Origin of the sequence: Pseudomonas sp. RL_5y_Pfl2_73, from assembly GCF_963970515.1 — a bacterium.
Lineage (GTDB): Bacteria > Pseudomonadota > Gammaproteobacteria > Pseudomonadales > Pseudomonadaceae > Aquipseudomonas.
This window is the reverse complement of record NZ_CAXAPD010000008.1, coordinates 1-113,746: the sequence shown is the minus strand read 5'-3', so window position 1 is coordinate 113,746 and position 113,746 is coordinate 1. Positions and strand designations below refer to the sequence as shown.

Here is a 113,746-nt window from a genome sequence, read left to right as displayed (position 1 = left end):
GGTGTCCAGGGCCATCAGGTGATTTTCATCGGCCTCGGCCTGTAACACGGTGTTCAATTGGCTGATGGTGTTGATCTGTGGATATTGCTGCGCGATTTTTTCCGGCAAGGCCAGGGCATAGGTGTTGCTGAATTTCGACGGCGTCAGCCAGGTCAGGCCTTTTTTTGCGTCGACTTCTTTCACTCGTGCGTAGGACTGGGCGCTGTCGAGTTTCTCCGTGATGTGGTTGTAGGACACCAACGACACGCCGGTGTACTCCCAGAGCAGGTCCAGTTGTCCGCTCTCCTGGGCGCTACGGGCCAGGTTGCTACCAAGTCCGCCGGTGATCTGCGCGTTGTAGCCTTTGTCGCGCAGGTATTGGGCGGTGATTTCTGCCAGCAGCGTCTGCTCGGTGAACACTCGGGCGCCGAGGCGAATCAGTGGTTTTTCAGCGGCCTGGGCAAATCCTGCGAACAGCAGGACGCAGCCCAGTATCAAGCTCAATTTCTTCATAATGATTCCTTTATTGCGGCCTGGTTTATGACGCTCGCAGGCCACGTTCCAGCCAGAGGCGGCTGGCCAGTATCGCCAGACCGTCGAGCAGCAATGCCAGCAGGGCGGTGCACACGGCACCGAGCAGCAGTTGCGGCTGATTGTTCAAGGCGATGCCGGGGAAGATCAGGCTGCCAAGGCTGTTGGCGCCGATCAGGAAGGCCAGTGGGGCAGTGCCGACGTTGATCGCCAGTGCCACCCGCACGCCACCGACGATGATCGGTATGGCGTTGGGCAGCTCGACTTTCCACAGCACCTGGCGTGGGGTCATGCCGATGCCGACGGCGGCTTCCTTGAGGGAGCCCTGGACGTTTTTCAGGCCTTCGTAGGTGTTACGCACGATGGGCAGCAGCGAGGCGAGGAACAGGGCGAAGATGGCGGGACCACTGCCGATGCCCAGGATGCCCAGGGCGATGGCCAGCACGGCCAGGGGCGGTACGGTGTTGCCGATGTTGAACACCTGCATGAAGCGTTCGGCGCTCCCGACCATGCCGGGGCGGCTGAGGGCGATGCCGGCGGGAATGCCCACGAGCAGGGCCGCCAGCATGGAAGCGAGTACCAGCAGCAGGTGCGCTTGCAGGTAGAACAGCAGATCGTCGTGGTAGTGTTGGATCGTATCGATGCCGATCCAGTGGACCAACAGGGCCAGGAGGGCGACGACGACCGCACCTCCGATAAGCCCTTTACCATAGCGGATAGCCACAGGCGGACTCCTTTGTCTTTCAGTCGGCGCACGCTTTCCCAGGCGGCAAACCATCACGGGTTGCCGGGAAAACGTTCGCGAGAAGCAGCTCTTTTCCGTGCCGGTAAAACGGCAGGACCATCGAGCCATGAGCGCAGCCTCGTCAGGCTAACTTGCTGATTTTTAAGACCCTTACGAACAGCCGTAACAGGGTGGTGGACGCCTCCACGTTGTTAAATGTTCCCATGCCAGGGAAGATCTGGCCACCCTGGATGTGCTCAACGGTTCGGTTCCTGGCGCAAGTTGAGCTATAATCGCCGCCCTTTTTTGAATCACCTGCCAGGCGATTTCCCATGACCAAACAGGCCGCCGAAGTCGCGAAACGCCGCACTTTCGCCATTATTTCCCACCCCGATGCCGGTAAGACCACCATCACCGAGAAGCTCTTGCTGATGGGCAAGGCGATTGCGGTCGCCGGCACGGTGAAATCTCGCAAATCCGACCGCCATGCCACCTCCGACTGGATGGAAATGGAAAAGCAACGGGGTATTTCCATTACCACGTCGGTCATGCAGTTCCCGTATCGCGATCACATGATCAACCTGCTCGACACCCCGGGCCACGAAGACTTCTCCGAAGACACCTATCGCACCCTGACAGCGGTGGACTCGGCGCTGATGGTCCTCGACGGCGGTAAAGGCGTCGAGCCACGGACCATCGCGCTGATGGACGTCTGCCGCCTGCGGGACACACCGATTGTCAGCTTCATCAACAAACTCGACCGCGACATCCGCGACCCGATCGAGCTGCTCGACGAGATCGAAGCGGTCCTGAAGATCAAGGCAGCGCCGATCACCTGGCCGATCGGTTGCTACCGCGACTTCAAGGGCGTGTACCACCTGGCCGACGACTACATCATCGTCTATACCGCTGGTCACGGGCATGAGCGCACTGAAGTCAAGATCATCGAGAAGCTCGACTCCGACGAAGCGCGCGCACACCTGGGCGACGAGTACGCGCGTTTTGTCGAGCAACTGGAACTGGTGCAAGGCGCCTGCCATGAGTTCAACCAGCAGGAGTTCATCGACGGTCAATTGACCCCGGTGTTCTTCGGTACCGCCCTGGGCAACTTCGGCGTGGACCATGTGCTCGACGCCGTGGTCGACTGGGCCCCGCGCCCGCTGGCCCGTGTCGCCAACGAGCGTACCGTGGAACCGGTGGAAGAGAAGTTCACAGGCTTCGTGTTCAAGATCCAGGCGAACATGGACCCCAAGCATCGCGACCGCATCGCCTTCATGCGCATCTGCTCCGGCAAATACGAAAAAGGCATGAAGATGCGCCATGTGCGCACCGGCAAGGACGTGCGCATCGGCGACGCCTTGACCTTCTTCTCCTCGGAACGCGAGCAACTGGAAGAAGCCTTCGCTGGCGACATCATCGGCCTGCATAACCACGGCACCATCCAGATCGGCGACACCTTCACCGAAGGCGAAGCCCTGGGTTTTACCGGCATCCCGCACTTCGCTCCGGAACTGTTCCGCCGCGTGCGCCTGAAGGATCCGCTCAAGTCCAAGCAACTGCGCCAGGGCCTCCAGCAACTGGCCGAAGAAGGCGCCACCCAGGTGTTCTTCCCGACTCGCAGCAACGACATCATCCTCGGTGCCGTCGGTGTGCTGCAGTTCGACGTTGTCGCCAGCCGCTTGAAAGAGGAATACAAGGTCGAATGCTCCTATGAGCCGATCACCGTGTACTCCGCCCGTTGGATTGAATGCGACGACAAGAAAAAGCTCGAGGAATTTTCCAACAAGGCTGTGGAAAACCTCGCGCTGGACGGCGGCGGTCACCTGACCTACCTGGCCCCGACCCGGGTCAACCTGGCGCTGATGGAAGAGCGCTGGCCGGACGTGAAATTCCGCGCGACGCGGGAGCATCACTAAGCGCTGAGCTGAAAAATCAAAACCCCGTTGCGAAAGCAGCGGGGTTTTTTTTGGCTTGTCCGTGTCCTGAACATGAATAATTAACTGTGGGAGCGAGCCTGCTCGCGATAGCGGTGGGTCAGCCTGCCTGGATGTTGGATGTGCCTGCCTCTTCGCGAGCAGGCTCGCTCCCACACTGGATCTTCAGTGGGCAAGAAAAATATGTTCGGCACAGTTTCTTCTGTGGGAGCAAAGCTTGCTCGCGATAGCGGTGGGTCAGCCTGCCTGGATGTTGGATGTGCCTGCCTCTTCGCGAGCAGGCTCGCTCCCACACTGGTTTTGTGCCAGTCCTCAATTTCCCGGTCATCCATAGTCCCCTGTGGGAGCGGGCTTGCTCGCGAAAGCGGTGGGTCAGCTCGCCTGGATGTTGGATGTGCCGACCTCTTCGCGAGCAAGCCCGCTCCCACGCTGGATCTTCAGAGAACAGAAAATTTGTGTTCGGCACAGATTCTCTGTGGGAGCGAGCCTGCTCGCGATGGCGGCAAGTCAGCTTGCATGGGTAGGTTGCTAACGCGGATCGGCAATATCCAGCGCCCGATTCGCCAGCAGCTCACTCACCTCAATCACTTGCAGGATCCCCATCGCAACATGCCGGCGAGAGCCTTCAAGGTCGAATGCCAAGTCGCTGATCATGGCGTTGGCGGAGGCCAGGTTTTCGCTGAGGTTGGCGAGCAGGCTTTCGCTATCAATCCCCTCCACGACGGTCAAGAGCTGAGCTGCTCGCGGCTCTTTCTTGGCTTTGGCTTGTTCCGGCTTCAAGTAATAATCGAGCGCCCGTTCAGTGGCTTCGTGGAATTTTTCCGGGTCGAGGCTTGAGTAGGACGAGGTGGGGTCTGATTCTGGCGGGTTGGGTGTGGCTTTGGACATGGTGAATCTCCTGAACCTGATTGAGCCGCCATGACTTGTCGCTAAGCAAGTAGGGGTGGCGGCTGGACGCAGGTTAGCGAACCGGGGGTACAGGAGCCCGGCAGACCCAAAGGTCTCCCGCGCACAGCCGCCATTGCAACGATTGCAGACATGACATCCACAATGAAATCAGAAGCGCTGTTGCATCCATACCGATTCGGGTCGCTAAACCCGATCACTGATGAGCAGTGACGGGAACCAAGCTACCGATACGGATCAAGGCGCACAAACCGGCGGATTCTGGCTGAGTTGTAGGCAAAGGTGCAAGACGATGTAGCCTCAGGACTAGCGCTCCATGTTACTGGGTATTTGTCTGTAAGGCTTAATGCGTAGCCACTAAGGGGGCGGGTGTCAGCACCATTGTCATGCGGACCCAACCTGTGGGAGCAAAGCCTGCTCGGGAAAGCGGTGGGTCAGCTTGCCTGGATGTTGGATGTGCCGGCCTCTTCGCGGGCAAGCCTTGCTCCCACGCTGGTTTTTGAGTGTTAGTGGGTTTGGAGATAACACTTATTCGAAACCAATCTGTCGGGTAGTGGCATTTCTGGTGGTTCGGCAGCGTCCTATCTGGTGAACCGGCCTGTTCAGAACTAGATTTTCTTGAGCACCGTCGGGCCCCGGCTTTATCCGGAAAAGAGGGAAATGGCTATGAGTAAGCTGCTACGCATGATGTTTTTGCTGAAGGTGTTGGTGATGCTGTCCCTGGGCTCCACAGCGGCGTGGGCGGAGTGCGATGAGCATGAGCAGCACGCGTCGAGTGGCTCGGTGGTTCAAGGTGAGTTGATGCTTGCCGCGACCGATGCGGACGCCGGTGATCCGGACGATGGCGAGGATGATGCTTCGCCGATTGATACGCCGGACGATGATGAAGATGAAGAGGGCGATAGCCAGACGTAGATATCCAACATAAAAAACCCTCCAGCCTGGTCGGGCTGGAGGGTTTTTTATTTCCCGTGGCGAGGGAGCTTGCTGGACTCTGTAGGAGCTGGCGAAGCCTGCGATCTTTTGATCTTTCGCTTGGGATTCAAGTGTCCTTGGAAAGATCGCAGCCTCGTTGCACTCGGCAGCTCCTACGCAGCTCCTACGCCGCGCCGTCGAGGAACTGCTCGGCGTAGTGACACGCCACCAGCCGATTATCGAGCGGGCGCAACGCCGGCTCTTCAGTCTTGCAACGCTCGGTCGCGTACGGGCAGCGCTTGTGGAAGGCGCAGCCGGATGGCGGGTTGAGCGGGTTGGGCAGTTCGCCGACGATCTTGATCTTCGGCTTGTTCGGGTCCGGGTGGATAGTTGGGGTGGCCGACAGCAGCGCTTGGGTGTACGGGTGCAACGGGCGGCTGTAGATGTTCTCGTTGGGGCCCATTTCCACTGGGCGGCCGAGGTACATCACCATCACGTCGTCGGCGACGTGCTGCACCACCGCCAGGTTGTGGGAAATGAACACGTAAGCGGTGTTGAACTCTTCCTGCAAGTCCATGAACAGGTTCAGCACCTGGGCCTGGATCGACACGTCCAGCGCCGACGTCGGTTCGTCCGCCACCAGCACCTTGGGTTGCAGCATCATGGCGCGGGCCAGGGCGATGCGCTGGCGCTGGCCGCCGGAGAACATGTGCGGGTAGCGCTGGTAATGCTCGGGGCGCAAGCCCACCTGCTTCATCATCGCCTGGACTTTCTCGCGCCGCTCGGTGGCCGACAGGTTGGTGTTGATCAGCAATGGCTCAGCCAGTTGATCACCGATTTTCTGCCGTGGGTTGAGGGACGCATAAGGGCTTTGGAAGACCATCTGCACGTCTTTGCGCAATTGCTTGCGTTCGGCCTTGTTGGCGCCGGCCACTTCCTGGCCGGCGATTTTCAAGGAGCCGGAGGACGGCTCTTCGATCAACGTCAGGGCCCGTGCGAGGGTGGATTTGCCGCAACCGGACTCGCCCACCACGGCCAGGGTCTTGCCGGCTTCCAGTTCGAACGACACACCGTTGAGGGCGCGCACGTTCGCATGGCCCTTGAACATGCCACGGGACACTTCGTAATGACGGGTCAGGTCACGGGCGGTAAGTACGACGGCCATCACGCCACCTCCTGGTTCAACGGGTAGAAGCAGCGGGCGAGGCTGTTGGATTTCGGATCGAGGGCCGGGCGTTGTTGACGACAGTTGTCTTGCACATACGGGCAGCGCGGCGACAGCAGGCAACCTTGTGGGCGGTCGTAGCGACCGGGCACGATGCCGGGCAAGGTCGCCAGGCGTTCGGCGCCCATGCTGTGCTCCGGAATCGCCGCCAGCAGCGCTTCGCTGTAGGGGTGGGCCGGAACGTCGAACAGCCCCGGCACCTGGCCCACTTCCACCGCTTGGCCGGCGTACATCACGCACACGCGCTGGGCGGTTTCAGCCACCACGGCGAGGTCATGGGTGATCAGCACCAGGCCCATGTCCTGCTCTTTTTGCAGGGCCAGCAGCAGGTCCATGATTTGTGCCTGGATGGTCACGTCCAGGGCGGTGGTCGGTTCGTCGGCGATCAACAGTTTCGGCTCGCCGGCAATCGCCATGGCAATCGCCACACGCTGGCTCATGCCACCGGACAGTTGGTGAGGGTAGGCGTTCATGCGGCTGGCGGCGCCCGGGATCTCGACTTTTTCCAGCAGTTCGATGGCGCGTTTACGCGCGGCCTTGCCGGACATCTTCAGGTGCAGGCGCAGCACTTCTTCGATCTGGAAACCCACGGTGTAGCTGGGGTTGAGGGCGGTCATCGGGTCCTGGAAGACCATCGCCAGGTCCTTGCCGACGATCTGCCGGCGCTGGCGGTTGCTCAGCTTGAGCATGTTCTTGCCGTCGAAGTTCAGCGCGTCGGCGGTGACGATGCCGGGGTGTTCGATCAGCCCCATCAGCGCCATCATGGTCACGGATTTACCGGAGCCCGATTCGCCGACGATGGCCAGGACTTCGCCTTTTTCTACGCTCAGGTCCAGGCCGTCGACCACCGGCACAGCGGTGGCATCGCCGAAGCGAACGTTGAGATTCTTGATTTCTAGCAGTGACATGGGAATCTCCTCAGGCGGCATTCTTGAGTTTCGGGTCCAGCGCATCGCGCAGCCCGTCGCCCATCAGGTTGATTGCCAGCACGCTGAGCAAAATGGTCAAGCCAGGCAGGCTCACGACCCACCAGGCGCGTTCAATGTAGTCACGGGCCGAAGCCAGCATGGTGCCCCACTCAGGGGTGGGCGGTTGCACGCCAAGGCCGAGGAAGCCCAGGGCGGCGGCGTCGAGGATCGCCGAGGAAAAGCTCAGCGTTGCCTGGACGATCAGTGGTGCCATGCAGTTGGGCAGCACGGTGATGAACATCAGGCGCGGCAGGCCGGCACCGGCCAGGCGGGCGGCGGTCACGTAGTCGCGGTTCAGTTCGCCCATCACGGCGGCCCGGGTCAGGCGCACGTAGGACGGCAGCGAAACGATGGCGATGGCGATCACGGTGTTGATCAGGCCTGGGCCGAGGATGGCGACGATCGCCACGGCCAGCAGCAAGGACGGCAGGGCGAGCATGATGTCCATCAGGCGCATGATGGTCGGGCCGAGGATGCGCGGGAAGAACCCGGCGAACAGCCCCAGCAGGATGCCCGGGATCAGCGACATCACCACCGACGACAAGCCGATCAGCAGCGAGAGGCGCGACCCCTGGATCAGTCGCGAGAGCAAATCGCGCCCCAGTTCGTCGGTGCCCAGCAAAAACTGCAGTTGACCGCCTTCGAGCCAGACCGGCGGGGTCAGCAAAAAGTCGCGGTACTGCTCGCTCGGGTCATGGGGGGCGACCCACGGCGCGAAGAGCGCGCAGAACACGATCAGGGTCATGAACAGCAGGCCGGCGACGGCGCCCTTGTTGCGGGAAAACGCTTGCCAGAATTCTTTGTACGGGGACGGGTACAGCAGGCTTTGATCGACTGCTACCGCGGTAGTTGGAGTACTCATGGTTTTGATCTCAGCGCTGGTGACGGATGCGTGGGTTGGCAAAGCCGTAGAGGACGTCCACGACGAAGTTGACCAGAATCACCAGGCAGGCGATTAACAGGATGCCGTTCTGCACCACGGGATAGTCCCGGGCGCCGATGGCTTCGATCAGCCACTTGCCGATGCCCGGCCAGGAGAAGATCGTTTCGGTCAGGACCGCACCGGCCAGCAGCGTGCCGACTTGCAGGCCGACCACTGTCAGCACCGGGATCAGCGCGTTGCGCAGGCCATGCACGAACACCACCCGCGAAGGCGACAGGCCCTTGGCGCGGGCGGTGCGGATGTAGTCTTCGCGCAGCACTTCGAGCATCGAAGAGCGGGTCATGCGGGCGATCACCGCCAGCGGAATGGTGCCCAGCACGATGGCTGGCAGGATCAGGTGGTGCAGGGCGTCGAGGAACGCCCCCGGCTCATCGGCCAGTAGGGTGTCGATCAGCATGAAGCCGGTTTTCGGCTCGATGTCGTAGAGCAGGTCGATCCGTCCCGACACCGGCGTCCAGCCCAGGGACACCGAGAAGAACATGATCAGGATCAGGCCCCACCAGAAGATCGGCATCGAGTATCCCGCCAGGGAGATGCCCATCACCCCATGGTCGAACAGGGACCCTCGCTTGAGTGCCGCGATCACCCCGGCCAGCAGGCCCAGGATACCGGCGAACAACAGCGCGGCCATGGACAGTTCCAGGGTCGCGGGAAACAGGGAACTGAACTCTGTCCATACGCTTTCACGGGTACGCAGCGATTCGCCGAGATCGCCCTGGGCCAGTTTGCCGATGTAGTCCAGGTACTGGGCATACAGTGGTTTATTGAGGCCAAGGCGTTCCATTGCCTGTGCATGCATTTCGGGATCGACCCGACGTTCGCCCATCATCACTTCCACGGGGTCGCCGGGGATCATGCGAATCAACGCGAAGGTCAGCAAGGTGATGCCGAAGAACGTGGGGATCAACAATCCCAGTCGGCGGGCAATAAAACTAAACATCTTCAGGTGTACCTCATCAGCCGGTTAGGCGTGCTCGGTAGCCCTCGGATAAGGGATACCGAGCGTTTTCTGATCTACTTCACCTGAGTGGTGGCGAAGTTGTTGGTGGTGAGCGGGCTAATCACATAGCCCTCTACGTTGTTGCGCATTGCGGTGAACATACGGGTGTGGGCCATGCTGATCCACGGTTGGTCCTGGTTGAAAATCACCTGGGCCTGTTCATAGAGCTTGATGCGTTCTTCAGGGCTCACAGTGGCGCGAGCCTGGTCGATCAGCGCCTGGAATTTCTCGTTGCACCAGCGCGCGTAGTTCTCGCCGTTCTTGGCGGCCTCGCAGCTGAGCATAGGCGTCAGGAAGTTATCCGGGTCGCCGTTGTCGCCCGCCCATCCGGCGGACACCATGTCGTGCTCGCCGTTTTTCGCGCGCTTGAGCATTTCGCCCCATTCCATCACGCGGATATCGACCTTGATCCCGACTTTCGCCAGGTCGGCCTGCATCATCTGCGCGCCGAGCATCGGGTTGGGGTTGGTCGGGCCGCCGCCGTTGCGGGTGAACAGGGTGAACACGGTGCCTTCCGGCACGCCGGCTTCCTTGAGCAACTGGCGAGCCTTGTCCAGGTCGCGGGTCGGGTTCTTCAGGTCGTGGTTGAAACCCAGCAGGGTCGACGGGTACGGGTTGACCGCCACCGTGGCGTTGCCCTTGCCGAACAGCGCGTTGACGTAGGCTTCCTTGTCGAAGGCCAGGTCGATGGCTTTGCGCACCCGCACGTCGCTCATGTATTTGTGGCTGGTGTTCAGGGCGGTGTAGGAAACGGTCATCGCATCCAGCTCGGCGACCTTCAGGTTCGGGTCTTTCTTGATGCTGGGGATGTCATCGGGTTTGGGGTACAGCGCGATCTGGCACTCGTTGGTCTTGAGCTTCTGCATGCGCACGTTGTTGTCGGTGGCGATGGCCAATATCAGCGCATCCGCCGGCGGCTTGCCACGGAAGTAATCCGGGTTGGCCTTGAAGCGCACCTGGGCATCCTTGTTGTAGCGCTGGAAGACGAACGGCCCGGTGCCGATTGGCTTGCTGTTGAGATCGCCGGTCTTGCCGGCCTTGAGCAACTGATCGGCGTACTCGGCTGGGTAGATCGAGGAGAAGGCCATGGCGATGTCGGCCAGGAACGGCGCTTCACGGCGGGTCAGACTGAACTTGACCGTGTGCTCGTCGACTTTCTCGACGCTCTTGAGCAGTTCCTTGAAACCCATGCTTTCAAAGTACGGGAAACCCACGCTCGACAGTTTGTGCCAGGGGTGATTCGGGTCCAGCTGGCGCTGGAAGCTCCAGACCACGTCGTCGGCGTTCATGTCGCGGGTCGGCTTGAAGTAGTCGGTGGCGTGGAACTTGACGCCCTTGCGCAGGTGGAAGGTGTACGTCAGGCCATCGTCACTGATGTCCCAGGATTCGGCCAGGGCCGGAATCACTTCGGTGGTGCCGGGCTTGAAATCGGCCAGGCGATTGAAAATGGTTTCCGCCACGGCGTCGGCGGTGACTGCAGTCGTGTACTGGACCATGTCGAAGCCTTCCGGGCTGGCTTCTGTGCAAACCACCAGGGGTTTGGCCGAGGCGCCAACGGCGACACTCAGCAGCGCAGCGGCGATGGCGGCGCGTAGGGGGATCATGTTCATCGTCAATCCTCTGCAATCGGGTAATTGGCAAAAGACCGGGCGGGCGACCTTGTGAGTCGACCGCCCGGTGGCAGTTTAGAGAATGTTGAACGGGATGATGGTGACCAGGCGGAACTCGTTGAGGCTGCCGTCGGCCTGATTGTCGCTGGCGCGGTGCGCGGTGTAGGTCGCACGGATCGCGGTGGCTTTCAGTGGGCCGCTCTGTACGGCATAGGATGCGCCGATGCCGTATTCGTAGTGGTGCTCACCGTCCATGGCCCGTACATCGCTATAACCGGTGCTGTTGTAGTGAGTACCGTCGATGCCCCAGCCGCGCGCCTGGTAGATGTTGAACTTCAGGCCCGGCACGCCGTATTCGGCCATGTTCAGGCCGTAGGCGATCTGGAAGGATTTCTCGTTCGGGCCGTTGAAGTCCGACAGCAGGGAGTTGGCCAGGTAGATGCCGTTGGTTTCGTGCAGATAGTCGAAGTACTCGTTACCGTTCACTTCCTGGTACGAGAACGTCAGGCTATGGGCCTGGTGCGTCAGGCCGAACGACAGGGAGTAGGTGTCGTTGTCGATCTCGCCCAGTTTGCTTTTGCCCGAATCCATGGTCTTGTAGTAGTTCAGGCCGGTGGTCAGGCTCAGCATCGAGCTGTCGCCCAGCTCGTGGGTGGCGCCGAAGTAGTACTGGTTCCACATGTCTTCAGCCTGGGTCGCCCAGAGGCTGGTCTTCAGGCTGGCCAGAGGCTGGTAGGTGATGCCTGCCGTGTTGACGTGATCGGTTTCAACGCTGCTGTCGCCGTATTCGGAACGGAATTTGCGCTGGCTCTCTTCGGTACGTGGCGAGTTGCGGTCGAAGGTGGCGATGTCGAAGCCCAGGTTTTCGAACTCTTCGCTGTGCAGGCTCACACCCTGGAAGCTGGAGGGCAGGGCACGGTTGCCGATGACGTCGACCATCGGGCTGTTGAAGTTCTGGCGGCCGGCAGTCAGGGTGGTGTTGGAAACGCGGGCCTTGACGTTGGCCAGGCCCAGTTTGCTCCACTGGCCTACGGCGTCGCCGCCTTCGCGGGTCAGGGTACGGTTGTTACCGGCGCCAGGACGGGTGGTCGGTGCACCGCCATTGTTGGACGCCAGGTCCTTGCGATCCTGGTCCAGGGCGATGACGTTGTAGGCGGCCAGCTCGGTGCTGAAGCCCACGGTGCCTTCGGTGAAGCCCGAGTTGTACTTGATGATGGTGCCTTGCAGCCAGTTGATACGGCGGTCGGTCTCGCGTGCTTCGCCGTTCTTGCGATAGGTGAGTTTCGCGCCGCGCTTGAATTGCTCGTTGGCGTACCAGTTGCGTGTGCTGCCACTGACGGATTGGCCGTCGATGAAGCCCTTGGCTTCGCTTTGCTCGCTGGTGGTCTTGAGGGTCACCGGGGTGACCGCCTGGCTCTGGGATTCAGCATACGCCGTGGCGGTGATGCTGCTGATGGCCAGGGCCAGTAACGCGGTGCTACTCAGTTTCATGGGTAAAGCTCCTTTTTTTCTTTTTAATGCCGTTCTTTTTTGGTGATACGGCTATCGGTTTTTGCAACTCAATCACAGCTAGCAAACGTTTGCATGGCGCCTGATCGGCGAATTATGGCAAGACGTCTGCGTGAGGGCTTCAACGGAAACCCTCGCTGTGTGGCTATACGGTTATGGGTTCAGGCTGACGCCCGAGAACACGTTGCGACCGAAGGGGCTGACCTTGAACCCTTCGACTTTGCCACTCAGTGGCTGGTTGACCGTCGAGTGGGCAACAGGGGTGATCGGCACTTGCTGCTTGAGCAACTGCTGGGCCTGCTTGTAGAGCACGGTGCGCTGGTCGCGGTCGGTGACGACCTTGGCCTGCTTGATCAGCTTGTCGTAGTCCGGGTCACACCACATGGAGTAGTTGTTGCCGCCAATGGCGTCGCAGCTGTACAGCGTGCCCAGCCAGTTGTCCGGGTCGCCGTTATCACCGGTCCAGCCGATCAGGCTGATGTCGTGCTCGCCGTTCTTGGTGCGCTTGATGTACTCGCCCCATTCGTAGCTGACGATCTTCACCTTCAGGCCGATCTTCGCCCAGTCGGCCTGGAGCATTTCGGCCATCAGCTTGGCGTTGGGGTTGTAGGGGCGTTGCACGGGCATGGCCCAGAGGGTGATTTCGGTGCCGTCCTTGACCCCGGCGGCCTTGAGCAACTCCTTGGCTTTTTCCGGGTTGTAGGGAGCGTCCTTGATGGTCTCGTCGTAGGACCATTGGGTCGGCGGCATGGCGTTGACCGCCAGTTGCCCCGCCCCCTGGTACACGGCGTTGAGAATGCCTTGCTTGTTCACCGCCATGTCCAGCGCCTGGCGCACTTCGACCTGGTCGAACGGCTTGTGGCGGGTGTTATAGGCGATATAACCGAGGTTGAAGCCGGGTTTCTCGATCAGTTGCAACTTGGGGTCGTTCTTCAAGGCCGGCACATCGGCCGGACGCGGATGCAGGGTGACTTGGCATTCGTTGGCCTTGAGCTTCTGCACCCGTACCGATGCGTCGGTGTTGATGGAGAAGATCAGGTTGTTGAGCTTGACCCGTTCCGGCGCCCAGTACTGCTGGTTGGCAACGTAGCGGATGTTGGAGTCTTTCTGGTAGCTCTTGAACTCGAACGGCCCGGTGCCGATCGGTTTCTGGTTGATGTCGCTCGGCTTGCCGCTCTTGAGCAACTGGTCGGCGTACTCGGCCGACAGGATCGCGGCAAAACTCATGGCGATGTTCTGGATGAACGCGGCGTCCACGCTGTTGAGGGTCATGACCACGGTCAGCGGCCCGGTCGCTTCCACCTTGGCGATGTTCTTGTTCAGGCTCATGCCGTTGAAGTACGGGAACTCGGTGGGGTAGGCCTTGCGGAACGGGTGCTGCGGGTCAAGCATGCGGTTGAAGGTGAACACTACGTCGTCGGCGTTGAAATCCCGGGTCGGTGTGAAGTAGTTGGTGGTATGAAACTTCACCCCTTCGCGCAGGTGAAACGTGTACTTCAGGCCGTCTTCGGAAATGTCCCAGCTTGTTGCCAGCCCTGGGACGACATTGGTCGCACCTTTTTCAAACTCGGCCAGGCGGTTGTACAGCGGCTCGGCGGCATCGTTGTCGGTGGCCGTGGTGTATTGCGCGGTGTCGAAGCCGGCGGGGCTGCCTTCGGAACAGAACACCAGGCTGCTGCCAGCAGCCTGGGCTGCGGATGTCGTGGCCAACAGGCCGGTGCTCAGCAATGCGGATAAAACCAAGGTATGGCGCATGACGCTCCCTCTCTCGTTCGGGGTGTTTTAACAGTGAACCGGTGTCCTTCCGGGGACAGGTCCGGAACACTGAGCTCATTCCATTGCGTCGCGATGCCGCAGGATCAGCAAGCCGTCCAGGCCTCGACGGGAGGCGTCGTGGGCCAGGCGGTAAATGCGTAATGCCTGGAAGACTTATGGGAAAGGGCGACACGTCCTAAACCAACTGCTGTGGTATGCAGTGCTTTTGGATGTAGGCGGTTTCCTGGGTCTTGGTCTCGGCAGATACAGCAACGGCGACGTTGAGGACGCCGCCGTTGCCTGTCTTTATTTGCTGACGCTGACGCCGTAGAAGGAGTTCAAGCCAAATGGGCTGATCTTGAAATCCTGAACGTTGGCGCGCATGGGTTGATACACCGTCGAGTGAGCGATAGGTGTCATTGGCACGGCATCCTTGAGGACGTGTTGTGCCTGTTTGTACAGTTCGGTGCGCTTGGCTTGGTCGGTGGTGCGCTTGGCTTCCTTGACCAGACCGTCGAATTTCTTGTCGCACCATTTGGAGAAGTTGTTGCCGGCCAGCGAGTCGCAGCCGAACAGCACGTTGAGCCAGTTGTCCGGGTCACCGTTGTCGCCGCTCCAGCCGATGATCATCGCCTGGTTCTCGCCGCCCTTGGAACGCTTGATGTACTCGCCCCATTCGTAGCTGACGATGTTGACGTTCAGGCCGATTTTCTTCCAGTCGGACTGCAGCATCTCGGCCATCAGCTTGGCGTTCGGGTTGTACGGACGCTGCACCGGCATCGCCCACAGGGTGATGTTGGTGCCTTCCTTGACGCCGGCTTCCTTGAGCAGCGCCTTGGCTTTCTCAGGGTCGTACTTGGCGTCCTTGATGGTGGTGTCGTAGGACCATTGGGTTGGCGGCATGGCGTTGACAGCCAGCTGGCCAGCGCCCTGGTAGACCGAATCGATGATCTGCGGCTTGTTGACCGACATGTCCAGCGCCTGGCGAACTTTCAGGTCGGCCAGAATGTTTGGCTCATTGCTGCCCTTGATCTTGTCCATCACGTTGTAAGCGATGTAGCCCAGGTTGAAACCCGCCTGGTCAGGCATTTTCAGCGCTTTATCTTCCTTCAGGGACTTGAGGTCGGCCGGGCGTGGGAAGAGGGTGATCTGGCATTCGTTTTTCTTGAGCTTCTGCATGCGCACCGACGGGTCGGTGGTGATGGCGAAGATCAGGTTGTCGATCTTCACGTCGTCAGGCTTCCAGTAGTCCTTGTTCCCGGTGTAGCGGATGTTGGAGTCTTTCTGGTAGCTCTTGAACACGAACGGGCCGGTGCCGACCGGCTTCTGGTTGATGTCCGCGGGCTTGCCTTCCTTGAGCAACTGGGCGGCGTATTCGGCGGACTGGATCGAGGCGAAGCTCATGGCCATGTTCTGGATGAACGCGGCGTCGACATCCTTGAGGGTGAACTTGACGGTGTGGTCGTCGACTTTATCGATCTTGGTGATGTTGGTGTCCATCCCCATGTCGGTGAAGTACGGGAACTCGGTCGGGTAGGCCTTACGGAACGGGTCATCCTTGCTGATCATGCGATCGAAGGTGAACAGCACGTCGTCGGCGTTGAATTCGCGGGTCGGCTTGAAGTACGGGGTGGTGTGGAACTTGACACCTTCACGCAGGTGGAAGGTGTAGGTCAGGCCGTCTTCGGAAATATCCCACTTGGTTGCCAGGCCAGGAATCACAGCGGTGCCGCCGCGTTCAAACTGGGTCAGGCGGTTGAACATGGTCTCTGCAGAGGCGTCGAAGTCGGTTCCGGTGGTGTACTGACCAGGGTCAAAACCGGCCGGGCTCCCTTCGGAGCAGAACACCAGGTTAGTCGCGGCTTGGGCGAAAGGTGCGCTGGCTAATAAGCTTGCGCCGACTAAAAACGGAATGACCGCTTGTTTAAGCATGTTGGCCTCATGATTTGTTGTCATTTTTGGATTTGAGGGCGACCTCGTGAGTCGTCCTGCGGATACTTATGCAGGCCCCATACCCAATGCAAGATCCAGAGCGGTCACAAACCCGAAACAGTGGTACGAACGTACCTTAATGTCGCATCCGTGTAACTTTCGGCGCATTTGATCGTTTGCGCGTGTTTTTTCGAGGTAAATCGCGCTCTTTTCGGGTGCGTTTGGCGGCCGCAATGCACCGGAAATGGGCGGGTGTTACTTCTTCAAACCCGCGCCGTAGACGGGTGTGAGGCCGAATGGGCTGAGTTTGAAATCCCTGTTTATCGCTCCAGTCAGTTGTCGGGTTATCGGAGGACTCGATGTAAATCATTGCAGCATGTTCGCCAGTTTTTGCACGCTTGATGTGCTTGCTTCACTCATGCTGACGATGGTCTTGATCCTTTTCTGCTGGAGCATGTGTGCCGGCATTCGTGCGTTAGGGAGGGACGCGCGTTGCACCGTCATTGCCCATAAGTTGAGGGTGGTACTCGTCGCAACCTGCGGCTTCCCTGGGTGGCGCCTTGTCGTTTCGGGGGCGAGGCTGTCCGGTCACACACCCGTCAGGCCTGTGGGAGCAAAGCTTGCTCGCGAGGCGGCCTGACAGCCGACCTGGCTCTCCCGGTCATACTCCGATCCAACTGTGGGAGCGAGCCTGCTCGCGAAGGCGGCCTGACAGCCGGCCAGGGTTTTGTTGGTGGGGTACATATCCATTGCTGCGGTAACGGCTGCTTAGGGTTCCGCCCTGACGGCGGCTCACTTTTGAGACGCCCGGAAGCCGGCCCAGTCAAAAGTAAGCAAAACGCTTTTGCCCCACCACTTGGTGCCTCGCTTAGGCTCGGCATGCCCGAACGAAGGCATTGCTCCGTGGGCCCGCCGCGAAGGGCCATCCATGGCCCAGCGCGGCTATCCCGGCATCCATGCCGGGATGCCCACTGCGCAATGCCTGCGTTCGGCCATCGTGGTTAACGGGGCGCCCGAGATCAACGTCCACGACGAGGCGGCCTAGTAGCCGACCTGGTTCTCCCGGTCGTACACCCATCCGATCTGTTTGAGCAGGACCTGTGGGAGCAAAGCTTGCTCGCGAGGCGGCCTGACAGCCGACCTGTCTCTCCCGGTTGTACTTCGATCAAACTGTGGGAGCGAGCCTGCTCGCGAAGGCGGCCTTGTAGCCGGCCTATCTTTTCACGGATGTACCCGATCAGTTGTGTGTGGATTTGTTCGCGAAGGTCGCCTGAAGGCCCTGGTGTGAAGGTTGGTCATTTCATGCCTAAGAAAAATATGTTGACTTTTCAAGTAGACCTAATCTTTCGCTGTCCACATTCCATAAAACGTGGACAGTTCCCCGTGCTGTTTTTTGAGCTGTCAAAAATATTTACGAGTCCGTTCTGAGAAGATCCCAGCAGAGGTCGAAGCAATATGCCTATGTCCCGCCGACTACCAAACCCGTGGCGAGGGAGCTTGCTCCCGCTGGGGCGCGAAGCGGCCCCAAGAGCAGCGACTGCATCCATCTGACGTACCGAGGTGTCAGGTTTGGGGCCGCTTCGCAGCCCAGCGGGAGCAATCTCCCTCGTCACGGGGGTTGCAGCGCCAGGAGGTGTGATGAGTCATTCATTTTTGTCGGAAGGATCACCGGCCCCGAAAGGAAACATCCCACAGCTTTTTAGGGTTGTCGCTCGGAAGTGGGCTCTCTAACCTTTGAACGTCGCTGCCATCCAGCGACCGGGTGTGGAAACCTGAACCTTTTAACAGTGCATGGCTGAACATCGTGTTGCCGACGTCTCATTTCGTCTGCAAACTGCGTCTTGGCGGCTGTGCGTGGGCAGACTTCGGTCTGGCCGGGTCCTGTTAACCGGTATTTCCACCCCGCGTACCGCTGCCACCTATTGTCGCGTGGAAACGACACAGGGATGGTTCCAATTTTATACAGGAGTATTACATATGGATAAGTCAGTCCCCGACCCACCCTTCAACAAAACCAACCCCCTTTCCGGCTTCGATTCCATCGAAGACCTACTCAAAGACCGCGCCGCCGCCGAGCGGGCACTTAACCATTACCTCAACCCAAAAAAACTAGAGCCAAGCACCGATCAGCGCATCGACAGCCTGTTCTCCGTCACCGCCAAAGCCGACGCTGACACACTACTGACCAGCACCTCCGAAACCCTGGCCTCGATAAAAGCCATGGCCGAGGACCTGGCCTTTGAAGTGGAGGGCACGCGGCGCAGCGTGGCGCTGGGGATTCATCAGTTAGTGGAGTTGTGCCAGTTGCTGGTGGACAAGGCGTTGGATCAGTTGGAAGCGCCGGCGAGCCCAGCACCTTGAGAGCCTCTGTACAGGCATACACCTGACAGATCTGACAGTAGCGACGCTGCGCACCTGGAGGTAGGTTGGATCCAGGCGCGCTCCACTTCTGTAGCGATGCCGTCATTACTTAATTCATTGGAAGAGGTGTAATCATGGCCGCTAAAGAAATTCGCATATCTATCGAAGACCTGGATCGTGACGGTAGCCCTGAGGTTCTATTTGAGTTCTACAGCGGTAAGGAGCTTGATTTTTCAACCTCTGTGTCCTCCTCGTTGAAAAATGGTCGCTACGACAAGGTGGACGTAAAAGGAGATGCCGACGGAGATGGCGATTTTGATGCGCAGGATGATGAATTGTTCATCCAGCTCGCTAAAGCGGCCGTTGCCTTGCTGAAATAAGAATGTGATGTAAGGACCGTGTCGCCAGGCTAAGGGGTCCTTCCACAACAGGCGGATCAATTGCCATGAGTGCAATTGACCCGCCCCCTCGAATGGTTACTGCATCAACACCTCAACCATCCCTTCCGCCGTCATCGACACCTGGCTGGTGCCCGCTTCCACTTCAGGCGTAACCGACCCTGCATCCATCGACGCCGCTTTCATCATCATCTGCGGGCGCATGTACGGTTGTGGATAACCATTGGTATTGAAGTTCAGGTTGACGATTTTGTAACCCTTGCCGCCCAGGGCGTCGGTGGCCAGTTGGGCGCGGGCCTTGAAGGCGTTGACGGCGTCCTTGAGCAGGGCATCTTCGCTGCTTTTGCGGGTGGCGGTGGCGATGGCGAAGTCCATGCCGGCCATTTTCAGGTCGCCCAGCAGTTCGCCAGTGAGTTTGGACAGGGCGGCGAAGTCGGCGCTTTCCAGGCGCAGTTCGGCGCGCTCGCGCCAGCCGGTGATTTTCCCGCCTTTGTTGTCGTAGACCGGGTAGCTGTTGCGGCTGCCTTGGCGCAGGTTGATGTCCTTGACCTGCTTGGCCTGGCCGATGGCTTTGTTCAGCGTGGTGCTGACGGCGGCGGCGAGTTTGGCCGGGTCGGTGTTCTGTTCCTCGGTGTAGAGGGTGACGATCATCAGGTCGCGGGCCACTTCCTGGCTGACTTCGGCGCGCAGGGAGATCTGGTTGTAGTGAAGCTCATCGGCGGCCAGGGCCGGCAGGCTGGCGACGGTGCCGAGGCTGAGGGCGAGCAGGGCAGCGGGGCGACTGAACGTGTGCATGAAAGCTCCTTGGAATGATGCGCAGGGGTTGGTTCCGGGCCTGCGTGAACGATAAGACTCTAGCTTTTATGAGTGGGTTCGCACAGTTACAACTTCTATACAGATGCGAAGGTCGGTGGAGCTTTTGTGGCGAGGGAGCAAGCATCCGGGGCTGTGGCGCTTTGCCGCATATCTGCCGCTGCAAGCCGCGCCTTGGTTATACTCCGTGCGATTCGCCTGGAGCGCTCATCAGGAGAGCTCATGCTCGCCCCTTTGCAACTGACTTCCGCCTCTCGCCAGAACCTCTGGCGCCTGACGTTCATCCGCATCCTGGTCCTGGCGGCCCAGGCCGGTTCCGTGGGGCTCGCCTATTGGTTCGACCTGCTGCCGCTGCCCTGGCTGCAACTGGCGATCACCCTGGTCTGTTCCAGCGTGCTCTGTGCGCTGACGGCGATTCGCCTGCGTGCCTCATGGCCGGTGACCGAGCTGGAGTATGCCGTGCAGCTGGCCGGCGATTTGTTTATCCATAGCGCGCTGCTGTATTTCTCCGGCGGCTCCACCAACCCCTTCGTCTCTTATTACCTGGTGCCACTGACCATCGCCGCCGTGACGTTGCCGTGGCGATTTTCGCTGATTCTTTCTGGCATCGCCCTGGCGCTGTACACCTTGCTGCTGGCGCGCTTTTACCCGCTGGAAACGTTCCCCATCGCCCGGGAAAACCTGCAGATCTACGGCATGTGGCTGAGTTTCGCCCTGGCCGCGGGGGTCATCACTTTTTTTGCCGCGCGCATGGCCGAGGAGCTGCGCCGCCAGGAAGAACTGCGGGCCATTCGCCGCGAAGAGGGCCTGCGCGACGAGCAGTTGTTGGCCGTGGCGACCCAGGCCGCTGGCGCCGCTCATGAGTTGGGTACACCGCTGGCGACCATGAGCGTGCTGCTCAAGGAGATGCGCCAGGATCACCACGACCCGGCGCTGCAGGACGACCTCAGTGTGCTCCAGGACCAAGTCAAGCTCTGCAAGGAAACCCTGCAATACTTGGTGCGCGCCGCCGAGGCCAATCGCCGGCTGGACATCGACATGCAGGCGGTCACCTTCTGGCTCGACGATGCTCTGAACCGCTGGCACCTGATGCGCCCCGAAGCCAGTTATCGCTTCCAGTGCCTGGGCAAGGGCGTAGTGCCGCGCATGGCGCCGCCGCCGGACCTGACCCAGGCGTTGCTGAACCTGTTGAACAACGCCGCCGATGCCTGCCCCGAAGGCCTGGAAGTGGCGCTGGACTGGAATGCCGATGAACTGACCATCAGTATTCGCGACCACGGCGCCGGTGTACCGCTGGCGATTGCCGAGCAGATCGGTAAGCCGTTCTATACCACCAAGGGCAAAGGTTTCGGCCTGGGCCTGTTTTTGAGCAAAGCCAGCGTGACACGCGCCGGCGGCTCGGTGAAACTCTACCCCCATGAGGAAGGCGGCACGCTCACCGAGCTGCGCCTGCCCCATGCCGACCGAGGAGACGAACATGAGTGACGAGATCCAAGTCGACGGCGAAGAACTGCCGCACCTGTTGCTGGTAGATGACGACGCCACGTTTACCCGCGTCATGGCCCGGGCCATGTCCCGTCGCGGTTTTCGCGTCAGCACCGCAGGTTCTGCCGAGGAAGGCCTGATCATCGCCCAGGCCGACCTGCCGGACTACGCCGCCCTGGACCTGAAAATGGACGGCGACTCGGGCCTGGTGCTGCTGCCCAAGCTGTTGGAGCTGGACCCGGAGATGCGCGTGGTGATCCTCACCGGTTATTCGAGCATCGCCACGGCGGTCGAAGCCATCAAGCGCGGTGCCTGCAATTACCTGTGCAAACCGGCGGACGCCGATGATGTACTGGCGGCGCTGTTGTCCGAGCACGCTGACCTTGACACCCTGGTGCCGGAAAACCCCATGTCGGTGGATCGCCTGCAATGGGAGCACATCCAGCGGGTGCTGACCGAGCACGAAGGCAATATCTCCGCCACGGCCCGCGCCTTGGGCATGCACCGGCGGACTTTGCAGCGCAAATTGCAGAAGCGGCCCGTGCGCCGCTGAACCTGCGCTGAACAGGTGTTGTCCACCCTCGCGACACATCGGGCCGTTGTTTTATGATCGGCCCGAGTTTTTTCCCTATTGAGCCTTAACCATGAATCAGAACGCTGAATATTCCGCGGTCAATGACGCGGTGCGCGGGCAGTTTTTCCGCCGTGTCTGGCAAATGACCACGCCGTACTGGCGCAGTGAGGAGAAGGGCAAGGCCTGGACGCTGTTGATCGCCGTGATCGCACTGTCACTGTTCAGCGTGGCAATCTCGGTGTGGATCAACAGTTGGTACAAGGATTTCTACAACGCCCTGCAAGCGAAGGACAGCGCGGCGTTCTGGCAGTTGATCCTGTATTTCTGCGGCATCGCGGCGGTGGCGATCCTGGGCGCTGTCTACCGCTTGTACCTCACGCAGATGCTCACCATCCGCTGGCGGGCCTGGCTCACTGAGCAGCATTTCGCCCGTTGGCTCAGTGACAAGAACTATTACCGACTGGAGCAGGGCGGTTATACCGACAACCCGGACCAGCGGATTTCCGAAGACCTCAACAGTTTTACCACCAATACCCTGAGCCTGGGCTTGGGATTGCTGCGCACCGTGGTCAGCCTGGTGTCGTTCTCGATCATTTTGTGGGGCGTATCAGGCAGCCTCGAAGTGTTCGGCTACACCATCCCGGGCTACATGTTCTGGTGCGCGCTGGTGTATGCGGCGGTGGGCAGTTGGCTGACGCACCTGATCGGCCGACGTCTGATCGGTCTGAACAACAACCAGCAACGCTTCGAAGCCGACCTGCGTTTCTCCATGGTACGGGTACGCGAAAACGCCGAGAGCATTGCACTGTACAACGGCGAGCCGAACGAGAACCGTCGCCTGAGCGGGCGTTTCGGCCTGGTCTGGCATAACTTCTGGGACATCATGCGGGTGTCCAAGCGCCTGACGTTCTTCACCTCCGGCTACGGCCAGATCGCGATTATTTTCCCGTTCATTGTCGCCGCGCCGCGCTACTTCACCGGCAAGATCCAGTTGGGCGAGCTCATGCAGATCAACTCGGCCTTCGGCAATGTGCAAGAGAACTTCAGCTGGTTCATCAGCGCTTATGCCGAGCTCGCTGCGTGGCGCGCCACCTGTGATCGTCTACTGAGCTTTCGCCAGGCCATGAGCGACAACGAAGACCGCGTGCCGGCCATTGACGTGCAAAACCAGGGCGATGCGTTGAAGGTGCGCAACCTGGGACTGGACCTGGCCGACGCTCGCCATCTGCTCAACAACGCCGACATGACTGTGGAGCCGGGCGAACGGGTGATGCTCAGTGGTCGTTCGGGCAGTGGCAAGTCGACACTGCTGCGGGCGATGGGGCATTTATGGCCGGCAGGGCACGGGACGATCCGGCTTCCGGCGGCGCGTTACCTGTTCCTGCCGCAGAAGCCTTATCTGCCGATTGGCAGCCTGCGTGAGGTATTGAGTTATCCACAGGCCGGCGATATCTATCCCACCGAACGTTATGCCCAGGTGCTAGACACCTGCCGCCTGCCCCACCTGATTGCACGGCTGGATGAAAGCAACCACTGGCAGCGCATGCTCTCGCCCGGCGAGCAGCAACGCTTGGCCTTTGCCCGCGCATTGCTTTATGCACCGCAATGGTTGTACATGGACGAAGCCACGTCGGCGATGGATGAAGAAGACGAGGCGACCCTGTACCAGGCGCTGATTGACCAGTTGCCGGGCCTGAGCATCGTCAGCGTTGGCCACCGAAGCAGTTTGAAACGGTTCCATCCACGACATGTGCGTATCGAAAATGGCCAACTCCTGGAGCGTGCAGTGACCGCCTGAGCACCACAAAACCTGTGGGAGCGGGCTTGCTCGCGATAGCGGTGTATCAGTTGATATGGATGTGGCTGACCCGCCGCCAGCGCGAGCAAGCTTGCTTTCACAAGGGTTTGTGGTGAGTCGGATGTTTTCGTCTACAACCGATTCAGTGTGGGAGCGAGCCTGCTCGCGATGGAGGCGACCCGGCCCCTGCACAAGACTCATTGATGCACCCACGGTGATCGTACAACCACGTTGCGCTATGATGATGCCATTCAGCCGTTTACCGAGACACAGCCCCATGGAAAACCCGATCGAAGTACCACGCTTTCCCCGCAAGCGTCGCAGCCTGGCGCAGGAGCTGGTGACGGTGTTGACCGAGCAGATTCGCGACGGCCTGCTCAAGCGTGGCGATAAATTGCCCACCGAGTCAGCGATCATGGAAGCCCATGGTGTCAGCCGTACCGTGGTGCGCGAGGCGATTTCCCGCTTGCAGGCGGCCGGCCAGGTGGAAACGCGCCATGGCATTGGCACTTTCGTGCTGGACACGCCGAGCCCAAGCGGTTTTCGCATCGACCCGGCCACGGTGGTCACTTTGCGTGACGTGCTGGCGATCCTGGAATTGCGCATCAGCCTGGAGGTGGAATCCGCTGGGCTTGCGGCGCAGCGACGCAGCGACGAGCAACTGGCCGCGATGCGCGCCGCCCTCGACGCCTTGAACGAAAGCGCCGCCCACGCCAGCGATGCGGTGGCCTCGGACTTCGCCTTCCACCTGGAAATCGCCCTGTCCACCGGCAATCGCTACTTCACTGACATCATGACTCACCTGGGCACCAGCATCATTCCACGTACCCGGGTGAACTCGGCGCGTTTGGCCCACGATGACCAGCAGCGCTACATGAATCGTCTGAGCCGTGAGCACGAGGAGATCTACGACGCCATCGCCCGCCAGGACTCCGAGGCGGCCCGCGCGGCCATGCGTCTGCACCTGACCAACAGCCGTGAAAGGCTGCGCCAGGCCCATGAAGAGGCGCAGGCACAGGGCTAGCTGCTGTCAGTTGAGATGAGGTGAGTCACACAGATACTGCGTTGCTGCTCGCTTACCAGTCGACAAACGCACGGAGATGGCTACTACGCCTTGACCCGCAACATTTGCGGCTCGGATGTATCGGGATCCCAGCTCTCGTAGCTAACCTCATAACGAAGCTCAACCAATTTGCCGATGTAAGCTGTCAAGTCGGCATTGGTTAGCGTCATTGTCACATCCTTGCAGGGCGTACCTTCCTCGCCCTCGGTCAGCGGTGTAAACGCGCCTACCGGAGTTGGAGACGTCGAGCCGACGCCCAGAGTCAGTCGGGCGTTTGAGTAGGGGTCGAAATCTGCATCCGGAATCTTCACGGTCAACGTCTCTACCTGTGACAAGTTGATCGTGACTTCCCCTGTGGTTGGAAAACCCTTGAGCGTCGGTTTCGCATAGCTCTTCGCCATGATGTCACTCCCTGTGAGGCAGCCCTGATCGTCGCGTACGGGCGACTCACTTAAAAGATTGTGAAAGGGACTACGGCCGTGCACAGCACAGCCATGCCTGGGTTATGCCCCCTTGCCATAACGGCGGCTACTGACAGAGTTGACAGTCGCGATGAGCGGTCCTAGTGCTCGTTCGGCAAGTTTCGTCAGTCTTTTCCCTCCGGCTCAAAAGCCCGATTTACAAGGTTTTGCGACAAACGCCTCAACCCCGACACCCGACAAAAGACGAAATGCAGTTGACGTACATATTTTAAGTTGTACGATGACCTACAACTTCGCATGAAGCTGAACCGTTTCCTACAACACATCATTTGCGTCCAGGGTGTTCGAATAATGAATCCACAAGAACTGAAGTCCATCCTCTCGTCGGGCCTGCTGTCGTTCCCGGTCACCGATTTCACAGCCCTTGGCGATTTCAATCGCGACAGCTACATCAAGCGCCTCGAGTGGCTGGCCCCGTATGGCGCCTCTGCATTGTTCGCTGCGGGCGGCACCGGTGAATTCTTCTCCCTGGCCGCCAGCGAGTATTCCCAAGTCATCAAGACCGCCGTCGATACCTGCGCCACCAGCGTGCCAATCCTTGCCGGTGTTGGCGGTGCCACTCGCCAGGCCATCGAATACGCCCAAGAAGCCGAGCGCCTGGGTGCCAAGGGCCTGTTGCTGCTGCCGCATTACCTGACCGAAGCCAGCCAGGACGGCGTTGCCGCCCACGTTGAAGCGGTGTGCAAATCGGTGAAAATCGGCGTGGTGGTGTACAACCGCAACGTCTGCCGCCTGAACGCCACGTTGCTGGAGCAACTGGCCGAGCGCTGCCCGAACCTGATCGGCTACAAGGATGGCCTGGGCGATATCGAGCTGATGGTGTCGATCCGTCGCCGCCTCGGCGATCGTTTCAGCTACCTGGGCGGCCTGCCGACCGCTGAAGTCTACGCCGCGGCCTACAAGGCCCTGGGCGTGCCGGTCTACTCTTCGGCGGTGTTCAACTTCATCCCGAAAACCGCGATGGATTTCTACCACGCCATTGCCCGTGACGATCACGAGACTGTCGGCAAGATCATCGACGACTTCTTCCTGCCGTACCTGGACATCCGCAACCGCAAGGCCGGTTACGCGGTGAGCATCGTCAAGGCTGGCGCGAAGATCGTTGGTTATGACGCGGGCCCTGTGCGCACGCCGCTGACCGACCTGTTGCCCGAAGAATACGAAGCCCTGGCCGCGCTGATCGACAAGCAAGGCAAGCAGTAACAGACCCGATAAGGCCGCTGAGCAATCAGCGGCTTTTTGCGTAAGGCTTGATCGTTCCCACGCATCGCGTGGAAGCGCAGCCAGGGACGTTCTGCGTTCCTAGACCGCTTTTGTAGAAGGAGTAGCTCCGTGGCAGATTCAAAGCGTTTCGATAACTACATCAATGGTCAGTGGGTGGCCGGTGCTGACTACTGCACCAACATCAACCCGTCTGATTTGTCCGATGTCATCGGTGAGTACGCCAAGGCTGACGCAGCGCAAGTCAATGCCGCCATCGAAGCCGCCCGCGTCGCCTTCCCGGCCTGGTCGACCTCGGGCATTCAGGCCCGTCATGATGCGCTAGACAAAGTCGGCAGCGAGATCCTCGCCCGCCGTGAAGAGCTCGGCCAACTGCTGGCCCGGGAAGAGGGCAAGACCCTGCCCGAAGCCATTGGCGAAGTGACCCGCGCCGGCAACATTTTCAAATTCTTCGCCGGTGAATGCCTGCGCCTGTCGGGCGATTACGTACCGTCGGTGCGCCCAGGCGTCAATGTTGAAGTTACCCGCGAAGCCCTCGGCGTGGTCGGCCTGATCACGCCGTGGAATTTCCCGATCGCCATTCCGGCGTGGAAAATCGCCCCGGCCCTGGCCTACGGCAACTGCGTGGTGATCAAGCCCGCCGAGCTGGTGCCGGGCTGTGCCTGGGCCCTGGCGGAGATCATTTCCCGTGCCGGTTTCCCGGCGGGTGCGTTCAATCTGGTGATGGGCAGCGGCCGTGTGGTTGGCGAAGTGCTGGTCAATAGCCCGAAAGTCGACGGCATCAGCTTTACCGGTTCGGTGGGCGTGGGGCGGCAGATCGCCGTCAACTGCGTGTCGCGCCAGGCCAAGGTGCAGTTGGAGATGGGCGGCAAGAACCCGCAGATCATCCTCGATGACGCCGACCTCAAGCAGGCTGTCGAACTGGCGGTGCAGAGCGCGTTCTACTCCACCGGGCAGCGTTGCACGGCTTCAAGTCGCCTGATCGTCACCGCCGGTATCCATGACACGTTCGTCGAGGCCATGGCCGAGCGCATGCAGTCGATCAAGGTGGGTCATGCATTGAAGGCGGGCACTGATATCGGCCCGGTGGTTTCCGAAGCTCAGCTCAGCCAGGACTTGAAGTACATTGATATCGGCCAGAGCGAAGGTGCACGGCTGGTCAGCGGTGGTGGTTTGGTGACGTGCGACACTGAAGGTTACTTCCTGGCGCCGACCCTGTTCGCCGACAGCGAAGCCTCGATGCGCATCAGCCGCGAAGAGATCTTCGGCCCGGTGGCCAACGTGGTGCGCGTGGCTGACTACGAGGCGGCACTGGCGATGGCCAACGACACCGAGTTCGGTCTGTCGGCTGGTATCGCCACCACGTCGCTGAAGTATGCCAACCACTTCAAGCGCCATTCCCAGGCAGGCATGGTGATGGTCAACCTACCGACCGCCGGCGTGGATTATCACGTGCCATTCGGCGGGCGCAAAGGCTCGTCCTATGGTTCGCGTGAGCAAGGTCGCTACGCGCAAGAGTTCTACACCGTGGTGAAGACTTCCTACATCGGCTCCTGATACAGCGCAACACCCTTGTAGGAGCTGCACTCGACAGCTCCTACAGGGCGTAACACCGCGCTGACCCGTATAAAAATAATGAGTGGAAGTAGATTTACATGCAAGAAACCAAGCCGACTCGCGTCCGCTGTTTGATCCTGCTCATGCTGTTTTTGGTGACGACGATCAATTACGCCGACCGCGCAACCATCGCTATCGCCGGCTCCAGCCTGCAGAAAGACCTCGGCATCGATGCCGTTACCCTCGGTTATATCTTCTCCGCCTTCGGCTGGGCCTACGTGGCCGGGCAGATTCCGGGCGGCTGGCTGCTTGACCGGTTCGGGTCAAAAAAAATCTATGCTTTGAGCATCTTCACTTGGTCGCTGTTCACCGTGCTGCAAGGCTATGTCGGTGAGTTCGGTGTCTCCACCGCCGTGGTGGCGCTGTTCATGTTGCGTTTTCTGGTTGGGCTGGCCGAGGCGCCTTCCTTCCCAGGCAACGCCCGCATCGTCGCGGCCTGGTTCCCCACCGCTGAACGCGGCACCGCTTCGGCGATTTTCAACTCGGCCCAGTATTTCGCGACGGTGTTGTTTGCACCGCTGATGGGCTGGATTGTCTACCGCTTCGGCTGGCAGCACGTGTTCATCGTGATGGGCGTGGTCGGTATCGTGTTCTCGCTGGTCTGGCTGAAAATTATCCACAGCCCGCGTCAGCACCCGATGATCAACGAGGCCGAGTTCAATTACATCGCCGCTAATGGGGCGATGGTCGACATGGACCAGGATAAGGGCAAGGATAAGAACACCGACGGTCCGAAGTGGGATTACATCCGCCAACTGCTGACCAACCGCATGATGCTCGGCGTGTATCTGGGCCAGTACTGCATCAACGGCATCACCTACTTCTTCCTGACCTGGTTCCCGGTGTACCTGGTGCAGGAGCGCGGCATGACCATCCTCAAGGCTGGTTTCATCGCGTCCCTGCCGGCGATCTGCGGTTTCATCGGCGGCGTGCTGGGCGGGGTGATTTCCGACTACCTGCTGCGCAAGGGCCACTCGCTGACTTTCGCCCGCAAGGCGCCGATCATCGCTGGCCTGCTGGTGTCCAGCAGCATCGTGGCGTGCAACTACGTGGACATCGAATGGATGGTGGTGGGCTTCATGGCCCTGGCCTTCTTCGGTAAAGGCGTCGGCGCACTGGGCTGGGCCGTGGTCTCCGATACTTCGCCAAAACAGATCGCCGGTTTGAGCGGTGGCCTGTTCAACACCTTCGGTAACCTGGCATCGATCACCACACCAATCGTCATCGGCTACATCATCAACGCTACCGGCTCGTTCAAGTGGGCGCTGGTGTTTGTCGGCTGCAACGCGCTGGTGGCGGTGTTCAGCTACCTGGTCATCGTGGGGCCGATCAAACGTGTCGTGCTCAAAGAACCCACGGCCAAGGGTGATCAATTTTCCAGCCTGTCTGAAGCTAAATCCTGAAGGAGCGGCGTCCATGCAACTGATTGAACATGCCGATTCGCCGCGTTATATCCGCCTGCATGAGCGGGACAATGTGGTGATCGTCGTCAATGACCAGGGCGTACCGTCCGGGACCGAGTTCCCGGACGGCCTGGTCACCGTCGACTTTGTACCGCAGAGCCACAAGGTCACGCTGCAGGATATTCCCCAGGGCGGCGAGGTGATTCGCTACGGTCAGGTCATTGGCTACGCGCTGCAACCGATTCCCCGTGGCAGTTGGGTCAAGGAGGACCAGTTGCGCATGCCCACCGCACCGCCGCTGAACAGCCTGCCGCTGTCCACCGATGTACCGCTGGCCGATGCGCCGCTGGAGGGTTACACCTTCGAGGGCTACCGCAACGCCGACGGTACCGTCGGCACGCGCAATATCCTGGGCATCACCACCACGGTGCAGTGCGTGACCGGGGTGCTGGACCATGCGGTCAAGCGCATCAAGGACGAGTTGCTGCCCAAGTACCCCAACGTCGATGACGTGGTGGCGCTGACCCACAGCTATGGCTGTGGCGTGGCGATCACTGCCACCGACGCCTACATACCGATCCGCACCGTACGCAACCTGGCGCGCAACCCGAACCTGGGGGGCGAAGCACTGGTGATCAGCCTGGGCTGCGAGAAATTGCAGGCCGGGCAGGTGATGCATGAGAACGACAGCTCGGTGGACCTCAGCGAGCCTTGGTTGTATCGCTTGCAGGATGCCAGTCACGGTTTCACCGAGATGATCGAACAGATCATGGAACTGGCCGAGACCCGCCTGAAGAAACTCGACCAGCGCCGCCGTCAAACCGTACCGGCTTCGGAGCTGATCCTGGGCATGCAATGTGGTGGCAGCGATGCGTTTTCCGGCATCACTGCCAACCCGGCGCTGGGCTTCGCCTCGGACCTGCTGCTGCGGGCCGGGGCGACGGTGATGTTCTCCGAAGTCACCGAAGTGCGCGATGCGATCTACCTGCTGACCTCTCGGGCACAAACCCAGGAAGTGGCTCAGGAACTGGTGCGCGAAATGGACTGGTACGACCGTTACCTGGCCAAGGGCGAAGCCGATCGTAGCGCCAATACCACGCCGGGCAACAAGAAGGGCGGGCTGTCGAACATTGTCGAAAAATCCCTGGGCTCGATCGTCAAGTCCGGCAGCAGCGCGATCAATGGCGTGCTCGGCCCAGGCGAGCGCTTCAAGCAAAAAGGCCTGATCTTCTGCGCCACGCCGGCCAGTGACTTTGTCTGCGGCACGCTGCAACTGGCGGCGGGGATGAACCTGCACGTGTTCACCACCGGTCGCGGCACGCCGTACGGCTTGGCCATGGCTCCGGTGGTGAAGGTCTCGACCCGCACCGAACTGGCCCAGCGCTGGCCGGACCTGATCGACATCGACGCCGGCCGGATCGCCACCGGACGCGCGACTATCGAAGAGTTGGGCTGGGAGCTGTTCCACTACTACCTGGACGTGGCCAGCGGCAAGAAACAGACCTGGGCCGAGCGGCACAAGCTGTACAACGACATCACCTTGTTCAACCCTGCGCCGATTACCTGATCCTGGCCTTGGGGGGTAGCGATTGATCGTTCCCACGCTCCGCGTGGGAATGCCTCAACGGACGCTCCGCGTTCGATTCTTGGAACGCGGAGCGTCCCTGGCTGCATTCCCACGCAGAGCGTGGGAACGATCAGTGGGAAAGTGGCTTATCATTAGCCACCTAACGACACCCCTCTCAAGGTCCCCGGCATGCTGGCAATTTTCCTCGAAACCCTGAACATCACCGCGCCGGTGTTTGCCATGTTGTTTCTGGGGACGTTGCTCAAGCGCATCTATTGGATCAACGACAATTTCATCCACATGGCCTCGTCCCTGGTGTTCAACGTCACCATGCCGGCGCTGTTGTTCCTCGGTATCCTGCATGCCGATCTCCACGCGGCATTGCAGCCGGACCTGTTGATCTATTTTTCCATTGCCACCCTGGTGTGCTTTGCCGTGGCCTGGGGCTGGGCGATCTGGCGTTGCCCGCGTGAGGACCGTGGCATCTATACCCAAGGCGCCTTTCGCGGCAACAACGGCGTGATCGGCCTGGCACTGGCAGCGAGCATGTACGGCGACTACGGGATTTCCCTGGGGGCGATTCTTGCGGCGCTGGTGATCCTGTTCTACAACACTCTGTCGACCATTGTGCTGGCGGTCTACAGCCCGGTGATCAAGTCCGATCCCTGGAGTATCTGCAAAAGCGTGGTCAGCAACCCGCTGATCATCAGTGTGGTCGTAGCCGCGCCGTTGGCCTATTGGCAGGTAGGCCTGCCGAACTGGTTCGAAACCTCGGCCAAATACCTTGCCCAGATGACCTTGCCCCTGGCGTTGATCTGCATCGGTGGCACGTTGTCGCTGGCGGCCCTGCGTAAGAGCGGCAAGATGGCCTTGAGTTCGAGTCTGGTGAAAATGATCGGCCTGCCGCTGCTGGCCACCCTGGGCGCCTGGCTTTGGGGGTTTCGCGGGGCGGAACTGGGGATCCTGTTCCTGTACTTCGGCAGCCCCACCGCCGCCGCCAGTTACGTCATGGCCCGGGCGGCCGACGGCAACCATGAACTGGCGGCGGCGATCATCGTGATCACCACGCTGATGGCGGCGATCACCACCAATTTGGGGATTTTTGTGTTGCAGTGGGGTGGGTGGATCTAGCTTCAGATTTGCAGCGTTCTTTCGATCCATTCGCGAGCAAGCCCCACATTCGACCGCGTTTCCATGGAAGAACGCCGTCAATGTGGGAGCGGGCTTACTCGCGAAGAGGGCTGACCTACCACTGCAAGACTCAGGCTTTTACTCCGGCTTCTGGTAGCTATCGATCACTTCCTGCGCCGCCCGAAATGCATCGATCGCCGCCGGCACGCCCGCGTACACCGCGCAATGCAGCAATGCCTCGCGAATCTCTTCCACCGTACAGCCGTTGTTCAGCGCGCCACGCACGTGGCCTTTGAGTTCCTGGGGGCACTTGAGGGCGGTGAGGGCGGCCAGGGTGATCAGGCTGCGGGTCATCAGCGGCAGGCCTTCGCGGCTCCAGACGCTGCCCCAGGCATGCTCATTGACGAAATCCTGCAATGGCTGGGTGAATTCGGTGGCGTTGCCCAGGGCGCGGTCGACGAACGCGTCGCCCATGACCTGGCGACGCATGTTCAGGCCGGTCTTTGGAGTGTCGGTCATGGCAAATCCCTCTTGTGATGTTGACGGCGCCAGGCGCGCAGGGAGGTGAACAGCAAAAACGCGAGCAGGGTCGGCAGCACATAGAACAGCATCAGCCGTTCCAGTTGGCCGGCCAGGGGCATGCCGGTGGTGAAGGAGATCACGTGCAGCCCATAGGCCAGGTACAAACCCAGTAACAGCAGGCCTTCGGCGCGGGTGACACGATACCCGGAATAGAACACCGGCAAGCACAGCACCGCCACGCCGAGCATCACCGGCAGGTCGAAGTCCAGGGCGTTCGGTGAGACCGACAGTGGCGTGGGGGCGGCGAGGGCGGTTATGCCCAATACCCCGAGCAGGTTGAACAGGTTACTGCCGATGACGTTGCCGACCGCAATGTCCCGCTGGCCGCGCAGGGCGGCGATCAACGAGGTGGCCAGCTCCGGCAGCGAGGTGCTGACGGCGACAATGGTCAGGCCGATGATGCGTTCCGAGAGCCCCAGGTCCGTCGCCACTTCCACCGCTGCGGCCAGCAGCAGGTGCCCGGCGAAAACCAGCATGGCCAAGCCCAGCACGATCATCGACAGGCTCTTGGGCCAGGATCCCTGGGCCACGGTGATACGCAGGGCGTGCGGCCGCCCCGAGTGTCGCGATTGGCGTAGCAACAGACCCAGGTACACCACCAGGGCCACCAGCAGCCATACGCCGTCCAACCGGGTCAGTTCCTCATTCCAGGCCAGCACGAACACCAGCAGGCTGGCACCGATCATCAACGGGATGTCCAGGCGCACCAGTTGGCGTGAGACGCGCAACGGAATGATCAGCGCCGACAGCCCGAGGGTGACGAGGATGTTGAAGATGCTGCTGCCGATCACGCTGCCCACGGCGATGTCGGCGTTTTGCGCCAGGGTCGCCTGCAGGCTGACGGCCATTTGTGGGGCGCTGCTGCCGAACGCGACGACGGTCAGGCCGATGATCAGCGGTCGTACCTGCAAGCGTGCCGCCAGGCCCACGGCGGCGCGCACCAGCAGTTCGGCACCGCCGATCAGCAACAGCAGGGCGCCGAACAATTCGATCAGGCTGAGCAGCGGTAGGGCGGTGAGTAGGGAAATGGCCGGGCTCCGTCTATCAGTCGTCGAGGGCTTGCACCCGCACCCGTGCGGTGCCGCTGCGTAACATGCCCAGTCGCTCGGCGGCTTCGCGGGACACGTCGATCAAACGGCCACGAGTATACGGGCCGCGGTCATTGATGCGGACCACCACACTGTCGTTGTTTTTCAGGTTGGTGACTTTCACCCGGGTGCCGAACGGCAACCGGCGATGGGCGGCGGTCAGGCCATTCTGGTTGAAACGCTCGCCGCTGGCGGTGCGCTTGCCATGGTGCCGGGCACCGTAATAGGAGGCGACGCCGGTCTGGTCGTAGCCGTGTGGATCGACCGTCCCGCTCTGGCTGGCGCAACCGGCCAACAGGGACAGTAGCGCGCAGGCGCCGAGGAGACGCTTCATGTAGGGTTTTCCAAATACAAATGTGGGAGCGAGCAGTGGGGGCAAAGCCTGTGGGAGCAAAACTTGCTCGCGACGAACGATAACGCGGTCCACTGAGGGATCGAGGTGTCTTCATCGCGAGCAAGTTTTGCTCCCACAGGCTCGCTCCCGCAAGGGCGAAGGGAGCCAGGCGTGATATCTGGCTCCATGGCAATCAGCCCTCGAGCTTGCTTTTGAGCAGTTCGTTGACCTGTTGCGGGTTGGCCTTGCCCTTGGAGGCTTTCATGGCCTGGCCGACGAAGAAGCCGAACATCTTGCCGCGCTTGGCTTCGTCTGCCGCACGGTACTGTTCGACCTGCTCGGCGTTGGCCGCGAGCATTTCATCGAGCACGGCGCAAATGGCGCCGCTGTCGGTGACCTGCTTCAAGCCGCGCTTCTCGATGATCTCGTCGGCGCTGCCTTCACCATTGGCCATGGCTTCAAACACCATCTTGGCGATCTTGCCGGAAATGGTGTTGTCCTTGATCCGCACCAACATGCCGCCCAGTTGCTCGGCCGAGACCGGCGACTCATCGATTTCCAGGCCCTGCTTGTTCAACAGGCTGCCCAGCTCGACCATCACCCAGTTGGCCGCCAGCTTGGCGTCGCCGCCGATGCTTACGACTTTCTCGAAGTAATCGGCTTGTTCGCGGCTGGTGGCCAGGACGTTGGCGTCATAGCTCGACAGCCCGAATTGCGCCTGGAAGCGCTCGCGTTTTTGCGGTGGCAGTTCCGGCAGGGTGGCGCGTACTTCGTCGAGGAACGTGTTCTCGATGACCACCGGCAGCAGGTCCGGGTCGGGGAAGTAACGGTAGTCGTTGGCTTCTTCCTTGCTGCGCATCGGACGGGTCTCGTCCTTGTTCGGGTCGTACAGGCGGGTCTGCTGGATGACCTTGCCACCGTCTTCGATCAGTTCGATCTGGCGCTGGATCTCGCTGTTGATCGCCTTCTCGATGAAGCGGAACGAGTTGACGTTCTTGATCTCGCAGCGGGTGCCGAATTCGACCTGGCCTTTGGGGCGGATCGACACGTTGCAGTCGCAGCGCAGCGAGCCTTCGGCCATGTTGCCGTCGCAGATGCCCAGGTAGCGCACCAATGCGTGGATCGCCTTGACGTAGGCCACGGCTTCCTTGGCGCTGCGCATGTCCGGCTCGGAGACGATTTCCAGCAGCGGCGTGCCGGCGCGGTTCAGGTCGATACCGGAGGCACCGTTGAATTCTTCGTGCAGGCTCTTGCCGGCGTCTTCTTCCAGGTGCGCACGGGTGATGCCGACGCGCTTGACCGTGCCGTCTTCCAGGGCGATGTCCAGGTGGCCCTTGCCAACGATCGGCAATTCCATCTGGCTGATCTGGTAGCCCTTGGGCAGATCCGGGTAGAAGTAGTTCTTGCGGGCGAACACGTTGTGTTGGCCGATCTCGGCGTCAATCGCCAGGCCGAACATCACCGCCATGCGCACCGCTTCGGCGTTGAGTACCGGCAGTACACCGGGCATGCCCAGGTCGACCAGGCTGGCCTGGGTGTTGGGCTCGGAGCCGAATGTGGTGGAACTACCGGAAAAGATTTTCGACCGGGTGGTGAGCTGTGTATGAATCTCCAGCCCGATCACGACTTCCCATTGCATGTGTTTCTCCTCAGAAGTCTTATCAGGGGATTTTGAAACGTCGCGAGCGAAGGTAAGGCAAGGCGAAAACTGGCGAGAACGCGGAGTTGACTTTAGTCAATGAGCATTTCGAGCCAGTTTTCAACGCAGCATTACCGAGCGCAGCAGTTTCAAAACCCCTGAGGGGTGCGGGTGTGCCAGTCAGTGTGTAACTGATACTGGTGAGCCACGTTGAGCAGGCGGCCTTCCTGGAAATACGGCGCGAGCAACTGCACGCCCACCGGCAGGCCATCGACGAAACCGGCCGGCATGGACAGGCCCGGCAAGCCGGCGAGGTTGGCGGTGATGGTGTAGACGTCTTCCAGGTACTCGGCGACTGGGTCACTGTTCTTGGCGCCGAGTTTCCAGGCCGGGTTTGGCGTGGTCGGGCCGAGGATGATGTCGACCTCGTTGAAGGCGGCCATGAAGTCGTTCTTTACCAGGCGGCGGATTTTCTGCGCCTTGAGGTAGTAGGCATCGTAGTAGCCGGCGGACAACGCGTAGGCGCCGACCATGATCCGGCGCTGCACTTCGGCACCGAAGCCTTCGCCACGGGAGCGCTTGTACAGGTCGATCAGGTTTTCCGGGTTCTCGCAGCGATAGCCGAAGCGCACACCGTCGAAACGCGAGAGGTTCGAGGACGCTTCCGCCGGGGCGATCACGTAGTACGCGGGAATCGCGTGCTGCATGTTCGGCAGGCTGATTTCCTTGATGACCGCGCCGAGCTTCTCCAGCTCTTTGACGCTGTTGTGGACCCGCTCAGCGATACGTGGGTCGAGGCCGGCGCTGAAGTACTCCTTCGGCACGCCGATGCGCAGGCCTTGCAGCGAGCTGTTGAGGCTGGCGCTGTAGTCCGGAACTGGCTCATCGATGCTGGTGGAGTCGTTCGGGTCGAAGCCGGCCATGCCTTGCAGCAGGATCGCGCAGTCTTCTGCGGTGCGGGCCAGTGGGCCACCCTGGTCGAGGCTGGAGGCGTAGGCGATCATGCCCCAGCGCGAGACGCGGCCGTAGGTCGGCTTGAGGCCCGTGAGGTTGGTGAACGCCGCCGGTTGGCGAATCGAGCCGCCGGTGTCGGTGGCGGTGGCGGCCGGCAACAGGCGCGCAGCCACGGCGGCGGCGGAGCCACCGGAGGAGCCGCCCGGTACGTGCTCCAGGTTCCACGGGTTTTTCACTGCGCCGTAGTAGCTCGACTCGTTGGCCGAGCCCATGGCGAATTCGTCCATGTTGGTCTTGCCCAACGTCACGGCGCCGGCGGCGGCCAGCTTGGCGACCACGGTGGCATCGTACGGGGCCTTGAAGTTGTCGAGCATCTTCGAGCCGCAACTGGTGCGGATGCCCTGGGTGCAGAACAAGTCCTTGTGGGCAATCGGCGCACCGAGCAGGGTACCGGTTTCGCCGTTGGCGCGCCGGGCGTCGGCGGCCTTGGCCTGGCTCAGGGCCAGCTCTTGGGTGAGGCTGATGAAGCTGTTGAGCTGCGGATCAAGCTGGGCGATGCGCGCCAGCAGGACCTGGGTCAGCTCTTCGGAAGAAAACTTTTTATCGGCGAGTCCGCGGGCGATCTCGGCCAGGGTCATGTGATGCATGAGAGGCTCTTTCCCTTTAGTCGATGACTTTCGGAACCAGGTACAGGCCGTTTTCGACCGCTGGTGCGATGGACTGGTAGGCCTCGCGGTGATTGGACTCGGTCACGATGTCGGCGCGCAGGCGCTGGCTGGCTTCCAGCGGGTGGGCCAGCGGTTCGATACCGTCGGTATCGACCGCCTGCATCTCGTCGACCAGCCCCAGAATGCTGTTCAGGGCAGAAGTGATGTGTGGAAGATCGGCTTCATTAAGGCCCAGACAGGCCAGATGAGCGATTTTTTCCACGTCGGAGCGTTCAAGCGCCATGGGATTCTCCAGTGGAAAACAAAACGGACGTAGTCTGCCCGTGTGTTAGATTGTCGGAACACTACCGCATTTCTACGGTCCAGTGCCCTGTATCACAAATACTGTTCCTTTTTGACAGCGTCTATTGCCGTCATGCTGCGTTGCCGCTTCTCGCCATCGCGGGCTATGACTCTTCGCGGCGCCTTGCCTGGCGACAATAGTCACTCGGCAAAAAAAGGAACGCATTCGCGAAACAGGGCATTGGCCGCGATTGTGGGGTTTGGTGCACAGAAAAGCGGCCAATTTAACATATTGGCGCCTTGCCCAAAATCCCTGTCGTTGTTAGAGTTTGCCGCACTTTTTTACCCACGCGTTGCCTAGGGTCCCTTTCCCATGTTCAAGAAACTGCGTGGCATGTTTTCCAGCGATCTTTCCATTGACCTGGGCACTGCCAACACCCTTATTTACGTGCGCGAGCGCGGTATCGTTCTGAATGAACCCTCGGTCGTGGCCATCCGCACCCACGGTAACCAGAAAAGTGTCGTGGCTGTCGGTACGGAAGCCAAGCGCATGCTGGGCCGTACACCGGGCAACATCGCGGCCATTCGCCCAATGAAAGACGGCGTGATCGCCGATTTTAGCGTCTGCGAAAAGATGCTGCAGTACTTCATCAACAAGGTTCACGAAAACAGCTTCCTGCAGCCCAGCCCTCGTGTGCTGATCTGCGTTCCATGCAAGTCCACCCAGGTAGAGCGACGCGCTATCCGTGAATCGGCCCTCGGCGCCGGTGCCCGTGAAGTGTTCCTGATCGAAGAGCCAATGGCTGCTGCCATCGGTGCCGGCTTGCCGGTGGAAGAAGCCCGCGGCTCGATGGTCGTCGACATCGGTGGTGGTACCACTGAAATCGCGCTGATCTCCCTCAACGGTGTGGTCTACGCCGAATCCGTACGTGTGGGCGGCGACCGTTTCGACGAAGCGATCATCACTTATGTGCGTCGCAATTACGGCAGCCTGATCGGCGAATCCACCGCCGAGCGTATCAAGCAGGAAATCGGCACGGCCTATCCGGGTGGTGAAGTGCGTGAAGTCGACGTGCGCGGTCGCAACCTGGCCGAAGGCGTTCCACGGGCCTTTACGCTCAACTCCAACGAAGTGCTCGAAGCGCTGCAAGAGTCGCTGGCGACCATCGTCCAGGCCGTCAAGAGCGCCCTGGAGCAATCGCCGCCGGAGCTGGCGTCGGACATCGCCGAGCGCGGCCTGGTGCTGACCGGTGGTGGCGCGCTGCTGCGTGACCTCGACAAGCTGCTGGCCCAGGAAACCGGGCTGCCGGTGATCGTTGCCGAAGACCCGTTGACCTGCGTTGCCCGCGGCGGTGGCCGTGCGTTGGAAATGATGGACAAGCACACCATGGACCTGCTCTCCAGCGAATAAGTTGGCTGGAACGTCTATGTTGTTCGCTCCCGGGCAGCACTTTGCAGTGCTGCCCGTTGGCGTTTATCTTCTGTCATTCGTATCCAGGCCGGTTTGATGCCGTATGAATAAAGAAAACATTTGCCTGGGAGGAGCGGCCTATTAAACCGCTTTTCGCTAAAGGCCCCTCATTGGGTGTACGCCTGCTGGTGTTGACCGTGCTCTCGGTCGCGCTGATGGTGGTCGATGCCCGCTTCACGCTGCTCAAGCCAGTGCGCAGCCAGATGTCGCTGGTGTTGATGGAGTCCTACTGGATCACCGACCTGCCGCAGCGCTTGTGGCAAGGTGTGGCCAGCCAGTTTGGCAGCCGGACCGAACTGGTCGCCGAAAACGAAAAACTCATGACCGAAAACCTGCTGTTGCAGGGGCGCATGCAAAAGCTGGCGGCCCTCACCGAGCAGAACGTGCGGCTGCGTGAGTTGCTCAATTCTTCTGCGCTGGTCAACGAGAAGGTCGAAGTGGCCGAATTGATCGGCATGGACCCCAACCCCTTCACCCACCGCATCATCATCAACAAAGGGGAGCGCGACGGCGTCGTCCTCGGCCAGCCGGTGCTTGATGCCCGGGGCCTGATGGGCCAGGTGGTGGAGTTGATGCCCTACACCTCCCGGGTGTTGCTGCTGACCGACACCACCCACAGCATTCCTGTGCAGGTCAATCGCAACGGCTTGCGCGCGATTGCCAGCGGCACCGGCAATCCGGAACGCCTGGAACTGCGGCACGTGGCCGATACCGCCGATATCAAGGAAGGCGACCTGCTGGTCAGCTCCGGTCTTGGCCAGCGCTTCCCGGCCGGTTATCCGGTGGCTACGGTCAAGGAAGTCATCCATGACTCCGGTCAGCCGTTTGCCATCGTTCGCGCGGTGCCGACGGCCGCATTGAATCGCAGCCGCTATCTGCTGCTGGTATTTAGCGACAACCGCACGCCCGAAGAGCGTGCCAACGATGCCGCCGTGGCCCAGGAAGCCCAGGACCGCCAGGGCGGCGAGTCGGCTGCGACAGCAACGCCTGCGCCTGTCCCGGTCACGGTGCCAAAACCACCAGTGCCTGCACCGGCGACGGCGGCTCCGGCCACCACGCCAGCGGCAACCCCGGCCACCGCACCCGCCGCGCCTGCTGTGAGGCCGACCCGCTCGGCTACCCACGCGCCCGCCGCGCAGCCAGCTCAGCCAGCCCGGCCCGCCGTCAAACCGCCAGCCTCCACGCCGGCCACCGCGCCAGCCCCCAGGGGAGCACGAGAAGAATGAGCAGTACCCAATCCGGTAACGGCTGGATGGTCTGGCTGACCTTCGCCATCGGCCTGTTGCTCAGTGTTTCGCCGCTGCCGCAGTTCATGGAAATCCTGCGCCCACTGTGGCTGGCCCTGTTGCTGGCCTTCTGGGCACTGGCCTTGCCGCACAAGGTCGGCATGGTCACCGCCTGGTGCCTGGGCCTGGCCGAGGACGTGCTGTATGGCACGTTGCTGGGGCAGAACGCGCTGATTCTGACGCTGATCACCTTCCTGGTGCTGTCGTTGCAACAACGCCTGCGGATGTTCCCCATGTGGCAGCAGTGCCTGGTGATCCTGGTGATCTTCGGCCTGGCGCAACTGGTGCAACTGTGGCTCAGCGCGCTGACCGGCAATCGCCAGCCGACCCTGGCGCTGATCTTGCCAGCCCTGGTCAGTGCCTTGCTCTGGCCATGGGTCAGCTTCGGTTTGCGTGGCCTGCGCCTGCGTTTCAAAATCAACTGATTCGCTCAGGATATCTACACTTTTTGATGACTCACATCCCTGTGGCCAGAGGGTTCTGTAGGCGCTGGCGAAGCCTGCGATCTTTTGATCTTGATCTTTCGCTTGCGACTCAATTGTCTGGGACAAGATCGCAGCCTCGCTTCGCTCGTCAGCGCCTACACAGTTCCTACGGCGCAGCCCGGCGGGAGCAATCTCTGGCCACAAAAGCCGGCCGCGTTAGGGAGATGTCTTGATGAAACCGCTTTACCTCGCCTCAGGCTCGCCGCGTCGGCGTGAACTGCTCACGCAGATCGGCGTGCCCTTTACCGCCATCGGCGCAGACATCGACGAAACGCCCCTGGACCACGAAACCCCTGCGGCCTATGTCGAGCGCCTGGCGCGTGGCAAGGCCGAGGCGGGGCGGCGAGCCTTGGACGCCGGCTTCGATGTCTGCGTGTTGGGCGCCGATACGGCTGTGGTACTGGACGGACGAATTCTCGGTAAGCCCGTGGACCAGGCCGATTCCATGACGATGCTCTTGAGCCTGTCCGCTCGCGAGCATGAAGTATTGACCGCCATTGCCATACTGGATGGGCAGCGTTGCCAATCCCGCGTTGTGCGCAGCCGGGTGCGCTTTCGTTCGATCACGGAACAGGAGGCGGCGGCCTATTGGGCCAGCGGAGAACCCCGGGACAAGGCCGGCGGCTATGGTATTCAAGGACTGGGCGCGGTGTTCGTGGCCGGGCTTGAAGGCAGTTATTCCGCCGTGGTTGGCCTGCCGCTGTGCGAAACCGCAGAACTGTTGGGCCATTTCGGCATACCCTGTTGGCAAACCTTGAGCGCGCGCTGAGCGCCGTCTGACTTGATGCGGCCATAATCGTGAATATGCCTGAACGAGACCCTGCCATGAGTGAAGAGATCCTGATCAACATCACACCGATGGAATCGCGCGTGGCGGTGGTTGAAAACGGTGTGCTGCAAGAGGTCCACGTCGAGCGTACGCAAAAGCGTGGCATTGTCGGCAATATCTACAAAGGCAAGGTGGTGCGGGTGCTGCCGGGCATGCAGGCGGCATTCGTCGACATCGGCCTGGACCGCGCGGCGTTCATCCATGCTTCGGAAATTTCCATGCGTGAAGGGCCGGCCGTGGAGAGCATCAGCGCGCTGGTGCATGAAGGCCAGAGCCTGGTGGTGCAGGTCACCAAGGACCCCATCGGCTCCAAGGGCGCGCGCCTGACCACGCAGCTGTCGATTCCGTCGCGCTACCTGGTGTACATGCCGCGTACCGCCCACGTTGGCATTTCCCTGAAGATCGAAGACGAAGCCGAGCGCGAGCGCCTCAAGCAGGTGGTCAGCGACTGTGTGGAAAAAGAAGGCATCAAGGAAGTCGGTGGGTTCATCCTGCGCACCGCCGCCGAGGGGGCCGGTGCCGATGAGATCCTCATGGACATCCGCTACCTGCGCAGGCTTTGGGACCAGATAGCCGCGCAGATCAAGACTATTGCCACCCCCAGTGTGATCTACGAAGACCTGGGCCTGGCGCTGCGAACTTTGCGCGATCTGGTCAGCCCCAAGATCGAGAAGATCCGCATCGACTCCCGGGAAACCTTCCAGAAAACCACCCAGTTCGTGGCCGAACTGATGCCCGAAATCGCCGACCGTCTCGAGCATTACCCCGGCGAGCGGCCGATTTTCGACCTGTATGGCGTCGAGGACGAAATTCAGAAAGCCCTGGAGCGCAAGGTGCCGCTCAAGTCCGGTGGTTACCTGGTGGTCGATCCGGCCGAAGCCATGAGTACCATCGACGTCAACACCGGGGCGTTCGTCGGCCATCGCAACCTGGAAGAAACCATCTTCAAGACCAACCTGGAAGCCGCCACGGCCATTGCCCGGCAACTGCGCCTGCGCAACCTGGGCGGGATCATCATCATCGACTTCATCGACATGGAGGATGAAGAGCATCAGCGGCAGGTGCTGCGGACCCTGGAAAAACAACTCGAACGCGACCACGCCAAGACCAACATCATCGGTATCACCGAGCTGGGCCTGGTGCAGATGACCCGCAAACGCACCCGCGAAAGCCTCGAACAGGTGCTGTGCGAGCCGTGCAGCAGTTGCCAGGGCCGCGGCAAGCTCAAGACCCCGGAAACCGTGTGTTACGAAATCTTCCGGGAAATCCTCCGCGAGGCGCGCGCCTATCAGGCGACTGGCTATAGAGTGTTGGCGAACCAGAAAGTGGTGGATCGCCTGCTCGACGAGGAGTCAGGCAATGTCGCGGAGCTGGAAGCGTTTATCGGACGCACGATTCGCTTTCAGGTGGAAACCATGTATTCCCAGGAACAATACGACGTGGTGTTGCTCTGAAGAGCTTGGGAAGCGGCGGGCCCGCGGATTTGATTGTCTTTGCCAGGGGAGCCTACTGACATGGAGCGTCTGACACGCATGACGGCGACGCTGACCCGCTGGGGGCTGGGGCTGTGCGCGCTGCTGCTGGTGTTGCTGGCGTTGTACGTCAGCCTCGGTCGTGAGCTGATCCCGCTGGTGGCCGAATATCGCGCCGAGGTCGAGACCCGGACCGCCGCCGCCTTGGGCATGCCTGTGCACATCGGCAGCCTCGACGGTAGTTGGAGCGCCCTGTCGCCAATCCTGGCGGCGCGCGACGTGGTGGTCGGTGAAGGCTCCAACGCCTTGCACCTGGATCAGGTGCGAGCCGTGCCAGACCTTTGGGACAGCCTGCTGGCGCGGCAGGTGCGCATCGCCCACTTGGAAGTCAGCGGCCTGAAGATCAGCCTCAAGGAGGGCGCCGACGGCAAGTGGGCCCTGGAAGGCCTGCCGGTGAAGGAGGACCAGCCCCTCGATCCGCAGCAACTGCTCGAGCGCCTGCAGGTGGTTTCCAAGCTCTCGGTGCTCGATAGCCAAGTGACCTTGCAGCCCCTTGAGCAACCACCGCTGACCCTCACCTACGTCGGTTTGAGCCTGCGCATCGGCGCCACCCGCCAGCGGCTGGAGGTCCGCTTGACCCTGCCTGACGGGCAGCCCGTGGCGATCAACCTGCGCACCCGTATCCGCGCCAGTAATTGGAAGAATGGCCAGGTCGAGGCGTACCTGAGCCTGCCGCAAAGCGACTGGTCACAATGGCTGCCGAAACGCCTGACCCAGCAATGGAATTTTTCCCGGATCAAGGCCGGTGGCGAGTTCTGGCTGAGTTGGGGCGGCGGTACGCTGCAAAGCGCGGTCATGCGCTTGAACGCTCCTGACATCCTGGGTGCTTACGCCGAGCGCAAGCCGGTGCAGATCCATAACCTGGCGCTCAATGGCTATTTTCAGCGTGGCGACCAGGGGTTTACCGCGACCTTCGATTCCCTGGCGATGAACCTGGGTGAAACCCGCTGGGAATCACGCCTGCAACTGCAACAGAGTGCCGCCACCGAACAGGCCGAGGAGCGCTGGCACCTGCAAGCCGACCGTCTCGACTTGACCCCGCTCACGCCTTTACTCAATGCCCTGGCACCGTTGCCCGAAGGCCTGGCGACGACCATCGACCGTCTCAAGGTGACCGGTGCCCTGCGCAACGTGCTGCTGGACTACCGGCCGCAGAACACCGGTGACCAGAAAATCAGCTTCGCCACCAACCTGGACACCGTGGGCTTTGATGCCTATCGCGGCGCCCCGGCTGCGCGCAATGTATCGGGGAGCCTGAGCGGCGACCTCGGTGGCGGCGAGCTGCGCATGGACAGCAAGGATTTTTCCCTGCACCTGGACCCGATTTTCGCCAAGCCCTGGCAGTACCTGCAGGCCAACGCCCGGCTAACCTGGAAGCTCGACAAGCAAGGCTTCACCCTGATCGCGCCGTATTTGAAGGTGCTGGGCGAGGAGGGCCGGATTGCCGGCGACTTCCTGATCCGTCTGCATTTCGACCACAGCCAGGAAGACTACATGGACCTGCGGGTCGGCCTGGTGGACGGTGACGGACGCTACACCGCCAAGTACCTGCCGGCGGTCCTCAGCCCGGCGCTGGATGAGTGGCTGCGCACGGCCATCGTCAAGGGTGCGGTGGATGAGGGCTTTTTCCAGTATCAAGGCTCGCTCAATCACGGTGCTGAGGACGCGGCACGCAGTATCAGCCTGTTTTTCAAGGTGCATGACGCCGAACTGGCGTTCCAGCCGGGCTGGCCTTCGGTCAGCAAGGTCAGCGGCGATGTCTTCGTCGAAGACAGCGGCGTACGCATCTTCGCCAGTCAAGGCCAATTGCTCGATACCCAGGTCAAGGATGTTTCGGTGAGCATTCCCCATGTACCCAGCGGGCAGAGTTCTCATCTGCTGCTGGACGGCGGGTTCGCCGGTGGGCTGGGCGACGGTCTGAAAATCCTCCAGACCGCGCCGATCGGGACCGCCGAGACTTTCGCCGGCTGGGAAGGCGAGGGCGATCTGCAAGGCAGCGTGAAGCTCGACATCCCCCTGGTCAAAGCCGAGCAACCGAAGATTCTGGTGGACTTCGCCACCGACAAGGCCCGTCTCAAACTCAGCGAACCGCTGCTGGAACTGACCCAGCTCAAGGGCGATTTCCGCTTCGACAGCAACAAGGGGCTGAGCGGCAAGGGCATCAGTGCCCGGGCGTTCGACCGGCCCGTGACCGCGCAGATTTTCGCCGAGGGCCGCGCCGGAGCACTCAACACCCGGGTCGCCGCGTCCGGGCAGGTAGAGGTCAAGAAACTCACCAGTTGGTTGAATGTCACCCAGCCGTTGCCGGTATCTGGTGTCGTGCCCTACCAGTTGCAAGTGATCCTCGACGGCGCCGACAGCCAGTTGTCAGTCAGTTCCAACCTCAAGGGCGTGGCACTGGACCTGCCGGCACCCTTTGGTATGGCCGCCAATGTCGGACGCGACACGGTGTTTCGAATGACCCTGCAAGGGCCGGAGCGGCGTTATTGGGTCGATTATGGCAACCTGGCCAGGTTCACTTACGCCGCGCCGAGCGGCAAATTAGCCGACGGTCGCGGCGAATTGTTGCTGGGTGCCGGCGATGCCGTTCTGCCTGGGGCCAAGGGGCTGCGACTGCGCGGCACGCTGTCGGAACTGGACGTGAGTCCTTGGCAGGACCTGGTGAACAAGTACGTCGGTCAGGATCCGGGCGGCAGTGCCAAGCAACTGCTGAGCAGCGTCAATCTGACCGTTGGCAAGCTCACGGCCATGGGCACCACCCTGGACCAGGCGTCGGTGCAACTGGACCGCAAGCCGAACGCCTGGGCCTTGCGGCTTAACAGTCAGCAGGCCAAGGGCGATGTAAGCCTGCCGGATGCGAAGGCCACCCCGATTGGTATCAAGCTTGATTATGTGCGCTTGCCGGCCACAGATCCGACGGTCCAGGCGGATGAAAACGCTCCGGACCCTTTGGCGTCGGTCGATCCTGGCAAAATCCCGGCCATGGATATTGCCATCGACCAACTGTTTCAGGGCCCTGATCTCATCGGTGCGTGGTCGTTGAAAGTGCGACCGACCGCCAAGGGCATCGCGCTGAGCAATCTGGACATGGGCCTCAAGGGCATGGTGTTGAACGGCAGTGGTGGTTGGGAGGGTTCGCCCGGCTCCACCAGCAGTTGGTACAACGGCCGTATTGGCGGCAAGAACCTGGGTGACGTGCTCAAGGGCTGGGGTTATGCCCGGAGCGTGACCAGTCAGACATTCCGCCTGGATGTCGACGGCCGCTGGCCCGGCTCGCCGGCGTGGGTTGCCACCAAGCGCTTTTCTGGCAGCCTCGACGCGTCACTGAGCAAGGGCCAGTTTGTCGAAGTGGAAGGTAGCGCCCAGGCGCTACGGGTATTTGGCCTGTTGAACTTCAACTCCATCGGCCGCCGCTTGCGCCTGGACTTCTCCGACCTGTTCAGCAAGGGCCTGAGTTACGACCGGGTCAAAGGGCTGCTGGTGGCGAGCGACGGTGTGTACGTGACCCGCGAACCCATTACCCTGACCGGGCCGTCGAGCAACCTGGAACTCAATGGCACGCTGGACATGGTGGCCGACCGAGTCGATGCCAAGCTGCTGGTGACGCTGCCGGTGACCAACAACCTGCCGATCGCCGCGCTGATCGTTGGCGCACCGGCGGTGGGTGGGGCGCTGTTTCTGATCGACAAACTGATCGGTGACCGTGTAGCGCGCTTTGCCAGCGTAAGATACGACGTCAAGGGGCCGTGGAAAGAGCCGAAGATTACCTTCGACAAGCCGTTTTGACAGTTCGACGCCAACTCCCTTGTGGGAGCGGGCCTGTGGGGGCAAAGCTTGCTCGCGATTGCGGTGTTTCAGCCAGCCTGTATGTTGGATGTACCTGCCTCATCGCGAGCAAGCTTCGCTCCCACAGCCGCCTCCGGCGAGGATAAAAAGAGGGAAGCTTCATGCCAGTCGCAGTGATTCAAATGGTCAGCCAACGCGATGTGCTCGCCAACCTGGCCCGCGCCCATGTGCTGCTGGAGCAGGCTGCCGCAGGCGGCGCCAGGCTGGCCGTGCTGCCGGAGAATTTTGCCGCGATGGGACGGCGGGACATTGCCGATATCGGTCGAGCCGAAGCCTTTGGTCAGGGACCTATCCTGCCCTGGTTGAAACAGGTCGCGCGAGACCTCAAGTTATGGATTGTGGCCGGCACATTGCCGTTGCCACCGGTGGACCAGCCCGAGGCCAGGTCCCATGCCTGTTCGTTGCTGGTCGACGATCAAGGCCAGATCGTGGCGCGCTACGATAAGCTGCACCTGTTCGATGTCGATGTGGCGGACAATCGCGGGCGCTATCGCGAGTCGGATGACTATGCTTATGGCGCCAACGTGGTGGTTGCCGATACCCCCGTGGGTCGGGTGGGCCTGACGGTCTGTTATGACTTGCGGTTCCCGGAGCTCTACAGCGAGCTGCGGGCTGCCGGGGCCGAACTGATCGCGGCGCCGTCGGCGTTTACCGCGGTAACCGGTGCGGCCCATTGGGAGGTGCTGATCCGCGCCCGGGCTATCGAGACCCAGTGCTACGTGCTGGCGGCCGCCCAGGGCGGCGTGCATCCGGGGCCGCGGGAAACCTTTGGCCACGCCGCGATTGTCGACCCATGGGGCCGTGTGCTGGCGCAACAGGATCAAGGTGAGGCCGTGCTGCTGGCCGAGCGCGACAGCAGCGAACAGGCGTCCATCCGGGCGCGCATGCCGGTGGCCAGCCATCGGCGCTTTTTCTCGCAGGGCGCTCGACAGCGGCCTGTCCAAGACGACGAATTCAAGGCGTAAATCATATGAGCGGGTTGTTGTCCTCAGTCAGTGAACACCTTCTAGCCCCCGGCGGCGTGACCCTCGAAAGCCTGCAAGGCGTGCTGGGCGACCTGGCCGGCCCGGGCATCGATGCGGCCGACCTGTATTTCCAGGGGCAGATCTCCGAGTCCTGGTCGCTGGAAGACGGCATCGTCAAGGAAGGCAGTTTCAACCTCGACCAGGGCGTGGGCGTGCGCGCCCAGTCCGGGGAAAAGACCGGTTTTGCCTACAGCAACGCCATCACCCTCGAAGCCCTCGGCGCTGCTGCCCGTGCGGCCCGCTCGATCTCCCGCGCCGGGCAGAACGGCACGGTCCAGGCGTTCAGCAGCCAGGACGTGGCGCAGTTGTATGCGCCGGATAACCCCCTTGAAGTCATGAGCCGCGCCGAAAAAGTCGAGCTGCTCAAGCGCATCGACGTCGCTACCCGTGCCCTCGACCCGCGCATCCAGCAAGTGTCGGTCAGCATGGCCGGGGTCTGGGAACGGATCCTGGTGGCTTCCACCGACGGCGGCCTGGCGGCGGACGTGCGGCCGCTGGTGCGGTTCAACGTCAGCGTGATCGTCGAGCAGAACGGTCGCCGTGAGCGCGGCGGCCATGGCGGCGGCGGGCGCACCGACTACCGGTATTTCCTCAGCGAAGACCGCGCCATGGGCTACGCCCGCGAAGCGCTGCGCCAGGCGCTGGTCAACCTCGAAGCCATTCCGGCCCCGGCAGGTACATTGCCGGTGGTGCTGGGGTCCGGTTGGTCCGGCGTGCTGCTGCACGAAGCAGTCGGCCACGGCCTGGAAGGCGATTTCAACCGCAAGGGCAGTTCGGCCTACAGCGGGCGCATGGGGGAAATGGTCGCCTCGAAACTCTGCACCATTGTCGATGACGGCACCCTGGCCGGGCGTCGTGGCTCCCTGAGCGTCGACGATGAAGGCACCCCGACCGAATGCACCACGCTGATCGAGAACGGCGTGCTCAAGGGCTACATGCAGGACAAGCTCAACGCCCGGTTGATGGGCGTGGCCCGTACCGGCAACGGTCGCCGTGAGTCCTACGCGCACCTGCCGATGCCGCGCATGACCAACACCTACATGCTCGGTGGCCAGAGCGATCCGGCGGAAATCATCGCCTCGGTGAAAAAAGGCATCTATTGCGCCAACCTCGGCGGCGGCCAGGTGGACATCACCAGCGGTAAGTTTGTGTTCTCCACCAGTGAGGCCTACCTGATCGAAGACGGCAAGATCACCGCACCGGTCAAGGGCGCGACCCTGATCGGCAATGGGCCGGAGGCGATGAGCAAGGTGTCGATGGTCGGTAACGACCTGGCGCTGGACAGCGGTGTGGGCACGTGCGGCAAGGACGGGCAATCGGTGCCGGTGGGCGTCGGCCAGCCGACCCTGAAGATCGATGCGATTACCGTGGGTGGCACGGGCGCATAAGCATGTACACGATCTCTGTAGGAACCCTGTAGAAGCTGTGTAGGAGCCGTGCAGGAGCTGTGTAGGAGCTGTCGAGTGCAACGAGGCTGCGATCTTTCCCCTGCCACTTGAATCTCAAGCGAAAGATCAAAAGATCAAAAGATCAAAAGATCAAAAGATCAAAAGATCAAAAGATCAAAAGATCAAAAGATCAAAAGATCAAAAGATCAAAAGATCAAAAGATCGCAGCCTGCGGCAGCTCCTACAGAGCGGATGGAACTCAGCGCAGGCCGCGTTGGGTTTCGTCCAGCTCACGGATGTACTTGAAGATTTTACGGCTCGAGGCCGGTGGCTTGTTCTGCGCCAGTTCGTGCTGGGCCTGACGGATCAGGGAGCGCAATTGCTGACGATCGGCCTCCGGGTAGTCGATGACGAATTTTTCCAGGGTGCCGTCGTCGCCTGCGATCAAGCGATCGCGCCAGCGCTCCAGGTTGTGGAAACGTTCGTTGTACTGCCGGGTGGAGGCATCGAGTTGATCGAGCAGGACCAGGATGGCGTCAGTGTCCTGATCGCGCATCAGTTTGCCGATGAATTGCAGGTGCCGTTTACGCGCGATATTCGCGGTGTGCTTGGGCGCATCGGCCAGGGCCCGACGCAGGGCGTCGGTCAAAGGCAGTTTGGCCAGCAAGTCAGGCTTGAGTGTTGTCAGGCGCTCGCCGAGGTCAACCAGAGCATGCAGCTCGCGTTTGACCTGGGATTTGCTTTTTTCACCCTCGTAGAGGGAGTCGTCGTAAGAATCAACCATGGTGGCAGTCCGCAAAGAAACGCCGCCATGATAACCAGTCGGGGGCCGCTTGTCCGGCCCGGTCGCTCGATGGCCATCACCGAAAAGAGAATTTTAGTGGAGAACACCATGAGTGCAGTTCAAAGCGTCGGCCCGCAAGCATTGCCGGCACTGCAGGAGCAAGTTGAGCAGATCCTTGCCGAGGCCAAGCGCCAGGGCGCCAGTGCCTGTGAAGTAGCGGTGTCCCTGGAGCAGGGGCTGTCGACGTCGGTGCGCCAGCGCGAGGTGGAAACTGTCGAGTTCAATCGCGACCAGGGCTTTGGCATCACCTTGTACGTGGGCCAGCGCAAGGGGTCGGCCAGCACTTCGGCAAGCGGTCCGGAGGCCATTCGCGAGACCGTCGCCGCGGCACTGGCGATTGCCAAGCACACCTCCGAAGACGAAGCCTCGGGCCTGGCTGATGCCGCGCTGATGTGCAAGGAACAGCGGGACTTCGACCTGTTCCACGCCTGGGACATCACCCCCGAGCAGGCGATCGAACAGGCACTGCGTTGCGAAGCCGCGGCATTCGAGGCTGACAGCCGGATCAAGAACGCCGACGGTACGACGCTCAATACCCACCAGGGCTGCCGGGTCTATGGCAACAGCCACGGTTTCATCGGCGGTTATGCATCGACCCGCCACAGCCTCAGTTGCGTGATGATCGCCGAAGCCAACGGCCAGATGCAGCGCGATTACTGGTACGACGTGAACCGCCAGGGCACCTTGCTGGCGGACCCGGTAAGTATTGGCCAGAAAGCCGCGCAACGGGCGGCCAGTCGCCTGGGCGCGCGGCCGGTACCAACCTGTGAGGTTCCGGTGCTGTTTTCGGCCGAGCTGGCCGGCGGCCTGTTCGGCAGCTTCCTGTCGGCGGTGTCCGGCGGCAACCTGTACCGCAAGTCGTCGTTCCTCGAGGGCGCGTTGGGCCAGAAACTGTTTCCGGAATGGATGACTATCGACGAGCGTCCGCACCTGATGCAGGCCATGGGCAGCTCGGCGTTCGACGGCGACGGCCTGGCCACTTACGCCAAGCCGTTCGTGGAAAACGGCGAGTTGGTGTCCTACATCCTCGGCACCTATTCGGGTCGCAAGCTCGGCATGCCGAGCACCGCCAATGCCGGTGGCGTGCATAACCTGTTCGTGACCCATGGTGAAGAAGACCAGGCGGCCTTGCTGCGGCGCATGGGCCGGGGCCTGCTGGTGACCGAACTGATGGGCCACGGACTGAACATGGTCACCGGGGACTATTCCCGCGGCGCGGCGGGTTTCTGGGTCGAGAACGGCGAGATCCAGTTCCCGGTCCAGGAAGTGACCATCGCCGGGAACATGCGCGACATGTTCAAGCAGATCGTAGCGGTGGGCAACGATCTGGAACTGCGCAGCAACATCCGCACCGGTTCGGTGCTGATCGAGCGAATGACGGTGGCGGGTAGCTGACCTCAGTCGCCATGAAAAAGCGCGTCATCCTCGCGGGTGACGCGCTTTTTTTGTGTTCACAAACCCCTGTGCCGAGGGAGCAATCGCTACCGCGACGATGAATTTGTGCTGCTTCGTGGTTGTGTTGGTTATTATTATCATCTAATAATAAGTCTCATTCACCGAGTGAGCCCCGGTCATGAGTTCTGCCTTGCACGAACAACCCTGCCTTGAAAACTGGCGCTGGATGAGCCGCCAGATCCGTTGCGCGATGAACCCGGACGAGCCGCGGTTGATCGAGCACTACCTGGCTGAGGGCCGCTATCTGGCCTGCTGCACCGCCACTTCGCCATGGATGATCTCCGAGACCGCGTTCCGGCTGCTGCTCGACACCGCCTCGGATGTCGCGCTGCCCTGGCATTGGCGCAATCTCTGCCTCGACCAGGCCTGGCGCCCTCTGCGTGAGCTCGAACAACAATCACTGTGCCGCTGCCGCCTCAAGCGCTGGCAGGGTCATGCCTGGGCGCTGGCGACCTGCGCCTTGGAACCGTCGATTCCTCATATTGAACTGGTGCAAGGATCTCCCGATGAGTAATACCCGTATCGAACGCGACAGTATGGGCGAGCTGCAAGTCCCGGTGGATGCTCTCTATGGCGCCCAGACCCAGCGCGCCGTGAACAACTTTCCGGTCAGCGGACAGTGTATGCCGGCGCAGTTCATCCGCGCCCTGATCCTGGCCAAGGCTGCCGCCGCCCGGGCCAACGTAGAGCTGGAACAAATCAGCGCGGCCCAGGGCAAGGCCATCGTCGATGCGTCTCTGGGATTGCTCGAAGGCCGCTTCATGGACCATTTTCCGGTGGACATCTTCCAGACCGGCTCCGGCACCAGCTCCAACATGAACGCCAACGAAGTGATCGCGACCCTCGCCAGTCGCCTGCTGGGGGAAACGGTCAATCCGAACGACCACGTCAATTGCGGCCAGAGCAGCAACGACATCATCCCCACCAGCATTCATGTCAGCGCTGCGCTGGCCTTGCGTGAGCAACTGCTGCCGGCGCTGTTGCGCCTGGTGCAGGTGATCGAGCGCAAGGCCGCAGAGGTTCACCCATTCATCAAGACGGGTCGCACCCATCTGATGGATGCCATGCCGGTGCGCCTGAGCCAGGTGCTTGACGGTTGGGCGCAACAGCTCAAGGCCAATATCGACCACTTGGAGGATGTGCTGCCGAGCCTGCAATCCCTGGCCCAGGGCGGGACGGCGGTCGGCACCGGGGTCAATGCCCATCCACGTTTCGCCGAGCTGTTCAGCCAACAACTGACGCAATTGACCCAGGTGCAATTCACCCCGGGCAAGAATTTGTTCGCGCTGATCGGCTCCCAGGACACCGCCGTAGCGGTTTCCGGGCAGCTCAAGACCACTGCCGTGTCGCTGATGAAAATCGCCAACGACCTGCGCTGGATGAATTCCGGGCCGCTGGCAGGCCTGGGCGAGATCGAGCTCGAAGGCTTGCAACCGGGCTCCTCGATCATGCCCGGCAAGGTCAACCCGGTCATTCCTGAAGCGACCGCGATGGTGGCGGCCCAAGTGATTGGCAACGACACGGTGATTACTATCGCCGGTCAATCGGGAAACTTCGAATTGAACGTGATGCTGCCGATCATCGCCCAGAACCTGCTGAGCAGCATCGCCTTGATGTCCACTGCCAGCCGCTTGCTGGCGGACAAGGCCATCGCCAGCTTCAGGGTCAACGAGGCTCAGCTCAAGGAAGCGTTGTCGCGCAACCCGATCCTGGTAACCGCGCTGAATCCGATCATTGGTTACCAGAAGGCCGCTGAAATCGCCAAGAAGGCTTATCAGCAAGGCCGGCCGGTCATCGATGTCGCCCTGGAGCATACCGACCTGACCCGCCGCGAACTCGAAGTCCTGCTGGACCCGGAGAAGCTCACCGCTGGCGGCGTGTAATCCCGGCACCTGTGTGGAGGACTCATCATGGAACACTGGAAACGTACGATCGAACGGGCCAATCGCTGTTTCATGCTGGGTGAGTTGGTAGACGCCCGCGAAGCCTACCTGCAAGCCCTGGCGCTGGCCCAGGTGTTGTTCGAGCGTTGGGCGGATGCCGACGAAGCCGTGGCCGCGTGTGTCGTCTCCCATCACAACCTGGCGGACCTGCACTTGCGCCTGAACCAGCCGGAGGAGAGCGCCGAGTATCTGTGTGCGATCCACCAAAGGTTGTTGCAGGCGATGCAGGACGAACGCTTGGCGCCGGCCCTGCGCACCGCCGCGCTGCGTCAGAGCCACAAGACCTATGTCGAACTGCTGAATTTCATCAGCGAGCACGGTGAGTACCCACGCACCCAGCGCCTGCTGCACTGCACTGCCGCTACGCCCCGGCAGCGCAATGCCCCTCTTCATCATGGAGTTCATTGAAAATGGCTTTTACCTTACCTGCATTGCCCTACACCTATGACGCCCTGGAGCCGCACATTGATGCGCAAACCATGGAGATCCACTACACCAAGCATCACCAGACCTACATCAATAACCTCAACGCAGCGGTGGACGGCACCGAATACGCCGGGTGGCCCGTCGAAAAACTGGTGTCCAGTGTTGAGCAGTTGCCGGCAAGCCTGCAGGCCGCGGTGATCAACCAGGGCGGCGGTCATGCCAACCATTCGCTGTTCTGGGAAGTGATGACACCCCGGGGCGGCGGCCAGCCCGATGGCGCCTTGGCGGCGGCAATCGAAGCGCAGTTGGGCGGTATCGAGGGTTTCAAGGAAGCCTTCACCAAAGCGGCGCTGACCCGTTTCGGCAGTGGCTGGGCCTGGTTGAGCGTGACCCCGCAAAAGACCCTGGTGGTGGAAAGCAGCGGCAACCAGGACAGCCCGCTGATGAATGGCAACACACCGATTCTTGGCCTGGACGTCTGGGAGCACGCCTATTATCTGCGCTACCAGAACCGTCGTCCGGAATACATCAGTGCCTTCTACAACGTGATCAACTGGCCTGAGGTCGCCCGGCGCTACCAGGTTGCGTTGGCTTCGAGTCCTTCGTGAAAGCAACTCAAGGCTGACTATGGATACTCAAACACTGGCGATTGGAAGCGGACGGATGTTCCGCTATGCCTTGGGATCGCTGTTGCTGTTGGCCGGGATGACGTTGTTGGCGGCGCAGGGCCTGGCTTGGTTGGACCTGGACCCCAGGTTGTTGCGCGCGCTCGAGGGCGGCGGGCTCTGCGCCTTGGGCACCGCGCTGGGGGCGGTGCCGGTGTTGGTCATCCGGCGCATGCCCCAGGTGGTTAGCGATTCACTGCTGGGCTTCGGTGCCGGGGTGATGCTCGCGGCGACGGCGTTTTCGCTGATCGTGCCAGGCATTGCCGCAGCCGAACAATTGGGGTTAACGCCTTGGGCGGCCAGCGGTCTTATCAGTTTCGGCATTCTATTGGGAGCATTCGGGCTGTATCTGGTGGACCGCAAGGTCTCGGCCAGCCCCGAAAGGCGGGTCGCGGTGCCAGGTCGCCCGATCATTGCGGCGCGGATCTGGTTGTTTGTGTTTGCCATCATTGCCCACAACATTCCCGAAGGCATGGCAGTGGGGGTGTCGGCGGGCGGCGGCATGCCGGATGCCGATAGCCTGGCGATGGGCATCGCCTTGCAGGATGTACCCGAAGGGCTGGTGATCGCGCTGGTGCTGGCTACGGCGGGGATGTCGCGGGCCAAGGCGTTCTTGATTGGCGCGGCGTCAGGGCTGGTCGAACCCGTGTTCGCGCTGCTGTGCGCCTGGTTGGTGAGCCTGGCCGAGATGCTCTTGCCTCTGGGCCTTGCGTCGGCGGCCGGGGCGATGTTGCTGGTGGTGACTCACGAAGTCATTCCCGAATCTCGCCGCAATGGTCACGAGAAACTGGCGAGCCTGGGGCTGCTGGTGGGTTTTTGCCTGATGATGGTGTTGGATACGGCGTTGGCGTGATGCAAAAAAAACGCGGGGTCTGGAGCTTAAGGGGCGAGGGCGCTTCGCTTGGCTGCGCCGTTGGAGTTGTGTAGGAGCTGTCGAGTGCAACGAGGCTGCGATCCTTCCACCCCCCATTGAGTCAGGAGTGAAAGATCAAGATCAAAAGATCGCAGCCTTCGGCAACTCCGACATGCAGTCCCGCGGGAGCTGCTCGCCTCGGGTTTGGGGCAGTTATTCGCCTTCGTCGAAGTATCTGTTGATCAGGTCCACCAGGGCGTCCAGCGCTTCCTGCGCCTCTTCACCTTCGGTGTGCAGGTGGATCCTGGTGCCCTTGCCGGCAGCGAGCATCATCATCGCCATAATGCTTTTACCGTCAATTGCGGTTTCGGGTGTCCGGCCAACCCTGATGGTGGTGTCCTTGAACTGGCCCGCGACTCCGACGAACTTGGCCGACGCTCGGGCATGCAAACCCAGCTTGTTGATGATTTCAATTTCCTGAGCAGGCATCGCGATGTGAATCCTTTAGCTGAGGTCGCGGTGGCGAACCTGGACGTTCTTCAGGGATTGTTGCAGGAGTTGCCCCAGACGTTCGGTCAGGTAGACGGAGCGGTGATGGCCGCCGGTACAACCGATGGCGATCGTGACATAGGCGCGGTTGCTCGCGGCAAAGCGGGGCAGCCATTTGAGCAGGTAGCTGGAGATGTCCTGATACATTTCCTCGACATCCGGCTGGGCGGCCAGGTAGTCGATCACCGGCTGGTCGAGCCCGGACTGCTCGCGCAATTCCGGTTTCCAATAAGGATTGGGCAGGCAGCGCACATCGAACACCAGGTCGGCGTCTACGGGCATGCCACGCTTGAAACCGAACGACTCCACCAGGAACGCTGTACCCGGCTCGGGTTGGTTGAGCAGGCGCAGCTTGATCGTGTCGCGCAACTGATACAGGTTCAGGTGCGTGGTGTTGACCTTCAGGTCTGCCAGGTCAGCGATTGGCCCCAATAGCTGGCTTTCATCCTCGATGGCTTCGGCCAGGGAGCGGTTGGCATTGCTCAGTGGGTGGCGCCGGCGGGTTTCGGAAAAACGCTTGAGCAGTGTTTCTTCATCGGCATCCAGGTACAGCACGTCACACTGGATATGCCGGCTGCGCACTTCCTTGAGCAGTTCAGGAAAACGCGACAGGTGGCTTGGCAGGTTACGCGCATCGATGGACACCGCCACCAGTGGCTGCGCCAGCTCGGTGTGGATCAGGGCACGCTCGGCCAGTTCCGGCAGCAGGCCGGCGGGCAAATTGTCGATGCAATAGTAGCCGCTGTCCTCAAGCACGGCGAGGGCTGTACTTTTACCGGAGCCGGAGCGGCCACTGACAATGATCATGCGCATTTTTAATGACCGTTCTGCTCGTCCAGGACAACCTGGTACAACGCTTCGTTGCTCGGTGCGCTGCGCAGTTTTTCGCGCACTTCCTTGCGGTCCAGCATGCTAGCGATCTGGCGCAGCAGCTCGAGGTGCGCATCGGTCGCCGCTTCCGGTACCAGCAATACAAACAGCAGGTCGACCGGGGCGCCGTCGATGGCGTCGAAATCTATAGCGGTTTCAAGGTGCAACAGCGCGCTGATCGGCGCGGCACAACCCTTGAGACGGCAGTGGGGAATGGCGATGCCGTTGCCAAAACCGGTGGAACCGAGTTTTTCACGGGCAACAAGGGCCTCGAAGACGTCCTGCATTTCCAGATCCGGCACCTCGCGGTGGATCAGGTTGGCAATGTGTTCGAGGGCTTTCTTTTTACTGCCGCCCGGCGCGTTCACCTGGGAACGGCCGGGGGTCAGGATGGTTTCTAGTCGGATCATGGATTGGGGGGGTTAACGACCGGTTGCGCCCTGGAGGAGGCTCTGGGTCTTTTCCTTATGCTTTTTGAGTTGGCGATCCAGCTTGTCGGTCAGCAGGTCAATCGCGGCATACATGTCTGTGTGCTCTGCGTTGGCAACCACTTCTCCGCCGGGGATATGCAGCGTGGCTTCGATTTTCTGCAGCAGTTTCTCGACGTTCATCGTGACTTGCACGTTGGTGATCTTGTCGAAATGCCTCTCCAATCGGTCGAGTTTTTCGCCGATGTAGGTGCGCAGGGGGTCGGTCACTTCCAGTTGGTGTCCACTGATGTTGACTTGCATACAGCTTCTCCTTCGTTGCCAGTGCATAAAGCGGCAGGCAGAAATGCCTGCCACTGGAACGCTGTGGCGTGGCTCGTTACATCAACCGCTTGCGTTCGCTCGAAGGCGCGATCCCGAGGGATTCGCGGTATTTGGCGACGGTGCGGCGGGCCACCTGAATGCCTTGTGCCTCCAGTAAACCAGCGATCTTGCTGTCACTCAACGGCTTTTTCTGATTTTCCGCAGCCACCAGTTTTTTGATGATCGCGCGGATGGCCGTGGACGAGCATTCGCCGCCTTCGGAGGTGCTGACGTGGCTGGAGAAAAAGTATTTCAATTCATAGATGCCCCGAGGGGTATGCATGAATTTCTGGGTGGTTACCCGGGAAATCGTCGACTCGTGCATGCCCACTGCCTCGGCAATGTCATGCAGGACTAACGGTTTCATTGCTTCATCGCCGTACTCCAGGAAGCCGCGCTGATGCTCGACGATCTGGGTGGCCACTTTCATCAGGGTTTCGTTGCGGCTTTGCAGGCTCTTGATGAACCAGCGCGCTTCCTGCAGCTGATTCCGCATGAAGGTGTTGTCGGCGCTGGTGTCGGCGCGCTTTACAAAACCGGCGTACTGGGCGTTGACCCGCAGCTTGGGTACCGACTCCTGGTTGAGCTCCACGAGCCAGCGATCATTGTGCTTGCGCACGATCACGTCGGGGACCACGTATTCAGGTTCGGCGGATTCGATCTGCGAGCCAGGGCGTGGGTTGAGGCTCTGCACCAGCTCGATGACCTGGCGCAGCTCATCTTCCTTGAGCTTCATGCGACGCATCAGTTGGCTGTAGTCGCGGCCGCCCAGCAGGTCGATGTAATCGGTGACCAGCCGCTTGGCTTCGACCAACCACGGTGTCTTGGCGGACAACTGGCGCAGTTGCAGCAACAGGCACTCGCCCAGGTTGCGGGCGCCGATGCCGGCCGGTTCGAACTGCTGGATGCGATGAAGGACGGCTTCGATCTCGTCCAGCTCGATGTCGAGCTCGGGGTCGAAGGCTTCCAGGATTTCTTCGAGGGTCTCGTCCAGGTAGCCCTGGTTGTTGATGCAATCGATCAGGGTCACAGCGATCAGGCGATCGGTGTCTGACATCGGCGCCAGGTTCAGCTGCCACAGCAGGTGGCTTTGCAGGCTTTCGCCAACGGAGGTGCGGGTGGTGAAGTCCCACTCGTCGTCATCGCTGCTTGGCAGGCTGCTGGCGCTGGTCTGGTAGACGTCTTCCCAGGCCGTGTCCACGGGCAGTTCGTTGGGGATGCGTTCGTTCCATTCGCCGTCCTCGAGGTTGTCCACCGTCGGGGCGGCTTCCTGGTAGGCCGGTTCCGGGATTTCGGTATTGGTCTTCTGCTCGACGTTGTCGGCCAGCGGGTCGGTGTTGTCGAAGTCGTCGCCTTCTTCCTGGCGTTCGAGCATCGGATTGGACTCCAGGGCCTCCTGGATTTCCTGTTGCAGGTCCAGGGTCGACAATTGGAGCAGGCGGATGGCCTGTTGCAGCTGCGGTGTCATCGTCAGCTGCTGGCCCATTCTCAAGACTAGCGATGGTTTCATGGCAGGGGCTTAACACCTTATTCGCCGGCGCACATGCGCCATCCACTACAGGGCGCCGAAGCGCCAAACTTAAGCAAATTATATGCCTGAAACTGAAGTGTTTGCCTAGAGCGTCGCCATAATAAAATTAAACGACGCTCGGGCAATTCGCCAGACACTTGTGCTTACAGGCGGAACTCATGGCCCAGGTACACTTCCTTGACCAGGTCATTGGCCAGGATCGCTGCGGAGTCACCTTCGGCGATCAGCTGGCCGTCATTGACAATGTAGGCGGTTTCGCAGATATCCAGCGTCTCGCGCACGTTGTGGTCGGTGATCAGTACGCCGATCCCCTTGGCCTTGAGGTGATGGATGATCTGCTTGATGTCGCCCACCGAAATGGGGTCCACGCCGGCGAACGGTTCGTCGAGCAGGATGAACTTCGGTGCGGTGGCCAGGGCGCGGGCGATTTCCACGCGACGCCGCTCGCCACCGGACAGGCTCATGCCCAGGTTGTCGCGAATGTGGTTGATGTGGAATTCCTGCAACAGGCTTTCCAGCTCCTGGCGACGACCGGCCTTGTCGAGTTCCTTGCGGGTCTCGAGGATCGCCATGATGTTGTCGGCAACCGAAAGTTTGCGGAAGATCGACGCTTCTTGCGGTAAATAGCCGATACCTGCCTTCGCCCGGCCGTGCATCGGCTGGTGGCTGACGTCCAGGTCGTCGATCAGCACGCGACCCTGGTCGGCCTGGACCAGGCCGACGATCATGTAGAAGCAGGTGGTCTTGCCCGCGCCGTTGGGGCCGAGCAGGCCGACGATCTGGCCGCTGTCGATGGACAGACTGACATCACGCACGACTTGACGGCTCTTGTAGCTCTTGGCCAGGTGCTGAGCTTTCAGAGTTGCCATTACTGGGCCTTCTGCTCGTCGGTTTTCTTTTTCGGTTGGATCACCATGTCGATCCGCGGACGCGACTCGGTCACCTTGCTGCCGGTGGCGCGACCGGCGCTGGCGAGTTTCTTGTTGGTGTCGTAGACGATTTTCTCGCCTTGGGTCACGTTGTTGTCCTTGTCGATGACCTTGGCGCGGTCGATCAGGACTACGCGATCCTTGGCGGCGTGGTACTGGATGGTTACCCCGTAGCCCTGTACAGGTTTGGTATCGCCTGCGGTTTGCATCTGTTCGAAATAGGCCAGGTTGCCCACCGAGGTTACTACGTCGATGTCGCCGGACGAGGTGCGGGTGATGGTCACGGTATTGCCGGTGACCTTCATCGAGCCCTGGGTGATGATCACGTCGCCTTTATAGGTGGCGACGCCATTCTTGTCGTCGAGCTGGGCATCGTCGGCCTGGATGCGGATAGGCTGGTTACGGTCGTCGGGAAGAGCCCAGGCGCTCGCGCTTCCCAGTGCTGCGCCCAGACTGAGCAAAATAGGGAGGGTTTTAGCGAGCTTCATACTGTCCTCTTACGTTCGATAGCAGGTGTATCCTGCTTTCCTTCAAATACGCTTTCATTCCCGTGCCGGTCGATACACCCCCGGCGCCGTCGATTCTAACGGGTTGCTCGGTCTGCGCATATTCTTGCTGTGGGAACACGGTCATGCGCGTGCTGGTGATGATGGTTGTACGGTTTTTCTCGTCGGTTCGGGCGATGCGCACCGAGTCGATCAGTTCGACTTCGGTGCCGCCGGAATTGACTTCGGCGTGCTCGCTCTGCACATGCCAAGGAAACTCGGTGCCGCGGAACATGTTCAGGTCGGGCTTGGTGACCAGCGTAATGTCAGTGGCCTTGACGTGGTCGACCTTGTCGGACGTCATCTCATATTGCACTTTGCCGTCGGGCAGGTACTGCAGGGTATGCGTGTTGGTCGCGTACCAGTCGATCTTTTCCTCGATCTGGGCGGCAGGCCGGTCGAGAAACCGTTCGGGGCTGATGTTCCAGTAGCCCACCGCCGCGAAAATCGCCGCGATACAGCCGAACACCACGATGGTGCGAATTTTCTTGCTCAGCATAAATGGCTCACAGGTACGCGGCGTTGGCCGCTTCAAGGTGGCCCTGGGCGCGCAGGATCAGTTCACAGAATTCGCGGGCCGCACCTTCGCCGCCTCGCGCCGTGGTGACGCCGTGGGCGTGCTCGCGGACGAAGCTGGCCGCATTGGCGACCGCCATGCCCAGGCCGACCCGGCGAATCACCGGCAGGTCTGGCAGGTCGTCACCGAGGTAGGCTACCTGTTCATAGCTTAGGTTGAGTTGACCCAGAAGCTCGTCCAGCACCACCAGTTTGTCTTCGCGCCCCTGGTAAAGGTGCGCGATGCCGAGGTTCTTCGCGCGCCGTTCGACCACCGGGGTCTTGCGGCCGCTGATGATAGCGGTCTGCACGCCGGCGGCCATCAGCATTTTGATGCCTTGGCCGTCGAGGGTGTTGAACGTCTTGAACTCGCTGCCGTCTTCAAGGAAGTACAGGCGACCGTCGGTCAGCACGCCGTCGACGTCGAATACCGCCAACTTGATGGCTTGACCGCGTTGCAACAGGTCTGTGTTCATTTACATGACTCCCGCACGCAGCAAATCGTGCATGTTCAAGGCGCCCACCGGACGGTCTTCGTCGTCGACGACCACCAGGGCGCTGATTTTGTGGTCTTCCATGATTTTCAGGGCCTCGGCGGCGAGCATCTCGGCGCGGGCGGTCTTGCCGTGGGGCGTCATGACTTGCTCGATGGTGGCACTGTGGATATCGATGGTGCGGTCCAGGGTGCGGCGCAGGTCGCCGTCGGTGAAGATCCCGGCGAGCTTGCCGTCGGCCTCCAGGACCACCGTCATGCCCAGGCCCTTGCGGGTCATCTCCATGAGTGCGTCTTTGAGCAGCGTGCCGCGCAGCACTTGCGGCAACGCCTGGTCCGCGTGCATCACATTTTCGACTTTCAGCAGCAGGCGACGGCCGAGGGCGCCACCCGGATGGGAAAAGGCGAAATCTTCCGCGGTGAAGCCCCGGGCTTCCAGCAGCGCCACGGCCAGGGCGTCGCCCATGACCAGGGCCGCGGTGGTGGAAGAGGTCGGTGCCAGGTTCAGCGGGCAGGCTTCGTGTTCGACATGAACATTGAGGTTGACTTCGGCGGCCTTGGCCAGCGGCGAGTCCGGGTTACCGGTCATGCTGATCAACTGGATGCCCAGGCGCTTGATCAGCGGCAGCAGTGTGATGATTTCATGGGTGGAACCGGAGTTGGACAGGGCCAGGATGACGTCGTCCCGGGTGATCATGCCCATGTCCCCGTGGCTGGCTTCGGCCGGATGGACAAAAAAGGCCGTGGTGCCGGTGCTGGCGAGGGTGGCGGCGATCTTGTTGCCGATGTGCCCGGACTTGCCCATGCCTACCACGACCACGCGGCCTTTGGCGGCCAGAACCATCTCGCAGGCGCGTACGAAATCAGCGTCGATATGGGGCACCAAGCCTTGCACGGCTTCAAGCTCGAGGCGGATGGTACGTTGTGCCGATTGAATCAGGTCGCTGGATTGGCTCATGTCAGAAATCGTATAGCCCGATGAAAAGGCGGCGATTATAGCGGCAATGAACAATTCCCTCACGTAAGTTCGTCATGCTTTGTTCGAGGGGCCGCAAGGTTCGACATAAAATATGGCTTTTTACCTTAAGCCAGGCTTAACAGGCGGGGCGTTGGCCTTGGGCGCTTGGCTGTTGCAGTGATATAGTTCGCCGCCGGTTTGTGTGCCCGGCGGTACCGCCGCTTGTCGGCTGCCCTGGGCATTCGAATGTGAGGCTGCATCGCAAGGAGTTTAGATGAGTGCCGACAACGCCTACGCGGTCGAGCTGAAGGGACTGTCCTTCAAGCGAGGGACGCGCAGCATTTTCAATGACATCGATATTCGCATTCCGCGCGGCAAGGTCACCGGCATCATGGGGCCTTCCGGGTGTGGCAAGACCACGCTGCTGCGGCTGATGGGGGCACAACTGCGCCCCAGCGCCGGCGAAGTCTGGGTCAATGGCCAGAATCTTCCCGAGTTGTCTCGCGGCGACCTGTTCGATGCGCGCAAGCACATGGGGGTGCTGTTCCAGAGTGGTGCGCTGTTTACCGATCTCGACGTGTTCGAGAATGTGGCGTTCCCGCTGCGGGTCCATACCGACCTGCCGGAAGAGATGATCCGTGACATCGTCCTGCTCAAGTTGCAGGCCGTTGGGCTGCGTGGCGCCCTCGACCTGATGCCCGACGAGCTGTCCGGCGGCATGAAGCGTCGGGTCGCGTTGGCGCGGGCGATTGCCCTCGATCCGAAGATCCTCATGTACGACGAGCCCTTCGTCGGGCAGGACCCGATTGCCATGGGTGTGCTCGTGCGCCTGATCCGCCTGCTCAATGATGCGCTGGGCATCACCAGCATCGTGGTCTCCCATGACCTGGCCGAAACCGCCAGCATTGCCGACTACATCTATGTGGTTGGCGATAGCCAGGTACTGGGTCAGGGCACGCCCCAGGAGCTGAAGGACTCGGACAACCCGCGCATTCGCCAATTCATGAAGGGTGATCCGGACGGGCCGGTGGCGTTCCATTTCCCGGCCACGGATTACCGTACCGATCTGCTGGGGAAGCGCTGATGCGCAAGAAATCACTGTTGGAAAGAATTCGCCTGTTTGGCCACTCCGGCATCGATGTGGTGGCGGTACTGGGCCGTTCCTCGCTGTTCCTGATGCACGCCTTGCTCGGTCGCAACTCGACGGGCGGCGGTTTTGGCCTGCTGGTCAAGCAGTTGCACTCGGTGGGCGTGATGTCCCTGGTGATCATCGTGGTCTCCGGGATCTTCATTGGCATGGTGCTGGCGCTGCAAGGCTTCAGCATTTTGTCCAGCTACGGTTCGGAGCAGGCTGTCGGGCAGATGGTTGCGTTGACGCTGCTGCGTGAGCTCGGCCCCGTGGTGACCGCGCTGCTGTTCGCCGGGCGTGCCGGTTCGGCGCTGACGGCCGAAATCGGTAACATGAAGTCCACCGAGCAGTTGTCCAGCCTGGAAATGATCGGTGTCGACCCGCTCAAGTACATCATTGCCCCGCGCCTGTGGGCCGGTTTCATTTCCCTGCCGGTGCTGGCGATGATTTTCAGCGTCGTGGGGATTTGGGGCGGCTCATGGGTGGCTGTCGACTGGCTGGGGGTCTATGAGGGCTCCTACTGGTCGAACATGCAAAACAGCGTCGACTTCCTCGATGATGTCCTCAATGGCGTGATCAAAAGTGTCGTATTCGCTTTCGTCGTGACCTGGATCGCCGTGTTTCAAGGCTATGACTGTGAGCCCACGTCTGAGGGGATCAGCCGAGCCACAACCAAGACCGTGGTGTACGCCTCGCTGGCGGTCCTGGGCCTTGACTTTATTCTGACCGCCTTGATGTTTGGAGATTTCTGATGCAAAACCGCACCCTGGAAATCGGTGTCGGCCTTTTCTTGCTGGCTGGCATCCTGGCTTTGCTGCTGCTGGCCCTGCGGGTCAGTGGATTGGCGCCGACGGCAAGCACCGATACTTATAAACTTTATGCCAATTTTGACAATATCGCCGGTTTGACGGTCAGAGCAAAGGTGACCATGGCCGGTGTCACCATCGGCAAGGTCACGGCAATCGATCTGAATCGCGAGGATTTCACCGGTCGGGTGACGCTGCAGTTGGAAAAGCGTGTGGATAACCTGCCGACTGATTCCACTGCATCTATCCTCACGGCTGGGCTGCTGGGGGAGAAATACATTGGCATCAGCGTGGGTGGGGACGATGCCGTGCTCAAGGACGGTGGCGTCATCCACGACACGCAGTCTTCCTTGGTGCTTGAGGACCTGATCGGTAAATTCCTGCTCAATACCGTTAGCAAAGACGCCAAATGAGGAGCTTTTGAATGATCTCTATCTTGCGACGTGGCCTGTTGGTGTTGCTCGCGGCGCTGCCGCTGATGGCTAACGCCGTGGCTGCGCCTTCGGCCCATGACATCATCCAGGACACGACGAGCCGGTTGTTGGCAGACCTTTCGGCCAACAAAGAGAAATACAAACAGGACCCCAGCGCGTTCTATGATGCGCTGAACGGCATCGTCGGCCCCGTGGTGGACGCCGAGGGCATCTCCAAGAGCATCATGACCGTCAAGTACTCGCGTAAGGCGAGCCCGGCGCAGATGATCCGCTTCCAGGAGAACTTCAAGCGCAGCCTGATGCAGTTCTATGGCAACGCCTTGCTTGAGTACAACAACCAGGGCATCACGGTTTCGCCGGCCAAGGACGAAAACGGCAACCGCACCAGCGTCGATATGCAGGTCAAGGGCAACAACGGCGCGATCTACCCAGTCTCCTACACACTCGAGAAAATCAACGACGAGTGGAAGGTGCGCAACGTGATCATCAATGGCATCAACATCGGCAAGCTGTTCCGTGATCAGTTCTCCGACGCGATGCAGCGCAATGGCAACGACCTGGACAAAACCATCAACGGTTGGGCCGGTGAGGTCGCCAAGGCCAAGGACGTGGCCGAAGACGCCAAAGAGAAGCAGGCACAATGATCGAGTCGGTGAGTGAGTCGGCCGTTCGTCTGGATGAGGCTGGCACGCTGATGCTCAGTGGCGTGCTGGATTACCGCACCGGCCCGGCTCTGCGCAAGCAGGGTCAGGCGCTGATCAAGTCCGTCAGTGCCGCCGAGGTGGTCATTGACTGTTCGGCGGTGCAGAAGTCCAGCAGTGTCGGCTTGTCGCTGCTGCTGTGCTTCATGCGGGACGCCAAGGCTGCCGGCAAAATGTGGAGCATCCGTGGGATGCCCGAAGACATGCGTGAAATAGCCCAGGTCAGCGAGCTGACCGAGTTGTTGGCGCACCCCTGACCCACATCGTTGGAAAAGTCCCCCCGTCAGAGTCCTGCTTCGCGGGGTTCGCAGGCACGGGGCTTTTTTGTATGATGTGCGACCCGCGCGCACAGGGCGCCGATTGAGGTTGAGCATGCAGGCTGTAGAAGTGAAGAGCTTCCTAGAAGGAAAGCTGCCTGGTACGCAGGTGGAAGTTGAAGGCGAAGGCTGCAACTTCCAGTTGAACGTGATCAGCGATGAACTGGCGGCGTTGAGCCCAGTGAAGCGTCAGCAGAGCATCTATGCCCATTTGAACCCATGGATCGCCGATGGCAGCATCCACGCGGTCACGATGAAATTTTTCAGCAGCGCGGCCTGGGCCGAGCGCACCTGAGCCCAAGGGCCTCGAGATTCTTATGGATAAACTGATTATTACCGGCGGCGTTCGTCTTGATGGCGAAATCCGTATTTCCGGGGCAAAGAACTCCGCCCTGCCGATCCTGGCCGCGACTCTGCTGTGCGATGGCCCGGTGACCGTGGCCAACCTGCCGCACCTGCACGACATCACCACGATGATCGAGCTGTTCGGTCGCATGGGCATTGAGCCGGTGATCGACGAGAAGCTCAGCGTCGAGATCGACCCGCGCACCATCAAGACCCTGGTCGCCCCGTACGAGTTGGTGAAGACCATGCGTGCGTCGATCCTGGTGTTGGGCCCGATGGTCGCCCGTTTCGGTGAAGCCGAAGTTGCCTTGCCTGGCGGTTGTGCCATTGGCTCGCGTCCGGTGGACCTGCACATTCGCGGCCTTGAAGCCATGGGCGCGGTGATCGACGTCGAAGGCGGCTACATCAAGGCCAAGGCGCCGGAAGGGGGCTTGCGCGGCGCACACTTCTTCTTCGATACCGTCAGCGTGACCGGTACCGAGAACATCATGATGGCCGCCGCACTGGCCAGGGGCCGCAGCGTGCTGCAAAACGCCGCGCGTGAGCCTGAAGTGGTCGACTTGGCGAACTTCCTGATCGCCATGGGCGCCAAGATCAGCGGTGCCGGCACCGACACCATCACCATCGATGGCGTCGAGCGCCTGCATTCGGCCACCTACAGAGTGATGCCGGACCGGATCGAAACCGGTACCTATCTGGTGGCCGCTGCCGTCACCGGTGGCCGCGTCAAGGTCAAGGACACCGATCCGACCATCCTTGAAGCCGTCCTTGAGAAACTCAAGGAAGCCGGTGCCGAAGTCACCTGCGGCGAAGACTGGATCGAAGTGAACATGCACGGCAAGCGGCCAAAAGCCGTCAACGTGCGGACCGCACCGTATCCGGCGTTCCCGACCGACATGCAGGCGCAGTTCATCTCCCTCAACGCCATTGCCGAAGGCACGGGCGCGGTGATCGAGACGATCTTCGAAAACCGCTTCATGCATGTCTACGAACTGCACCGCATGGGCGCCAAGATCCAGGTCGAAGGCAACACGGCCATCGTCACGGGGACCGAGAAGCTCAAGGGCGCGCCAGTGATGGCTACCGATCTGCGGGCCTCGGCCAGCCTGGTGATCTCGGCCCTGGTTGCCGAAGGTGATACCCTGATCGACCGCATCTACCACATCGACCGTGGCTACGAGTGCATCGAGGAAAAACTGCAGATGCTCGGCGCCAAGATCCGCCGCGTACCGGGCTAGTTCCGGCTGCATGGGCACAAGGACGTGCCCGTTGATTTCGTTTCAGGTCGAGGGTGTTTGCGCCCTCGATGTGTGTCCGGCGCCGCTTGCGACCGGGCATGAGTACCTTGATAAGGACTGACGTTTCCCATGTTGACCATCGCACTGTCCAAGGGCCGCATCCTTGACGACACCCTGCCGCTTCTGGCTGAAGCGGGCATCGTGCCGACCGAGAATCCGGACAAGAGCCGCAAGCTGATCATCCCCACGACCCAGGCCGATGTGCGCTTGCTGATCGTGCGTGCCACCGATGTGCCGACCTACGTGGAACATGGCGCCGCCGACCTGGGCGTTGCCGGCAAAGACGTGCTGATGGAATACGGCGGCCAGGGCCTGTACGAGCCCCTGGACCTGCAGATTGCCCGCTGCAAGCTGATGACCGCGGGTAAAGTAGGCGCGTCGGAGCCCAAGGGGCGTTTGCGCGTGGCGACCAAGTTCGTCAACGTTGCCAAGCGTTATTACGCCGAGCAGGGCCGTCAGGTCGATATCATCAAGTTGTACGGTTCGATGGAACTGGCGCCGCTGATCGGCCTGGCGGACAAGATCATCGACGTGGTCGACACTGGCAACACCCTGCGGGCCAATGGTCTGGAGCCCCAGGATTTCATCGCTGACATCACCTCCCGGCTGATCGTCAACAAGGCTTCGATGAAAATGCAGCACGCCCGTATCCAGGCTCTGATCGATACCCTGCGCAAGGCAGTGGAATCGCGACACCGCGGCTGATTCACCTGCGCGACCTTGAGTCGCGCCCGTCTATCCGTGTCATAGCCAATTTTCTCAGGTGCCCACGCGAATGGACTGGTAGCTTAGGGCGCCTGAGCATTTGCCATTAATGAGGCCCTCGCTATGACCGCTCCCACTTCGATTCGCCGACTCAACGCTGCCGACCCGGATTTTGCACATCATCTGGATCATCTGCTGAGCTGGGAAAGCGTGTCTGACGATTCGGTCAATCAGCGGGTGCTGGATATCATCAAGGCTGTGCGCGAGCGTGGCGATGCGGCCCTGGTGGAATTCACCCAGAAGTTCGACGGCCTGCAAGTGGCGTCCATGGCCGACCTGATCCTGCCGCGCGAGCGCCTGGAACTGGCCCTGACCCGGATCACCGCCCCCCAGCGCGAAGCCCTGGAAAAAGCCGCGTCCCGGGTGCGCGACTATCACGAAAGGCAGAAACAGGATTCCTGGAGCTACACCGAAGCCGACGGCACGGTGCTGGGCCAGAAGGTCACGCCGCTGGACCGCGCTGGCCTATACGTGCCGGGTGGCAAGGCGTCCTATCCGTCCTCGGTGCTGATGAATGCCATTCCGGCCAAGGTCGCCGGCGTGACCGAAGTGGTCATGGTCGTCCCGACCCCGCGCGGTGAAATCAACGAACTGGTGCTGGCCGCCGCCTGCATCGCTGGCGTGGACCGAGTGTTCACCATCGGCGGTGCGCAGGCCGTGGCTGCGTTGGCTTATGGCACCGAAAGCGTGCCGCGGGTCGACAAAGTGGTCGGGCCGGGCAATATCTATGTCGCCACCGCCAAGCGCCACGTGTTTGGCCAGGTCGGTATCGACATGATCGCCGGCCCCTCGGAAATCCTTGTGGTGTGCGACGGCCAGACCGACCCGGACTGGATCGCCATGGACCTGTTTTCCCAGGCCGAGCACGACGAAGATGCCCAAGCGATCCTGGTCAGCCCGGACGCCGAGTTCCTCGACAAGGTCGCCGCCAGCATCGACAAGCTGCTGCCGACCATGGACCGCGCCGAGATCATCAACACTTCGATCAATGGTCGTGGTGCGCTGATCAAGGTCGATGACATGGCCCAGGCCATCGAAGTCGCCAACCGCATCGCACCGGAACACCTGGAACTGTCGGTCGCCGACCCGCAGGCCTGGTTGCCGCAGATTCGTCACGCCGGTGCGATCTTCATGGGGCGCCACACCAGTGAGGCCCTGGGTGACTATTGCGCAGGCCCCAACCACGTGCTGCCGACTTCCGGCACCGCGCGCTTCTCGTCGCCGCTGGGGGTGTATGACTTCCAGAAACGTTCGTCGATCATCTTCTGCTCCGAGCAGGGCGCATCCGAACTGGGCAAGACTGCTTCGGTGCTGGCCCGTGGCGAATCGCTGAGCGCTCACGCGCGCAGTGCCGAGTACCGCATTCTTGACGAGCCATCCATCGAAGGGCAGGGGAACTGAAATGAGTAAATTCTGGAGCCCGTTCGTCAAGAACCTGGTGCCCTACGTGCCGGGTGAACAGCCGAAGCTGACCCGGTTGGTCAAGCTCAACACCAACGAGAACCCCTACGGCCCATCGCCCAAGGCCCTGGCGGCGATGCAGGGCGAGCTGAGCGATAATCTACGCCTGTACCCAGATCCCAACAGCGACCTGCTGAAAAGCGCCGTGGCCCGCTATTACGGCGTGCAGAGCAATCAGGTGTTCCTGGGTAACGGTTCGGATGAAGTACTGGCGCATATTTTTCACGGCCTGTTGCAGCACGACCGGCCGCTGTTGTTCCCGGACATCAGCTACAGCTTCTACCCCGTATATTGCGGGCTGTACGGCATCCAGTTCGATACGGTGCCGTTGGATGAGCAGTTCCGGATCGACCCGGCAGACTACGCCAAACCCAATGGCGGGATCATTTTCCCCAACCCGAATGCGCCGACCGGCTGCCTGCTGGCGCTGGAGGCGGTCGAGCAGATCCTCAAGGCCAGCCCAGACTCGGTGGTGGTGGTCGACGAGGCCTATATCGACTTCGGCGGCGAGACGGCCATCAGCCTGGTGGATCGCTATCCGAACCTGCTGGTGACCCAGACCCTGTCCAAGTCCCGCTCCCTGGCGGGGCTGCGCGTGGGCTTGGCGGTGGGCCATCCGGACCTGATCGAAGCGCTGGAGCGGATCAAGAACAGCTTCAACTCCTACCCGTTGGATCGCTTGGCGAATGTCGGCGGCGCGGCGGCGTTCGATGATCGCGAGCATTTCGACCGGACCTGCCAGTTGGTCATTGAGCACCGTGAATGGGTCGTGGCCCAACTGCAAGCCAAGGGCTTTGAAGTGCTGCCCTCGGCGGCCAATTTCATCTTCGCCCGCCACCCCCGGCACGATGCGGCAGGGTTGGCAGCGAAACTGCGGGAGCAGGGTGTGATCGTGCGGCACTTCAAACAGGAGCGGATTGCCCAGTTCCTGCGGATCAGCATCGGTACACCGGAGCAGAACCAAGCGCTGATCGAAGCCCTTGGCGAACTCTAAACCCCTGCATTGAACCTGTGGGAGCAAAGCTTGCTCGCGAAGGCGTAGTGTCAGTCACCTCAATGTTGGCTGGACTGACGCCTTCGCGGGCAAGCCCGCTCCCACAGTTGTTTTGTGGCGTTCACAAAATCGGCGTTCCAGTGCACATCCCCCTGTGCGAGCTTGCTCGCGATGGGGCCTTTGGATCAGACCCTGAACTGATTGATCAACCGCCGCTGCTGCTCCGCCAATTTGGTCAATCCGGCGCTGGCCGCACTGGACTCGTCGGCGCCGCTGGCTACCTCGTTCGCTACTTGCCCGATGTTGATCACGTTACGATTGATGTCATCGGCTACGGCGCTTTGTTCTTCGGCAGCGCTGGCGATCTGGGTGTTCATGTCGTTGATCACCGACACGGCCTGGGTGATCGTTTCCAGGGCCTGGGCCGCTTTCGCCGCATGCTGCACGCTTTCGTCGGTACGGTGCTGGCTGTCTTCCATCACCCGCACCACGTCCCGGGTGCCTTGTTGTAACTGTTGGATCATCGTCTGGATTTCTTCGGTCGCCTGTTGCGTCTTTTGCGCCAGGTTGCGCACTTCATCGGCGACCACCGCGAAACCACGGCCCTGTTCACCGGCCCGGGCGGCTTCGATGGCCGCGTTGAGGGCCAGCAGGTTGGTCTGCTCGGCGATCCCGCGGATGGCGGTGAGGATCGCGTTGATGTTCTCGCTGTCCTTGGCCAGGGTCTGCACCACACCCACCGCCTTGCCGATTTCCACGGCCAGGGCACCAATGGAGGTGGAGGTGTCCCGCACGATCTGCATGCCCTGGCTGGCAGCCTGGTCTGCATGGCTGGCGGCTTGGGTCGCGTTACGGGCCACGTCCTGGGCGGTGGCAGTCATTTCGTGCACGGCCGTGGCGACCTGATCGATCTCCGACATCTGCTTGTGCACGCCCTGGTTGGTGCGGATCGCGATATCGGCGGTGTGCTCCGACGAATCGCTGACGCTCTGCACCGACGTCACCACCTGAGTGATCATGCCCTGCAACTTGCTCAGGAAGGTGTTGAAGCCCCTGGCGATCGCCCCCAATTCATCGGCGCGGTCGCTGACCAGGCGACGGGTCAGGTCGCCCTCGCCCTGGGCGATGTCATCGAGCATCGCCACCATTTGCTTGAGCGGCCTGGCAATGCCGTGGCCCACCAGCCAGATCACCAGCAGACCGATGCCGGCAATCACCAGGCCCACCATTGCCATGCCGAAGATGTCGGTCTGGCGCTGTTGGTCGAGGTCTTTCTGCAGCGCCTGCAAGTCGGCCATGACCGCGTTCAGCGGCAGCTGCAACATCAGCGTCCAGCGAGCGTTGGTCTCGCCGATGCCGAACGGCATGTACACCTCGATATGCCCGTGTTCTTCGTCGATGTCGTAGCGCACTTCGCCAATGCTCAGCCTGGCGAGGTTATCCAGAGCACTGGCGTCCAGTAGGTCACTGGCCTTTTCCCCGAGTTTGCTCGGGTCCTTGGTGAAGGCCACCAGTCGGTTGTTGCTGGAGAGCAAGGCCATTTCCCCGGCGCCGTCGTACAACTTGCCATCGGCGGCCACGAGCATGTCCTGGATGAAGTTCACTGACAGGTCGGCGCCGACGATGCCCTGGAACTTGCCATCGATCATGATCGGTTCGATGAACGAGGCGAGCATGGTCATCGTGCTGCCAACGCGATAGGGCGCCGGGTCGATCACGCAGGCTTTCTTGCTGTCCCGGGAGCACAGGTAGTACTCACTGGCGCGGATGCCGGTGGAAAGCAGTTTCTGGTCGGTTACATCGGCGAGTTTTTCCAGGCCCAGGGAGCCGTCCTGGTTACGGAACCACCACGGCAGGAAACGCCCGTTGGTTTCCATGCCCACCACCTGGCTGTTCACATAATTAGCATCGTCGTGGTCGATGGCGTTCGGCTCCCAGGCGATGTAGGCGCCGAGGATCTTCGGGTTGCGCACCACGGTTTCGCGCAACAGGCTGATCATTTGCTCGCGGGGCACCTTCAGTTGCGGGTTGCCGTCCGTGCCGTTCATGCCCATCAAGGCGTTGCTGGTGGCCAGGCCACGGGCGAGCAGCAACGGGGCTTCCAGTTCCCGCTGGATCAGGCTGGCCTGGGTACGGGCCAGGGCCCTGAGGCGTTGTTCGATGAGTTGTTCGAACTGTGCCTTGGTCCGCTGTTGCACCATGTCCTGGGTGCGCGCGCCGGCAAACAGCGCGTACAGCACAAGGGCGGCCACCACGCTGAGCACAATGGCACCGGCCAGGGCTGCCACGGAAAACTGGATCGATCTGAATTTCATAAAGGCTCCGGACGCGTAAATGACGTCTGGATCAGTTATCGGCATTTCTGTGGCGCGGCATGAGGCGCTGTTCGTCGGCTGACTGTTTTAGCTGCGTGAGTGTCGTAAATGGCTCGTGTGGGGTCTGTCCGAAAAAAACGCTAATCGCTCGTTGTGTATCTGGCGCTGATACAAATCAAGGCCTAGGATACGCCCACGTTTCCAGGGAGCTTCTTTTATATGAACAAGACATTGATGGTGAGTGCTCTGAGCGCGGCTCTGCTGCTCGCCGGTTGCCAGTCGGTCAATACCACCAGCGGCGGAGCCGTGGGGGTGGAACGCAAGCAGTACATGTTCAGCATGCTGTCGACCGATGAGGTCAACCAGATGTACGCCCAGTCCTACCAGAAGACGATGGGTGAGGCGAGCGCCCAGGGCGTGCTGGACAAGACCAGTAAGGATGCCAAGCGCATCCAGGTCATTGCCGACCGCTTGATTGTCCAGGCGCCTGTGTTCCGCCCGGATTCGGCGCAGTGGAAATGGGAAGTGAACCTGATCAAGAGCGATGAGCTCAACGCCAATTGCGGTCCTGGCGGCAAGATCATGTTCTACACCGGTCTGATCGACAAGTTGAAGCTGACCGACGCTGAAATCGCCGCGATCATGGGCCACGAAATCGCCCACGCCCTGCGCGAGCACGGGCGCGAAGCGATGTCCAAGGCCTATGGCATCGAGATGGCCAAGCAGGGCGCTGGCGCCTTGTTCGGCCTGGGCCAGGACAGCCTGGCGCTGGCCGACACCGTCGCCAACTACGGCATGACCTTGCCCAACAGCCGCGGCAACGAGAACGAAGCCGACCTCATCGGTCTCGAACTGGCCGCCCGCGCCGGCTACGACCCGAACGCGGCGATCACCTTGTGGAACAAGATGGCCAAGGCCTCGGAAGGCGCGCCACCAGAGTTCATGAGCACCCACCCGTCGTCGAGCAGCCGTATCGCTTCGTTGCAGGCGGCGATTCCGAAGGTGATGCCGCTGTATCAGCAGGCCAAGAAGTAAGCATCGTTGTGGGAGCAGAACTTGCTCGCGACAGGGGCGAGGCAGACGTCAATCAGGCCGCGTCGTCGTTTATCGCGAGCACGCTATGCTCCCACCGTTATCCTCTGCCCAAGGTGTGACAGAAGGTCAAACCCATCCACTACTCTGCATCGCCTTGTACACCGCCACGATCGCCAGGACGAAGAATGCCGAGGCGGCCAGGCGGCGGATCAGGGCCAGGGGCAGCTTCTCGGCGGCGAAATTGCCCGCCAGGACCACCGGCACGTTGGCAATCAACATGCCCAAAGTGGTGCCGATGATCACCAGCCACAACTCCGGGTATTGCGCGGCGAGCATCACCGTGGCGATCTGCGTCTTGTCGCCGATTTCCGCCAGGAAGAATGCAATCAGCGTGGTCAGGAACGGGCCGAACTTGCGGGCCGTGTTCGCTTCCTCATCGTCCAGTTTGTCCGGGACCAGGGTCCACAGCGCCGTGGCCGTGAAGCTTGCCGCCAATACCCAGTGCAACACCGCATTGGAGAAAAAACCGCTGACCCAGGCCCCTACGGCCCCGGCGGCTGCGTGGTTGGCGAGTGTTGCGGCAATGATGCCGGCGATGATCGGCCAGGGTTTGCGAAAGCGAGCGGCCAGGATAAGCGCGAGCAATTGCGTCTTGTCGCCGATTTCGGCCAGCGCAACGATAGCGGTAGGTACGAGGAGTGAGTCCAGCATCAGGAGTTCCTAAAGGGGCGGGTCGACACGGCTATGACACGTACAGCCTTCCCGCCCCGGGTAAGGTGTGCGTGTCATAGGTCTTGTCAAACCCAGCGACCATCTGCGTGGACGCTTGGGCCGCATACGCCATGGTCTGCTGACCAAGTATGTTGACGTATGCCGGGCGAGCATGACGCTCGCGGGAGACTACTCCCCTAGGACGGAGCGGATTCTGCCTAGGCAAATTCGATTGAGCAAGTGCTGTTTCCTAAAAGATTTCAACCGCGCTTGGCCCGGTAGATGCGAAAGCCCTGGCCTTCGGCCTTGATGGCGCAGACGCCCAAATGCTCCTCGATCAGCGGCTGGTACTTGAGGAAACTATTGGCAACCAGCCGCAGTTCTCCACCGTTTTTTAGATGTTTGGCCGCTTTTCGCAGCAGATTTTCCGTGGCGTGGTAATCGGTGTGCACGCCGACATGGAACGGTGGGTTACTCAGGATCGCGCTCAAGCCCATCGGCGCGGCGTCGATGCCGTCACCGGTAAGCACCTCGGCCTCCAGGCCGTTGGCGGCCAGGGTCAGGCGACTGCTGGCGGCGGCGAATGCGTCGACGTCCAACAGGGTGACGGTATTGTGCGGATAGCGCCGCTTGACCGCCGCCCCCAGCACCCCGGCACCGCAGCCGAAGTCCAGCAAATGCCCGCTGGGCAGTTTATCCAGGTGTTCCAACAGCAGCGCACTGCCGCGGTCCAGGCGACCATGGCTGAACACCCCTGGCAGGCTGATGACCTTCAGCGGGCCTTCGGCCAGGGGCAATTCGTAGGTCTGGGCCAGGCTTTCCAGGGGCATGGCCTCGGGCGCGTTGGCGACGGTGACCTGCCACAGTTGGCAATGCCGCGCACTGTCGAGCTTGCGCGGCTTGCCGAACGGGTTGAGCTGTTTGGACGCCCCTTCGATGCCGCTGCGCTTTTCCCCCACCAGGTACACCTCGCGCCCGGCCAGGCGCGCCGCCACGGCATTGAGGATGTAGTCGGTCAAGTCCTTGGCTTTGGGCAGGAACACCACGGCGGTGTCGAACCCATGCTCGGGTACGTTCACGCCAAAGTGGCAGCGCTCGGGGAAGCGAGCGTCCAGCGCCGCCTGATCCCCGGCATGCCAGCACCAGCCATGAGCCTCTGGCAAACGGCCGAGCAGATCGTCAGCGGGCAGGCCGGCCAGCAAGACCGAACCCTGGAATAACTCGGCCTGACGAAGCAGTACTTCACTGCGCGGATCCATGGTCTGTTCCTTGAGAAAAAGTGCGGCAGTTTATCAACTGACGACCCGCCGCGCTGTACCGCTGAAAAAGCCCTGGGCGTTTTCGCTCATTTGCCCGACGATCCGTTGCCGCGCCTCGCGGCTGCCCCAGGCGTTGTGCGGTGTGACGATCAAGCGGGGAATATCGCCGGCCAGCAGCGGGTTGCCTTGGGTCGGCGGCTCCACGCTGAGCACGTCGGTGGCGGCGCCCCCCAAGTGACCGTTGCGCAGGGCTTCGGCCAGGGCCTGTTCGTCGATCAGGCCGCCACGGGCGGTGTTGACCACGAATGCACCGGGCTTGAGCTGCGCCAGTTCGCGGGCGCCGATGAAGTTCCGAGTGTGCTCGTTGAGCGGGCAGTGCAGGGTCAGGGCATCGACCTGCGGCAACAACTGCTCCAGCGGCAAGCGGTCGGGACGGGCCGGGCGCCCGGGGATCTGCCCCAGCAGCACACGCATGCCAAAGGCTTCGGCCAACCGCCCGACGGCACTGCCCAATTCGCCATGGCCCAGCAGGCCCAGGGTCTTGCCTTCCAGTTCGACAATCGGATAGTCCAGCAGACAGAACTGCGAAGCCTGCTGCCAACGACCTTCACCCACTGCTTTTTGATAATCGGCCAGGCGCGTCGCCAGGTTCAGCAACAGCATGATCGTATGCTGGGCCACCGACGGTGTGCCGTAACCCTGGCAATTGCACACCGTGATGCCATGGCTGCGGGCGGCGGCCAGGTCGACATTGTTGGTGCCGGTGGCGCTGATCAGGATCAACTTCAGTTCGGGGCTGGCCGCCATGGCCTGTGCATCGATCACGATCTTGTTGGTGATCGCCACGGTGGCGCCCTTGAGCCGCTCGATGACCTGCTCCGGCGTGGTCCGGGCAAACAGTTGCAGGTCGCTGAAGCAGTTGCGCAGCGGGCCCAGGTTCAGATCGCCGAGGTCAAGGGAAGGGTGGTCGAGGAAAACTGCACGAGCGGTGTTCGTCATCAGCTGTACCTTTTATGTCAAGAACCGAAGGCGTAATGTGGCGAGCCTATCAGATGAAATGCGGCCATGGCGGTGTGTACCCGTGGCGAGAGAGCAAGCGCTGGGCTCTGTAGGAGCTGGCGAAGCCTGCGATCTTTTGATCTTTCGCTTGAGATTCAAGTGTATTGGGAAAGATCGCAGCCTCGTTTCACTCGACAGCTCCTACACAGCACCTACACGGCTCTTACACAGTTATGGGATTTCATCCAACAAAAGATTGTCGCAAGGAGCTCCATCATGTACCTCACCGAATTCCTCACCGTCGCCCTGATCCACTTGTTGGCCGTTGCCAGCCCCGGGCCGGATTTTGCCGTGGTTGTGCGCGAAAGCGTGACCCATGGCCGGCGTGCCGGGACGTGGACGGCGCTGGGCGTCGGCACAGCGATTTTCCTGCACGTAGGGTATTCGCTGTTGGGTATCGGCCTGATCGTGTCGCAATCGATCGTGCTGTTCAACGCGCTGAAGTGGGCCGCCGCCGCGTACCTGCTGTACATCGGCTTCAAGGCACTGCGGGCGCAACCGGCCAAGCCCACCGAGGACAACCTGCACAAGGAGGCCGGTGAGCGTACCGCCCGGGGCGCATTCACCTCGGGCTTCGTCACCAATGGCCTGAACCCCAAGGCCACGTTGTTTTTCCTGTCGCTGTTCACCGTGGTGATCAACCCACACACACCGTTGGCCGTCCAGGCCGGTTACGGCGTGTACCTGGCGGTTGCGACGGCCGCCTGGTTCTGCCTGGTGGCGCTGCTGTTCAGCCAGCAACGGGTGCGTGCCGGTTTTGCGCGCATGGGCCACTGGTTCGACCGGACCATGGGCGCGGTGCTCGTCGCCATTGGGGTGAAGCTGGCGTTTACCGAGGCGCATTGATCCAGCTCCTACAGAGTGTGCGCAGGTCCCGGAAGATGGCTCAAGGCTAGTATTTGCACGCTGATCAAATCATTCCTTTGGCTGATTTGATCCGTGTATAAGCACTCTAGAGTGCTTCACTCCAGCCAAGACCGTGCAGTCAGAAAAAGGGACTCTTATGTTGCAGACTCGCGTTATTCCTCCCGCCGAAGGCGCTTATCAATACCCGCTGCTGATCAAGCGGCTGCTAATGTCCGGCACGCGTTACGAGAAAACCCGCGAGATCATCTACCGTGACCAGTTGCGCTACAGCTATCCGACGCTGATAGAGCGGGTCGCGCGGCTGGCCAACGTGTTGACCGAGGCGGGGGTCAAGGCCGGTGATACCGTGGCGGTGATGGACTGGGACAGCCATCGCTACTTGGAATGCATGTTCGCGATCCCGATGATTGGCGCGGTGATCCACACCATCAACGTGCGCCTGTCACCGGAGCAGATCGTCTACACCATGAACCACGCCGAGGACCGCTTCGTGCTGGTCAACAGCGAGTTCGTCGGCTTGTACCAGGCGATTGCCGGGCACCTGACCACGGTGGACAAGACCCTGCTACTGACCGACCTGCCGGAAAAAACCGCTGACCTGCCGAACCTGGTGGGTGAATACGAGCAATTGCTGGCCGCCGCCGCCCCCAGCTACGACTTCCAGGATTTCGACGAAAACTCCGTCGCCACCACGTTCTATACCACCGGCACCACCGGCAACCCCAAGGGCGTGTACTTCACCCATCGGCAACTGGTGCTGCACACCATGGGCGTGGCGACCATCATGGGGTCTATCGACAGCGTTCGGCTGCTGGGCACCAACGACGTGTACATGCCCATCACGCCGATGTTCCATGTCCACGCCTGGGGCCTGCCCTATGTCGCGACCATGCTCGGGCTCAAGCAGGTTTACCCAGGTCGCTACGATCCCGAATTCCTGGTCCAGCTGTGGCGCAAGGAAAAGGTCACCTTTTCCCATTGCGTGCCGACCATCCTGCAAATGATCCTCAGCGCCAAGGGGGCTCAGGACACCGATTTCAGCGGTTGGAAAATCGTCATCGGTGGCAGCGCCCTGAACCGCAGCCTGTACGAAGCGGCCAAGACCCGGGGCATCCAGCTCACTGCCGCCTACGGCATGTCGGAAACGGGCCCGCTGGTATCCTGCGCTCACCTCAACGATGAACTGATGGCCGGCAGCGAAGACGAACGCACCACTTACCGGATCAAGGCCGGTGTGCCGGGGCCGCTGGTGGAGGCGGCGATCGTCGACACCGAGGGGCGTTTCCTGCCGGCCGACGGCGAGACTCAGGGCGAACTGGTGCTGCGGGCACCGTGGCTCACCGAGGGCTATTTCAACGAGCCGCAGAAGGGCGCCGAACTCTGGGCCGGCGGCTGGCTGCACACCGGTGACGTTGCCACGCTGGACAACATGGGCTTCATCGACATCCGTGACCGCATCAAGGATGTGATCAAGACCGGTGGCGAATGGATCTCCTCCCTGGCCCTGGAAGACCTCATCAGCCGTCACGTGGCGGTACGCGAAGTAGCAGTGGTCGGCATTCCCGATCCGCAGTGGGGTGAGCGACCATTTGCCTTGCTGGTCGTTCGCGAAGGGCATCAGATCGGGGCTCGCGAACTCAAGGAGCACCTCAAGCCGTTCGTCGAGCAGGGGCACTTGAGCAAGTGGGCGATCCCGAGCCAAATCGCTCTTGTTACTGAAATTCCCAAGACCAGCGTCGGCAAGCTCGACAAGAAGCGCATCCGCGTCGACATCACCGAATGGCAGAGCAACAACAGCACCTTCCTCTCCACGCTTTAGGCCATTTTGCCGTGCCCGAAAGGGCACGGCAGCCCCACCAAGCAAGCGCTTGCCTTGTCAAACCGAAAATTTCAGCCATCCTTGCCGTGCCGGCATCTGTCGGACTGGCGAAAGGACTGTTCCAGAGTGGTCGAGGGCTGCAAATCACACTTTAGAGGGATCAAGCCGTACTACCTGCTGGCTATAGTCCGCGTAAGAATTTTCAAAACGGGACGCACGTGCTAAACGGGCGCGCAACTTTGAACGGAGGGCGGCAGGTGTCGTTCCCAGCCGTTGGAAGGGTTCTTTGAAAATCCTGTCTGCCATAACAATAAAGCACATGGAGTAGCGTCGATGACCACAGCAACCACGTTCTGGCGCCGGGCAAAACTGCCTTTGGCGGTCAGCCTTGCCTCTTCGCTCGCCGGCCCAGCGTTCGGCGTCAGTTTCAACATCGGTGAAATCGAAGGTCAGTTCGACTCATCCCTGTCGGTGGGGGCGAGCTGGTCCACGGCAAACGCCAACAAGGACCTGATCGGTGTCAACAACGGCGGCAAGGGCTTGTCGCAGACCTCCGATGACGGCCACTTGAATTTCAAGCGTGGGGAAACCTTCTCGAAGATCTTCAAGGGTATCCATGACCTGGAACTGAAGTACGGTGATACCGGCGTGTTTGTGCGCGGCAAGTACTGGTACGACTTTGAGCTCAAAGACGAACATCGCCTGTACAAAGACATCAGCGATAACAATCGCAAGGAAGGCGCCAAGTCTTCCGGCGGGCAGATCCTCGATGCGTTCGTCTATCACAACTACGCCATTGCCGATCAGCCGGGTTCGGTCCGCCTGGGCAAGCAGGTGGTCAGCTGGGGTGAAAGTACCTTCATCCAGGGCGGCATCAACTCCATCAACCCGGTCGATGTGTCCGCGTTCCGTCGCCCCGGTGCCGAGATCAAGGAAGGGCTGATCCCGGTCAACATGTTCTACGTCTCCCAGAGCCTGACCGACAACCTGTCGGCCGAAGCGTTCTACCAAATTGAGTGGGATCAGACGGTTGTCGATAACTGCGGGACGTTCTTCTCCCAGCCGGATGTGATCGCGGATGGGTGCTCGGATAATCTGCGGGTGCTGAACAAACGATCCACTATTCCTGGCGCATTCTTGCCATTGCTGTCTGCTAACGGCGTAGACATCAACGAAGAAGGTGTGTTGGTGCGCCGTGGACCGGACCGTGACGCTCGGGATACTGGCCAATGGGGCGCTTCCCTGAAGTACATGTTCGAGCCGCTGGACACCGAGTTCGGTGCCTACTTCATGAACTACCACAGCCGGGCGCCTATTTTCAGTGCGACCGGTGCGCCACAGTCCGTCTATAACGCAGCGCCATTCCTTGGCCCTCTGGCTCCGCTGGTCATCGCCGGCAACTCTCAATACTTTGTCGAGTACCCAGAAGACATACGCCTGTATGGCTTGAGCTTCTCCACCACTCTGCCCACCGGCACGGCATGGAGCGGTGAGCTGAGCTATCGGCCGAACGCGCCGGTTCAACTGAGCACCACGGACATCCTGTTTGCCGGGGTTCGTCCGCTGGGTGGTCCCGTGCTGGGCAATGCTTCGCTGCTCACCGGGGTGCCGGGCCAGGATCTGCATGGCTATCGTCGTAAAGAGATCACTCAGTTCCAGACCACATTCACGCACTTCCTCGACCAGGTCATGGGCGCCAGCCGTCTCACCCTGGTGGGTGAAGTTGGCGTGACCCATGTGGGCGGCCTGGAAAGCAAATCCGACCTTCGTTACGGCCGTGATCCAGTGTTCGGCCCAGGGCAGCTTCCTGGTGGCGCCTGCGGCCTGCTCAATACCTCTACCGGAAATGGCGGGGGCATGGCTGGCAGTACCGGCTTGAACACCAACTGCAACAACGATGGCTTCACCACAGCCACTTCCTGGGGCTACCGTGCGCGCGCCATCTGGGAATACCCGGACGTCTTCGCCGGTGTGAACCTCAAGCCCAACGTGGCCTGGTCCCATGACGTCAAAGGCTACTCGCCAGGCCCTGGCGGCAACTTCGAAGAGGGCCGCAAAGCCGTCAGCCTCGGGCTGGATGCCGAGTACCAGAACACCTACAACGCCAGCCTGGCCTACACCAACTTCTTTGGTGGCGACTTCAGCACTGTGGACGATCGTGACTTCCTGGCGCTCAGCGTCGGCGTGACCTTCTAAGCACCGTATTTCAGGACGACACACTATGAAAATAACAAAGAATCTATTGCAGGCCGGTGTTCTGGGGCTCTCCCTGTTGGCTGCCAGCGTCATGGCGGCAGTGCCCGCCGCCGAGGCCGACAAACTCGGCAAGAGCCTGACGCCGATGGGTGCCGAGATGGCCGGCAATGCCGACGGCTCGATCTCGGCCTGGAAACCCATGGCCAAGAATGCCGGTGCCGTGGACAGCAAGGGCTTCCTCGCCGATCCATACGCCAGTGAAAAACCACTGTTCATCATCACCGCGCAGAACGTCGACCAGTACAAGGACAAGCTCGCACCGGGCCAGTACGCGATGTTCAAGCGTTACCCGGAAACCTTCAAGATGCCGGTCTACCCGACCCATCGCGGTGCCACCGTGCCGGACGAGGTGTTCGCCTCCATCAAGAAAAACGCGGTCAACACCAAGCTGGTTTCCGGCGGCAATGGTCTGGAAAACTTCGAGACGGCCGTGCCGTTCCCGATTCCCCAGAGCGGCGTGGAAGTCATCTGGAACCACATCACCCGCTATCGCGGCGGCAGCGTGACGCGCCTGGTCACCCAGGCCACCCCACAGCCCAACGGTTCGTACAGCCTGGTGTACTTCCGCGACCAGTTCGTGTTCCGCGACAAGATGAAGGACTTCGATCCAGCCAATCCGGGCAACATCCTGTTCTACTTCAAGCAGCAAGTGACCGCGCCGGCGCGTTTGGCCGGTGGTGTGTTGCTGGTGCACGAAACCCTCGATCAGGTGAAGGAACCGCGTTCGGCGTGGGTCTACAACGCTGGTCAGCGCCGTGTGCGCCGTGCCCCGCAAGTGTCTTATGACGGCCCGGGTACCGCTGCCGACGGCCTGCGTACCTCTGACAACCTGGACATGTACAACGGCGCGCCGGATCGCTACGACTGGAAGCTGGAAGGCAAGAAAGAGCTGTACATCGCCTCTAACAGCTACAAGATCGATTCGCCGCAACTCAAGTACGCCGACATCCTCAAGGCCGGCCACATCAACCAGGACCTGGCGCGCTACGAGCTGCGTCGTGTCTGGCACGTGACCGCGACGCTGAAGGAAGGCCAACGCCACATTTACGCCAAGCGTGACTTCTTCATCGATGAAGACACCTGGCAAGCCGCGGTGATCGACCATTACGACGGCCGTGGTCAACTGTGGCGCGTGGCCGAGGCCCATGCCGAGAACTACTACGACAAGCAAGTACCGTGGTACGCCCTGGAAACCCTCTACGACCTGCAGTCCGGCCGCTACCTGGCACTGGGTATGAAGAACGAAGAGAAATCGGCCTACGACTTCGGCTTCACCGCCACCACCGCCGATTTCACCCCGAACGCCCTGCGTCAGCAGGGCATCCGCTAAACCGCTTTACCCGAGGCCGCATCCTCGAAGAAACGCCCCGACTGGTTCGGGGCTTTTTTTTGAGTCCCCCAGTGCCAAAGGAGCTTGCTCCCGCCGGGCAGCGCCTTTTAGCCACCGCGTAGAAGCTGTGTAGGAGCTGTGTAGGAGCTGTCGAGTGCAACGAGGCTGCGATCTTGTCCCAGACAGTTGAGTCGCAAGTGAAAAATAAAGATCAAGATCAAAATCAAAAGATCGCAGGCTTCGCCAGCGCCTACAAAAAACCAGCGGGGGCAAGCTCCCTCGCCACAAGAACGGTGGCGGCCTGAGTTTTTCAAGTCGGTCGGCTTGTAGTCTTTTTGTAGCCATTTGTAGCACTCCCTTCAATACCTCCTCGTTTACCGCTAGTCTGCGGACATCTGCAACGCCGCCACCCGCATTTCAACAAGAGCCGGCCATGACTGATTTGTCTTCACTTGCGGATTCTGCCCGCGCAGCCATCGTGGTACAGGGCGGGCGTTTCTACCGCCCGCCCTTGCCTGACGGCCATGTTGTGCGGCCGCGGTTGTGCGAGCGCTTGAGCGCAGGGCTCGGCGGCAGGTTGCTGTTGGTCAGTGCCCCGGCGGGGTTCGGTAAAAGCTCCCTGGCGGTGGAGTTCTGCCAGAGCCTGTCGACCCATTGGCGAAGCCTTTGGCTGGGACTCAGTGTCCGGGACAACGATCCGGGGCGTTTCCTGGAGCGGCTGCTCGAAGGGCTCCAGGCTTTTTTCCCGCAACTGGGCGCTCCGGCACTGGGGCTGCTGAAAATGCGCCAGCGTCATCAACCCTTTGCCTTCGAAGAATGGCTCGATGGCCTGCTGGACGAGCTGTCCCCGCATTTATCGCCCCGCGAACCCTTGCTGCTGGTCCTCGACGATTACCACCTGGCCCAAAGTCCGGTGCTGGATCGCTGCCTGCAATTTTTCCTCAATCACCTGCCCGACGGGTTGCTAGTCCTTGTCACCAGCCGCCAGCGCCCGGACTGGCATTTGGCGCGCTTGCGCCTGTCCCGGCAGTTGCTCGAACTCAATGAACAGGACCTGCGCCTGACCCATGACGAAGCCTTGACCCTGCTCCAGCATCACAGCAGTTCGCTGCGTGGTGAGGCGCTGGAAAATCTTATCCAGCGCAGCGAAGGCTGGGTGGCCGGGCTGCGTTTCTGGTTGCTGGCCGCCTCCGAAGCCGGTACCGAAGGCCTGTTGCCCCAGGCCTTGCACGGCGGCGAAGGGCTGATTCGCGATTACCTGCTCGAAGAGGTCATCGACTGCCTGCCCACCGAGGTGCAGGCGTTTCTCTACGACACCGCCCCTCAGGAACGCTTTTGCAGCGAGCTGTGCGACGCTGTGCGCGAGGCCCATGACAGCGCCGAAATCCTGCGTTACCTGGCGGCCCACCAGGTGTTTCTGGTTCCGCTGGACGAGCACGGCCATTGGTACCGCTACCACCACTTGTTTTCCGACTTGCTGCGCAGTCGCCCCAGCGCACCGGCCATGGTCCCGGCCGCGACCCTGCACTTGCGGGCCTGCCGCTGGTTCAACGCCCAAGGCCTGATCGACGAAGCCGTGGAGCAGGCGCTGCGGGCCGGGCACCTGGACGTGGCGGCGAACCTGGTGCAGAACCTTTCGGAGGAACAACTGCTGGCCGAGCAGAACGTCGGCATGTTGCTGCGCTGGAAAATGGACTTGCCCGACAGCCTGCTCATCAGCACCCCGCGGCTGATCGTGCTCTACAGCTGGGCGTTGGGACTGGCCTGCCAGCTGGACGCTGCCGAAGAGCTGGCGGCGCACTTGAGTCGTTTCCTGCCGGCCCCCTCGGCCACCGCGCAAAAATCCATGCTCGCCCAATGGCTGGCCCTGAGCGGGATCGTCGCTCGTGGCCGGGGGGACCGTGAGGCCACCCTGCGTTATTGCAGCGAAGCGTTGGAGAGCCTGCCGCAAAAACGCTACGGCCAGCGCCTGATGTGCCTGTCCACGTTGTCGAACCTGGCGATTGCCGACGGCGACCTGTGGCGCGCCCGGAACCTGAACCGTGACTCCCTGGAGCTGGCACAGCGGGTCGGCAATCCACTGTTCGAGGCCCTGGCCCATTACGATCGTGCCCGGGGCCTGCAGGCACGGGGAGAGATCCTGCGGGCGCTGGATGAAGTGCACCAGGGCCTGCAACGTTTGCACAAGCTGTCGCCCCAGCGGCTTTATGCGGTGCGGGCGCGCTTGATCATGTACGAAGGTTTTTTGCTGACCTTGCGGATGCAACCCCAGGCCGGCCTTGCGCGCCTGCAGGCGGGCCTCACCGAAGCCCGCGCCTGCCGCGACATCAGCGTGCTGATCGGTCACTGCGTGATCGCACGTATCGAGGGCTACCGCGGCGAGTTCGCCCGGGCCTTCGCCGAATTGGCTGAAGCCGAGCGCCTGATGCACATCTGGGATGTTCCGCCGATCTACTATCTGGCGATGATCACCCTGGTCAAATGCGAACTCTGGCTGGCCCAGGGTCGCACCGAGCTGGCCGAAGCCTGGCTGGCCCGGCTGGGCCAGACCTACACGGGCGAACGGGCCGCTGCGCCGCCGGAATTCCATCCGCAGCTGCCGCTGCATGTCGAGTTGCAACAAGCGGTGCTGGAATCCATCCGAGGCCAACCAATACTCGCGCAAGGGCGGCTCGATGCCTTGCTTGAACACGGTCAGCAAAGTGGCCGGCAGATGCTCAGCGTGATGGCGCTCAACCAGAAAGTCGCTTTGCTGCTGAGCATCGGGCGTGAACCCGAAGCCCGTCGCGCCCTGGCCCAGGCTTTCGAAGCCGCCAGCGGTGGGGTATTGCAGCCTTTCGAATGGTTGTTCGGTGAGCACCGTGAATGGTTGCGCGAACAACTGCTGCAGGCACCCCCTGGCACCTTGCGCGAGCATCTGCTCGAACGCCTGCCCTCGACGGTGGCCCCGTCTGCCGACCCAACGGTGCCTGTCGAAACCCTCAGCAGCCGCGAGCGGGCGGTGCTGCAGTTGATTGCCCAAGGGTGCTCGAACCAGGAAATCAGCGAGCAGTTGTATATCTCGCTGCACACCGTCAAGACCCACGCCAGCCACATCAACAGCAAACTCGGCGTCGAGCGCCGCACCCAGGCGGTGGCGCGGGCGAAGGCGTTGGGGTTGTTGGGCTGAGCAAGGTTTTGGGTCGGGTGAGAAGTCTTTGTGCTAAAAAACGCTCAACCCGTGATAAGGAATGCTTGATGCTCCCCCAGTACAAAACCATCCAATCACCCGTCGGCCAACTGATCCTCGTCGCCCGGGAGACACGGTTGGCGGCCATCCTGTGGGAAAACGAGCGGCTCAATCGGGTGCGCCTGGGACCTTTGCAGGAGGACAGCCAGCATCCGGTCCTCAAGGAAACCGAACGTCAGTTGCTGGAGTACTTCGCCGGCCAGCGCTGTCGTTTCGAGCTGGAACTGGACTTCGCAGGGACTGATTTCCAGATCCGGGTCTGGCAAGCCCTGTTGACCATCCCCTTCGGTGAAACCCGCAGCTACCGCGACATCGCCATCCAGATCGGCCAACCGACCGCGGTCCGGGCGGTCGGCGCCGCCAATGGACGCAACCCCATCTCGATCATCGCCCCGTGCCACCGCGTCATCGGCAGCTCCGGCAGCCTTACCGGCTTCGCTGGCGGCCTGGCGGCGAAACAGTTGCTGCTCAGCCTTGAAGGTCAGCAGAGCTTGCAATTGGCGTTCTGAACCGATTTCACTCCTCTATCCCTTGTGGGAGCGGGCTTGCTCGCGAAAGCTGAGTGTCAGGCATCTTGTTTGGCGACTGATACACCGCCTTCGCGAGCAAGCCCGCTCCCACAAACGTTCAGGCCGGCGGGGATTTGGGAGGCCGCATGCGCGTCGGCGGTTGGCCGTTGGCGTTGTGTTGGTAGATCTGCGCGGGCTGCCCCTGTTCATTGAAGAATACCTGGCCAATGCCTGCGCTGTTCCACAGCCGCTCACCGGCCTCGGCGTGTTCCGGAGTGTGGGGGACGATGCGCATGCTGCGGCGCTTGGTGAACCAGTTCAGGGGCGAGCGCGGCGAGTAGAGCCATCGGTTCAGGCGATCGAACCATTCCAGCAACACAGGGGGGAATTCATTTTTGATGCCGCTGCTGGTGATCTGCCAGATGCGCGGGCCACCCTTGCGGTGTGGGATCAATACTTCGTAAACGAAGGAGTAATGCACGTCCCCGGACAGCACCACGTAATTACCCGGTGTACGCGAGTGACGGAAAATATTCAGGATCACCTGAGCAGCGCCGCGATGGGCCATCCAGTTTTCCGCATCCACTAGCAGCGGATAACCGCACCAACTGAACATCCGCTGCACAGTCTCGATCAGCTTCACACCGAAGATCGGCGCCGGTGAGACGATGATCGCCGACGAGTGATCCAACAATTCTTGCTGCAACTCGCTCAGGGCCTCCCAATCCAGAAGGCCGGAAGGCTGCTTGAGGTTGTTCTCGCTGCGCCAGCGACGGGTGCGGGTGTCGAGTACCACCAGGGCAGGGGTGCTCGGCAGCACATAATGCCATTGCTGGAAAGCCAGCAGGGTGTCGATCAGTTGGTCCTGAGGCTCGCTGTCGAGGTAGCGGTCCCGGGCGGTGTCGCTCAGGGCCAAGGTTTTCGGGAGTACGTCAGCGAAGGCATCCGGGTTGTTGCCCCAGCCCTGGCAGAGCATGTAAGCGATCAGGGCGTTGCCGATGATGCGTTTGGAGAACGGATGGCCGTAGGCGGTTTCCTCCCACTGCGCAGACAGATTCCAGTCATCGGTTATGTCGTGGTCATCGAAAATCATCAGGCATGACAGGTGCGCAAACACCCGGGCCACGCCGCCCAGCCCGGTCTTGAACGCGTCGATGTGCTGTTGTTCCAGGTCGTAGCGCTGGCGCCGTTCGACGGTCAGTTCAGGCCGTTGCACCGCGATCAACGACCAGGGTACCGGCGACCACACCAGCAGGTACATCGCCATGACCTCGGCGAAGGTCACCAGGTGATTGTCGGCGCTGCTGCTGGTGAAAATCGGCTTGCGGGCCCCGCCGAAAAAACGCTCGCGCAGGGTTTCGTTACTCTCCAGTGCGGGCAACAAATCGGCACGATGGTAATAACTGGCCGGGTGCTGATAGAGCTTGGCGCTGTCTGCCACCACGGCACCGTCCAGGCATTCCTCGAACAGCCCCAAGCGTTCGATCAGCGCATGAATCGCTCGCAACATGGGCCCGGCGACGTCGTCGGCATAGACCTGGTCGCCGCTCATCATCAGCAATGCCGGGCGTCGCGCCGGGGCTTGCGCCAACAGCCGGTCGATACAGAGCAGGCCGTCGCTGGCTGGGTAATGGGGTTTGCGGCAGGAGCCGTGGACCAGTTGCTCGATGTGCGAATGCAACATGAAGTTCGGGCGCTGCGCGCCGTCATACAACAGGTGCGGCGCCCACTCGGCAATGGGGGCGCCGTCCACCAGCAGGTCGTAGTCGATCGCCACGTCCTGGGGCAGGGGATTGTCGAGCCGCACATCGATCAGATGCACAAACGCCCGCTGCCCCACCGGCACCACAGTGCAGCACGACGCATCCAGTGCCAGATCGCCTACGCCGTCTACGCGCAACGTCAGCGTTAATGTTTGCGTGCCCACTAGCCACATCACCAGTCGGGTGGGCTCCAGCCGTCTCAACAGTGGGCCGACCAGGACGGGGGGCAGGGTGGTGGTGTCGGGAGTGGACGGCAGCATTCGCGGATAAAAGCTCTGTACAGAGAGAGGCGGGGATCATAACGCAATGTGCTTTGTCGCAGGGGAAGGTAGGTCCCCGCCTTTGTGGCGAGCAAGTGTGCTCCCACGGTGCCTGTAGGAGCTGTCGAGTGCAACGAGGCTGCGATTTTTCCCCAAACTTGAGTCTCAAGCGAAAGATCGCAGCCTTCGGCAGCTCCTACAGGCCCAGCGGGACCGTGTTGCATCACTGGGCGTTGTTGGAAGCCTCAGCCGCCTTGATCAGATCCGGCCCGATCTCCTGTTCAAACTTCGCCCATACCGGCTTCATTTTTTCGCGCCAGGCACTACGCTCCTCCGGTGTGAGGGTAATGATCTCGGTGGTCTTGGCGTCCAGCACATGCTGCTTGTCCTGCTGGTTGAATCGCTCCGCTTCCTGGTTGGCATAGTCGGTGGATTCGATCACGATCTTGTCCAGTTCGCTGCGGATATCCGGCGGCAGGCCGTTCCAGAAGTCCGAGGTGGTGATCAGCATGTAGTCGAGTATGCCGTGGTTGGACTCGGTGACGTATTTCTGCACTTCGTTGAGCTTCTGGTTGTAGAAGTTCGAATAGGTGTTTTCCGTGCCGTTGACCAAACCGGTGCGCAAGGCCTGGTACACCACTGAGAAAATCATCGGTTGCGCTTTGGCGCCCACTGCCTGGAACTGTTCCTGCAGCACCGCGGATGTCTGTATCCGGAACGTCTGGCCGCGGGCATCCCCGGGGGTGCGCAGCGGCTTGTTGGCCGATAGCTGCTTCATACCGTTGTGCCAATAGGCCAGGCCGGTGATGTTCTTGCTTTCCATGGATTTGAGCAGCTTCTGGCCCTTGGGGCTGCGCTGAAAGCGGTCCACTGCGGCGATGTCGTCGAACAAGAAGGGCAAGTCGAACAACTGCACCGACTTGGTGTACTGGTCGAACTTGGCCAGCGACCGCGCAATGATCTGCACGTCTCCCAACAGCAACGCCTCCATCTCTTTATCGTCGCCATACAACGTGGCGAGCGGATACACCTCGACCCTCACCTTGCCGGGTAGGCGCTCCTCCACCAGCTTCTTGAACCTCAACGCGCCCTGGCCCTTGGGCGTTTGTTCTGCCACGACATGGGAAAACTTGATCACGATCGGTTCAGCCGCCGTGGCCGTTGCGAGCAGGCTGAAACTCAAGGTATAGACGAGCGCTTTCCATAGAGGCATTAGCATTGTTAGGCTTCCCTTTTATTATTCGAAGACACAACACCCGTGTTTGGCCCAACACCTGCGTGGCGAGGCGCGTTACGCTTTCGCCACGCAGTGTGTGTTTGTCGGGCTTAATTCATCCCCAACCAATTCGGTAGCGCCATCGAGATCCACGGCACATAGGTGATCAGCATCAGGAACGTCAGCAGAATCATCAACCATGGCATGGCCGCACGGATGGTGGCGGGCAGGGACATGCCGGTTACCGCCGAGGTGACGAACAGGTTCAGCCCCACCGGTGGTGTGATCAAGCCGATCTCCAGGTTCACCACCATGATGATGCCCAGGTGGATCGGGTCGATGCCCAGCTTCATGGCGATGGGGAATAGGATTGGCGCCAGGATCAGGATGATCGCCGATGGCTCCATGAACGCACCGGCGATCAGCAGCACAATGTTCACCACCAGCAGGAAGGCCACCGGCGTTAACCCGGCCTCGATCACCCATGCCGTGATTTGCTGCGGCAGTTGCTCGGTGGTCAGCACATGGGCGAAGAGCATGGCGTTAGCGATGATGAACATCAGCATGATGCTCAGCTTGGCCGACTCCAGCAGCACCTTCGGTGTCTCGCGAAAAGTGAGGTCCTTGTAGACGAACAACGCAATGAACGCCGAATACACCGCCGCCATCGCGGCTGCTTCGGTCGGGGTGAACATCCCGGAATAAATCCCGCCGAGGATGATGACCATCAGCAACAGACCCCAGATCGCTTTGCGCGCGGTGGTCAACCATTCACGGAACGTCGCCCGGGGCATGGCTGGCAGGTTTTTCTTCACGGCGACGACGTAGATCGCCACCATCAGTGAAACCCCCAGCAGCAGGCCGGGTACTACACCGGCCATGAACAACTTGCCCACTGATGTTTCGGTCGCCGCGGCGTATACCACCATCACGATCGAGGGTGGAATCAGGATGCCCAGGGTGCCGGCATTACACACGATACCTGCGCCAAAGGCCTGTGGATAACCCGAGCGCACCATCCCGGCAATGGCGATGGAGCCGACCGCCGCTACTGTCGCGGGACTTGAGCCCGACAACGCGGCAAACAACATGCATGCCAGCACCGCGGCAATCGCCAGGCCGCCACGGATATGCCCGACGCAGGCGTTGGCAAAGTCGATCAGCCGCCGCGCCACGCCGCCCGTGGTCATGAACGCGCCAGCCAGCAGGAAGAACGGAATCGCCAGCAATGTGTAGTGCTCGGAGGTTTCGAACAGCTTGATCGCCAGGGAGCGCACCGAGTCGGGGCTGAAGAAAATGATGGTCAGCGAACCGGCCAGCCCCAGCGATATGGCGATGGGCACGCCGATGAGCATCAGCACGAACAGTGCGATGAACAGGAAGGCAATGGTCATGGCTTGTCTTCCTCGTGCTCGGTCAACTTCATGGCTTCGGCCGCTTCATCGGCCAGGCCCAGGCCGGTCTGGCGATTCATCAGGATGCGCACGAGAATTTCGGCGAAACGAATAAACACCAGAGTGAACCCTACTGGCACGATCAACCCGATGTGCCACTGCATGATGCCGTAATGGCCGAGATCCTCGGCGCCGATCTGGGCAATCATCAGGGTGTTGATCCATTCGAAACTTGCCACCGCCAGCAACCCGGCGTAGGTGAGGCAGCACAGGCAAGCGATGACGCCAATGAAACGCTGGACCGGTTTACTCGCCAGTTTCACCAGCGCATCGACGCCGATGTGCCCGGCCGTGCGCACGCCGTACGACAGCCCGAAAAAAATCAGCCAGCCAAACAATGCCTTGGTCAGAGAGCTGCTCCAGGTCATCGCCTGGGCCATGCCCATGACGGAGTCGCCAATGGCGAACATCGATTCGCTCGCGGCAGGCCAGTTGTCACCGAGGCTGTAGAACACGCTGTAGAGATTGTTGAGGACCACGTAGACGAAAGTAACCAACGTCATGGCGGCCAGAAGGAAGGCAATGAAACCTTCCTCGAAGTGTTCCCAGGTGCGCCGAAGGGCGTTCATGGAGTGACCTCTCCTGGTGGGGGACGACAGGCCGGCGCTGCCAGGGTGGCAACGTCGGCCAACCAATCACTGGGCCTTGTTGGAGGCTTCTGCGGCTTTGATCAGGTCAGCGCCGATATCACCTTCGAACTTCTTCCATACCGGTTTCATCTTGTCGCGCCACTCGGCACGCTCTTGCGGCGTGAGGGTAATGATCTCGGTGGTTTTGGCGTCGACGATCTTCTGCTTGGCGTCCTGGTTCAGTTGCTCGGCTTCCTTGTTCACCTGAGTCGTGACTTCTTTGATGATCTTGTCCAGTTCAGTACGAACGTCTGGGTCCAGGCCATTCCAGAACTTTGTATTGGTGATCAGCATGTAGTCGAGTACACCGTGGTTGGATTCGGTGATGTACTTCTGCACTTCATGCATTTTCTGGCTGTAGATGTTCGAGTAGGGGTTTTCCGCACCGTTGACTACGCCAGTCTGCAGCCCTTGATAGACCTCGGCGAAGCTCATCTTGCGCGGGTTGGCGTTCACGGCCTTGAATTGTTCTTCCAGCACGGCCGATGCCTGTACCCGGAACTTCAGGCCGCGGGCATCCTTGGGTTCACGCAGCGGTTTGTTCGCCGACAGCTGCTTCATGCCGTTGTGCCAATAAGCCAGGCCGGTAATGTTCTTGCTTTCCATGGACTTGAGCAGCTTCTGGCCTTCAGGGCTCAACTGGAAGCGGTCCACCGCGGAAATGTCATCGAACAGGAACGGCAGATCGAACAACTGCACGGTCTTGGTGTATTGCTCGAACTTGGCCAGCGATGGCGCGATGATCTGCACGTCCCCCAACAGCAGGGCTTCCATTTCCTTGCCATCGCCGAACAGCGAGGAGTTGGGGTACACATCAACCTTTACTTTGCCTGGCAACCGTTCTTCCACCAGTTTCTTGAACAGCAGCGCGCCTTGGCCTTTTGGTGTTTGTTCGGCGACCACATGGGAGAACTTGATCACCACCGGATCTGCCGCCATGGCCGTGCTCATCGCACTAAGGGCCAATGTGCAAGCGAGCGCTTTCCAGATAGGTTTGAACATTACGGGCTTTCCTCTTTTTTTTTAATATTTTCGTGCGGGCTCATTCAAAACACAGCGCACGGCGGAACAATGATGAGTCTAGGCAGAAAAACAACTAGTCGGCGACGCTCAACGGGAAAAACCGCCATTCGGCTGTTCGTCTCGACGGGTTGCGCTAGAGCCTTCCTTGCGTCGGGCTGAAACATCACAAACGGCTCATTTCCAAAGGTTTCAGTCAACAACCGTGTCTGGGGCAGGAAACCATAAAGGAGCGGTGATGGCTACTGGCTTTCAATCCCTGGCCAGTGAATCCATGGGGTGAGGGGGACTGCTAGGCTCGTCTTCCAGATCATCGTGTTGGCGGTCGGCACATTTAATTTGGTGTTCATGGCCGTTGGTCGTTATTTCGGGCCGTTCTACGAGCACGAAGCAGACCAGAGCGGCAACTTGGCGATCTGGTTGTTTGGCAATGTCGGGGGGCGTGGCTGCGGCGGTGGGCATTGTCTGGCGTCGACGACGCAAACCTCGGATCTAGCCAGGCAGGCGAAGTCTGAACAAAACCTGTGGCAGGGCGTTTATCTTCCGCAGTTACCGCCTCCCACAGTTTTTGATCTTGGGTGGTCACAGCAGCGCCCCCGGGGACGCTGCTGCAAGAGGGAAGGGCTCAAACCGCTGCCGGGTTCTGCTTCTCCGGGTCAATGCCATAAAGCACAATCGCCTCGGCCACTTTTTCCCGCGGTATCCCCCCGTCATCAGCCAGCGCCTTCAAGGCCGCCAATACGATGAAATAGCGATCCACTTCGAAGAACCTGCGCAGCGATTCACGAGTGTCAGACTGGCCAAAGCCGTCGGTGCCCAAGGCCACGAAGCGGCGTTTGGGCACGAACGGGCGGATCTGGTCAGCGAATATCTTCATGTAGTCGGTCGCGACCACCACTGGCCCCTGTTTATCCAGCAGGCAGCTTTCAACATGGCTGATACGAGGTGTCTGCTGTGGATGGAGCAGGTTCCAGCGTTCGGCATTCTGGCCGTCCCGACGCAGTTCGGTCAGGCTGGTGACGCTCCATACTTCGCTGCTGACGCCGAAGTCCTGCTCCAGCAACTGCGCGGCGGCGATGACTTCGCGCAGGATCGAACCGCAGCCCATGAGTTGCACATGCTTGCCTTCGATGGGCTGCGCAGGGGCTGAGAGCCGGTACATGCCTTTCAAAATAGCTTGCTCGACCCCTTCGGGCATGGGCGGATGAGCGTAGTTTTCGTTGAGCAGTGTGATGTAGTAATAAATGTCCTCGTTGTCGACATACATTCGCCGCATGCCGTCCTGGATGATCACCGCCAGTTCATAGGCATAGGTCGGGTCATAGGACACGCAGCAGGGGATGGTGGAGGACAGCACATGGCTGTGACCATCGTCATGTTGCAGGCCTTCGCCCATCAGCGTGGTCCGTCCGGACGTGGCTCCGAGCAGGAACCCCCGGGCACGGGCATCGCCTGCCGCCCAAGCGAGGTCGCCGACGCGCTGGAAGCCGAACATCGAGTAGAAAATGTAGAAGGGCACCGTCATCACACCATGGGTGCTGTAGGAAGTGCTCGCTGCGATCCAGGAAGAAATCCCGCCGGATTCGTTCAGGCCTTCCTGCATGATCTGGCCGTCCCTGGCTTCCTTGTAATAGCTCAGTTGGCCGGCGTCCTGAGGCGTGTACAACTGGCCGACATGGGAATGGATACCGATCTGGCGGAATAGGCTTTCCATGCCGAACGTACGTGATTCGTCCGGGACGATTGGCACGATCAGCTTGCCGATGTTCGGGTCCTTGAGCAGGGTGCCGAGGATGCGCACGAAGGCCATGGTCGTGGAGATCGCCCGCTCGCCGGTGCCTTTGAGCTGGGTATCCAGGGTCGATAATGGCGGGATTTGCAAAGTCTGCACCGCACTGAAGCGCGCAGGCACGTAGCCGCCCAACTGAGTGCGCCGGGCTTGCAGGTAAAGGGCTTCGACGCTGTCCGCTGCGGGCTTGAGATAGGGCATGTCGCCCAACTGATCGTCCGTGAGGTCCAGGCCGAAACGATCACGGAACGCCTTGACCGCGTCCTCGCCCATCTTTTTGAGTTGGTGGTTGATGTTCTGGCCTTCACCCGCTTCGCCCATACCGAAGCCTTTCACGGTTTTCGCCAGGATAACCGTAGGCCCGCCGGTGTGGCGCATGGCGGCGGTGTAGGCGTTGTAGACCTTCTCCGGGTCATGGCCGCCGCGCGACAGCTTCCAGATGTCGTCATCGCTCAGGTCACTGACCAGCGCCTGCAACTCGGGGTATTTGCCGAAGAAATGCTCACGCACATAGGCGCCGTTCTGGGATTTGTAGTTTTGATAGTCACCGTCCACGCACTCCATCATCCGTTGGCGCAGCAGACCGCTCTTGTCCTTTTCCAGCAGGGCATCCCAGCCGCTGCCCCAGATCACCTTGATCACGTTCCAGCCGGCCGCGCGGTACAGGCTTTCGAATTCCTGGATCACCTTGCTGTTGCCGCGTACCGGTCCGTCGAGGCGCTGTAGGTTGCAGTTGACGACAAAAATAATGTTGTCGAGCTTCTCCCGGCCCGCGAGGGAAATTGCCGCCAGCGATTCCGGCTGGTCCATTTCACCGTCACCGAGGAACGCCCAGACTTTGCGCCCCTGATGTTCCTTCAGCCCACGATCTTCCAGGTAGCGCATGAACCGCGCCTGGTACGCGGCGGTGATCGGCCCGAGCCCCATGGATACCGTGGGGAATTGCCAGAAATCCGGCATGAGCCTTGGGTGCGGATAGGATGAAACACCGTCGCGGTCGGTCTCGCGGCGGAAGTTGTCCAACTGTGTTTCGTCCAGGCGGCCTTCCAGATAGGCGCGCCCGTAGATGCCCGGCGAGGAGTGGCCCTGGATGTACACCATGTCGCCACCGAACTGCTCGGTGCGGCCACGGAAGAAGTGCTCGAAACCCACATCGTAGAGAACGGCCGCCGAGGCATAGGAGGCGATGTGCCCGCCCACGTTCGAATGCTTGCCGGCGCGCAGCACCATGGCCAACGCGTTCCAGCGGATGTAGGCGTTTATCCGGCGTTCTATGGTCAGGTCGCCTGGATAAGGCTGCTGACGGTCGAGTGGAATGGTATTAACGTAGGGCGTGGTGACGCGCCCGTAAAAGTCGCCATGGCGGTTGGCGTCGAAATCCAGCATCTGGTCAATCAGGTAGTGGGCGCGAGGGCGCCCTTCGACGCTCGCCACCGATTCAATGGATTCGAGCCACTCGCGAGTCTCTTGTGGATCCTCGTCGAGAAACATGGATTGTTGTGCCATCGTTGTCGTCTCCTGGACAGTGCTGCAGCACCGAGTCGTTTGGTGCCTGACTAAGGGGCGTGGGTCGACGCCAGCCTTCAAGATTTTGTAGTTGCATGTGCAACTATGTATGAGAACTTAGCCTGCCGCGCGCTACAATTGCAACTAAATCGATTTCATCAGAAAGGTGCTGCATGTCTTCCAGCGAGCCGGATACCTGGTTCAGATTCGTCAGGGCCCACCGTTGCCTGATCCGTGAAATAGAGCGTCGCCTGGCCGCTGCCGGGCTGCCTGCCTACGCTTGGTACGACGCGTTATGGGGCCTGGAAAGCGGCCCCGACGGCGCACGCCGCATGAGTGAACTGGCCGACGTCATGGCCATCGAGCGCTACAACCTCACTCGCCTGGTGGACCGCCTGGAGGCCGAAGGTCTGGTCACGCGCAGCCGCGCCAGTGATGACGGACGAGGCGCATACGCCGCCATCACCGAGCACGGGAAGGTATTGCGCAAAAAGATGTGGAACATTTACGAAGGGGCAGTGGACGAGTTGTTCTTGTCGCAATTCGATGGCGCACAGCAGCGCGTCTTTAGTGACGCGCTGGAGCGAGCGGCCAGTGCTGCGCGCAACAGCGGACGAGCGCGCTGACGCCGACCTGCTCATGGCAACTGATACCGCGCCATGGCTTGTTCGACACGCGCCTGGGTGATGGCGCCTTCCTGAACCAAGGCTTGCAGGGCCAGCACCACGATCCAGTGCTTATCCACCTTGCCCATGGCGGGGCCGGTCGAGCCAGCTCCGAGCGCCACGAACTGTGATCTGACATGTGCTCCGATCTGCTCGGCGACATGCTGGGCATACCCGGTCACGGCCACCACCGGCCAGTCTTCGGTGTCGAGGCAATCGAGCAAATGCGCTGACTGTCGCGGTATCCCCGGATGCAAGCGATTCCAGCGTTGCGCTTCATCTGCGTCGCGGGCCAGACGGGTGTAACTGGGGCAACTCCACAATTCGCTGGCGACGCCCCAGTCGTCGCGCAACATGTGCGCCGCAGCTACCACTGACTGCAAGGCTAACCCCGCACCCAGCAAGCGCACCCGTGGGAGCGCTGAATCGGTATCGATCTCGGCCAGCCTGTACATGCCCTTGAGGGCCTGGCTCGCGCAGAGGGGGTCGGTGGGCGTGATGAAGTCATCGGGTTGGTCGTGAAGCGCCATGTAGTAAAAGCCGTCATTGCCTTCTACATACAAACTTTGCAAAGCCGCCAGGGCAATGGCGTGCGCCTCGGCACCGCTGGCGGGATCGAACGGCAGGCATTGCGGGTTGGCGACCAACCAGAGCGGTACCCAGGGATGGGCACCCTTGGGCCAGCGCGAAGGCGAGGTCTCTATGTCATTGCACAAAATGCCCCGGTTGGCCGATTCACTGGACAGCGCGCAAAGCTCGGCCGACGTCGCGGAACGGGTCAGGTACAGCAATGGTTTTTCACTGGCGCGGGCTGTGGCGCTGAAACGCAGGGGCCAGGCGCTGATACGGGATTGCTTTATGTCGTCCGACTGCGGGTGGGTGCGTATGACCCAAATATTTTGGGCGGCACCTGAATCACTTTCCAATCGATTGGCAATATCGATCATGGTGTAGAGCGGAGATGCGCAAGCCGTATACGTTCGGATTTTTTCGATGCATACCTGAGCAGCTCGCCCTGTGTCAGGTGTTTTTTTGAAAGTGGAAAAACCGATCATGAACCAAGGCGCTCCGTGCATTGGGTAATGCCGGGACCCTACTGCACCTTGCAATGTAATTGCAAGTGCAATGGTTTTGCCTCGGTGTCAGCGTTCGCAGCAAGCGCGCGAGCGGGCTCCGAGCCTGTTGAACTCAGGGCTCCAGCGCTGGCCCCTTCAACTCGATCTGATTGCCATCCGGATCGAAGCAGTAGATCGACCAGCCCTTGCCCTCCGCGCCATAGCGCATCTGCGCTTTCTCAACGGTCAGGCCGGTCGAGGCCAAATGCGCGAGGAGGGCTTGTTCATCAAACGGCTCGATGCGCAGGCAGAGGTGATCGACATTGTGCCCTTGCTTACCGGCCGCCGGCCCTCCCTGTCGACCGAGAGGCCCGTCGATGGCCACCAGGTCAATCATCGAAACACCGGTGCCCAGATGAACCATGCCTAGATCGTCCCGACGCTTCTTGAGTTCACAGCCAAGCACCGACGTATAAAAAGCGAGGCTGCGCTCGATGTCTTTTACGCGCAGGACGATGTGGTCAATACGTTGAATCGTGAAGTTTTTCATACGGGCCTCATGTGTTCAGTGATGGACGCTACGGGTTACTTCACCTTAGCGATTGATGCTGGAATGTTATCGCAACACAAAACCCTGTGGGAGCTTGCTCGCGAAGGCGCAGGCACATCCACCTCGAACCCGCGCTGTTTGGAACAGAAATGCCGCACGCTATCAATGCTTCTGATTCCGTGCGAAAAACATGATTCAACCGAGGCTGAAGGCTTCCTGGAAAATCTTGATCAAATGGTTGCCGTTTGCGCCGAGCCAATCGGCTTTTCCATCAAGCGCAAGCGCAGTCTGGCTTATCTTGTCTGGGCCCGATATCCGTCCAACCATGGTGACTATAAAACTGCGCCGCCCTCTGGTTCGTTTCGCTCACCGACAATCTCATTCGCTCGCAGCCCAGCCCTGCAAGAAAGTTGGTCGCGTAAGCCAGCAGCAACTTCCCAGCACCGCGGGATCGCCACTCAGGGGTGAGATAGAAAAAGTGGATGTAACCCACGGCAGGTGCTGTCTTTAGCCGCGACATCTCTATCTGCCCCGCAATCCGTGTTTCATCCCAGGCATGGACAACGCCGCCAGGCACCTCGGCTGTTTTTTTTTGCAGCGACTGAAGGTATCGCTGCCTACCCTCGGGGCCGTGAAGCTGTTGTGGGCAACCAAACGCACACAGCAGCATGTCCTCAAAGAAATGCACGCAAACGTCGCTGTCCTGATCAAGGTTGATTGGACGAAAACTCAGGGACGAGTCTGAAGCGTTTTCTGTAATCATTGGGCTGCACTCCAGGCCTCATTTTGGCGGGCAATATGGAACAAGGTCCCTCGCTGGACGGTGCGAAATACGCTGTCTAGAGTGAAGTATTCGCTCTGGATGCAACATCGGGAGGGATTCCAATGAACCACCTTAACGACTACACCAATCAAGACGAAGCGCTGAATAAAAAAATCCTGGCGCTGGCCCCCAAAGAGCGGCGAGACGGTCAAAAAACCACATTGTTTTTTACGCCGGATACCGAGTTTGACTCTAAACCATTGACCTTGACGACCGGCAGCTATCCCTTTACCCCGATAGGGAGCCTTGGCATTACGCAGGTGAATACCAACGGGCAGGAATGGCGATCTATACGACATCAAATGACCAACAGGCACGGTATTCCCTCTGACCCTGGGAATTCTGATCGGGTGGATCAACTGGTATTGCTGGATACCGAGGATGCCGTGAAGATCAAGGAGGCGGTAGCCCGTGACAAACAGTTCACGAAAGGTAGCTACTACCACCCAGATGTCGCGCAAGTGTTTGGAACAACCAACCCGATTACCACCTACGCAGCCGAGCAGGTTATTGAGCGCAGAGCCGCCTTGTGCCAAGCCATTCCTGACCCGATTGCATTGAGTTATTGGAATCTGCTCCAGTCGGACCCCGCCGCCCAAACGAAGATTTACAACTGGCTACAAACATACGGCGGCATCTCTCATAAGTTCTCCGTGCATGATCGAAAGTCAGGAGACCGGATTCAAAACCACTTCCAAAACCTGGAGAAATCCAACGCCGTGCATTTTGGCAGCGAAACCCGGGGGGAGTATGCGGCGGCAAAGCTACTGATTACCGTGCTCGGGAATGAATACCAGATGAAAATCGGTAAGGCGTCTTCGGGGCGCAACAATGGGATCGACCAGATATGGGTCAAACGCAATCTGCAAAGCGGCGTGGTGGAGGAATACATCATCGTTGAATGCAAAGGCAGCGTGGATGCTGAACTCAACGAAGCCAAGTATGGGTGGCAGATGTCTCCTTGCTGGGCCTTTCACTGCCTAGATTGGCTTGCTGGGGAAAAACGCCAATCTTTCCAGCACATCCACGACGGATGTCTACGCAAAAACAGCCATGGTGATCAAAATTCTCAATGCATTGATCAACCCTGGCCCACCCTTGGTGAGAGGCCTGGTCATTCAACCGATGACGAAATCAGTCACCGCGCCCAACTCAATCGAACTGATCGATCTTGGAACCTATGACCTGGTCGAGCAATACACGAACGCCGTGGCGGGCCACTCAAAATTCCAGAATGCCCAAGTGTTTAACGGATCTTTTTTCTAGCCTCCGGTGGGCAAAAAACGCGGGGCCTGCAACCGACCATCAATGGATTTCAAGACCATGAAAAAACAAGAACAAGAAAACTTGCTCAACACCCTGAAGGGCCGCTTCGACCAAAATCCCCAACGCCACCCAAGCATCTCTTGGGGCGACGTCCAAAGCCGGCTCGAAACCAACCCCAACGCACTAAAATCCCTCCAGGCCATGGAAGCCAGCGGAGGCGAGCCCGACGTGATCGGCCTCGATCCGAAAACCGGCGCTGTCACCTTCTGCGATTGCGCCAAAGAAAGCCCGACCGGTCGCCGAAGCCTCTGCTACGACCGCGCCGCCCTGGACGCACGCAAGGAGAACAAACCTAAAGGCAGTGCCGTCGAAATGGCCGAAGAAATGGGCATTGCCCTGCTGACGGAAGACCAGTACCGAGCCTTGCAAACACTCGGCGAGTTTGATGCCAAGACATCCAGTTGGCTGGCAACCCCTCCAGCGCTTCGCTCGCTCGATGGGGCGATTTTTGGCGACTACCGTTATGGCCGGGTGTTCATCTACCACAATGGCGTGCAGTCGTATTACGCGGCGCGTGGGTTTCGTGGGTTGCTACAGGTTTAAAGGGCGACCCAAACCTGTGGCGAGGGCGCTTGCTCGCGCTCTGGGCTGCGATTTTTTGATCTTGATCTTTTGCTCTTGATTCGATGGGGAGTGGAAAGATCGCAGCCTCGTTGCACTCGACAGCTCCTACACAGCTCCTGCGGTACAGTCGAGCGGGAGCTAGCGCCCTTACCACGAGTTGACGATGGTCAGACGGGGAGACTCTTCGATCCCAACTACGGTGTCGGCGTCTATCAATCGAGGACCGATCTGTGTAACGACCTGCACGCGCTGCTGGCGAGCTACGTCGTTCCCGGCGGGCATGTGACCGAGAGTTATCTGTTGGAGTTTGATCACGTGGTCGAGGTCGAGGTCGACAGCGAGGATGAGTTTGGTGATTTCCAGAAGGCGCCCGCAACACCCCACTAAGCGGCATTGGATTCAGCTCACATCAGTGGCCCGGAAACTCGAATCGATAGCAAACCGGTGAACTCGCGTCTGCCCGTTTCTCCACCTCATTCTCCAACCATTCAGCCAACACCACGGCATTGTTCTCGACCGTGGATTTGGCGGCATACACCAGGGTGAGGTTGCCGCCTTGTGCAACATCCACCAACCGCCACCAACACTGCGGCTGCGCGGCCAGTTCCTTGCGATAGGCGACTTTGAACTGCTCAAACGAAACAACCCTCGCCTTGAACGCCTTGCGCAGCTCATGGGAAGGCCCAACCTCCGGCAGCCACTCAGCAATCGCCAACGCATCCTTGCGGCAATTACGCGGCCACAAGCGGTCCACCAGAACCCGCACGCCATCCTCGGCGCTGGCTGTTTCATAGGCGCGTTTGCACTGGATCATCGAAACCTGCCTGTCGAAGTGAGACCGTCTCAGCATAGGCCGTCGGCAATGAGGCGGCCATGGGTAACCTGTCGCCTTCAAGTCTTCGCCGCACCTGCCGCTATCGGTATAACGATTTTTACCGATCCACCAATTGGTTTTGCAATAACTGTTGCTTTGCGGCAATCAATTGGTAAACGCACGATAAGAGAACGTAGCGAATGGACGACGGACGATACGAAAGGCGGGCGGCGATGGCTGGAGGCGCGGCGGTGTCGTCCGAGTCACCGCATATTCTGCTGATCGACGATGTCCCGGAAGATATCCGTGCGACGCTCGTCCTATTGAAGACGCAACCCTGGCGTATTTCCCTGGCCAGCGATGCTCATCAGGGTTATCAGCGGGCACTGGCCTTGCGTCCGGATTTGATCGTGCTGGACGTGCACATGCCGCACATGAACGGTTTCAGCCTGTGCCGGCTGTTGCGCGAGGCCCCGGCGACCCGGCACACGCCCATCCTGTTTCTGTCATCGGCCAACAGCGCCATCGAACGCCTGGAAGGGCTCACCGTGGGCGGGGTGGATTACATCCCCAAATCCTGCGCACCCGAGGAAGTGCTGGCGCGTATCAAGATTCACCTGCAATTGACTTGGCGCGCGCCGTCAACCGCTCAACACAACCCGGTCGATCCGGAGCCGGAGGGCGACGAGATCGTCCTGCGTGCCGCGATGCGGTTGATTGAAGGCCTCCTTGATGACATGCCCTCCCTGGCCCATCTGGCGCAAAAAGTCGGCACCCACGAGAAACGTCTCTCGCGGATCTTTCGCGAGCATTTGGGGCTGACCGTATTCGCTTACATTCGCGACGCACGACTGCGGCGTGGCCAGGATTTGCTCGTCGAAAGCGTGATGAGCGTGCAGGACGTGGCCGAGCTGGTGGGCTTTCGCAACGCCTGCAACTTTACCACGGCCTTCCGTCAGCGAATCGGCATGACGCCCAGCCAGTTTCGCCAGCAAGCCCTGGGCATCACCGAAACCGAGTCGGCCGGGCGCGCCTGATGCGGCTTCTACAGTTTTTATTGCTGACGATAGCGTTGTTATCCACAGGCTTGCTGCGCGCCGCGCCTGTGGATATCTGCCCGGCTGATCACCTGGACCTGATGCCTGCGATACAGATTTTCGAGGACACCCAGGCCAGCCTGAGCCTGGATGACGTCGCGCAACTGCCCGAAACACGTTTCAACGCCGCCACTCCAGGCTGGCCGACCCAAGGCTACAGCCGCTCCGCGTTCTGGTTGAAATTGCAGCTCAGCAACTCAAGCACTGCGGCGTGTTCGCGCCTGCTGGTGGTCGGCGCGCCGCGCCTGGAAGACCTCCGCGTCTATCAACCGGGGCTGGATGCCCATGCCGGTGGCGCTTATCCCTTGGCCGAATGGCCCCAGCCGGCGACACGTCAGCCGGCGTTCCCGGTCTCTTTGCCAGCAGGGGAGAGCGCCACGCTGTTCATCCGCGTGGCGAGCAATTTCCAGATGTTGCTGGAGCCGGAACTGTGGTCGGAACCGGCGCTGCTGCGCAGTCAACAACAGACCTTCCTGAGCGACGGGCTCACCCTCGGCATTGTCCTGCTGGTTGTCCCGTTCGGTTTCATCGTCGGCTGGATCCTGCGCTCCCAACTGCTGAGCGTGAACGCGGGCGCGGTCCTGAGCTACATCCTGCTGACGTGCATCCTCAACGGCTATCTGATCTATTGGCCCACCGCACTCGGCTGGACGCGCGAGCTACTGACCTGCGCCAGCGCGGCCTCGTTCGTACTCTTCCTCGCCTACATGCGCGTGCTGTTGCAGGTTGCCCGCCTGCCCAGAATCATCGGCTGGAGCTATTGGCTGCCGCTGTTGGGTTGCATCCTTGGCCGACTCTGGTGGCTAAAAGTCGATCCCGTCCAGGGTGCGCAGATCGTCCAGATATCCCTGAAAAGTTTCTACGGTGTGCTGCTCGCCACGTTGTTCATGGCCAGGCGCAGACGACTGAGCTACAGCTGGATGGCCTGGCTGGTGCCGGGGCTCTTGCTTGGGCAACTGCTGATGCGGCTGTTCTTCCCCCAGGAGCAATTGCCCTGGCAGTCGCCGCAAAGCAAACACAGCTTATCGTCTACATTGCCGGGTGTAGCGTTGCTGGTGTGCACGTTGATCATGGAAGTCAGCCGCAGCCGCCACCGGGAAAAACAGGCCCTGTCCACCCTCGAACAACAACGCCAAGCCGAGCAGGCGCGGCTGGAAAGCACCGTGGCGCTGCGCACGTCGCAGTTGCGCGACTCCCTCGCGGCGCGCAGTGCCTTGATGGCGCGGATCAGCCACGACCTGCGCTCGCCCCTGGTGCGCATCATCGACTACGCGCGCCTGTTGCACGCCGGGCCCAACCGCGACTATCAAGCGACGATCGAGCGCAACGCCCGCCAGCAACTGGAGCTGATTGACGAGATGCTCGAATTCTCCCGTGGCGAGCTGGAGCAGATGCAACTGACCCTCGCGCCGGGTTATCTGTACGGCTTCCTCAAAGAGATCGCCGATGAAGCGAGCTTTCTCGCCGCGCGCCAGGGCAACCGCTTCGAGGCTGTTTTGGCGGACGACTTGCCGCCAGTCGTAGAGGCCGATTTCAAACGCCTGCGGCAGATCCTCATGAACCTCCTGGCGAACGCGGCAAAATTCACCCGCAACGGCCAGATCCGTTTCCAAGTGGGCGCTTTTCCAGGGACAAGCGCCGATACCGTGGGGCTGCGCTTGAGCGTGATCGACACCGGTATCGGCATCGACCCGCAAGAATTCGAACAACTGCTGCAACCGTTCCGCCGCGGCCACAACGTGCAACGCTACGAAGGCAGCGGGCTGGGCCTGTCCATCGTCACGCAACTGCTGGAACGCATGGACAGCCGCCTCGAACCGCAAGCGGCGGGGCAGGGCAGCCACTTCAGTTTTCGCCTGCAACTGAAGTGCGCCCAGGAACACGACCTGGAAAACGGCATCGTCGATAACAACGCCACGCCGTTTGACGGCCAGGGCAAGCACGTGCTGCTGGTGGACGACGTCGAGCAGAACAGCGACTGGCTCTACGACCTGCTGGCCGGCTACGGTTTCGACGTGAGCATGGCGGCAAACGGCGAAGACGCCTTGGCCTGCCTGGCAGAACAGCCGGTCGACCTGTTGATCAGCGACCAGATGATGCCCGGCATGGACGGCTGGGAACTGCTATGCCAGGTGCGCGAACGCTGGCGCCATTTGCCGGTGATGCTTTATTCAGCGATCCCGCCGCGCAGACCGGAAAGCTATCCAAAGGATCTGGCCTTTGACGCGGTACTGCTCAAACCCGCCGACAGCCGTGAACTGCTGGCGTGGGTCAAGGCACTGGCCCGCCCAGACACGGTACGCCGCGCGACGGCTTGGGAGCGATAGCATGCGAGGTTTGGGTTACCTTCTGCTGTTACTTGGCAGTTTTTCAGTGTTGCCCTGGGCGCCGGCGCATGCCGAACAAGAGGCGCCCACCGCCCTCACGCTCGACGAAACCACCGTCACCGCTCGGCGCCGCGAAGAAGACCCACAGCACGTGCCGATCCCGATCAACGTCCTCTACGGCGAGCAACTGGACGAGGCCGGTCTGCACCGGCTCCAGGACATCCAGCGGCGCGTGCCCGGCTTGATTGTTTCCGGCCACGACGCCCGCTACGCCGGCTTCGGCCTGCGCGGCTTCGGCGCGACCGCCTACAACGATGGCCTGGAAGGCAGCGTCGGCACTTACGTCGATGGCGTTTATCAGGCACGCCAAGGCATGGCCTTCACCGAAATGATGGACATCGAGCGCATCGAAACTTTACGTGGGCCGCAAGGCACCTTGTTCGGCAAGAACACAACGGCGGGCGCGCTGAACATCATCACCCGCCAGCCAACGTTCCAGCCCGAAGCCAACCTGGAAGCCCGCTACGGTGAACACGGTTTGCGGGAATATCGCGGGACGATTTCCGGACCGCTGCAGGGCGACGTGCTCGCCGGTCGACTCAATGTGTTCGAGAGCTCCAGCGATGGCTCCGTGGAAAACCTGCGAGACGGCAGCCGCCTAGGTGACGCCGACAGCCAAGGCCTGCGCGGCCAGTTGCTGTGGACACCGAACAGCGACTTCAGTGCGCGCCTGATCGCCGACCATGCCGAGCAAAACGAAGCCGGCAACGTCCTGCTGGTCAATCACTACAGCGAGCAAACCCGCAAGCGCGCCCAGTTTGCCGGGTATCCGCTGGCGGAACCCGATCCTTACAAACGCGAATCCCGCATCGACGCGCCGGGCCATCCGCGAACCCTGCAGAATGGCGTGTCATTGGAATTGAATTGGGACCTGGACGAGGCGATGCGCTTGACCAGCATCACCGCCTACCGCGACTGGGACTACCGCGCCGACCGCGACGCTGACAGTACCGCACGTGCAGTGATGCAATCCGAAGCCGAATTGAACCACCGACAGTTCAGCCAGGAATGGCGCCTGTCCGGTACGGCCGGCTCGTCCGTCGACTATGTAGCGGGGTTCTATTACTTGCGCCAACAGCTCGACCGTGAGATCGACGTCGAATACGGCAAGGACGCCGCGTCCTGGTTCGTCGGCGATCAACTTGAACAACTGAAGAAACTCTATAGCATCACCTTCACCGATCCGAGGCAGGTGCCTTCGGTGCTGCTCAATGGCGCCCAACAACGTTACGACGGCGAGCAGAAGGGCGACAGCCGAGCCATTTTCGGCCAGCTTTCCTGGCGCCCGATTGAGCCGCTGGAACTCACCGCCGGCCTGCGTTACAGCCAAGAGCGCAAGGACGGCTGGATCTCCCGCGACGCCAGCAACCTCGCCCCGCTGACCGGCTTGCCCCCGGTGTTCCAGGCCGGAGGGCAATTGCTGCGCGACATCGCCCTCGGCCGCGGTTACTACCGCGAGGATTCGATTAAAGAAAGCAACGTCTCCAGCCTCCTCAGCGCCAGCTACCGTTTTAGCGAGGCGGTGATGGGTTACCTCAGCTGGTCGCGGGGCTACAAGGCTGGCGGCATCAATTTCGATGTGGTCGGCCCGTTCACCGCGCCGACCTTCGAGCCAGAGCGCGCCACGTCCCTGGAACTGGGCATGAAGACACGCTTCTGGGACGAGCGCGCATTGCTCGACCTCGCCGTCTACCAGGCCGACGTCGACAACTACCAAGCGCTCACCTACAGCCCGCCCACGTCGGTGTTCGCGCCCCCACTGCGGGACAACCTGATCAACGTCGGCAAGGTCCGCCTGCGCGGCATCGAACTCGATTCCGCCTGGCAACTCACCCCCCGACTCACCGGACGCCTGGGTCTGGCCTGGAGCGATGCCCGCTACCGCCGCTTCCCCAACGCCCCATGCCCACCGGCCTCGGGCCAATGGACCTGCGACCTCAGCGGCGAGCGCCTCTACAACGCGCCGGAATGGAACCTCAGCAGCGGCCTCGACCATATCCACCCGCTGCCCTGCGGGCTGGAAGCCTACAGCGGCATCGACTACAGCTTTCGCACCGGCTACTCCGGCACCCTCGAAGGCGGCGAAGGCAGCTATCAACCCAGCTACGACCTCACCAACCTGCGCCTGGGCCTGCGCAGCCAGGACCGCGCCTGGGAAGTGGAAGGCTGGGTGCGCAACGTCTTCGACCGACACTACATCACCGCCGTGTATTCACTGCTTGGCGCTGGCGACTACGGCGTGATGACCGGCAGCGAACGAACCCTCGGCACCACCGTCAGGCTTCGCTATTGACCGAAATAAACCGCGTCGGACAAAACGCCAAACGATTACCGCCGGCCTTTTTCGACAGGTACATGGCCTGATCTGCCTTGCTGATCAGCCCATCGACCTCATGCCCATGCTCAGGAAAAAACGCCACCCCGATACTCGCCGCAATCTCCACCGTCTGCGCACCAATCAAAATCGGCGCATTCGCCGCCACCAGCATCCGCGTGAGCAACGACTCGCTGTCCTCCACCGCCTGCAAACCCACCAGCCCCGCAACAAACTCATCGCCCCCGAGGCGCGCCAACGTATCGCCCTCACGCAAGGTTGCATTGATCCGCGCCGCGACAATCTGCAACACCCGATCCCCCCAGTCATGGCCATAACTGTCGTTTAGCGCCTTGAACCCATCCAGGTCGATAAACGCAATCGCCACCTTTTGCTGATAAATACGCGCCTTGCCCAACGCCTGACGCATCCGTTCGGCCAACAACAACCGATTGGGCAACTGCGTGAGCGCGTCATACCGCGCATCCCGCTCCAGCAACTGCAGACGCTGCTTTATCTGCGTCATGTCGCTGAACAGCGCCACGTAGTGCTGAACATTGCCGTGACGGTCATGCACCGAACTGATGCTGATCCGCGAGGTCATTTCCCGGCCATCCTTGTGGTTGCTTTGAATTTCGCCGGACCAATGGCCGTGGAAATCCAGCGCGTTTTTCATTGGTGCGTAAAAAGCGGTGAGCCGACGGACCATGCGATGGGAGTTCAGCTCGCGGCCTTTGAGCTCGTCTTGACCGTAACCGGTGAGGCGGGTGAAGGCCTCGTTCACGGCGATGACCCGGCCGAATGGGTCGACAAGGATGATGCCTTCGCGGGCGTGGCTGAATACGGTGGCGGCTAGCTCTGGGCAGACGGTGTTGAGGCGACGGTCCAGCGTGGCTTCGTCACGGGTGGCCGGCCATGTTTCGGAGTCGAAGCCTTGCTGCGCCAGATAGCCGGCCAGGGATGAGAGCGCCTTGTGCAGCCGAGTCAGGGCATTCGTGGCGAGCCTGGAGTTGAGGCAGTGGCTACGGATGAAGGTGCGTAGGTTCATGGGGGGTACACGGTGCTCGGTTGCAGCGCTTGGGTGAGTAAGCGGAGCATTATCGAGGCGCGGAACTGCCGAGGACTTTGCTGGAGCGGATGGGAGCTTTGCGGGAGGGGATGGATTGGAAAGATTTTTCCCATGGGTCAGTCGGGTCTGTCAGACATTGGGCGGCTGCGGCTTGCAAGCCGACGTCGCCTTGCGCCTTTGCCTACAACTACGCCAGAATCCGCCGGCTTGTTCGCCTGGGGTTGCGTCGGTAGTTTGGGACCTGTCACTGCTCATCAGTGATCGGGTTTAGCAGCTCGTGGTGAAACAGGTTGTGCAAGGCGTCATCCAGTCAGGAATCTCCATCCTGCACTTGATGGTGGCTGTGCGCAGGGCGTCCCCGGACGCGCCGGTTTCTTGTTTCCCCGGTCTGCTAACCTGCGTACAGCTGCCTCCCATCGTTTAGCAGCGAGCGGGTGATGGCTCCAATTACAGGAAGCAAGACGATGGCAAAAGATACTCCGAATCCTCCTGATACGAACGAGCATGTCTCCCGGGCTCAGTCTGCTCGCAACAAAAAAATCGACGATGCTGCCACGCGAGCGTTGGATTACTACCTGAAACCCAAGCCTAAGAGCGAAACGTCTGACAAGTCGGACTCCATTTTTCGGATTGATCCGAGTGTGGATTCTGAGTGTTTGTTGGCGAATCTCAGTGAGAATTTGGCTTCGGCGAATGCCATGATCAGTGATTTGGCGTTTGACCTGGATGGGTCGCGGCGGCGGGTTGCGATGGGGATTTTGCAGGTGATTGAGGTGAGTGAGTTGTTGGCTAATCGGGCGTTGGATATTGTTGAGGTCAGGTAGGTTCGGCGGGTAAACCCTGTTCTTCGGTCAAAAAAAGGTCTTGCCAAGCAAGACCTTTTTCACTGTCTCAAGTCGGATCAACCCCTTGCGATGGCCTCTCCGAGTTGCTGATTGGTCATCGCCTCGCCAGCAATACCCCAAGCACCGTCTACGGCATGCACGATGTTGACCCAGATGTTTGTCTTGGGCAGTTGTCCGCCGGACATCTCATGGATAATGTTGGTTACTTCCTCAATGTAGCCAATCTGTATTTCGCGGTTGGCGAATGCAAAGGCAGGCACCTTCCATTCGATGAAAGCGACAGGCGCTTCGGTGGAGCCAGAGAAGGTGTTTTCTGCGGTCAAAACATGAATGGAACCGACGATGTTCGGGGTCATGGCCTTGTTGCCGCTCAGGCCATGCCACCTCAGCATGGCGTCAGACAGCTGGGTGAAAGCAATTTTCTCGCTGCCTTTAGGCAGGACACCTTCAGTAAGCGTAAGGGTGAGAGGCATTTCCATACTCCTGTAAGCGAGCTGTACGTCGCATCGGCGATCGCATCGACCGTAAGATAACGATCGTTATTTCAATTTACATAACGATCGTTACATTGCCAAGTACAATCTGGATTTCACTCGCCCGGAATCCTGTAGGGAGGTATGCATGTCTCGATCCGAACGAAAGCTGCAGACGCGTCAACGAATTCTCGATGCCGCAGGCCGTGGCTTTCGCAAAGCCGGCTTTGGCGGTATTGGTGTGGATGGCTTGGCAAAGGAAGCAGGTGTTACGTCCGGCGCCTTCTACGCCCACTTCGACTCCAAGGCTGCTGCATTTCGTGAGTCGGTCGCACAGGGGATGGCTGAATTCAAGGACGGTGTGCGCCACTTCCAAGGCCAGCACGGGCACACCTGGTGGCCTGAGTTCGTGTGTTTTTACTTGGGAGAGAAGCGTAAATGCGAACTGTCAGAGAGCTGCGCCCTGCAGAGTCTTGCGTCAGAAATTTCCAGGTCTGATCCCAACTCACGCGCGGAGTTTGAGGCTGAACTGCTCAACGTCGCCGCCTTGATCGTGGCCGGCCCCACGTCGGAGCACGCTCCTGCCGACACAGGTGAAGCCCTGTTCGCATTGTCCACGCTGGTTGGTGCCGTAACACTCGCACGAGCGGTATCCGATCCGGCAGTGGCCGAAAAAATCGCAGCCGCGGCGCAGCAGACATTACTGTCTGGGCATCGTTATCGAGACCCGTCGTGAGCCAGAGTGCGTGACTCGCAACAGCAGCTCTAGAAAGCCCTGCGACTTGAATGGGTAAGCAGTCTGAAAGATTCCAGTCGCTAGGCCGTAAGACGTTGGACGACCAGAACCCCAAGCCCACGTCGCCTTGCGCCATTGCCTACAACTACGCCAGAACCCGCCGGCTTGTTCGCCTGGGACCGCGTCGGTAGTTTGGGTCCTGTCACTGCTCATCAGTGATCGGGTTTAGTCGCCCGTCGCTGCTAAGTCGCTCAAGCGTCCATCAGTCAGGTATCCCTCATCCCTGCACTCGATGGTGGCTGTGTGCAGGGCGCCCTCGGGCGCGCCGATTTCTTAGCTCGTCGGTCGACTAACCTGCCTACAGCGGCGTCCGCCCAACTCACATTGTGTGACTCAGGCAGCTATCAATCACTTTTATGCCATTTGCCCTGATCCCTGCGGCTAAGTGCTCCAATGCCGATGAGCTGATATGGTTGCGAACTGATTCCTGTGGCGGAGCCTGCGGCCCACGAAGCTTCATCTGCAGCGCATTGATTTACAGGGAACGGGATAACTGCAAGTGGAAGCGTCTGCTAGCCAAGGAGAGATTGCGCGATGGAGCAGTATTTTGTATGGAACACCGACCCTGTACTGATGCGGTTCGGAGTGATCGATATCCACTGGTACGGCGTCCTGTTCGCAGCCGCGTTTGGCTTCGGTATGGCAATAATGAGGTTTATCTTCAGACGAGAAGGTAAGCCTGAGGGTGACCTGGACGCTCTGCTGATCTATCTCGGCTTGGGTACAGTGCTCGGCGCCCGGCTTGGGCACGTGCTGTTTTACGATCCAGCGTTTTACTTCAGCAATCCTGCGGAAATCCTAGCCATCTGGAAAGGCGGGCTAGCAAGCCACGGCGGCGCTATTGGACTCGCCCTTAGCCTCTATCTATTCTGCCGACGTCGTTCCGACATAGGCTATCTCTGGCTGCTGGACAGGATTGCCATAGTAGCTCTTTTGGGCGGCGGCCTGATCAGAGTGGGCAATTTCTTCAATTCTGAGATCGCCGGTGTTCCGACGGATATTCCATGGGCAATTGTATTCTCCCGAATTGATACGCTGCCTAGGCACCCCACACAACTCTATGAAGCATGCGTCTATTTTGTAATGTTTTTGCTGATGTTCTTGCTGTACCAGAAACGCCGCACCACCCTGGAGCCGGGGTTCCTGAGCGGGTTGTTTTTGTCAGCAGTCTTCTCGGCGAGATTCCTGCTTGAATTCACCAAGATGCACCAAGCCAGCTATGACTATCCCCTGCCACTAAACGTTGGCCAACTGTTGAGCATTCCGCCTGTTCTCGTCGGGCTGACGCTCATGGTTCTAGCCAAGCGGAGTGGCAGAAAATTGCTATGCGAGCAAACGAGTTAGGCAATCGGTCGGCTGTGGGTAAGAAGGGTGAGACCTTGCCACAGATACGGCAGCAGATGTGGATGCCTGCCTAGCTTAAATAAGGCGAGTTCTGAGTGGACAATATTTCGACAGTCCAAGCGACTATTTCAGATGACCCCATTCGGTGGCGATTACTTGAGATGGTGCGTCCCCCAAATTGCCAGACTGCTGGATAGGAGCAGGTTTCGACCGAAACGCGATTTGGGACGACGTGGTCTGGGCACTCTGCTGCCCTGGTGCTTTGTACAGACCTTGGACGTTTTCATAGTGGCAACCAGGCGCGTTGGTAAGAAAAAATTTCTAGATGGGGGTTGACCACGTACTTTAATGCTGTACTATTCGCCTCCCGCTAACGAGCACTTCGATGCAGCGTTTGGCTTAAGCAATTGATTTTATTAAAAAAATCAGTAGCTTTTAAGGAGAGGTGCTGTAGAATGCGCGCCTCGGTTGAGGCGAAAGGCTCAACCAATCGCTCTTTAACAACTGAATCAAGCAATTCGTGTGGGTGCTTGTGGAGTCAGACTGCTAGTCAACAGATTGTCAGCATCACAAGTTACTCCGCGAGAAATCAAAGATGTAACCAACGATTGCTGAGCCAAGTTTAGGGTTTTCTCAAAACCCAAAGATGTTTGAACTGAAGAGTTTGATCATGGCTCAGATTGAACGC

The 113,746-nt window shown here is 60.6% G+C and carries 100 protein-coding genes, 3 pseudogenes and 1 riboswitch (1 of these 104 cut by a window edge); of the genes and pseudogenes, 55 read left to right on the top strand and 48 right to left on the bottom strand.

The features are described 5' to 3' along the window. Both AACY42_RS10200 and AACY42_RS10195 read right to left on the bottom strand, forming a co-directional pair. Window positions 1-492 carry the 5' portion of a glycine betaine ABC transporter substrate-binding protein gene (locus tag AACY42_RS10200; protein WP_339479036.1) on the bottom strand. The gene continues 411 nt to the left of window position 1, outside the view, so 492 of the gene's 903 nt are visible here — the first part of the coding sequence; the start codon lies at window positions 490-492; its stop codon lies off the left edge, out of view. 25 nt (window positions 493-517) lie between these two features. Then, complete coding sequence (locus AACY42_RS10195) at window positions 518-1,234, bottom strand: ABC transporter permease (RefSeq protein WP_339479035.1); 717 nt, start codon at window positions 1,232-1,234, stop codon at window positions 518-520. Window positions 1,235-1,566: 332 nt separating this feature from the next. Between AACY42_RS10195 and AACY42_RS10190 the strand changes: the two genes are divergently transcribed. Further along, on the top strand, window positions 1,567-3,150 hold the full coding sequence (locus tag AACY42_RS10190; protein ID WP_339479034.1) for a peptide chain release factor 3: 1,584 nt from the start codon (window positions 1,567-1,569) through the stop codon (window positions 3,148-3,150). 546 nt (window positions 3,151-3,696) lie between these two features. Here AACY42_RS10190 and AACY42_RS10185 read toward each other — a convergent pair. Then, window positions 3,697-4,056 carry a DUF6124 family protein gene (locus tag AACY42_RS10185; protein ID WP_339479033.1) on the bottom strand — a complete coding sequence of 120 codons (360 nt, stop codon included), beginning with the start codon at window positions 4,054-4,056 and terminating at the stop codon, window positions 3,697-3,699. Between the two features lie 684 nt (window positions 4,057-4,740). Here AACY42_RS10185 and AACY42_RS10180 point away from each other — a divergent pair. Further along, on the top strand, window positions 4,741-4,989 hold the full coding sequence (locus tag AACY42_RS10180) for a hypothetical protein (RefSeq protein ID WP_339479031.1): 249 nt from the start codon (window positions 4,741-4,743) through the stop codon (window positions 4,987-4,989). Between the two features lie 184 nt (window positions 4,990-5,173). On the opposite strand, the gene AACY42_RS10175 is transcribed toward AACY42_RS10180, so the two are convergent. From AACY42_RS10175 to AACY42_RS10135, 9 genes and pseudogenes are all read right to left on the bottom strand, one after another. Beyond that, window positions 5,174-6,154 carry a peptide ABC transporter ATP-binding protein gene (locus tag AACY42_RS10175; RefSeq protein ID WP_339479029.1) on the bottom strand — a complete coding sequence of 327 codons (981 nt, stop codon included), beginning with the start codon at window positions 6,152-6,154 and terminating at the stop codon, window positions 5,174-5,176. Beyond that, a complete protein-coding gene (locus AACY42_RS10170; RefSeq protein ID WP_339479027.1) occupies window positions 6,154-7,122 on the bottom strand; it encodes an ABC transporter ATP-binding protein in 969 nt (322 codons plus the stop codon). The genes AACY42_RS10175 and AACY42_RS10170 overlap by 1 nt, the downstream gene beginning before the upstream one ends. Before the next feature lie 10 nt (window positions 7,123-7,132). Further along, window positions 7,133-8,044 carry an ABC transporter permease subunit gene (locus tag AACY42_RS10165; protein WP_339479025.1) on the bottom strand — a complete coding sequence of 304 codons (912 nt, stop codon included), beginning with the start codon at window positions 8,042-8,044 and terminating at the stop codon, window positions 7,133-7,135. Window positions 8,045-8,054: 10 nt separating this feature from the next. Then, on the bottom strand, window positions 8,055-9,065 hold the full coding sequence (locus tag AACY42_RS10160) for an ABC transporter permease subunit (RefSeq protein WP_047229029.1): 1,011 nt from the start codon (window positions 9,063-9,065) through the stop codon (window positions 8,055-8,057). A gap of 74 nt (window positions 9,066-9,139) precedes the next feature. Further along, window positions 9,140-10,735, bottom strand: a complete 1,596-nt coding sequence (locus AACY42_RS10155) for an ABC transporter substrate-binding protein (RefSeq protein WP_339479024.1) — start codon at window positions 10,733-10,735, stop codon at window positions 9,140-9,142. 75 nt (window positions 10,736-10,810) lie between these two features. Further along, window positions 10,811-12,226: an OprD family porin gene (locus tag AACY42_RS10150; RefSeq protein ID WP_339479023.1), complete on the bottom strand. Its 1,416-nt coding sequence runs from the start codon at window positions 12,224-12,226 to the stop codon at window positions 10,811-10,813. A gap of 171 nt (window positions 12,227-12,397) precedes the next feature. Further along, window positions 12,398-13,999, bottom strand: a complete 1,602-nt coding sequence (locus tag AACY42_RS10145; protein ID WP_339479022.1) for an ABC transporter substrate-binding protein — start codon at window positions 13,997-13,999, stop codon at window positions 12,398-12,400. A gap of 306 nt (window positions 14,000-14,305) precedes the next feature. Further along, the gene (locus AACY42_RS10140) at window positions 14,306-15,931 is read right to left on the bottom strand and encodes an ABC transporter substrate-binding protein (protein ID WP_339479021.1); all 1,626 of its coding nucleotides are present in this window, start codon (window positions 15,929-15,931) and stop codon (window positions 14,306-14,308) included. 331 nt (window positions 15,932-16,262) lie between these two features. Then, window positions 16,263-16,468: pseudogene (locus AACY42_RS10135) on the bottom strand (ABC transporter substrate-binding protein); the annotation flags it as partial. Window positions 16,469-16,775: 307 nt separating this feature from the next. Here AACY42_RS10135 and AACY42_RS10130 point away from each other — a divergent pair. The 3 genes from AACY42_RS10130 to AACY42_RS10120 all read left to right on the top strand — a co-directional run bounded on the left by AACY42_RS10130 (window position 16,776) and on the right by AACY42_RS10120 (window position 18,672). Further along, on the top strand, window positions 16,776-16,976 hold the full coding sequence (locus tag AACY42_RS10130) for a nucleoid-structuring protein H-NS (protein WP_339479205.1): 201 nt from the start codon (window positions 16,776-16,778) through the stop codon (window positions 16,974-16,976). 932 nt (window positions 16,977-17,908) lie between these two features. Continuing rightward, the gene (locus AACY42_RS10125) at window positions 17,909-18,292 is read left to right on the top strand and encodes a DUF6124 family protein (RefSeq protein WP_339479020.1); all 384 of its coding nucleotides are present in this window, start codon (window positions 17,909-17,911) and stop codon (window positions 18,290-18,292) included. Window positions 18,293-18,426: 134 nt separating this feature from the next. Beyond that, window positions 18,427-18,672, top strand: a complete 246-nt coding sequence (locus tag AACY42_RS10120) for a hypothetical protein (RefSeq protein ID WP_339479019.1) — start codon at window positions 18,427-18,429, stop codon at window positions 18,670-18,672. Window positions 18,673-18,768: 96 nt separating this feature from the next. Here the strand turns inward: AACY42_RS10120 and AACY42_RS10115 are convergent, their stop codons facing one another. After that, on the bottom strand, window positions 18,769-19,485 hold the full coding sequence (locus AACY42_RS10115) for an SIMPL domain-containing protein (RefSeq protein WP_339479018.1): 717 nt from the start codon (window positions 19,483-19,485) through the stop codon (window positions 18,769-18,771). A gap of 240 nt (window positions 19,486-19,725) precedes the next feature. On the opposite strand from AACY42_RS10115, the gene AACY42_RS10110 reads away from it, so the two are divergent. The 4 genes from AACY42_RS10110 (at window position 19,726) to AACY42_RS10095 (ending at window position 24,384) form a co-directional block, all read left to right on the top strand. Further along, window positions 19,726-20,988, top strand: a complete 1,263-nt coding sequence (locus AACY42_RS10110) for an ATP-binding protein (RefSeq protein ID WP_339479017.1) — start codon at window positions 19,726-19,728, stop codon at window positions 20,986-20,988. Next, window positions 20,981-21,541 (top strand): response regulator transcription factor, encoded by a 561-nt coding sequence (locus tag AACY42_RS10105; RefSeq protein WP_339479016.1) that lies wholly within the window; start codon window positions 20,981-20,983, stop codon window positions 21,539-21,541. The genes AACY42_RS10110 and AACY42_RS10105 overlap by 8 nt, the downstream gene beginning before the upstream one ends. Window positions 21,542-21,632: 91 nt before the next feature. Beyond that, entirely contained in the window at window positions 21,633-23,360 is a 1,728-nt protein-coding gene (locus tag AACY42_RS10100; RefSeq protein ID WP_339479014.1) for an ABC transporter ATP-binding protein/permease, read from the top strand. 277 nt (window positions 23,361-23,637) lie between these two features. After that, on the top strand, window positions 23,638-24,384 hold the full coding sequence (locus tag AACY42_RS10095; protein ID WP_003197797.1) for a FadR/GntR family transcriptional regulator: 747 nt from the start codon (window positions 23,638-23,640) through the stop codon (window positions 24,382-24,384). Between the two features lie 83 nt (window positions 24,385-24,467). Here AACY42_RS10095 and AACY42_RS10090 read toward each other — a convergent pair whose 3' ends face one another. Then, complete coding sequence (locus tag AACY42_RS10090) at window positions 24,468-24,824, bottom strand: hypothetical protein (protein WP_189664601.1); 357 nt, start codon at window positions 24,822-24,824, stop codon at window positions 24,468-24,470. Window positions 24,825-25,196: 372 nt separating this feature from the next. On the opposite strand from AACY42_RS10090, the gene kdgD reads away from it, so the two are divergent. From kdgD to AACY42_RS10065, 5 genes are all read left to right on the top strand, one after another. Continuing rightward, complete coding sequence (gene kdgD, locus AACY42_RS10085) at window positions 25,197-26,108, top strand: 5-dehydro-4-deoxyglucarate dehydratase (RefSeq protein ID WP_339479010.1); 912 nt, start codon at window positions 25,197-25,199, stop codon at window positions 26,106-26,108. Between the two features lie 129 nt (window positions 26,109-26,237). Beyond that, window positions 26,238-27,683: an aldehyde dehydrogenase family protein gene (locus AACY42_RS10080; RefSeq protein ID WP_339479009.1), complete on the top strand. Its 1,446-nt coding sequence runs from the start codon at window positions 26,238-26,240 to the stop codon at window positions 27,681-27,683. A 98-nt stretch (window positions 27,684-27,781) separates the two neighbouring features. After that, the gene (locus tag AACY42_RS10075) at window positions 27,782-29,146 is read left to right on the top strand and encodes an MFS transporter (RefSeq protein ID WP_339479007.1); all 1,365 of its coding nucleotides are present in this window, start codon (window positions 27,782-27,784) and stop codon (window positions 29,144-29,146) included. A gap of 13 nt (window positions 29,147-29,159) precedes the next feature. After that, on the top strand, window positions 29,160-30,713 hold the full coding sequence (gene garD / locus AACY42_RS10070) for a galactarate dehydratase (protein WP_339479005.1): 1,554 nt from the start codon (window positions 29,160-29,162) through the stop codon (window positions 30,711-30,713). 189 nt (window positions 30,714-30,902) lie between these two features. After that, window positions 30,903-31,844, top strand: coding sequence for an AEC family transporter (locus AACY42_RS10065; protein WP_339479003.1), 942 nt, complete (start codon window positions 30,903-30,905; stop codon window positions 31,842-31,844). Window positions 31,845-31,982: 138 nt separating this feature from the next. On the opposite strand, the gene AACY42_RS10060 is transcribed toward AACY42_RS10065, so the two are convergent. The 6 genes and pseudogenes from AACY42_RS10060 to gatC form a co-directional block, all read right to left on the bottom strand. Continuing rightward, the gene (locus AACY42_RS10060; protein WP_339479002.1) at window positions 31,983-32,363 is read right to left on the bottom strand and encodes a carboxymuconolactone decarboxylase family protein; all 381 of its coding nucleotides are present in this window, start codon (window positions 32,361-32,363) and stop codon (window positions 31,983-31,985) included. After that, complete coding sequence (locus AACY42_RS10055; protein ID WP_339479197.1) at window positions 32,360-33,421, bottom strand: calcium/sodium antiporter; 1,062 nt, start codon at window positions 33,419-33,421, stop codon at window positions 32,360-32,362. The genes AACY42_RS10060 and AACY42_RS10055 overlap by 4 nt, the downstream gene beginning before the upstream one ends. A gap of 49 nt (window positions 33,422-33,470) precedes the next feature. Next, entirely contained in the window at window positions 33,471-33,848 is a 378-nt protein-coding gene (locus tag AACY42_RS10050) for a septal ring lytic transglycosylase RlpA family protein (RefSeq protein WP_339479001.1), read from the bottom strand. 193 nt (window positions 33,849-34,041) lie between these two features. Then, window positions 34,042-35,493 (bottom strand): annotated as a pseudogene (gatB, locus tag AACY42_RS10045) (Asp-tRNA(Asn)/Glu-tRNA(Gln) amidotransferase subunit GatB); the annotation flags it as partial. Between the two features lie 143 nt (window positions 35,494-35,636). Then, complete coding sequence (gene gatA, locus AACY42_RS10040; protein WP_339478999.1) at window positions 35,637-37,088, bottom strand: Asp-tRNA(Asn)/Glu-tRNA(Gln) amidotransferase subunit GatA; 1,452 nt, start codon at window positions 37,086-37,088, stop codon at window positions 35,637-35,639. Window positions 37,089-37,104: 16 nt separating this feature from the next. Continuing rightward, on the bottom strand, window positions 37,105-37,392 hold the full coding sequence (gene gatC / locus AACY42_RS10035) for an Asp-tRNA(Asn)/Glu-tRNA(Gln) amidotransferase subunit GatC (protein ID WP_003177981.1): 288 nt from the start codon (window positions 37,390-37,392) through the stop codon (window positions 37,105-37,107). 372 nt (window positions 37,393-37,764) lie between these two features. Here gatC and mreB point away from each other — a divergent pair, with 372 nt between their 5' ends. The 8 genes from mreB to tldD all read left to right on the top strand — a co-directional run bounded on the left by mreB (window position 37,765) and on the right by tldD (window position 49,253). After that, window positions 37,765-38,802, top strand: coding sequence for a rod shape-determining protein MreB (mreB, locus tag AACY42_RS10030; protein WP_002555108.1), 1,038 nt, complete (start codon window positions 37,765-37,767; stop codon window positions 38,800-38,802). 140 nt (window positions 38,803-38,942) lie between these two features. Further along, window positions 38,943-40,088 (top strand): rod shape-determining protein MreC, encoded by a 1,146-nt coding sequence (gene mreC, locus AACY42_RS10025; RefSeq protein ID WP_339479195.1) that lies wholly within the window; start codon window positions 38,943-38,945, stop codon window positions 40,086-40,088. Then, entirely contained in the window at window positions 40,085-40,573 is a 489-nt protein-coding gene (gene mreD, locus AACY42_RS10020; RefSeq protein ID WP_339478996.1) for a rod shape-determining protein MreD, read from the top strand. The genes mreC and mreD overlap by 4 nt, the downstream gene beginning before the upstream one ends. A gap of 232 nt (window positions 40,574-40,805) precedes the next feature. After that, a complete protein-coding gene (locus AACY42_RS10015) occupies window positions 40,806-41,402 on the top strand; it encodes a Maf family protein (RefSeq protein WP_339478995.1) in 597 nt (198 codons plus the stop codon). Between the two features lie 56 nt (window positions 41,403-41,458). Further along, window positions 41,459-42,916, top strand: a complete 1,458-nt coding sequence (rng, locus tag AACY42_RS10010; protein ID WP_339478994.1) for a ribonuclease G — start codon at window positions 41,459-41,461, stop codon at window positions 42,914-42,916. Window positions 42,917-42,976: 60 nt separating this feature from the next. Beyond that, window positions 42,977-46,780: a YhdP family protein gene (locus tag AACY42_RS10005; protein ID WP_339478993.1), complete on the top strand. Its 3,804-nt coding sequence runs from the start codon at window positions 42,977-42,979 to the stop codon at window positions 46,778-46,780. 161 nt (window positions 46,781-46,941) lie between these two features. Further along, window positions 46,942-47,805 carry a carbon-nitrogen hydrolase family protein gene (locus AACY42_RS10000; protein ID WP_339478991.1) on the top strand — a complete coding sequence of 288 codons (864 nt, stop codon included), beginning with the start codon at window positions 46,942-46,944 and terminating at the stop codon, window positions 47,803-47,805. Between the two features lie 5 nt (window positions 47,806-47,810). After that, window positions 47,811-49,253 carry a metalloprotease TldD gene (tldD, locus tag AACY42_RS09995; RefSeq protein ID WP_003197828.1) on the top strand — a complete coding sequence of 481 codons (1,443 nt, stop codon included), beginning with the start codon at window positions 47,811-47,813 and terminating at the stop codon, window positions 49,251-49,253. 259 nt (window positions 49,254-49,512) lie between these two features. Here tldD and yjgA read toward each other — a convergent pair whose 3' ends face one another. Then, complete coding sequence (gene yjgA, locus AACY42_RS09990) at window positions 49,513-50,037, bottom strand: ribosome biogenesis factor YjgA (RefSeq protein WP_014336624.1); 525 nt, start codon at window positions 50,035-50,037, stop codon at window positions 49,513-49,515. A gap of 108 nt (window positions 50,038-50,145) precedes the next feature. On the opposite strand from yjgA, the gene pmbA reads away from it, so the two are divergent. From pmbA to AACY42_RS09960, 6 genes are all read left to right on the top strand, one after another. Beyond that, window positions 50,146-51,492, top strand: a complete 1,347-nt coding sequence (gene pmbA, locus AACY42_RS09985; protein ID WP_339478989.1) for a metalloprotease PmbA — start codon at window positions 50,146-50,148, stop codon at window positions 51,490-51,492. Window positions 51,493-51,670: 178 nt separating this feature from the next. Beyond that, window positions 51,671-52,066: a FagA protein gene (locus tag AACY42_RS09980; protein ID WP_339478987.1), complete on the top strand. Its 396-nt coding sequence runs from the start codon at window positions 51,671-51,673 to the stop codon at window positions 52,064-52,066. After that, complete coding sequence (locus AACY42_RS09975) at window positions 52,059-53,435, top strand: class II fumarate hydratase (RefSeq protein ID WP_339478984.1); 1,377 nt, start codon at window positions 52,059-52,061, stop codon at window positions 53,433-53,435. The genes AACY42_RS09980 and AACY42_RS09975 overlap by 8 nt, the downstream gene beginning before the upstream one ends. A 27-nt stretch (window positions 53,436-53,462) precedes the next feature. Continuing rightward, window positions 53,463-53,903 carry a hypothetical protein gene (locus AACY42_RS09970; RefSeq protein ID WP_339478982.1) on the top strand — a complete coding sequence of 147 codons (441 nt, stop codon included), beginning with the start codon at window positions 53,463-53,465 and terminating at the stop codon, window positions 53,901-53,903. A 2-nt stretch (window positions 53,904-53,905) separates the two neighbouring features. After that, entirely contained in the window at window positions 53,906-54,529 is a 624-nt protein-coding gene (locus AACY42_RS09965) for a superoxide dismutase (protein ID WP_339478980.1), read from the top strand. Between the two features lie 19 nt (window positions 54,530-54,548). Continuing rightward, window positions 54,549-55,439: a ZIP family metal transporter gene (locus AACY42_RS09960; RefSeq protein ID WP_339478978.1), complete on the top strand. Its 891-nt coding sequence runs from the start codon at window positions 54,549-54,551 to the stop codon at window positions 55,437-55,439. A gap of 213 nt (window positions 55,440-55,652) precedes the next feature. On the opposite strand, the gene AACY42_RS09955 is transcribed toward AACY42_RS09960, so the two are convergent. From AACY42_RS09955 to AACY42_RS09910, 10 genes are all read right to left on the bottom strand, one after another. Then, window positions 55,653-55,928: an HPr family phosphocarrier protein gene (locus AACY42_RS09955; protein ID WP_339478976.1), complete on the bottom strand. Its 276-nt coding sequence runs from the start codon at window positions 55,926-55,928 to the stop codon at window positions 55,653-55,655. A 15-nt stretch (window positions 55,929-55,943) separates the two neighbouring features. Further along, window positions 55,944-56,801, bottom strand: a complete 858-nt coding sequence (gene rapZ / locus AACY42_RS09950) for an RNase adapter RapZ (protein WP_339478974.1) — start codon at window positions 56,799-56,801, stop codon at window positions 55,944-55,946. 2 nt (window positions 56,802-56,803) lie between these two features. Continuing rightward, window positions 56,804-57,268, bottom strand: a complete 465-nt coding sequence (ptsN, locus tag AACY42_RS09945) for a PTS IIA-like nitrogen regulatory protein PtsN (RefSeq protein ID WP_003197847.1) — start codon at window positions 57,266-57,268, stop codon at window positions 56,804-56,806. A 12-nt stretch (window positions 57,269-57,280) separates the two neighbouring features. Next, on the bottom strand, window positions 57,281-57,589 hold the full coding sequence (hpf, locus tag AACY42_RS09940; RefSeq protein ID WP_339478973.1) for a ribosome hibernation-promoting factor, HPF/YfiA family: 309 nt from the start codon (window positions 57,587-57,589) through the stop codon (window positions 57,281-57,283). 76 nt (window positions 57,590-57,665) lie between these two features. Continuing rightward, window positions 57,666-59,159: an RNA polymerase factor sigma-54 gene (locus AACY42_RS09935; RefSeq protein ID WP_339478972.1), complete on the bottom strand. Its 1,494-nt coding sequence runs from the start codon at window positions 59,157-59,159 to the stop codon at window positions 57,666-57,668. Between the two features lie 164 nt (window positions 59,160-59,323). Then, entirely contained in the window at window positions 59,324-60,049 is a 726-nt protein-coding gene (gene lptB, locus AACY42_RS09930; protein WP_072346987.1) for an LPS export ABC transporter ATP-binding protein, read from the bottom strand. Beyond that, window positions 60,049-60,597: a lipopolysaccharide transport periplasmic protein LptA gene (lptA, locus tag AACY42_RS09925; protein ID WP_339478968.1), complete on the bottom strand. Its 549-nt coding sequence runs from the start codon at window positions 60,595-60,597 to the stop codon at window positions 60,049-60,051. The genes lptB and lptA overlap by 1 nt, the downstream gene beginning before the upstream one ends. Then, window positions 60,584-61,153 carry an LPS export ABC transporter periplasmic protein LptC gene (lptC, locus tag AACY42_RS09920; RefSeq protein WP_063322911.1) on the bottom strand — a complete coding sequence of 190 codons (570 nt, stop codon included), beginning with the start codon at window positions 61,151-61,153 and terminating at the stop codon, window positions 60,584-60,586. Before lptC ends, lptA begins: the two co-directional genes overlap by 14 nt. Before the next feature lie 7 nt (window positions 61,154-61,160). Beyond that, a complete protein-coding gene (locus tag AACY42_RS09915) occupies window positions 61,161-61,685 on the bottom strand; it encodes a KdsC family phosphatase (RefSeq protein WP_339478966.1) in 525 nt (174 codons plus the stop codon). Further along, complete coding sequence (locus AACY42_RS09910; protein WP_339478964.1) at window positions 61,686-62,660, bottom strand: KpsF/GutQ family sugar-phosphate isomerase; 975 nt, start codon at window positions 62,658-62,660, stop codon at window positions 61,686-61,688. 274 nt (window positions 62,661-62,934) lie between these two features. On the opposite strand from AACY42_RS09910, the gene AACY42_RS09905 reads away from it, so the two are divergent. The 10 genes from AACY42_RS09905 to hisC all read left to right on the top strand — a co-directional run bounded on the left by AACY42_RS09905 (window position 62,935) and on the right by hisC (window position 70,910). Beyond that, window positions 62,935-63,744, top strand: coding sequence for an ATP-binding cassette domain-containing protein (locus AACY42_RS09905; RefSeq protein ID WP_339478962.1), 810 nt, complete (start codon window positions 62,935-62,937; stop codon window positions 63,742-63,744). Next, complete coding sequence (gene mlaE / locus AACY42_RS09900; protein ID WP_339478961.1) at window positions 63,744-64,541, top strand: lipid asymmetry maintenance ABC transporter permease subunit MlaE; 798 nt, start codon at window positions 63,744-63,746, stop codon at window positions 64,539-64,541. The genes AACY42_RS09905 and mlaE overlap by 1 nt, the downstream gene beginning before the upstream one ends. Further along, the gene (gene mlaD / locus AACY42_RS09895) at window positions 64,541-65,008 is read left to right on the top strand and encodes an outer membrane lipid asymmetry maintenance protein MlaD (protein WP_339478960.1); all 468 of its coding nucleotides are present in this window, start codon (window positions 64,541-64,543) and stop codon (window positions 65,006-65,008) included. Before mlaE ends, mlaD begins: the two co-directional genes overlap by 1 nt. Before the next feature lie 11 nt (window positions 65,009-65,019). Further along, window positions 65,020-65,673, top strand: a complete 654-nt coding sequence (locus tag AACY42_RS09890) for an MlaC/ttg2D family ABC transporter substrate-binding protein (RefSeq protein WP_339478959.1) — start codon at window positions 65,020-65,022, stop codon at window positions 65,671-65,673. Window positions 65,674-65,681: 8 nt separating this feature from the next. Continuing rightward, on the top strand, window positions 65,682-65,987 hold the full coding sequence (locus tag AACY42_RS09885; protein ID WP_339479193.1) for an STAS domain-containing protein: 306 nt from the start codon (window positions 65,682-65,684) through the stop codon (window positions 65,985-65,987). Between the two features lie 115 nt (window positions 65,988-66,102). Continuing rightward, window positions 66,103-66,342, top strand: a complete 240-nt coding sequence (locus AACY42_RS09880; protein WP_007953556.1) for a BolA family protein — start codon at window positions 66,103-66,105, stop codon at window positions 66,340-66,342. A 22-nt stretch (window positions 66,343-66,364) separates the two neighbouring features. Next, the gene (gene murA / locus AACY42_RS09875; RefSeq protein WP_339478958.1) at window positions 66,365-67,630 is read left to right on the top strand and encodes a UDP-N-acetylglucosamine 1-carboxyvinyltransferase; all 1,266 of its coding nucleotides are present in this window, start codon (window positions 66,365-66,367) and stop codon (window positions 67,628-67,630) included. 129 nt (window positions 67,631-67,759) lie between these two features. Then, complete coding sequence (hisG, locus tag AACY42_RS09870; RefSeq protein ID WP_339478957.1) at window positions 67,760-68,395, top strand: ATP phosphoribosyltransferase; 636 nt, start codon at window positions 67,760-67,762, stop codon at window positions 68,393-68,395. 123 nt (window positions 68,396-68,518) lie between these two features. Beyond that, entirely contained in the window at window positions 68,519-69,856 is a 1,338-nt protein-coding gene (gene hisD / locus AACY42_RS09865; RefSeq protein ID WP_339478956.1) for a histidinol dehydrogenase, read from the top strand. Between the two features lies 1 nt (window position 69,857). After that, window positions 69,858-70,910, top strand: coding sequence for a histidinol-phosphate transaminase (gene hisC / locus AACY42_RS09860; RefSeq protein WP_339478954.1), 1,053 nt, complete (start codon window positions 69,858-69,860; stop codon window positions 70,908-70,910). A 185-nt stretch (window positions 70,911-71,095) separates the two neighbouring features. On the opposite strand, the gene AACY42_RS28595 is transcribed toward hisC, so the two are convergent. Beyond that, window positions 71,096-71,830 (bottom strand): methyl-accepting chemotaxis protein, encoded by a 735-nt coding sequence (locus AACY42_RS28595; RefSeq protein WP_445261741.1) that lies wholly within the window; start codon window positions 71,828-71,830, stop codon window positions 71,096-71,098. Window positions 71,831-71,944: 114 nt separating this feature from the next. Next, window positions 71,945-72,139 (bottom strand): annotated as a pseudogene (locus AACY42_RS28590) (HAMP domain-containing protein); the annotation flags it as partial. A 1,305-nt stretch (window positions 72,140-73,444) separates the two neighbouring features. On the opposite strand from AACY42_RS28590, the gene AACY42_RS09850 reads away from it, so the two are divergent. Further along, a complete protein-coding gene (locus AACY42_RS09850; RefSeq protein WP_339478949.1) occupies window positions 73,445-74,260 on the top strand; it encodes a M48 family metallopeptidase in 816 nt (271 codons plus the stop codon). A 126-nt stretch (window positions 74,261-74,386) separates the two neighbouring features. Here the strand turns inward: AACY42_RS09850 and AACY42_RS09845 are convergent, their stop codons facing one another. The 3 genes from AACY42_RS09845 to AACY42_RS09835 all read right to left on the bottom strand — a co-directional run bounded on the left by AACY42_RS09845 (window position 74,387) and on the right by AACY42_RS09835 (window position 77,229). Beyond that, window positions 74,387-74,971, bottom strand: coding sequence for a TMEM165/GDT1 family protein (locus AACY42_RS09845; RefSeq protein ID WP_339478948.1), 585 nt, complete (start codon window positions 74,969-74,971; stop codon window positions 74,387-74,389). Between the two features lie 88 nt (window positions 74,972-75,059). Further along, window positions 75,060-75,182, bottom strand: a riboswitch (yybP-ykoY riboswitch). A gap of 49 nt (window positions 75,183-75,231) precedes the next feature. Further along, on the bottom strand, window positions 75,232-76,230 hold the full coding sequence (locus tag AACY42_RS09840; RefSeq protein ID WP_339478947.1) for a class I SAM-dependent methyltransferase: 999 nt from the start codon (window positions 76,228-76,230) through the stop codon (window positions 75,232-75,234). 33 nt (window positions 76,231-76,263) lie between these two features. Next, window positions 76,264-77,229 carry a 2-hydroxyacid dehydrogenase gene (locus AACY42_RS09835; protein ID WP_339478946.1) on the bottom strand — a complete coding sequence of 322 codons (966 nt, stop codon included), beginning with the start codon at window positions 77,227-77,229 and terminating at the stop codon, window positions 76,264-76,266. 276 nt (window positions 77,230-77,505) lie between these two features. On the opposite strand from AACY42_RS09835, the gene AACY42_RS09830 reads away from it, so the two are divergent. The 7 genes from AACY42_RS09830 to AACY42_RS09800 all read left to right on the top strand — a co-directional run bounded on the left by AACY42_RS09830 (window position 77,506) and on the right by AACY42_RS09800 (window position 87,299). Further along, window positions 77,506-78,135 carry a LysE family translocator gene (locus AACY42_RS09830; protein WP_058543357.1) on the top strand — a complete coding sequence of 210 codons (630 nt, stop codon included), beginning with the start codon at window positions 77,506-77,508 and terminating at the stop codon, window positions 78,133-78,135. Window positions 78,136-78,292: 157 nt separating this feature from the next. Further along, on the top strand, window positions 78,293-79,975 hold the full coding sequence (locus tag AACY42_RS09825; protein WP_339478943.1) for a fatty acid--CoA ligase: 1,683 nt from the start codon (window positions 78,293-78,295) through the stop codon (window positions 79,973-79,975). Window positions 79,976-80,308: 333 nt separating this feature from the next. Next, entirely contained in the window at window positions 80,309-82,171 is a 1,863-nt protein-coding gene (locus AACY42_RS09820) for a DUF1302 domain-containing protein (protein WP_339478942.1), read from the top strand. A 25-nt stretch (window positions 82,172-82,196) separates the two neighbouring features. Then, window positions 82,197-83,561: a DUF1329 domain-containing protein gene (locus tag AACY42_RS09815; protein ID WP_339478941.1), complete on the top strand. Its 1,365-nt coding sequence runs from the start codon at window positions 82,197-82,199 to the stop codon at window positions 83,559-83,561. A 173-nt stretch (window positions 83,562-83,734) separates the two neighbouring features. Beyond that, window positions 83,735-83,866 carry a hypothetical protein gene (locus AACY42_RS09810; RefSeq protein ID WP_339478939.1) on the top strand — a complete coding sequence of 44 codons (132 nt, stop codon included), beginning with the start codon at window positions 83,735-83,737 and terminating at the stop codon, window positions 83,864-83,866. Between the two features lie 128 nt (window positions 83,867-83,994). Beyond that, the gene (locus AACY42_RS09805) at window positions 83,995-86,730 is read left to right on the top strand and encodes a LuxR C-terminal-related transcriptional regulator (protein WP_339478938.1); all 2,736 of its coding nucleotides are present in this window, start codon (window positions 83,995-83,997) and stop codon (window positions 86,728-86,730) included. 68 nt (window positions 86,731-86,798) lie between these two features. Then, window positions 86,799-87,299, top strand: a complete 501-nt coding sequence (locus AACY42_RS09800) for a methylated-DNA--[protein]-cysteine S-methyltransferase (protein WP_339478937.1) — start codon at window positions 86,799-86,801, stop codon at window positions 87,297-87,299. Window positions 87,300-87,417: 118 nt separating this feature from the next. Here AACY42_RS09800 and AACY42_RS09795 read toward each other — a convergent pair whose 3' ends face one another. The 6 genes from AACY42_RS09795 to aceE all read right to left on the bottom strand — a co-directional run bounded on the left by AACY42_RS09795 (window position 87,418) and on the right by aceE (window position 96,936). After that, window positions 87,418-89,322 carry an alkaline phosphatase D family protein gene (locus AACY42_RS09795; RefSeq protein WP_339478936.1) on the bottom strand — a complete coding sequence of 635 codons (1,905 nt, stop codon included), beginning with the start codon at window positions 89,320-89,322 and terminating at the stop codon, window positions 87,418-87,420. Window positions 89,323-89,545: 223 nt separating this feature from the next. Further along, window positions 89,546-90,541 (bottom strand): TRAP transporter substrate-binding protein, encoded by a 996-nt coding sequence (locus AACY42_RS09790; RefSeq protein WP_339478934.1) that lies wholly within the window; start codon window positions 90,539-90,541, stop codon window positions 89,546-89,548. Between the two features lie 107 nt (window positions 90,542-90,648). Continuing rightward, entirely contained in the window at window positions 90,649-91,932 is a 1,284-nt protein-coding gene (dctM, locus tag AACY42_RS09785) for a C4-dicarboxylate TRAP transporter large permease protein DctM (RefSeq protein ID WP_339478933.1), read from the bottom strand. Continuing rightward, window positions 91,929-92,561, bottom strand: a complete 633-nt coding sequence (locus AACY42_RS09780; RefSeq protein WP_339478932.1) for a TRAP transporter small permease — start codon at window positions 92,559-92,561, stop codon at window positions 91,929-91,931. The genes dctM and AACY42_RS09780 overlap by 4 nt, the downstream gene beginning before the upstream one ends. A 66-nt stretch (window positions 92,562-92,627) precedes the next feature. After that, window positions 92,628-93,623, bottom strand: a complete 996-nt coding sequence (gene dctP / locus AACY42_RS09775) for a C4-dicarboxylate TRAP substrate-binding protein DctP (protein WP_445261569.1) — start codon at window positions 93,621-93,623, stop codon at window positions 92,628-92,630. Window positions 93,624-94,266: 643 nt separating this feature from the next. Beyond that, window positions 94,267-96,936, bottom strand: a complete 2,670-nt coding sequence (gene aceE / locus AACY42_RS09765; RefSeq protein WP_339478930.1) for a pyruvate dehydrogenase (acetyl-transferring), homodimeric type — start codon at window positions 96,934-96,936, stop codon at window positions 94,267-94,269. Window positions 96,937-97,109: 173 nt separating this feature from the next. Between aceE and AACY42_RS09760 the strand changes: the two genes are divergently transcribed. Further along, window positions 97,110-97,562 (top strand): MarR family winged helix-turn-helix transcriptional regulator, encoded by a 453-nt coding sequence (locus AACY42_RS09760; RefSeq protein WP_339478929.1) that lies wholly within the window; start codon window positions 97,110-97,112, stop codon window positions 97,560-97,562. A gap of 11 nt (window positions 97,563-97,573) precedes the next feature. Here AACY42_RS09760 and AACY42_RS09755 read toward each other — a convergent pair whose 3' ends face one another. The 3 genes from AACY42_RS09755 to AACY42_RS09745 all read right to left on the bottom strand — a co-directional run bounded on the left by AACY42_RS09755 (window position 97,574) and on the right by AACY42_RS09745 (window position 99,969). Then, on the bottom strand, window positions 97,574-98,656 hold the full coding sequence (locus AACY42_RS09755) for a transketolase-like TK C-terminal-containing protein (protein ID WP_445261568.1): 1,083 nt from the start codon (window positions 98,654-98,656) through the stop codon (window positions 97,574-97,576). Window positions 98,657-98,789: 133 nt separating this feature from the next. Beyond that, window positions 98,790-99,206, bottom strand: a complete 417-nt coding sequence (locus tag AACY42_RS09750; RefSeq protein WP_339478927.1) for a VOC family protein — start codon at window positions 99,204-99,206, stop codon at window positions 98,790-98,792. A 271-nt stretch (window positions 99,207-99,477) separates the two neighbouring features. Then, complete coding sequence (locus tag AACY42_RS09745; RefSeq protein ID WP_339478925.1) at window positions 99,478-99,969, bottom strand: GNAT family N-acetyltransferase; 492 nt, start codon at window positions 99,967-99,969, stop codon at window positions 99,478-99,480. Between the two features lie 122 nt (window positions 99,970-100,091). On the opposite strand from AACY42_RS09745, the gene AACY42_RS09740 reads away from it, so the two are divergent. Together AACY42_RS09740 and AACY42_RS09735 are read left to right on the top strand one after the other, a co-directional pair. Further along, the gene (locus AACY42_RS09740; protein WP_339478923.1) at window positions 100,092-101,213 is read left to right on the top strand and encodes a hypothetical protein; all 1,122 of its coding nucleotides are present in this window, start codon (window positions 100,092-100,094) and stop codon (window positions 101,211-101,213) included. 139 nt (window positions 101,214-101,352) lie between these two features. After that, entirely contained in the window at window positions 101,353-101,898 is a 546-nt protein-coding gene (locus AACY42_RS09735) for a DUF4256 domain-containing protein (RefSeq protein ID WP_339478922.1), read from the top strand. 430 nt (window positions 101,899-102,328) lie between these two features. Here AACY42_RS09735 and AACY42_RS09730 read toward each other — a convergent pair whose 3' ends face one another. Beyond that, complete coding sequence (locus AACY42_RS09730; RefSeq protein ID WP_339478921.1) at window positions 102,329-102,733, bottom strand: DUF488 domain-containing protein; 405 nt, start codon at window positions 102,731-102,733, stop codon at window positions 102,329-102,331. 200 nt (window positions 102,734-102,933) lie between these two features. On the opposite strand from AACY42_RS09730, the gene AACY42_RS09725 reads away from it, so the two are divergent. Genes AACY42_RS09725 through AACY42_RS09715 form a run of 3 tightly spaced genes read left to right on the top strand, consistent with a single transcriptional unit; the run spans window position 102,934 to window position 108,510 of the window. Then, window positions 102,934-103,770: a response regulator transcription factor gene (locus AACY42_RS09725; RefSeq protein ID WP_445261567.1), complete on the top strand. Its 837-nt coding sequence runs from the start codon at window positions 102,934-102,936 to the stop codon at window positions 103,768-103,770. Then, on the top strand, window positions 103,770-106,157 hold the full coding sequence (locus AACY42_RS09720) for a hybrid sensor histidine kinase/response regulator (protein WP_339478919.1): 2,388 nt from the start codon (window positions 103,770-103,772) through the stop codon (window positions 106,155-106,157). Before AACY42_RS09725 ends, AACY42_RS09720 begins: the two co-directional genes overlap by 1 nt. 1 nt (window position 106,158) lies before the next feature. Further along, on the top strand, window positions 106,159-108,510 hold the full coding sequence (locus AACY42_RS09715; RefSeq protein ID WP_339478917.1) for a TonB-dependent receptor: 2,352 nt from the start codon (window positions 106,159-106,161) through the stop codon (window positions 108,508-108,510). Here AACY42_RS09715 and AACY42_RS09710 read toward each other — a convergent pair. Continuing rightward, window positions 108,494-109,579 (bottom strand): sensor domain-containing diguanylate cyclase, encoded by a 1,086-nt coding sequence (locus tag AACY42_RS09710; protein WP_339478916.1) that lies wholly within the window; start codon window positions 109,577-109,579, stop codon window positions 108,494-108,496. The two genes, AACY42_RS09715 and AACY42_RS09710, sit on opposite strands and share 17 nt — an antisense overlap. A 485-nt stretch (window positions 109,580-110,064) precedes the next feature. On the opposite strand from AACY42_RS09710, the gene AACY42_RS09705 reads away from it, so the two are divergent. Then, window positions 110,065-110,424, top strand: a complete 360-nt coding sequence (locus AACY42_RS09705; RefSeq protein WP_339478914.1) for a DUF6124 family protein — start codon at window positions 110,065-110,067, stop codon at window positions 110,422-110,424. A 77-nt stretch (window positions 110,425-110,501) separates the two neighbouring features. Here the strand turns inward: AACY42_RS09705 and AACY42_RS09700 are convergent, their stop codons facing one another. Next, window positions 110,502-110,918: a 4-oxalocrotonate tautomerase gene (locus AACY42_RS09700; protein WP_339478913.1), complete on the bottom strand. Its 417-nt coding sequence runs from the start codon at window positions 110,916-110,918 to the stop codon at window positions 110,502-110,504. A 148-nt stretch (window positions 110,919-111,066) separates the two neighbouring features. Here AACY42_RS09700 and AACY42_RS09695 point away from each other — a divergent pair, with 148 nt between their 5' ends. After that, window positions 111,067-111,654, top strand: coding sequence for a TetR/AcrR family transcriptional regulator (locus AACY42_RS09695; protein WP_339478912.1), 588 nt, complete (start codon window positions 111,067-111,069; stop codon window positions 111,652-111,654). Window positions 111,655-112,248: 594 nt separating this feature from the next. Continuing rightward, complete coding sequence (gene lgt, locus AACY42_RS09690; RefSeq protein ID WP_339478909.1) at window positions 112,249-113,058, top strand: prolipoprotein diacylglyceryl transferase; 810 nt, start codon at window positions 112,249-112,251, stop codon at window positions 113,056-113,058. Window positions 113,059-113,746: the final 688 nt, after the last annotated feature.

What these genes read in the sequence shown, in the direction of transcription:
- AACY42_RS10190 (WP_339479034.1), top strand. Translation starts at nt 1,567, where the DNA reads ATGACCAAACAGGCCGCCGAAGTCGCGAAACGCCGCACTTTCGCCATT.
- aceE (WP_339478930.1), bottom strand. Translation starts at nt 96,936, where the DNA reads ATGGCACAACAATCCATGTTTCTCGACGAGGATCCACAAGAGACTCGC.
- AACY42_RS09890 (WP_339478959.1), top strand. Translation starts at nt 65,020, where the DNA reads ATGATCTCTATCTTGCGACGTGGCCTGTTGGTGTTGCTCGCGGCGCTG.
- AACY42_RS09935 (WP_339478972.1), bottom strand. Translation starts at nt 59,159, where the DNA reads ATGAAACCATCGCTAGTCTTGAGAATGGGCCAGCAGCTGACGATGACA.
- AACY42_RS09980 (WP_339478987.1), top strand. Translation starts at nt 51,671, where the DNA reads ATGAGTTCTGCCTTGCACGAACAACCCTGCCTTGAAAACTGGCGCTGG.
- AACY42_RS09955 (WP_339478976.1), bottom strand. Translation starts at nt 55,928, where the DNA reads ATGCCTGCTCAGGAAATTGAAATCATCAACAAGCTGGGTTTGCATGCC.
- AACY42_RS09805 (WP_339478938.1), top strand. Translation starts at nt 83,995, where the DNA reads ATGACTGATTTGTCTTCACTTGCGGATTCTGCCCGCGCAGCCATCGTG.
- lptA (WP_339478968.1), bottom strand. Translation starts at nt 60,597, where the DNA reads ATGAAGCTCGCTAAAACCCTCCCTATTTTGCTCAGTCTGGGCGCAGCA.
- AACY42_RS10140 (WP_339479021.1), bottom strand. Translation starts at nt 15,931, where the DNA reads ATGCTTAAACAAGCGGTCATTCCGTTTTTAGTCGGCGCAAGCTTATTA.
- AACY42_RS09745 (WP_339478925.1), bottom strand. Translation starts at nt 99,969, where the DNA reads ATGATTACAGAAAACGCTTCAGACTCGTCCCTGAGTTTTCGTCCAATC.
- AACY42_RS09840 (WP_339478947.1), bottom strand. Translation starts at nt 76,230, where the DNA reads ATGGATCCGCGCAGTGAAGTACTGCTTCGTCAGGCCGAGTTATTCCAG.
- hisG (WP_339478957.1), top strand. Translation starts at nt 67,760, where the DNA reads ATGTTGACCATCGCACTGTCCAAGGGCCGCATCCTTGACGACACCCTG.
- gatC (WP_003177981.1), bottom strand. Translation starts at nt 37,392, where the DNA reads ATGGCGCTTGAACGCTCCGACGTGGAAAAAATCGCTCATCTGGCCTGT.
- pmbA (WP_339478989.1), top strand. Translation starts at nt 50,146, where the DNA reads ATGAGTGCAGTTCAAAGCGTCGGCCCGCAAGCATTGCCGGCACTGCAG.
- AACY42_RS09845 (WP_339478948.1), bottom strand. Translation starts at nt 74,971, where the DNA reads ATGCTGGACTCACTCCTCGTACCTACCGCTATCGTTGCGCTGGCCGAA.
- mlaE (WP_339478961.1), top strand. Translation starts at nt 63,744, where the DNA reads ATGCGCAAGAAATCACTGTTGGAAAGAATTCGCCTGTTTGGCCACTCC.
- AACY42_RS10120 (WP_339479019.1), top strand. Translation starts at nt 18,427, where the DNA reads ATGGCCGCTAAAGAAATTCGCATATCTATCGAAGACCTGGATCGTGAC.
- AACY42_RS09800 (WP_339478937.1), top strand. Translation starts at nt 86,799, where the DNA reads ATGCTCCCCCAGTACAAAACCATCCAATCACCCGTCGGCCAACTGATC.
- AACY42_RS10110 (WP_339479017.1), top strand. Translation starts at nt 19,726, where the DNA reads ATGCTCGCCCCTTTGCAACTGACTTCCGCCTCTCGCCAGAACCTCTGG.
- tldD (WP_003197828.1), top strand. Translation starts at nt 47,811, where the DNA reads ATGAGCGGGTTGTTGTCCTCAGTCAGTGAACACCTTCTAGCCCCCGGC.
- kdgD (WP_339479010.1), top strand. Translation starts at nt 25,197, where the DNA reads ATGAATCCACAAGAACTGAAGTCCATCCTCTCGTCGGGCCTGCTGTCG.
- AACY42_RS09750 (WP_339478927.1), bottom strand. Translation starts at nt 99,206, where the DNA reads ATGAAAAACTTCACGATTCAACGTATTGACCACATCGTCCTGCGCGTA.
- rapZ (WP_339478974.1), bottom strand. Translation starts at nt 56,801, where the DNA reads ATGCGCATGATCATTGTCAGTGGCCGCTCCGGCTCCGGTAAAAGTACA.
- AACY42_RS09720 (WP_339478919.1), top strand. Translation starts at nt 103,770, where the DNA reads ATGCGGCTTCTACAGTTTTTATTGCTGACGATAGCGTTGTTATCCACA.
- AACY42_RS09695 (WP_339478912.1), top strand. Translation starts at nt 111,067, where the DNA reads ATGTCTCGATCCGAACGAAAGCTGCAGACGCGTCAACGAATTCTCGAT.
- AACY42_RS09715 (WP_339478917.1), top strand. Translation starts at nt 106,159, where the DNA reads ATGCGAGGTTTGGGTTACCTTCTGCTGTTACTTGGCAGTTTTTCAGTG.
- yjgA (WP_014336624.1), bottom strand. Translation starts at nt 50,037, where the DNA reads ATGGTTGATTCTTACGACGACTCCCTCTACGAGGGTGAAAAAAGCAAA.
- AACY42_RS09760 (WP_339478929.1), top strand. Translation starts at nt 97,110, where the DNA reads ATGTCTTCCAGCGAGCCGGATACCTGGTTCAGATTCGTCAGGGCCCAC.
- AACY42_RS09880 (WP_007953556.1), top strand. Translation starts at nt 66,103, where the DNA reads ATGCAGGCTGTAGAAGTGAAGAGCTTCCTAGAAGGAAAGCTGCCTGGT.
- mlaD (WP_339478960.1), top strand. Translation starts at nt 64,541, where the DNA reads ATGCAAAACCGCACCCTGGAAATCGGTGTCGGCCTTTTCTTGCTGGCT.
- hpf (WP_339478973.1), bottom strand. Translation starts at nt 57,589, where the DNA reads ATGCAAGTCAACATCAGTGGACACCAACTGGAAGTGACCGACCCCCTG.
- mreD (WP_339478996.1), top strand. Translation starts at nt 40,085, where the DNA reads ATGAGCAGTACCCAATCCGGTAACGGCTGGATGGTCTGGCTGACCTTC.
- AACY42_RS10155 (WP_339479024.1), bottom strand. Translation starts at nt 10,735, where the DNA reads ATGAACATGATCCCCCTACGCGCCGCCATCGCCGCTGCGCTGCTGAGT.
- ptsN (WP_003197847.1), bottom strand. Translation starts at nt 57,268, where the DNA reads ATGATCCGACTAGAAACCATCCTGACCCCCGGCCGTTCCCAGGTGAAC.
- AACY42_RS10095 (WP_003197797.1), top strand. Translation starts at nt 23,638, where the DNA reads ATGGAAAACCCGATCGAAGTACCACGCTTTCCCCGCAAGCGTCGCAGC.
- AACY42_RS09965 (WP_339478980.1), top strand. Translation starts at nt 53,906, where the DNA reads ATGGCTTTTACCTTACCTGCATTGCCCTACACCTATGACGCCCTGGAG.
- AACY42_RS09910 (WP_339478964.1), bottom strand. Translation starts at nt 62,660, where the DNA reads ATGAGCCAATCCAGCGACCTGATTCAATCGGCACAACGTACCATCCGC.
- AACY42_RS10005 (WP_339478993.1), top strand. Translation starts at nt 42,977, where the DNA reads ATGGAGCGTCTGACACGCATGACGGCGACGCTGACCCGCTGGGGGCTG.
- AACY42_RS10150 (WP_339479023.1), bottom strand. Translation starts at nt 12,226, where the DNA reads ATGAAACTGAGTAGCACCGCGTTACTGGCCCTGGCCATCAGCAGCATC.
- AACY42_RS10160 (WP_047229029.1), bottom strand. Translation starts at nt 9,065, where the DNA reads ATGTTTAGTTTTATTGCCCGCCGACTGGGATTGTTGATCCCCACGTTC.
- AACY42_RS09915 (WP_339478966.1), bottom strand. Translation starts at nt 61,685, where the DNA reads ATGAACACAGACCTGTTGCAACGCGGTCAAGCCATCAAGTTGGCGGTA.
- AACY42_RS09725 (WP_445261567.1), top strand. Translation starts at nt 102,934, where the DNA reads ATGGACGACGGACGATACGAAAGGCGGGCGGCGATGGCTGGAGGCGCG.
- AACY42_RS09825 (WP_339478943.1), top strand. Translation starts at nt 78,293, where the DNA reads ATGTTGCAGACTCGCGTTATTCCTCCCGCCGAAGGCGCTTATCAATAC.
- AACY42_RS09815 (WP_339478941.1), top strand. Translation starts at nt 82,197, where the DNA reads ATGAAAATAACAAAGAATCTATTGCAGGCCGGTGTTCTGGGGCTCTCC.
- AACY42_RS09755 (WP_445261568.1), bottom strand. Translation starts at nt 98,656, where the DNA reads ATGATCGGTTTTTCCACTTTCAAAAAAACACCTGACACAGGGCGAGCT.
- murA (WP_339478958.1), top strand. Translation starts at nt 66,365, where the DNA reads ATGGATAAACTGATTATTACCGGCGGCGTTCGTCTTGATGGCGAAATC.
- AACY42_RS09835 (WP_339478946.1), bottom strand. Translation starts at nt 77,229, where the DNA reads ATGACGAACACCGCTCGTGCAGTTTTCCTCGACCACCCTTCCCTTGAC.
- AACY42_RS09970 (WP_339478982.1), top strand. Translation starts at nt 53,463, where the DNA reads ATGGAACACTGGAAACGTACGATCGAACGGGCCAATCGCTGTTTCATG.
- AACY42_RS10090 (WP_189664601.1), bottom strand. Translation starts at nt 24,824, where the DNA reads ATGGCGAAGAGCTATGCGAAACCGACGCTCAAGGGTTTTCCAACCACA.
- AACY42_RS10175 (WP_339479029.1), bottom strand. Translation starts at nt 6,154, where the DNA reads ATGGCCGTCGTACTTACCGCCCGTGACCTGACCCGTCATTACGAAGTG.
- AACY42_RS09740 (WP_339478923.1), top strand. Translation starts at nt 100,092, where the DNA reads ATGAACCACCTTAACGACTACACCAATCAAGACGAAGCGCTGAATAAA.
- AACY42_RS28595 (WP_445261741.1), bottom strand. Translation starts at nt 71,830, where the DNA reads ATGTCGGAGATCGATCAGGTCGCCACGGCCGTGCACGAAATGACTGCC.
- AACY42_RS09830 (WP_058543357.1), top strand. Translation starts at nt 77,506, where the DNA reads ATGTACCTCACCGAATTCCTCACCGTCGCCCTGATCCACTTGTTGGCC.
- AACY42_RS10065 (WP_339479003.1), top strand. Translation starts at nt 30,903, where the DNA reads ATGCTGGCAATTTTCCTCGAAACCCTGAACATCACCGCGCCGGTGTTT.
- AACY42_RS09820 (WP_339478942.1), top strand. Translation starts at nt 80,309, where the DNA reads ATGACCACAGCAACCACGTTCTGGCGCCGGGCAAAACTGCCTTTGGCG.
- AACY42_RS09705 (WP_339478914.1), top strand. Translation starts at nt 110,065, where the DNA reads ATGGCAAAAGATACTCCGAATCCTCCTGATACGAACGAGCATGTCTCC.
- AACY42_RS10075 (WP_339479007.1), top strand. Translation starts at nt 27,782, where the DNA reads ATGCAAGAAACCAAGCCGACTCGCGTCCGCTGTTTGATCCTGCTCATG.
- hisC (WP_339478954.1), top strand. Translation starts at nt 69,858, where the DNA reads ATGAGTAAATTCTGGAGCCCGTTCGTCAAGAACCTGGTGCCCTACGTG.
- lgt (WP_339478909.1), top strand. Translation starts at nt 112,249, where the DNA reads ATGGAGCAGTATTTTGTATGGAACACCGACCCTGTACTGATGCGGTTC.
- hisD (WP_339478956.1), top strand. Translation starts at nt 68,519, where the DNA reads ATGACCGCTCCCACTTCGATTCGCCGACTCAACGCTGCCGACCCGGAT.
- AACY42_RS10170 (WP_339479027.1), bottom strand. Translation starts at nt 7,122, where the DNA reads ATGTCACTGCTAGAAATCAAGAATCTCAACGTTCGCTTCGGCGATGCC.
- AACY42_RS10015 (WP_339478995.1), top strand. Translation starts at nt 40,806, where the DNA reads ATGAAACCGCTTTACCTCGCCTCAGGCTCGCCGCGTCGGCGTGAACTG.
- lptB (WP_072346987.1), bottom strand. Translation starts at nt 60,049, where the DNA reads ATGGCAACTCTGAAAGCTCAGCACCTGGCCAAGAGCTACAAGAGCCGT.
- AACY42_RS10185 (WP_339479033.1), bottom strand. Translation starts at nt 4,056, where the DNA reads ATGTCCAAAGCCACACCCAACCCGCCAGAATCAGACCCCACCTCGTCC.
- AACY42_RS10000 (WP_339478991.1), top strand. Translation starts at nt 46,942, where the DNA reads ATGCCAGTCGCAGTGATTCAAATGGTCAGCCAACGCGATGTGCTCGCC.
- AACY42_RS09975 (WP_339478984.1), top strand. Translation starts at nt 52,059, where the DNA reads ATGAGTAATACCCGTATCGAACGCGACAGTATGGGCGAGCTGCAAGTC.
- AACY42_RS09905 (WP_339478962.1), top strand. Translation starts at nt 62,935, where the DNA reads ATGAGTGCCGACAACGCCTACGCGGTCGAGCTGAAGGGACTGTCCTTC.
- AACY42_RS09850 (WP_339478949.1), top strand. Translation starts at nt 73,445, where the DNA reads ATGAACAAGACATTGATGGTGAGTGCTCTGAGCGCGGCTCTGCTGCTC.
- AACY42_RS09780 (WP_339478932.1), bottom strand. Translation starts at nt 92,561, where the DNA reads ATGAACGCCCTTCGGCGCACCTGGGAACACTTCGAGGAAGGTTTCATT.
- AACY42_RS09790 (WP_339478934.1), bottom strand. Translation starts at nt 90,541, where the DNA reads ATGCTAATGCCTCTATGGAAAGCGCTCGTCTATACCTTGAGTTTCAGC.
- AACY42_RS09735 (WP_339478922.1), top strand. Translation starts at nt 101,353, where the DNA reads ATGAAAAAACAAGAACAAGAAAACTTGCTCAACACCCTGAAGGGCCGC.
- AACY42_RS10115 (WP_339479018.1), bottom strand. Translation starts at nt 19,485, where the DNA reads ATGCACACGTTCAGTCGCCCCGCTGCCCTGCTCGCCCTCAGCCTCGGC.
- rng (WP_339478994.1), top strand. Translation starts at nt 41,459, where the DNA reads ATGAGTGAAGAGATCCTGATCAACATCACACCGATGGAATCGCGCGTG.
- AACY42_RS09730 (WP_339478921.1), bottom strand. Translation starts at nt 102,733, where the DNA reads ATGATCCAGTGCAAACGCGCCTATGAAACAGCCAGCGCCGAGGATGGC.
- AACY42_RS10180 (WP_339479031.1), top strand. Translation starts at nt 4,741, where the DNA reads ATGAGTAAGCTGCTACGCATGATGTTTTTGCTGAAGGTGTTGGTGATG.
- AACY42_RS09960 (WP_339478978.1), top strand. Translation starts at nt 54,549, where the DNA reads ATGGATACTCAAACACTGGCGATTGGAAGCGGACGGATGTTCCGCTAT.
- lptC (WP_063322911.1), bottom strand. Translation starts at nt 61,153, where the DNA reads ATGCTGAGCAAGAAAATTCGCACCATCGTGGTGTTCGGCTGTATCGCG.
- AACY42_RS09700 (WP_339478913.1), bottom strand. Translation starts at nt 110,918, where the DNA reads ATGCCTCTCACCCTTACGCTTACTGAAGGTGTCCTGCCTAAAGGCAGC.
- AACY42_RS10125 (WP_339479020.1), top strand. Translation starts at nt 17,909, where the DNA reads ATGGATAAGTCAGTCCCCGACCCACCCTTCAACAAAACCAACCCCCTT.
- AACY42_RS10105 (WP_339479016.1), top strand. Translation starts at nt 20,981, where the DNA reads ATGAGTGACGAGATCCAAGTCGACGGCGAAGAACTGCCGCACCTGTTG.
- dctM (WP_339478933.1), bottom strand. Translation starts at nt 91,932, where the DNA reads ATGACCATTGCCTTCCTGTTCATCGCACTGTTCGTGCTGATGCTCATC.
- AACY42_RS10165 (WP_339479025.1), bottom strand. Translation starts at nt 8,044, where the DNA reads ATGAGTACTCCAACTACCGCGGTAGCAGTCGATCAAAGCCTGCTGTAC.
- garD (WP_339479005.1), top strand. Translation starts at nt 29,160, where the DNA reads ATGCAACTGATTGAACATGCCGATTCGCCGCGTTATATCCGCCTGCAT.
- mreB (WP_002555108.1), top strand. Translation starts at nt 37,765, where the DNA reads ATGTTCAAGAAACTGCGTGGCATGTTTTCCAGCGATCTTTCCATTGAC.
- AACY42_RS09710 (WP_339478916.1), bottom strand. Translation starts at nt 109,579, where the DNA reads ATGAACCTACGCACCTTCATCCGTAGCCACTGCCTCAACTCCAGGCTC.
- AACY42_RS09795 (WP_339478936.1), bottom strand. Translation starts at nt 89,322, where the DNA reads ATGCTGCCGTCCACTCCCGACACCACCACCCTGCCCCCCGTCCTGGTC.
- AACY42_RS10060 (WP_339479002.1), bottom strand. Translation starts at nt 32,363, where the DNA reads ATGACCGACACTCCAAAGACCGGCCTGAACATGCGTCGCCAGGTCATG.
- AACY42_RS10050 (WP_339479001.1), bottom strand. Translation starts at nt 33,848, where the DNA reads ATGAAGCGTCTCCTCGGCGCCTGCGCGCTACTGTCCCTGTTGGCCGGT.
- dctP (WP_445261569.1), bottom strand. Translation starts at nt 93,623, where the DNA reads ATGTTCAAACCTATCTGGAAAGCGCTCGCTTGCACATTGGCCCTTAGT.
- AACY42_RS10100 (WP_339479014.1), top strand. Translation starts at nt 21,633, where the DNA reads ATGAATCAGAACGCTGAATATTCCGCGGTCAATGACGCGGTGCGCGGG.
- AACY42_RS10145 (WP_339479022.1), bottom strand. Translation starts at nt 13,999, where the DNA reads ATGCGCCATACCTTGGTTTTATCCGCATTGCTGAGCACCGGCCTGTTG.
- gatA (WP_339478999.1), bottom strand. Translation starts at nt 37,088, where the DNA reads ATGCATCACATGACCCTGGCCGAGATCGCCCGCGGACTCGCCGATAAA.